This is a genomic window from Mesorhizobium sp. B2-5-13 (assembly GCF_006440535.1).
Taxonomy (GTDB): Bacteria; Pseudomonadota; Alphaproteobacteria; order Rhizobiales; family Rhizobiaceae; genus Mesorhizobium; species Mesorhizobium salmacidum.
Genome location: NZ_VFUI01000009.1, coordinates 1 through 114,782, shown reverse-complemented (window position 1 = coordinate 114,782; position 114,782 = coordinate 1). Strand labels below are relative to the sequence as shown.

The following is a 114,782-nucleotide window of genomic DNA, read 5'->3' as shown; positions in this document are numbered from 1 at the left end:
GGAGACGCTGCCGATGGCCTTCGGCCGGCCGAACTGCATCTGGAGGCGCGCCGCCGTCGACGTGCTGGACCAGCAGAACCGCGACTACCGCATCCTGTTCACCAGCTTCTCGGCGACCGTGATAACCGCGGCCGTGCTATCCGGCCTGGCGATTTCGGTGCTGCCGGAATGCGCGCTCAGGCCCGGCATGAGGGTGCTGGGCGAGGCCGACGGCTTCGGCGCCCTGCCCGACTGCCGCATCGGCATCATGCGTGGCCAGACCTCGCGGCCGGAGATCGTCGATGCGCTTGCCCGCCACATCTCCGAAAGCCTGGACAACATCTCCGTGCCGCTCGGCGAGGAGACGGGGACGTTCGATTTCGCGGCCCTCGCCTTTTCCAAGATGAAGCGGAGCAAGCCGAACCAGATCCTGCCGGGCTGGTAAAACCGGGTCATGAATATCGGGCCTGACACGGCCGCCTTGACGTCCGCGTCCAACCGGCCCCCAATCGACCGATGAGCGAAGCAGCATCCGAATCACGCACCAACGCCACCGAATACACGGTGAGCGAGATATCAGGCGCGCTGAAGCGCACGGTCGAGGACGTCTTCGGCAATGTGCGGGTGCGCGGCGAAATCTCGGGCTATCGTGGGCCGCATTCCTCCGGCCATGCCTATTTCGCGCTGAAGGACGACCGCGCCCGGCTCGACGCCGTGGTGTGGAAAGGCACGATGAGCCGGCTGAAATTCCGCCCCGAGGAAGGGATGGAGGTGATCGCCACCGGCAAGCTCACCACCTATCCCGGCAAGTCCAACTACCAGATCGTCATCGACAATCTGGAGCCGGCAGGCGCCGGGGCGCTGATGGCGCTGCTGGAGGAGCGCAAGCGCCGGCTACAGGCTGAAGGGCTTTTCGACGCCGGCCGCAAGCGCCGGCTGCCGTTCATGCCGTGCACCATCGGCGTCGTCACATCGCCGACCGGCTCGGTTATCCGCGACATCATCCACCGCATCAAGGACCGCTTTCCGCTGCATGTGCTGGTCTGGCCGGTACGCGTGCAGGGCGACACAGCGAGTGCGGAAGTGACCAATGCCGTCACCGGTTTCAACGCACTGGCGTGGGACAGCCCCATCCAGCGCCCCAATCTACTGATCATCGCGCGCGGCGGCGGCAGCCTGGAAGATCTGTGGGGCTTCAACGACGAGGTGCTCGCCCGCGCAGTCGCCGCCTCCGACATTCCGGTGATTTCGGCTGTCGGCCACGAAACCGACTGGACGCTGATCGACCTTGTCGCGGATGTGCGGGCGCCGACGCCGACGGGCGCGGCCGAAATCGCCGTGCCGGTGAAGGCTGACCTCGAAGCGACGCTGACCAGCCTCGGCGCGCGGCTCAAGGCCGCCGTCTTGCGCAATTTCGACCGCAAGCGGCAGGCAGCCCGTGCGGCGGCGCGTGCGCTGCCCTCGCCCGACCAATTGCTGGCGCTGCCGCGCCGGCGCCTGGACGAGGCGACATCGAGGCTCGGTCGTGGCCTGATGGTTTCCACCGAGCGCAAGCGGGCGCGATTCTTCGCTGTAAAACTGACGCCGGCAATGCTGTCGCAGCGGATTGCCGAGGCGCGGCGCACCAACGACCGTAACCTTTCGCGGGCGCAAGGGGCGCTGCGCACCCTGGCGAGAAGCCGGCGCGCGGAGCTCAATCGTGCCGCGGATCAATTGCCAAAATGCGCCAAGGCATCGCTGCAGCGGCACAGGCAGCAATTGGCTTTGCTGCGCATCACGATCGAGCCGACAGTCCGGCGGCAACGTGTGCAAGGGGATATACTGACGGCTTTGACGAGACGCGGCGGTCAGGCGATGCTGCTCAGGCTGGAGCGGTTGCGCGGCCGCATCATCCAGGCCGACCGGCTGATGGCGACGCTTTCGCACAAGGCCGTCCTGGCGCGCGGCTTCGCGCTGGTTAAGGATGCCGACGGCGCCGTCATCAAGCAGGCCGCCGACGTGGCGTCTGGGATGGCGCTTTCGCTGGAGTTCGCCGATGGCACGGCAGATGCGGTGGCAACCAGCGGCGCGGCGCGGCCAAAGCCCGCTGCAAAGGCCCCAGTTGCCAAGGCTAAAGAACCCGGCAATCAGGGATCCTTGTTCTAAGAGCATGACCGACAATCCGCACCATCTGGCAACGCCGTCCGGCAAGCCGCGCGCGCGAAGCTTCAATATCGGCTTCGACGGAACGCCCGGGCCGTTCAACGCGATCACCGACGTGTCTAGCGTCGCGGCCGGCTATACGACGCTGATATCGGGCGATGGTCCGCTTGTCGTCGGCAAGGGACCGGTGCGCACCGGTGTCACCGCGATCCTGCCCAGGTTGCGCGCCGAGCTGGCGACGCCGGTCTTCGCCGGCATCTTCAGCCAGAACGGCAATGGCGAGCTGACCGGCTCGCACATCATCGAGGAAACCGGCGCCTTCAACTTCCCGATCACCATCACCAACACGCATTCCTGCGGGGTTTCGCGTGACGGCACGCTGCGTTGGATGAACCAAGTGCTGCCGGCGGCCGTCGACAGCGCCTGGGGCTTGCCCGTGGCAGCGGAGACCTATGACGGGTTTCTCAACGACATCAACGGCCACCATCTGACATCGGAGCATGTCGCCGAAGCCCTTGACGCCGCCGCCAGCGGACCGGTCGAGGAAGGCAGTGTCGGCGGCGGCACCGGTATGATCACTTTCGGCTTCAAGGCCGGTTCCGGCACGGCCTCGCGCATCGTCGCATGGCAAGGGCGCACCTACACGGTCGGCGCCTTCGTGCAGTCGAATTTCGGCAAGCGGCACAATTTCACCATTCGTGGCCTGCGCGCCGGTTCCGAACTCACCGAACCGGCGATCCGCGAAACCACGTCGCGCGCGGAAAAGGGCTCAATCATCGCCGTCGTCGCGACCGACGCGCCTTTCCTGCCGCACCAGATGAAGCGGCTGGCCCGCCGCGTGCCGCTCGGCGTCGCCATGACCGGCGGCTTCGGCTACCACAGTTCGGGCGACATTTTTCTCGCCTTCTCGACCGCCAATCCTGCCGCTGCGCGGGGGCTGACTGGCCGCATCGCCAGCGCCGATTTCATTCCCGATGTGGACATCGACCCGTTCTTCGATGCCGTGATCCAGACTGTGGAGGAATCGATCCTCAACGCTCTTGTCGCCAATCACGACATGACCGGTCGCGATGGCAATTTCGTGCCTGCCCTGCCGAAAGCGTGGCTCAAAGAAAAATTTGGCTGAAAAGGGTACCAAAGACGAAAACGCGGGCCGAAGCCCGCGCATTCAAACAGGGTTGTCCCTGAAAATCTATTCCGCGGCCTTACTGGAAGCCTGCTGGCTTTCATCGGCCTCGGCCGCTTCCTCTAGCCGGGAAGCGATGAGTTCCTGGATGTCGCCGACTTCCTCCTGGATGTCCTCCAGCGGTATGCCGACCTCGGCCGCCTTGGCGGCGCATTCCCTGGCCAGTGTCTCGGCCTGCTTCTCGATCCTGGCCGGGGACTGGCAATGGACCTTTTCGCCGATCCATCCCCGCAAGAATTCGATCGCGTGTTCACTCATACTGCTATTCCCTTGCGGCAAAGCCGGTTGGTAATCCTAAACGTCTGCATCCCGTAAAGGATGCATTTTCCCATTCGAGCCGAGTCGCGGCCGGACGGCAAGCCGAAGCCGTCCAGGGTCCACAGAGCCGAAGGAATTCGAGGGGTGAAGAACATTTTCTGTTTCTGAAGGACTGTACCGTTGGCGGGATCTGCCCGCTCCAAGCAATTGCTTCTACCTTTTACGGCTTCCAGTCCGTTTCGCATCTCAATGGCTGTCGCTACAGCCGCCTTATGACGTTGCGCTTCAAGGCGCGAGCTATCGAAGCCGCCGCTATATAGTGATATCCATACACTATGTCGACTCTCCTCAAGGCCCGTGCACAGGAGCCATGCAAAAGTCGCATGGATCGCTGATCCGGTCAGAAGTTTTCGACCCACGGCCTGAGTTCCATTTCCCAGGTCCAGGCGCTGCGGTGCTGGCGGTGGATGGCGAGATAGGCCTCGGCGATCGCATCCGGCGATAGCCGCCGATCCTGCGGTTCGGACTCCTGTCCGGACGTGGCCGAGGCAATGGCGCCGTCGATGATGAAATGCGCGACGTGAATGTTCTTGGGCGCCAGTTCACGGGCCATGGACTGCGCCAGCCCGCGCAATCCGAATTTGGGCATCGCAAAGCCGGCGGAGCCGGCAAACCCCTTCACGCTTGCCGTCGCTCCGGTGAAGAAGATCGAGCCCGCCCCTTGAGCGATAAGCCGGCGGGCCGCCTGCTGGCCGACCAGGAACCCACCATAGGCCCCTACAAGCAGCGCCTGACGAACCGCCTCGGGATCGAGTTCGGCCAGCGGACCGCGGGCGCGGCCGCCGGCGTTGAAAACCACCAGGGAAAGCGGGCCAGCTTTGTCGGCGACATCGAACAGACGCTCCACCGACGTGGCGTCGGAGACATCCGTTGCCACGGCTTGCGCGCCGGTTTGCGCCTGCAATGCATCGAGCTTCTCGATATCTCGGGCGGCCAGGACAATTTGGAACCCTTCCCTGGCGAGAAGACGCGCGAGCGAGGCGCTCAAGCCGGAGCCCGCCCCGGCAATGACGGCGACATTGGATGTCATGAGACCTCTCCTTCTTCCACCAATTGCAATGGCTGGCAGATGTTGAACTCTGCCGGATCCGCGCCGCACCGGCAACGCGCACGGCGGAAAGAAAAATGGCCGGGCGCGAAAACGGCCCGGCCAAAAGAAGGTCATAACCTTCAGAGGGGAACACCGTTCAGCGAAATGGGAGGAAAACACCAAACGGATTTGTCATTCTGAACCGATCCTTGCACGGGCACGACAAATGATTTTCTAAAATCGGTCCGAAGTACGAAAATTCGGTTCGTTCTGTATCAACTGGCTCAACCCGCTCCGGTTCCCGGCTGAAGCAGGTCCGCGTAATGGCGGCGCGCGACGTCAGGGTGCGAGCGCAACCGGCTTTTCAGCACATTGGTGCCGACATCGCGAAACAGCGGATTGTCCGGATCGCTGGCCGGCCCGCGCGCCTGCGCCGCCAATTCCTCCGGCAACTCGAGCAGCGGTATCGTCGCATCGAGCTTGGCGCTGAAGAAGAACGGCACCGAAATGCGCTCGATGCCGGCTGGCGGCGTCACGACGCGATGCACGGTCGCGCGCAAATAGCCGTTCGAGGCCAGTTCGAGCAATTCACCGATGTTGACGACGAGCGTGCCGGGAATGGGGTCCACATCCACCCAGCTGCCATCATAGTCGACCTGGAGTCCCTTGTTGTCATCCTGGAGCAGCAGAGTCAGGAAACCGCCATCCTTGTGCGCGCCGACACCTTGGTCGCCGCCGGTCGTCTCGCGGCCGGGGTAGCGCACGATCTTCATGCGATGGTTTGGTGAGTCTCGATAGATCGGGTCGAAGGCATCCTCGGGTTGCTCGAGCGACAGCGCAAAAGCTTTCAGCAGCCGGATCGCCACCGCTGTAGCCTTGGCCTGCCAGGCAAGCAAGGCCGGTTTAAGCTCCGGCAACGCAGCCGGCCATTGGTTCGGCCCCTGCAGCCGCGTCCAGGCGGGAATTCCCGGCCCTTGCGCTATGGGTTGGCGCTCGACGCCGATGTCGAGCTGTTCGCGCCAATCGGCCTTGCCCTTGGTCAGCTCGCCGCCGGCGCGCATATAGCCGCGGAACTGCGAGGACTTGACCATCTCGATCGCGAGCTTGTCGGCCTCGCCCAAGGCAAAGAAGCGGCGCGATGCGGTGAGCACCTCGCTGATCTCCGCCCACGAGATGCCATGCCCAGCCAGATAGAAAAAGCCGATGTCGCGCGAGGCGGAACGCAGATCCGCCAGAAACGTCCGGCGTTCCGATGCGCCTTGTTCAAAGTGGCTCAGATCAAGCACGGGTACTATTCTGGGCATATCAGGCTCCTTTCCTGGTTTTCTGCGGATGTTTGCCCATCCGCAAACCAGGACTGTTGGACTTGCGTGCACTCTCGGCGGTCACAACGCCAGCAATGCCTGCAAGTCTCATCGACTCCAGATTGCCAAGAAAGAAACGATCGGCCCTTCGAAGCCGCCGCGACGAACAATTTTTCCCCGCGCGCCGGCAAAGCTGACAATGGCCGCGATCATTCAGCAGGATGCGGATCGCCGCAACTGCGCACGGCCTCTGCCCTATTGGGCTGCCCTGAGCAGCATGCCGAAGAGGTCGCGTGGCTCGTCGGGATCGGCCAGCATGTCGAGCTCCTGGCAGAGGCCGGTCGAGATCAGTTGATCCCTGACATAGCGCAGCGCCGAAAAGTCCTCGATGGCGAAGCCGACCGAAATCCGGCAAGACCTGTTGTCGACACGGTCCGGCATCGAGGAATGGGCGGACCGGCTGGCGGCGGCACTGCCTGCACATGAAACGGAGACAGCTTCGTGAGCAATCAGCCCGCGCGGACGTGACGCCGCGATCATCGCGCAGGCCGGCAAGCTGCGCTTCTCGCCATTCGGCCCGGCGCTCTCGCTTCATCGGGGAGGAAGCCTCGGCTCACACCAGCCACTCCTTGATCGCCGGGCGGGCGAGCACCGCGCGCATGCGGTCCTCGGCATCGGTGACCGCCAGCGCCATCGGCGCGCGGGTCGGGCCGCAATCGACGCCGATAACGCGGAAGGCCGCCTTCATGCCCGGCAGCACGCCGGTCGCCAGCAGTGCCTCGACGAAATCCTGCGACACCATCTGCAGCGCCTTCGCCCGTGAAAGATCGCCAGCGCGGACCGCCTGGTCGATCGCTACGTAGAGCCTGCCAAGCAGATTGTAGGTTGTGCCGATGCCGCCTTCGGTGCCGAGCATGCCGGCGGCGGCATAGATCTCATCGAAGCCGTAGTAGAAGAGCTTTTGCGGCTGCCGCTTGCGCAGCAGGGAATATTTGAACAAGTCGGTGGAAGTGAACTTGATGCCGACGACATTTTTGAGGTCGAGCAGCCGAACCAGCAGGGGAAGCGGCAGCGGCCGGCCGGTGCGCAAGGGTATCTCGTAGACAATAAGCGGCAGGTCCGTCGCCGCCGCCAGTGCCTGGTAATAGCCGAAGACTTCCTCGTCGGAGAACGGGTAGGAATGCGGCGGCAGCGCCGACAGCGCGTCATAGCCAAGCTTCTGCGCCTGCCGCGCCAGACGGATGGAATCGCGCACGTTCGGCATGCCGACATGGGCGATCAGCTTGACGGCCCTTGAGGTCGCGCTGGCGAAGGCCACCTCTTGCTGCGCCAACAATTCGTCCACCGTCAGCAAGCCGGATTCGCCGCTGCTGCCACCGACATAGAGACCGGCCAGACCCTGGCGCAGCACATAGTCGTTAATGTTGCGCTGGCGTTGCGGATCGAACTCGCCGGCATCGCTAAGTCCGGTCATCAGGGCGGCATACATGCCCGCCAATTGCTTGGTCATTGGGATCCTCGGTTTTCCAGATTTCTCATGATGCGGCTTCGCCAGCGTGGTGGCAGGCGACGAGATGCTGGCCGGTGACGGCGGAGCCGAAATCGCGCTGTGCCGGATCGACCTTGGTGCAGATCTCGGTCGCCAGGGGGCAGCGCGGATGGAAATGGCAGCCGGGCGGCGGCTTCGACGGATCGGGTACGCCACCGCCAAGCACGATGCGCCGGCGCGTTCCGCCCGCCTTGGGATCAGGCACGGGAATCGCCGACAACAGTGCGCGCGTATAGGGATGCAATGGTGCGCCGAACACCGCTGGCGTGGTGCCGATCTCGACGATGCGGCCGAGATACATCACCGCGAGGCGGTCGCTGAGATAGCGGACCATCGACAGATCGTGACCGACGAACAGATAGGTCAGGCCGAGGCGCGCCTTGAGGTCGTCGAGCAGATTGACGATCTGCGCCTGGATCGAGACATCGAGCGCCGAGATCGGTTCGTCGGCAATGATGAATTTCGGATTGGCGGCAAGCGCGCGGGCAATGCCGACGCGCTGGCGCTGGCCGCCGGAGAGCTCGAACGGATAGCGGTTTCGCAGCGCTTCCCGGAGACCCACCATCGCCAACAATTCGCTGACTCGCACGTCACGCGAGGCGCGGGTGCCGATCTTCTGCGCACGCAGCCCTTCGCCGATGATGCGGCCGACGGTCATGCGCGGGTTGAGCGAGCCGAACGGGTTCTGGAACACCATCTGCATGTCGCGGCGGCGCTGCTTCAGCTCTTCGCCCGTCGCGCCCGCATAGTCCCTGCCCTCGAACACGATGCTGCCGGCGCTAGGGCGCTCCAGGCCGAGCACGGCGCGGCCGGTCGTCGACTTGCCGCAGCCGCTTTCGCCGACCAGCGCCAGCGTCTCGCCGCGCATCACCTCGAAGCTGACGCCGTCGACGGCATGCACCGCGCCGACCTGCCGTCGCAGGACTCCGCGCCGGATCGGGAAATGCACTTTGAGGTCCGTCACGGTGAGCAGCGGTTCCTGCTTCGGTGCCGTCACGGCGGGCTTGCCCGCAGCGGCTGCGCTCATGCGCGGCACTCGCTCCACCTCCCGCCAGCGCCAGCACGCGGAGGCATGGCCGGCGCCCACAACTTCCAGCGGCGGCTTCTGCTCGCGACAGCGCGCTTCGGCATAGTCGCATCGCGGCGCGAAGGCGCAGAAGGTCGGCGCCAGTGTGACATTGGGCGGCGCGCCCTTGATCGGCACCAGCCTGGTGTTTGCCGCCGTCAGCGACGGGATCGAGTTGAGCAGGCCGATCGTATAGGGATGCTTGGTTGCCGAAAACAAATCGTCGACCGGGGCGCTTTCGACGATCGAGCCGGCATACATCACCGCGACGCGATCGACGAAGCCGGCGACCAGGCTGAGGTCGTGGCTGATCCAGATGATCGCCATGCCGAGCTGCTTCTGCAGGCCCACGACCAGTTCCACGATCTGCGCCTGGATGGTGACGTCGAGCGCCGTCGTCGGCTCGTCGGCGATCAGGATCGACGGCTTGCACACCAGCGCCATGGCGATGCCGATGCGCTGCAGCTGGCCGCCCGAGAACTGATGCGGAAAGGCGCGCATGCGCTGCGGCGCGTTGGCGATGCCGACCAGCGCCAACATGTCGAGCGCCTGGCGTTCGGCCTCGGCCTCGTTCAGGCCCTGGTGCTCGCGAAGCGCCTCGGTCAGTTGCAGGCCGATGGGCAGAACCGGGTTCAGCGACGACATCGGATCCTGGAAGATCATGGCGATGTCGCGGCCGCGTATCCGGCGCAGCTCGCTGTCGGGCATGGCCAGCAGATCGCGGCCACGAAACAGCGCGCGGCCAGCGGTGACGCGGCCGGGCGGCTTGCGAATCAGGGCCATCAGCGTCTGCACGGTGACCGACTTGCCGGAGCCGCTCTCGCCGACGATCGCCAAAGACTCGCCCTCGGCAAGCTCGAAGGAGACGTCGTTGACGGCATAGACGGAATTGCCGCGCGGGCCGAACTCGACGCTCAGCCCCTGCACGGAAAGCACGGGCTGTTGCCCCGGCGCCGGCGCGGCCTTGCCGCGGGCGAGCGTTTCCAGGCCGGTCACTTGCCGCCCCCGCCCGTGATGTGCTGCGGGTCGAGCGCATCGCGCAGGCCATCGCCGACGAAGTTGATGCTGAGCACGGCCATGGCGATCATCGCACCGGGCGGGATCCACATCCAGGGCTGGCTCTCCAGGATCGACAGCGTGCGCGCGTCGCGCAGCATGTTGCCCCAACTGGCGGCCGGCGCCTGCGCGCCAAGACCGAGGAAGGAGAGCGAAGCTTCGAGCAGGATGACGGTCGCGACGTCGAGGGTGATCGCCACCAGGATCGGGCTCAGCACATTGGGCAGGATGTGTTCGAGGATGATGATCGAGGGCGAGGTGCCGAGCGAGCGCGCGGCCAGGATGAACTCCTGGTTGCGCAAGGCCAGGATCTCGCCGCGTGTCAGGCGGGCTATGGACGGCCAGCTCAGCAGTCCGATCACGACCATGGTGTTGAAGATGCTGGGCCCGACGACCGCGACGAAAGCGATGATGATGACCAGTCGCGGGAAGGTCAGCACCATGTCGACCAGGCCCATCAGCAAGAGGTCGACCTTGCCGCCAAAATAGCCGGCGATGCAGCCGATGAAGATGCCGATCGCGGCCGAGATCGCGACGGCGACGAAGCCGACCGTCAGTGAGATGCGGCCGCCATAGAGGATGCGGGCGAAGATGTCGCGGCCGGTGCCGTCCGTGCCCAGCCAGTGGATGCCGCCGGGCGGCTGGTTGCGCCCCCTGAGGTCGATGTCGTTGGGTCCGTAATGGGCGATCAGCGGCGTCAGCACGCAGGCGAGCACGATGATGGCAAGCATGATCAAGCCGAGCGTGGCCAGACGGTGGTTGAGGAAGCGGCGCGCCGCCTCGCCCCACAGGCCGCGCGAGGCGCCGGCGGCGATCGTCATATCGGCGGCGGTGGCGTCAGTCATAGCTTACCCTGGGGTCGAGCACGCTGTAGACGATGTCGGTGGCGAGATTGGCCAGCATGACGATGATGGCGGTGATCAGCACATAGCCCATGATCACGGGGCTATCCCTGTTCACCACGGAATCGATGAACATCAGGCCGATGCCGGGCCACTGGAAGATGGTCTCGATCACCACCGAGCCACCGAACAGTGTCGGCAGCGCGAGGCCGAAGACAGTGACCAGCGGGATCAGCGCGTTGCGCAGGCCGTGGCGCAGCGTGATGGTGCGGGGCTTGAGCCCCTTGGCCTTGGCGGTGCGCATATAGCTCTGGTTCAACACTTCGAGCATGCCGGCGCGGGCATAGCGCATGAAGATCGCGGCGCGGAACAAGGCAAGTGCTGCCGCCGGCAAGATCAGGTGCCTGAGATTGTCGAGGAGCGAGAAGTTTTCACCAGCCGTGGAAATGCCCGATGATGGCAGCCAGCGCAGCTCCAGCGCAAAGACGTAAACGAGCAAAAGTCCCATGAAGAAGTCCGGGATCGAGACGCCGACAAAGCCGGCAAGCGTCAGCGAATAGTCAGTGAGCTTGTATTGCCTGAGTGCCGAGAGCACGCCCAGCATGGTGCCGATGACGAAAGCGACGAGCAGTGCGACGCCCATCAACTCCAGCGTCATCGGCAACCGCTCGACGATGATGTCGCCGACACCGCGGCCATTGACGAAGGAGCGGCCGAGATTGCCGTGCAGGATCTGGCCGATCCAGTTGAGGTACTGGACATAGACCGGCTGGTCGAGGCCGAGTTCGCCGCGCCGCATGGCGATCAGCTCCTCGCTCGACGGCGCCTCCGCCGTGATCATCGCCAGCACCGCGTCGCCAGGCATGGCATGCGCGATGGCAAAGACGATCACGGTAACGCCGAACAGCACCGGGATGCTGAGCAAAAATTTTCGCACGAGATAGCTGAGCACCGGCCTCTCCTAGGGCTGAAGGCGGTTCTGAGACAATCGATCGTGAGGCTCGCTCAGAGCCCCACGACCGGCAGGGATATCCGCGGCTATTTCGCCACCTCCCACTTCTCGACTTCGTTGTAGACCGGGTGATTGAAGATCACGAGTGGCTGTTCCTTGAAGTGCTGCGCCAGGCCGACGATCCGGTTGTTGAAGGCCAGCGGCCGCACCTCGTTCCAAAGCCAGGCCTTGGGCAGGTCCTGATTGAGGATGCGCGAGGCCTCCTGATAGCTTGCGGCGCGCGCGGCGCGGTCGTTGGATTCAAGCCCCTTGTTGAAGAGTTCGTCGACCTTGGGGTTGCAGTAGCCCATGGCGAGCGGCTTGGCGCCGCAGACGACCAGAGGCGAGCCGAGCGAGGGATCGAGCCCCATGCCTTGCGCGAAGAAGCCCATCTGGAAGCTGCCGTCGGCATAGATCTGGTTGATCGCCGCCGGATCGAGCAGGCGCGGCTGGATGTTGACGCCGACGGCGGCCAGATAACTCTGGATGGCGGTGACGGTGTCGACGTTCATCTGATCGGAATAATAGTAGATGAAGTCGACCGGCTGGCTCGCATCCCAGCCCGCGTCGGTGAGCAGCTGCTTGGCCTTGTCGGGATTGTAGTCGTAGGGTTCGAGGTCCTTGGCGCGCGCCCAGTCCTGCGGGAACAGCGTGTTCAGGAGTTCGCCGGCGCTCTGCTTGACCGTCTCGATGATCGCCTTGCGGTCGATGGCATAGAGCATCGCCTGGCGCACGCGCACATCGGCGAAGCGCTTGTTCTCCAGGTTAAATTGCAGATAGGTCGGCAGGCCGGCGGAGAATTTCGGCAGCACGGTCAGATAGTCGAGCTTCTGCAGGCGGGGCAGTTCGGAGATCGGCACGCCACCGCCTTCATAGGACATGGCATCGACCTCCTGCGTCTCGAGCGCCGCGATGATCGGCGGCACGTCCTTGTAGATCTGGTAGATGATGCGGTCGAGCTTGGGCGCACCGAGGAAATAGTCGGGATTGCGATCGACCTCGACGTACTGGTCACTCTCATACTTCTTCCAAATAAACGGGCCGGTGCCGACCCGGTTGACCCAGAAGGCATTGCCCTTGATGTCGGCGGGCGCGACCTTGCCCAGAATGTGCTCGGGAAAGATGCTGATGGCGATGAGTTGCAGCTCGATCCAGAGCGGCTTGGCGCTGTCCAGTTCGATCTGCACGGTCGCGTCGTCCACCGCCTTCACCCCGGCAAGCGAGGTGGCCGAGCCATCCTGGAAGGCCTTGTATCCGGTCACGGCGGAGAGCTTCTGCGACCAGGGCGAACCGACCTTCGGGTTGGCGTAGAGGTTGAGGCTGAACACCACGTCCTTGGCGGTGAAGGGGGCGCCATCGTGCCATTTGACGCCATGGCGCAGACTGAAGACATAGGTCTTGCCGCCGTCGGGCGTCTTCCAGCTCTCGGCCAGCATCGGCTGCACGCCGTCGCCCGTCCACTTGATGTGGACGAGGCCCTGCAGCACCGTTTCGTCCAGCCTGTGGCCGCAGGTGGTGTGCAGCGTGCCCATCTCGATGCAACCGGTGCGCATGGCCGAGCGGAACGTGCCGCCTCCATCGGCCTTCGCCGCGCCTGCGGCAAGCATGAGCGCCAGGGCCGGCAAAAGGCTGATCAGAAATCGTCTCATGGAATTTCTCCTCCCTTCGATTGTGTCGGCCGGTCGCGGCTGACCTCGGGGCGCGCCTTCTGGCGATCGCGTGATCGCGGTCTTGCGTCCGGTCGCTCATTGGCAAATAGCGACCTCCTCCTACCCTCGGTCGCACCAAGCCCTAACGATCCACAGCTCCTTGTCTGTGCTCGCTTGCGGCGACTGGTCTAATAGCTTAAAAGGTAGACCATGCACAATATGCCGGTCCGAAAAAAATTGTCCGACGAAGTCCGTCTCCGCCTGGAGGCGATGATCCGCGACGACGTCTATCCGGCCGGCGCTTCGCTGCCGTCCGAGCGCGAACTGATGTCGATGTTCGATGTCGGGCGCCCCTCCGTGCGCGAGGCGCTGTTTGCGCTGGAAAAGATGGGGCTGGTGCGCATCAACAGCGGCGAGCGGCCGAAGGTGACGCGGCCGACACCGAAGAACATGCTGGAGCAGTTGACGGGCACCGCGCATCTTTTGATGGACCAGCCGGACGGCATCGGCCATTTCGAACAGTTGCGGCTGTTCCTCGAAGTCTCGATCGCCCGCCATGCCGCGGAGGTGGCGACACGCCCCCAGATCGACGCGCTGACGGCGGCACTCGCCGAAAACGAACGCGCCATTTCACGCGCCCGCGCTTTCGCGGTCACCGACGTCGCGTTTCACCGCGTGCTGACCGCGATCCCCGGCAATCCGATTTTTCTCGCCGCGCACGAAGCGCTGGTGGAGTGGCTGATCAGCCAGCGCATCCACATGGCCAACACCGAGCTCGAAAACCGCATCAGTTTCGCCGGCCACAAGGCGGTCTTCGAAGCCATCGAACGGCACGATCCGGAAGCCGCCGGCCAGGCGATGCGCGAGCATCTGGAAAACGCCCGGCGCAAGTTCAATCCTCGCCAGGCAAAACCAGAATAGCCCTCTCGTCGAACCTGTACACCGGACGAGATCTAAAGCGATGGTCCCATCTGGATCGGGCTGCCGTCGCTGAATCGGGATTGGCGAAACCTATGAAGGTTATGTCCAGTCTCGTTGCCCTGGATCAAGTCGGACAGGACGCGGCCCATGCCAGGGCCAATGCCAAAGCCGTGGCCGCTCATCCCTGTCGCGATGACGAGACCCGGAACCGCAGCAGTACGATCCACGACAGGCACGACATCCGGCATCGCATCGATCATGCCGGCCCAGCTTGCCCTGAGCGGTACCGCCTCGAATTGTGGGAAAAGCCCCCTGAACCCTCGATCGATGGCGCGAAGCGCCTTGGGCTCCGGGGCAGGATTGAGAACGCGCATCCGTTCGAACGGGCTTTCCTTGTCCGCCTCCCATTTGCGTGGGGTAGACCAGCTGTCCGGATATGCACGAGGCGCCGCCAGCAGGTAGCGCGTGCCGAAAGGATTTGCTTTCAGGGCGGGCAGGTATTTCGGTGCGTGACGCAATGCATCCGGCCCGACATAGAGCAGGTGGCTGCCTCCCGCCGCCAGCGTGTATCCGCCGTCCTTTCTACGCCGGAAGGCGATGTGTTCGTCCGCTGCGGCGCCAGCATGGATTTCCGGCATCGGCGCGGTCGCCGCGACGGTCGTACGGACACTGAGCTGCGGGATCGAGACGCCGTGCGCGCGCAGGAACAGCGACGTCCAGGCGCCGCCGGCGACAAGCACGTTCGATGTGGCGATGCGGCCTTGTTCGGTCCAGACACCGCTGATGCGCCCTGCGGAGATATCGAGCATGCGTGCCGCACAGTTCTCGATGATGGTGACGCCCTGGCGGGCGGCCAGGCGGGCAAACGCCGGCACCGCGACCCAGGGCTCGGCACGCATGTCCGATGGAGTGGTCATGGCGCCCTTGAAGGGGCGCGACATGGCTGGGATCAGCCTGGCGGTCTCACCCCGATCCAGGAGACGCGTGTCGACGCCATGGGCCTCAGCGATCTTCAGGAACTTGGCGAAATCGGCCATCTCCTTGTCGGTCCGCGCAAGATAGGTCACGCCGGTCTGCGTCAAGCCTATGTCCTCGCCGCACTCCTGGGCCAGTTGGCGCCAGAGACGCTGCGCTTCGATGACGATGGGCAGTTCGTCCGCGTCGCGGCCCTGCTGGCGGATCCAACCCCAATTGCGCGAGGACTGCTCCGCGGCGACACGTCCCTTCTCCAGCAAGGTCACCGGTATATTGCGCCGCGCCAGGAATAAGGCCGCGGTCACGCCGATGATGCCACCGCCGATAATGACCACATCCGACGTCTTCGGCAGCGGCGCCCGAAACTGGATCGGACTGGCTTCGGTGAAAGGGAAGATCGTCAAAGGATTGTCCTTTTTCACAGGCATGGCCGCGCGCCGATGGCTGGTTCGGTGGCGCGAGGTCGCGCGCTTCTATGGGAAACTGACCAGGCGTGAAGTGCATCGACGAGCACTACACGACCGGTCTCGAAAATTTGCGTGCCAGCTCAATGAAATTGTTGACCACCCGTCGAGGCCGCTTCTCGTCGCCGCAGCCAGCCGCTGGCCTCATCGACAATCGGGAATTAGGCTCGGGGATGCCGGATAGGGTCAGCCTCGGTGTGACCTGTCGCGACATTCCTGCTGAAGATCGCAAACGATGGCTTATCGCCCTAAGACTTCAGGCGAGCCCGAACCGCTCTACGGCACGCATGATGCCGCGCAATTCGGCGAGACCTTTCAGCCGGCCGATAAGCGAATAGCCGGGGTTGATCTTCTTCTTGCCGATGTCGTCGGCGAGCAGATGCCCATGATCCGGCCGCATCGGGATTTGCCAGTCGGCCCTGCCTTCCCCGCGACGGCGCTTCTCTTCCTGCATCAAAGCGAGGATGACATGCGCCATGTCGGTGCCACCCTCCAGATGCTCAGCCTCATAGAACGAGCCGTCTTCCTCGATGGTGATGTTGCGCAGATGAACGAAATGGATGCGGTCAGCGAATTCCTTGACCATGGCGACGATGTCATTGTCGGCGCGCGTGCCGTAGGAGCCGGTGCAGAACGTCAAGCCATTGGCCGGGCTGTCGACCGTCGTGAGGATGAAGCGCGCATCCTCTGTCGTGGAAACGATGCGCGGCAGGCCATAGAGCGAGAACGGCGGATCGTCGGGATGGATGCACATGCGCACACCCTCCTCTTCGGCCGCCGGGATGATCTCGCGCAGGAACCAGGCCAGGTTGTCGCGCAGTTCCTTTGGCCCGATCGCATCGTATTCCGCCAGGGCCGCGCGGAAACTGTCCCTATTGTAGCTGCGCTCCGTCGCCGGCAGGCCGGCGATCAGGTTGCGCTCGATCTGGCCGATCTGCTCCGGCGTCAGCACCTTCAGCCGCTTCTCGGCTTCGGCGATACGCGCCGGCGTGTAGCTCCGCGCGCCATTCTTGCGCTGCAGGACAAAGAGATCATAGGCGGCAAAGTCGATAGCGTCGAAACGCAAGGCATAGCCGGTCGTCGGCAGCCGGTAGGCCAGGTCGGTGCGCGTCCAGTCGACCACCGGCATGAAATTGTAGCAGATCGTCCGCATGCCGGCCCTGGCGAGCACGCGGATACTGTCGCGATAATAGCCGGCATAGCGCTCGCGCTCCGGCGTGCCTATCTTGAAGGAATTGTGGACCGGAATGCTCTCGACAACCGACCAGGTCAGCCCAGCCGCCTCGATGATGCGCTTGCGCTCAAGCACATTGGCCTCGGGCCAGGCCCTGCCGTCATAAATCTGGTGAAGCGCTGAAACCACGCCGGTGGCGCCGGCTTGTTTGACATGTTCAAGCGTCACCGGATCATCGGGACCGTACCAGCGCCAACACTGTTCCATTGCCACTTCCTTTTTGCGAGAGACCGGCAACCTATTGTTTGACCATGATGAGTGTCAAACTAAGAGCCGGTTTCGATAACGAATGAAGGAGCTTCCGCGATGAAGGATTTTGACGGCAAGGTGGCATTGGTGACAGGGACGACCGGTATCGGCCTGGCAACTGCCAAACGCCTTGCGGCCGGGGGTGCCGCGATCGTCGCCTGCGGCGTCGATCGGGAAGCCAACGCCGCCATGCAGGAGAGCCTCGCCAAGGCCGGAGCGAGCGTTCTGGTGCGGACGGTGGACGTCTCGGTTTCCGACCAGGTGCGCGAGGCGGTCGCGGCCGGCGTGGCGAAATTCGGCGGCATCGATGTCATCGTCAATTCGGCGGCGGTGCATCCCTATGGAACGGCGACGACGACCGACTGGGAAACCTGGAACCGGGCGATGACGGTCAATGTCGGCTCGATCTATCTGACCGCCCATTTCGGCATCCCGGAAATGATCAAGCGGGGCGGCGGCGCCATCGTCAACGTCGCTTCGGTGCAGGGCTTCGCCTGCCAGCAAAACGTCGCCGCCTATGCCACGACCAAGGGCGCCATCCATACACTGACACGTTCGCTGGCGCTCGACTATGCCGCATCGGGCATAAGGGTCAATTCGGTCAGCCCAGGCTCGATCCGCACACCGATTCTCGAAAAGGCCGCGCGTGGCGACGGCGGCAGCGACGCAGATGCCGAAGAAGCCTACAGGCGGTTCGGCGCGGCCCATCCGCTCGGCCGTATCGGCGAGCCGGAGGAGGTGGCGGAGTTCATAGCGTTCCTGTGTTCGTCGAAGGCCGGCTTCTGCACCGGCGCGGACTATAAGATCGACGGCGGCCTCACCGCCGGCATCGGCGTGAAGTAGCGCCATGAAGGCCGGACTTGGGCTCTATCTGGGGTGGTGGCATTAACGCATTCAGTTCGGAACAATCTTTTTTGGCCGAAGTTTTACCCCTTGAAGGGACGAACTCTCCGAAGGAGATTTCCTATGAAACATGTTCTCATTACCAGCATGCTTGCGATCGGGCTCGGCTGCGGGACGGCGATGGCCCAGTCGCAGCAGCCCGCCGACAGCCAATCAGGAGCGGACACAAATTGCGCTTCCGGCACGACCAACTGCCAGAAGGGCTCGAAGATGAAAGAGCAGGCACAGGGTACCAAGTCCCAGACTGATCAGCAGGCTCAGGGCAAGGCCAAGGTCAAGGCCGACGAGCAGGCCCAGGGCAAGGCCGGCGCCACCACGGACCAGCAGGCACAGGGCAAGGCCAAGATCCAGACCGATCAGCAGGCCCAGGGCAAGGCCGGTACCAAGACGGACCAGCAGGCCCAGGATAAGACCAAGGTCCAGACCAATCAGCAGGCCCAGGGCAAGGCCGGCACCACGACCGACCAGCAGGCCCAGGACAAGACCAAGGTCCAGACCGATCAGCAAGCCCAGGGCAAGGCCGGCACTACGACGGACCAGCAGGCCCAGGGCAAAGCGTCCACGCAGGACAAGACTTCGACCGCTTCCATTAACAATGTGACGGTTGAACAGAAGACCCAGATCACTCAGGTAATCCGGGAAACCAAGGTCGAGCCGGTAGCCAGCGTCGACTTCGACGTCTCGGTCGGCGTCGAAGTTCCGCGGCACAAGATCAGGCTGCATCGTTTGCCGGCCCGCATCGTCAAGCTCGTCCCGGCGTACGAGAGCTACGAGTATTTCGTCCTCGCCGACGGCCGGATCGTCATCGTCGATCCGGATACGTACAAGATCGTGCTGATACTGACCTAGAGCAATTCCCGGAAGGTGCGTAGCGGTTTTCCCGGGAAAAGCACGTAGCGCTTTCTCTAGGGGAATTGCGTAAAAACAAAGAGGTAGAGTACGAGATCATTCAACCCGCCCCGCCGTACGCGGGTCGGGTTGAGCGCTATGGGCGAGATGATGCGGAAAGCTTCCTCGTGCAGGCCTCAGCGCATGCTCAGGGATTCCGAGGCCGCAATGTCCGCAAGGTAATCGAGTAGCGATGCTCGGCAAGCGGCGGGATGCTGTGCTCCCATTGCGACCGCGAAGGGCCCGTCATGAGATAGGCCGATCTCGGCTCGACCGTGATGGTCCGGCGGTCCCATCCAGACCCATTCTTGCGTCGAAGGCGAAAATCGCAGGGCGCCAGCAGCGAAACGCCCGCGACGTCTTCGAAATGAGACTTGTCGCGGTGCCAGCCGATGCCGGCGCCGGGCCGGTATTCATTGATCAATACCTGCGCGAAGGCTTCGGTGGGCCGGCGCGCAAAGGTCGCGACCTGCTCGCGCAAGGGCAACAGAAAATCAGGTATAGGCGGTGCGTCGACGACCTCGCGCCGGTCATAATCGTAGCGAAGGCCAAAACCGACGACACGCCGGTTTGCCAGATAGCCGTGGAAGTCGAAGGGTCTGAAGGGCAGTCCTTCAAGATGCCGGACGAGGTCGATTTCCTCTTGCGGTGTGATCAGTCCGGGCTGGTAGGCGAAACCCTCCGGGAGATCGTCCTGAACGGCACCGAAGAGATCATACTGGGCCACACGGCCGGCTGTTTTCGGTTTGAGCGGCGACATTGTGCCTAGATGGTGAAGGCCAGACCGCAAGGCAATACAGGGAACCGCGCTTGCTTGCTTCGGACACATCTCAACACCGGCGCAATGGAACGCTGGGACGGCGTGAAAGTTTAGGCAACGGCGGTTCCGTCGGGGGCCGCCGGACATGTTCCAGCCTTGGAGTGCCGGATGCCGCGCGTTGAAACCGGGGCCTGCTTTTGCGGGGCGATTGCCGCCGCCATGGACGGTGAGCCCTTCTGGATATGCTACGATCACGATGACGATTGCCGTCGGGCGATCGGCAGCCCGCTCACCATCTGGGTCGGATATCGGCCGAGCCAGTTCCGCCTTTTGAAGGGAACGCCAAAGGCTTTCTCCAGGACGCCGGGCGTTGTTCGCACTTTCTGTCCCGAATGCGGGAGCTCGATAGGCTATAGCGACGAAGGCCTGCCGGACGAGCTCTACCTGACAATCGGGTTCTTCGACAGACCCGAAGGGCTGCGGCCACAGGCCCATGCCTATTGGAACCTCAGACTGCCGTGGGTCGACTTTGCCGACAAGCTGCCGCGTATCGATCGATATTCGAGGAAGCGCGACAGGAAGTTCGGCAATCCCCGCGACAGGTAGCGAGGTCGGGTGGCGGAACGGAACCGCACCATGCCTGGCGGGTTTATGTGGCTGAGCCGTCAGGTGCCAGCATGCCGTCGACCGCGATCCGAAACACGCAATACGATTCCGCGACCAGGACGCTCTCCGTCTGGTTCGTGCCGAGCGGCAACCGCTATGACTATGAGGACGTCGCACCGGCAATCTACGCCGCGTTCATGAAGGCTTCCTCGAAAGGCCGCTTCTTCAATGAATTCATTCGGGACCGTTACAGATACCGTCGCGTGGCGTGATGCGGCGCCAGCGGCCCGTCATGCCTTGTTGTTCTGCTCGGCGGGCATCTGATCCGGCGCCGGCTCCCAACCAAAGACACTGCGGCCGCCAAGCAGATGCGACTGATCGAATTCTCCGGCGACAATTTCCTTAAGGCTGGGACCGGTGACGTATCGCTCGACCTGCCGCGACTGATCGTCGAGCCGCCTCAATGCACCGATTTCCTCTTCGCGACCAAGCCTGGCCTTTTGCACGGCGGACTTCAGCACGCCGATCGTCTCGTCATAGACCTTGAGCGGAACAGGGAACGGATGCCTGTCCTTGCCGCCATGCGCCAGCGAAAAACGGCCCGGATCCGAAAACCGGCAAGGCGCGCCATGCACCACTTCGGCAACGAGGGCCAGCGCCCGCACCGTGCGGGCGCCCACACCAGGAACAAGGAGAAGCTCGGCGAAATCGGCGGGACCTCGCTCGGCGGCCGCGGCCATGTTGCCGTGAAGGCGATGCATCACGACATCGCTTTCGCGGACATCATGGTGAGCCGGCATGACCAGATGCGGCAACAATGGCTGCGCCGGAGCCGGTGCGGTGCAGGGTTCCAGGGCGGCGAGTTCTCGAAGGATGCGGTCCGGCCCAAGATCCTGGAGCAGGTCAAGCTGTCCCTGGCGCGAGGCCTCGGCGCGCCGGTCGGTCAAATTGACGATCTCGCCCTGGTTGGCGCCTTCGATGGCGGCATGCGGCTGGTCTACGAAACTCTTCAAACCTTCGGACAGCCAATGATAGCGCCGCGCCACCTTGCTGTCGCCGTTCATGCCTTGCTGCACCACCACCCAGTCGCCATCGTTGGTGACGATGAAGCCGTGCAAATAGAGGTCGAAACCATCCTGAACGGCGGCGCTGTCCACCTTGGCGACAAGCCGGCTGGCGGTTGCCAGGCGCGCACCGTCGAAGCCGATACGCTCGCCGATGGCGACAAGTTCATGCGGAGTTTTGCGCGAATGCGCGCCACGGCCGCCGCAGACATGAATGCCGAGTTCGCCCGACAGCGGCGTGAGACCGCGTTTCAAGGCGCCGACGACGCTGGTCGTGATGCCGGAAGAATGCCAGTCCATGCCCATGACGGCGCCGAAGGACTGGAACCAGAACGGATGCGCAAGGCGTCGCAGCAATTCATTGCGGCCATAATGATGGATGATCGCCTCGCACATGACCGCGCCGAGACGCGTCATGCGATCGCCCAGCCATTTCGGCACACGCCCGCCGTGAAGGGGAAGATCAGCACTGCCCGATCGTTGCGCCACGTTTGCCTGCTCCTATGTCCGCGAATCTCAAGCAAATAGGTATCCTGGACCGGGCAAGGAAGCACTGAATGCTCGCACCCGGATGGCCGATGAGCCAGACCCGGCTCGGTCCGGTCACGAGAGCAACGGCGCTCTGCTATCTCACCACGCGCTTCTCGAGCTTGCGGGCAAGAGTGCGCCGGTGCAGGCCAAGCCGGCGAGCCGTTTCGGAGATGTTGAAGCCGGTTTCGACCAGCGTTTCGTGGATGCGCTCCCATTCCAGGTTCTTGATCGAGGTGGGCCGGCTGGAAAGCGGTACGAAAACGTCGCCCTCGGCACGGCCGAAGGCGGCTTCGATGTCATCGGTGTTGGCGGGTTTCGCCAGGTAATGGCTCGCGCCGAGCTTGATTGCCTCGACAGCGGTGGCGATGCTGGCAAAGCCCGTCAGCACGACGATCCTGGTCGAAGCATCGCGGGCGCTGAGCAGCTTGACGCACTCCAGCCCGGAGCCGCCAGCCCCAAGCTTGAGATCGACGACGGCGTAAGCCGGAACAGCTGTTTCGAGGGCGCTGAGCAATGCATCCCGGTCGTGGCAGACGACCACGTCGTAGTCGCGCTTTTCGAAGGAGCGCTTCAGCGTTTTCGCGAAGGTCGCGTCGTCCTCGACGATAAACAGCGATCGATCAGGCCTCACGATCATCTCCATCGGTCAGCGCCGCCAGCGGCAGCGAAAGGATAACACAGGCGCCCTGCTCCATGTTGCGCGCCGAAAAATCGCCGCCCAGTTTCCGGACCACGTTCATGACGAGGAAAAGACCAAGACCGCCGCCTGGCCGTCCCTTGCTCGACATATAGGGTTGACCAAGTGCTGCCAGAATACCCTCGTCGAAGCCCGGCCCGCGATCGCGCACGGAAATCACCAGCTTGTCGCCCTGCCGCTCGGCAGTGACGCCAACCCAATCCTGCGATGCTTCCTGAGCATTGTCGAACAGGTTGAAGATGACCTGCTTCAGCGCCGTGTCGGACACGATCTGCTCGTCCGGGTCGAAATCGTTCTTGTATTCCAGCTTGGATGGCTGGCGACTGGTGCGCCATTCCTCGACCAGATCGTCGAGGAAACCGCGAATCGTCGTGCGTATCGTTCCCTCGCCCCTCGCCTGGCCGGAAGACATCAGGATCCCGGACACGATGCGCTTGCAGCGCTCGATCTGCGCCTGCATTTCGGCCACATCGGCCGCCAGTTCGCGGTTGCGCGCAAGGGTGCGCATCTGGCGCCAGTCGGACAGGATGACGGATATCGTGGCAAGCGGCGTGCCGAGTTCGTGCGCGGCGCCCGAGGCCAGCAGGCCCATGCGCACGATGTGGTCCTCCTCGGCGGAGCGCTGGCGCAGATCGGCGAGATAGGCGTCGCGCTCGCGCAGATTGCGGTCGATGCGCGTCATGAAGATCACGATCAGTCCGGCCGCCAGCACGAAGCAGATGAACATGCCCCTGATATGCAGCGACAGGAGATCGCTGCCGCCATGATGCGGGATCGCGATCGGCTGGAAGAGGAAGATGAGGAAGACGAAGCAGGCCGAGGCAGCCGCCACGAGGATCCAGGTAAACCTTGGCGTCAGCAATGCGGCGCCGAGCGTGATCTGCAAGAGGTAGAGCGATACGAACGGATTGGACGCGCCGCCGCTCAGGTAAAGCTGCGTCGTCAGTGCCGCCATGTCGAAGATGAGCGCGACGAAGAGTTGGGTGTTGCTGATGGGCCTGATACCGCGCAGGACCAGCAGGCTGAAGATGTTGAGGCCCACCAGGAAAAGCACCACGCCGGCCATCTCCGCCAGCGGCAGTGGGATATCGAACCAGTATTCCGTCGCCAGAATGGTGAGCACCTGACCCGCCACCGCCAGCCAACGCAGCTGGATAAGCAGGAACAGGTTCTTCCTGTTTGTCGCATCGGTATGCGATACTGCCCCGTTCTTGCCAGCAAGGGATGCCGCCACCAGGGATTTGTCATGGCGATGCGCTTGCGTGGGGACGCTCATCTCGCGGGTCCTTGCCGCCGGCGGCGGCCGATCATCGGCCTGGCCAGGGCAATGGCGAGCATCGCAGCGAGCGTGAACCAGGTCAAAGCATAGACCAGGTGGCTGTTGCGGAAAGTCACGACGGTCAGCCCGCCGCGCGGCCGGCCCTCTATGCCGGATGCTTCCGCATCGACGAAATAGGGAGCGACATTGGTCGTCAGGCTGCGCGCGGTTGCGATGGCTGCGAGGTCTCGCGAATACCAGCGATTGCCCGTGGCGTCGTTCTTGCGCAGAAAGCCGCCGCCGGGTTCGCTCATGCGCAACAGCCCGTCAATGACGACCGGCGCGGTTAGGCGGCCCCTCTCCCGCTCGAACTCAGCCTTGCGCTCCTGGGGAATGAAGCCGCGGTTGACCAGCACCACGAAGCCACGGTCGGTTCGCATCGGCGTCAGGACCCAATAACCGCCGCCAAGCTCCGTCACCGCCTGCACCAGTGTGTTGGCGTCGCCCAGATAACGTCCCGCCAATCGCACATGACCATACTCGAAACCGGCAGCGGTGATGCCGTTCCAGTTCTCCGGGCCAGGCGCATCGACAATCGGGGCATGAATGCGTTGGTCGACACGGGCAATCAGGTCGAGCTTCCAGATCCGCCTTTCCAGCTGCCATATGCCGAGCCCGACAAACACCAGCACGCCGAGAAGTCCGAGCAGCACAAGGCCAAGGCGCGACGCGGACGATCCGCCGGCGCCCTCTAGCGGGACGGGACGTCCGATCGCCTCGATGGTTGTCCTCCCAGGGCCCGCCGCCAGGCTCATGGCATCTCACGCATGTCGTGTAGCCCCGGCATCATGTTGGCGTTGAGATGGTACATCACCCAGAGCGAGCCGGTCAGCACGATGACGACCAGGATCAGTGTGAAGATCAGCGCCAGCATCGACCATCCGCCTTCCGAGCCGGTGTTCATATGCAGGAAGAAGATCATATGGACCACGATCTGCACGACCGCGAAGGCCATGATGACGATGGCCGTGGCCTGCTTGTTGTCTATGGCGCCGGTCATGACCAGCCAGAATGGAATGGCGGTCAGGATCGCCGACAGGACGAAGCCGGTCAGATAGCCCCGGAACGATCCGTGTGCTGCTCCACCATGGGCGTGGCCGTGGCCCTCGGCATGATCATGAGCGCTCATCGCAACATCCCCATCAGATAGACGAAAGTGAAGACGCCGATCCAGACGACGTCGAGGAAGTGCCAGAACATGCTGAGGCACATCAACCGGCGGCGGTTCGCCTCGATGAGGCCAAATCTCGCGACCTGAACCATCAGCGTCACCAGCCAGACGGTTCCGAAGGTGACATGCAGACCGTGGGTGCCGACCAGCGTGAAAAAGGACGACAGGAAGGCGCTGCGCTGCGGCGTGGCGCCTTCATGGATCATGTGCGCGAATTCGTAGAGCTCGATCGACAGGAACGCCAGGCCGAACAGGCCGGTCACCGCAAGCCAGGCTTGCGTCGCCGCGACACGGCCCTTGTCCATGGTCAGCATGGCGAAGCCATAGGTGATCGAGGACAAGAGCAGCATGGCGGTGTTGACCGCCACCAGATCGAGGTCGAACAGGTCCTTGGGAGCCGGCCCGGCCGCGTAATTGCCGCCAAGCACGCCATAGGCGGCGAACAGCATCGCGAAGATCAGGCAGTCGCTCATCAGATAGAGCCAGAAGCCGAGCATGGTGGAGCCGCCTTCGGCGTGCGCATGCTCTTCTTCCAGGTGGAAGACCGGCTCGGTGCCGGCCGTGAGTGCCGTCAATGTCATGCTCAAACCCTTAGCCTTGAGCGGCGAGGAGCGTCGTCCTCGCCTCCTCCGTCTGCGTGACTTCGGACGCCGGAATGTGGAAGTCGCGGTGATAGTTGAAGGTGTGGCCGATCGCGGTGGCGATGAGGCAGACGAAGCTCAGCGCCGCTAGCCACCAGATGTACCAGATCAGGCCGAAGCCGAGCGCGACACTGAAGGCGGCCAGGATGATGCCGGTGCCGGTATTGCTTGGCATGTGGATCGGCTTGAAGCCGGCAAGCGGCCTGATGTAGCCGGCCTGCTTCATGTCATACCAGGCATCGTTGTCGCGAATGACCGGCATGAAAGCGAAATTGTAGGCAGGCGGCGGCGAAGAGGTCGACCATTCGAGCGTGCGGCCGTCCCAGGGATCGCCGGTCGTATCGACAAGCGCCTCGCGCCTGCGGATGGAGACGAAGATCTGGACCAGGAAGGCGGCGATGCCGCAGGCGATCAGCACCGCGCCGAACGCGGCGATGACGAACCATATCTGCAGCGAGGGATCGTCGAACACCCGCATGCGGCGCGTCACGCCCATCAGGCCGAGGATGTAGAGCGGCATGAAGGCGAACCAGAAGCCGACCACCCAGCACCAGAACGAGACCTTGCCCCAGAACAGATCGAGCTTGAACCCGAAGGCCTTGGGCCACCAGTAGGCAATGCCGGCGAACAGGCCGAACAGCACGCCACCGATGATGACATTGTGGAAGTGGGCGATCAGGAACAGGCTGTTGTGCAGGACGAAATCCGCCGGCGGCACGGCAAGCAGCACGCCGGTCATGCCGCCGACGGTGAAGGTGAGCATGAAGGCCACCGTCCACATCATCGGCAGTTCGAAGCGGATACGGCCCCGGTACATTGTGAACAGCCAGTTGAAGATCTTCGCTCCGGTCGGGATCGAGATGATCATCGTCGTGATGCCGAAGAAGGAATTGACGCTAGCGCCGGAGCCCATTGTGAAGAAGTGGTGCAGCCACACGAGGTACGACAGGATGGTGATGACCACCGTGGCGTAGACCATCGAGGTGTAGCCGAACAGGCGTTTGCCGGAGAAGGTCGAGGTGACCTCGGAAAAGACGCCGAACAGCGGCAGGATGAGGATGTAGACTTCCGGATGACCCCATATCCAGATGAGGTTCACATACATCATCGGGTTGCCGCCGAAGTCGTTGGTGAAGAAGTTGGTGCCGACATAGCGGTCGAGCGCCAGCAGCGAGAGCACCGCCGTCAGTACCGGGAAGGAGGCGACGATCAGCACGTTGGTGCAGAGCGACGTCCAGGTGAAGACCGGCATGCGCATCATCGTCATGCCGGGCGCGCGCATCTTGATGATCGTGCAGATCAGGTTGATGCCTGACAGCGTCGTGCCGACGCCGGCCACCTGCAGCGCCCAGATATAGTAGTCGACGCCGACATCGGGACTGTAGCCGATGCCGGAGAGCGGCGGATAGGCGAGCCAGCCGGTGCGGGCGAATTCGCCGACGAACAGCGAGGCCATGACCAGAATGGCGCCGCCGACTGTCATCCAGAACGAGAAATTGTTGAGGAACGGAAAGGAGACGTCGCGCGCGCCGATCTGCAGCGGCACGACGAAGTTCATCAGTCCGGTGACGAAGGGCATCGCCACGAAGAAGATCATGATGACGCCGTGGGCGGTGAAGATCTGGTCGTAGTGATGTGAGTTCAGGTAGCCCTCGGAGCCATTGAAGGCGATGGCCTGCTGGAGGCGCATCATGATTGCGTCCGAGAAGCCGCGCAGCAGCATGATCAGGCCCAGCACCATGTACATGATGCCGATCTTCTTGTGGTCGACGCTGGTGAACCATTCGCGCCAGAGGTAGCCCCATAGCTTGAAATAGGTGATCACGCCGAGAAGCGCGATTCCGCCGAGCGCCACCGCGACGAAGGTGGCGACGACGATGGGTTCGTGCAGCGGCAGCGAGTCCCAGGTGAGGCGGCCGAAGATGAATTTGGTCAGCGTATCGGGCATCGGCGGTCTCTCACAATTCACGCCGCAGCAGGCCGACGGTCGGCGTATCCGCCTCGGCGCTACGGCTGTCTGTCCCTGGCCGGAGCAGTCCCGCCCCGCGAAGCGGGGACAGGTTCTTCGCCGGCCAATAGGTCGGCCAGGCATCGCGGGAGGCGCGCGAGACGGCAGCGGCCTCTTCCGCCGTGCAGATGCTGGCGACATAAGAGGGATCGTTTCCGAACACCGCACCGCGCCGGGCGAGCTTGTCGTATTGCAGCGGCAAGGTGTTGCGCACACCCCCAAGACCGAGACCACCCTTGGCGTCGATCGACATCATCTCGTTCATGCACATCTTGCCGCGCTCGACGCACAGATTGAGGATGGCGCCATAAAGGGCGGGATCGACGGACGCGTAGTGCCGGACCGGTTCGTTCTCGCTCGGCTTTTCGAGTTCGAGGTAACTGTCGCGGTTAAGCGCCGCCGACGCGGTTCTGGTCTGCGCCACCCACTGGTCGAAGGCCTGGTCGGACAGGCCGTGGAAGGCGAAGCGCATGCCCGAAAAGCCGGCGCCGCTGTAGTTGGCGGAGAAACCGCTATAGGTGCCCTGCCGGTTGATGGCGGCGTGCAGCTTCGTCTCCATGCCCGGCATGGCATAGATCTGGCCGGCAAGGGCTGGAATGTAGAAGGAATTCATCACCGCCGACGAGGTGATGCGGAAATCGATCGGCTGGTTGACCGGCGCCGCCAGCTCGTTGACGGCGGCGATGCCGTAATCCGGATAGATGAACAGCCATTTCCAGTCGAGCGCCACGACCTCGACCCTGAGCGGCTTGTGAAGCTGGGTAACGGGCTGGCCGGCTTCGATCCGGTCGATCCGGCGGTATGGGTCGAGCAGGTGGGCGCCGAGCCAGGTCAGCGCGCCAAGGCATATGATGATCAGCAGAGGGGCTGCCCAGATCACCAGTTCCAGTTTCGTCGAATGATCCCAGTCCGGCGCATAGGTCGCCGAGGCGTTGGATTGCCGGTAGCGCCAGGCGAAAAAGACGGTCAGCGCCATGACCGGCACGATTATGATCAGCATCAGCAGGGTCGAGACCACCAGCAGGTCGCGCTGCTGGGCCGCGACATCGCCCGCCGGCGCGAGCACGACCATATCGCAGCCGCTCAACAGCCCGGCCAGGAGAAGCAGAAGCAAGGCTCCAAATCGTTTCATCAGACGCTGCCCTCGATGGACCGCCGCAACGCGTTGGGATGTTGCAGTGCGGTATCGATCAAGGGCTACTGCCGGCGGCGGCGTGGTGACATTGGACAATTTGTCCAATGCCCAGCCGGGGTGGGTCTGGCACAGTGTGCAGCGCACAATGGGATTGCCGCAGTTGGGCCCCAAATATTTCATTCCACGCGGTGACGACGGACAAGATGGCTCATACTTCGACTGGCGAAACAGACAGCGGGCTGATCGGCTCGGACCACGGCCAGGTCAGCGCGGGCGATATCGCGGTCGGCGTGATCGTCGGCAGGACGTCGGAATTCTTCGATTTTTTCGTCTATGCGATCGCGTCCGTCATCGTGTTCCCCAAGCTGGTGTTTCCAACGCATGATCCGCTCGTCGGAACGCTGTACTCCTTCGCCATCTTCGCGCTGGCCTTCATCGCCCGTCCATTCGGTTCCGTTCTGTTCATGGCCGTCGACCGCGCCTACGGTCGCGGTGCGAAACTGACGATCGCGCTGTTCCTGCTCGGCACCTCGACCGTCGCCATCGCGTTCCTTCCCGCCTATGGCGATATCGGCGTGCTTGCGATCTGGCTTCTGGCGCTGGCCCGCATCGGGCAGGGCGTGGCGCTTGGCGGGACGTGGGACGGCCTGCCCTCGCTGCTGGCGCTGAACGCGCCGCGGAACCGGCGCGGCTTCTACGCCATGATCCCGCAACTGGGCGCGCCGATCGGCCTCATCGTGGCCAGCGCCCTCTTCGCCTTCTTCGTGGCCAATCTGTCGGCCGACGACTTCCTTGCCTGGGGCTGGCGCTATCCCTTCTTCGTCGCCTTCGCCATCAATGTCGTGGCCCTGTTCGCCAGGCTGCGCATTGTGGTGACGCCCGAATTCTCGAAACTGTACGAGAGCGGCGACCTGCAGCCGACGCGCATAAGGGACACGATCAGGGCCGAAGGCCGCAACGTCATCGTCGGCGCATTCGCGCCGCTGGCGAGCTTCGCCCTGTTTCACATGGTGACGGTGTTTCCGCTCTCCTGGGTATTCCTGTTCACCAATGAGGGACCGGCACGCTTCCTGGCGATCGAGGCGGTGAGCGCGCTGTTCGGCATCGCCGCCATCGTCGCGTCTGGCCCACTTGCCGATCGTGTCGGACGCCGTGCGCTGCTCGGCGGTTCGGCGATCGCCATCGCGACGTTCAGCGGCTTTGCCCCGCAGCTTCTGGATGGCGGTACCGTTGGCGAGATCCTGTTCATGGTGCTGGGCTTCATCCTGCTGGGGTTGAGCTTCGGGCAGTCATCAGGCGTCGTCGCATCGAGCTTTTCGCGACACCATCGCTATACCGGCTCGGCGATAACCTCGGATCTCGCGTGGATGTTCGGCGCCGGCTTCGCGCCGCTCGCAGCTCTGCTGCTGGCCGGCAATTTCGGCCTCATCGCGGCGGGCGCCTACCTGCTCTCGGGCGCGGCCTGCACCTTGCTTGCCTTGTGGATTGATAGACGGCGTTCGGCCGCGGACCGTCCGGTCGATTGACACTATAAATGGCGAGAAGGGTCAGCGAGCATCGCCGGAGCCTCTGCCCTGTCGGTCAGCGGAACATCGAACCGCCATCGACGTCGAGCGCCGCGCCCTAGACGAAGCTCGCGGCGTCGGAGCACAGGAACAGGATCGCGGCAGCCATAGGTAAGGCTCGCCGAATACCCGGCGCCGTCACGCTCCTCCATGTCGAGTTGGACGGGGGCCAGACCTGCCTCGTCATCCACAATCAAGGACCGGCGCTCGAAACCGGCGCCGAGGTCGACCTGCTGGCCGAACCCGGGCATCTGCATTTCTTCGACCAGGAAGGGCGGGCGGTCTGATCTGCCCGCGCCCCGGCGGTTCTACAGCATGTCGCGGCGAATAGGATTCGCCCGACCTGCTGTAGGCTTCTGATTTTTATGCATGTCGTTGTCCCGGAACCGAGGACACTTCCGGGCGACATGCATTAGGCCGGCGCCAGTGCGGCGACTTCCCGCCGAAAGGGCAAGGCGTCGCCGATGTCGGGTTCGTCCAGCTCGCGAGCGAAGCGATGGCCGGCATAGGTTGCCCAGGCGATGGGTCCCGGTGCTTCGGCATCGCCGATGACCTTGACCGAACGGATGCCGGCGTCGGCCCACTCGCTTTCCCGGGCCTTGAGGTTGCGCCAAACGGCGTCGTCCTGATCGCGCGACGTGACAAGTACGACGGCATCGGCCGTCAGATCCTGTTTCGCGCCGGTGTAGACGCAAGCCGTCACGACACCGCCCGAAGCGATACTCGTGACGGTCCTGTTGAGCACGATATCGACCCCGAGTTCAGCCAGGCGGCGGTGAATGGCCCCTTGCTCCAGCGTGTTGCGGGTCCAGTCCGAGACATAGGCCGATGGCGTCACCAAGGTCACCTTCGTTCCCCGACGCGCCATCAGCTCGGCGAGAACGCCGCCCATGTAATAGTGGTCGTCATCGAACAGCACGACGTTGCCATCTGGAACCTTGCCGGCCATCAGATCGTCGGGCGTAAGGACCGGCATCGCGGCGTCGATCGGCATCGGCACGACATGGGCACGCGCGACGCCATCACGGCGCCAGGTCGATCCGGTGGCGATGGCGATGTTCTGGAAGCCGAAGGACAGGACGTCATCCGCCGCAAGCCGGCTTTCGAAATAGATGTCGACATCAGGCATCTGGCCGAGCTGATGCTGCCGATAGTCGCGCACCCTGCCCCAGGCCGACAGGCCTGGAAGTTTGCTTTCGCGCGCCACACGCCCGCCGAGTTCGGTGCCGGCTTCCGCGATGGCCACTTTATAGCCGCGCAGGCCAAGCGCACGGGCGGCCTCCAGTCCGGCAGGCCCGGCGCCGACGATCAGCACGCTGTCGCTGTCGCCCTTGGCCTGCATGCGCTCCGGATGCCAGCCCTTGCGCCATTCCTCCATGAAGGTCGGGTTCTGCGTGCAGCGCGAGATCGACATGGTCATGTCGCCGGTGATGCAGATGTTGCAGCCGATACATTCGCGGATGTCCTCGATGCGGCCCTCCTCGACCTTCCTCGGCAGGAAGGGATCGGCGATCGACGGACGGGCGCAGCCGATGAAGTCGAGCGTTCCCGACCTGATCATCCTGACCATCACGTCAGGCGAAGTGAAGCGGCCGACGCCGACGACCGGCTTCGAGGTGAGCTTCTTGATGCCCGACACCAGGCTTTCCTGCGCCGCCTCGTCCTTGAAACGCGACGGGCCCGAGCAATCCTCCCAGGCGCCGTGCGCGAGATCCCACAGGTCGGGCAGTTCGGCATGCATCTCGATCATGTCGCGGACTTCCGAATTGGCGAAGCCGAGTTCGCCGATCATCTCGTCCAGCGACAGCCTGAGCGTCAGGCCGCACGTGTCGCCGATCGCGTCGCGCCCTTCCTCGATCAGCTCGCGCATCAGCCGCGAACGGTTTTCCAGCGAGCCGCCATATTCGTCGACGCGCTGGTTGGTGGCGGTTGACAGGAAATGCTGGATGATGCCGAAGCCGTGCGCGCCATAGAGGCATACCAGGTCGAAACCCGCCTGCTTCGCACGTTTGAAGGCATTGCGGTGCCAGCGGCGCAAATCGCGAATATCCTGCTTGTCCATGGCGCGCGCCTGAACCGGATCGTTGGTGAAGGTGCGGATCGGCAACGCCGATGGGCCGCGCGGCACCTCCTTGCTGTAGAGGTTGGGACCGTTGATCCCGGAATAGGCGAGCTGGATGCCAGCCAACGCGCCATGCTCGTGCATGGCCTTGGCCATCTTGGCGAGGGCCGGAATGTCGGCATCGTCCCAAAGCCTGAGCTCGATGAAAGGCGTGATTTCGGAGGTGTGATGCATCTCCGTCTGCTCGGTGAAGATGACACCCCAGCCCCCTTCGGACTTGACGCGGCGCATCTCTGCCGCGGCGGACGGATCGCGATAGCCGCCGCCATTGCAGTGCGGAACCTGATAGAAGCGGTTCTTGGCCGTCACCGGGCCTATCTTCATCGGCTCGAACAGGAGGTCGTAGCGTGGGTCGCGCATGGTATTTCCTCCGGGCCGGCTCGGCACTCCCGGTGCTGCCGAAACTACTCATAAATTGGAGCCGGCGCGGGAAAACTACGGATTTCTTCTGTGCCGATTAGGACGCGCCTAATCGCGGCACTGGGGCGGATTAGTCTGTGTTGAACCGGGGCTGAGCGAAATGCGACTTCAGAGCATCGGCGGCATGATGCTAGACAGCCAGGACCCTACCGAGAGACAGAAAATGGACACTATCAGGATCTTCGAACGGCTGATCGCTTTCCCGACGGTGAGCCGCGACTCCAACCTCGACCTGATCGGCTATGCGGCCGACTTGCTCGAGGCGAGCGGCGTTGCCTGCCAGATCGTCCACAGCGCGGACGGGCACAAGGCCAACCTCTTTGCCACCATCGGCCCGGCCGGCAGGCCCGGTGTCATGCTGTCCGGCCACACCGATGTCGTCCCCATCGACGGCCAGAACTGGACGCTGCCGCCTTTCGAAATGACCGAGCGCGACGGCAAGCTTTACGGACGCGGCGCGGCGGACATGAAGGGTTTTGTGGCCTCCGCGCTCGCCGCCTGCATCAGGGCTTCCAAGATGGCGCTTCGGACGCCGTTGCATCTGGCGCTCTCCTATGACGAGGAGGTCGGCTGCCTGGGCGTGCGCGACCTGATCGAAATGCTGAGCGCGGCGCCGCAACGCCCGCGGCTGTGCATCGTCGGCGAGCCGACCAACATGCAGGTGGCGACCGGGCACAAGGGCAAGCTTGCCGCTCGCGCCGTCTGCAGGGGACGCGAAGGCCATTCGGCGCTCGCCCCACTGGCGCTCAATGCCATCCACCTCGGCTGCGATTTCGTGCGTTCCTTGCGTGACGAACAGGAACGATTGGCCCGCGACGGCGCCCGCGACGGGGACTACGACATCCCCTACACGACGGTTCATGTCGGCAAGATCGATGCCGGCGTCGCGCTCAACATCGTGCCCAACCTTTGCCAGGTCGATTTCGAGATCCGCAACATTGCCGCCGACGATGCCGCCGGCATTCTGGACAGGCTGCGCGACGCCGCGGCACGCATTGCTGAGGACGCCGTTTCGATCGCGGCCGAGGCCGCAATCGAAATCGAGATCACCAACACCTATCCGGGCCTCGACACGCCGGCCGCATCGGAGGCGGTGGCCTTCGTCAAATCGTTGACCGGCGCCAATGACACGACGAAAGTCGCGTTCGGCACGGAAGGCGGATTGTTCAGCCGCGATCTCGGCACGCCTGCCGTCGTCTGCGGACCTGGCTCGATGGCGCAGGGACACAAGCCGGATGAATTTGTCAGCGTCGAACAGCTGCGGCGTTGCGACGGGATGCTGGACAGATTGCTCGAACGGCTCACGGACGGCTGGCCGTCGTGATCCGCACGGCAGCCCTCACTTCACGATGCGTTCGGTTCCGAAGACGCCCTGCTCGACGACGAAGCGACGACAGTGGTCGATGAACGCCTGTACCGTCAGCGTGCGATGCTCTGCGTTCGGCAAGGCAATTCCTATCGTGAGCGGCCTGAGGTCCCCCAGCAGAGGCACGAAGACAAGCAATTTGCCGTCCGGCGACATGGTGTTGAGCGGCCGCATATTGGCGATGCCGTAGCCGAAGCCGTTAGCGACCATCGAGCGCATCACGGCGATGTCGCCGGTGCGCTCGACGATCTTGGGCCGCAGGCCCCTGGGTTGGAAAGCCGACAGGAAATATTCCCTGCTGTAGGGCAGATCAAGCAGCACCATCGGCTCATCGACCAGCTCCTCGGGCGTGATGCCTGCCCTCGCCGCCAGGCGATGCGCGGCCGGCAACATCACATAGGCCGGCAACTGCATCAGCGGCTCGAAGGTCATGTCCTGCGACAGTTCCAGATCGTAGGTCAGCGCGGCATCTATCTCGCCACGCTGCAGCATCTCGAACAGTTGCCCCTGGTTGCGCTCGAATTGCCGGACGCGCACATCGGGATAGGCATCCTCGAATTTCTTGCGCAGCGCCGGCAGCACGATCTGCGCGAAAGTGAGCAGGCAGCCGATCGCCAGCGGTCCGCGCACCTTTTCGGCGATATCGCCGGCAATGTCGTGCAGCGCGTCCGCGTCGTTGAGCAGGCGCGCGGCTTCCTTGAGGAACAGGCGCCCGCCTGCGGTCAGCGCCAGCGCATGCGAATGCTTGCGCACGAAAAGCTGGACGCCGAACTCGGCTTCGAGCTGAGCGATCGACGCCGAGATCGACGGCGGCGAGACATTCACCTGCTCGGCCGCCTTGGCGATCGAACCCGCTTCGCCAACGGCGACGAAATATTCAAGTTGTCTGAGCGTGAAGCGGAGCGGCATGGTGGCTATGTTGCCGGTTTGCAGCCGGTGATCAAGTCGCGGCCGCTTCTCTATACTTGATCCAGGTGGTCTTCAGCGCGGTGTATTTGTCGAGCGCATGCCGCGACAGGTCGCGTCCGAAGCCGGACTGCTTGAAACCGCCAAAGGGAGTCATCGGGCTCAGCGCATCGACCGTATTCACGGAAACCGTGCCCACGCGCAGTCTTTCCGCGAGGCGATGCGCCCGCGACAGGCTGTCGGTCCACAGCGATGCGGCCAAGCCGTAGACGCTGTCGTTGGCGATGCGAAGCGCTTCGTCTTCGGTGTCGAAGGCGATCACCGACAGGACCGGACCGAATATGTCGTCGCGGGCAAGCGGGTCGTCGGGCGAGACGTCATCGAAGATCGTGGGCTGCACAAAACTGCCGCGCCCGTCGACGGCGACCCGGTCGCCACCAGTCACCAGCCGTGCCGACTTCTTGCCGCCATCGATGAAACGCATGACGGTCGCGGCGTGGCGCGCGTCCACCATCGCACCCATCCTGGATGCTGGGTCGAGCGGATCGCCGGGCTGGGTCGCCGCTGCCCGCCGCACCAGTTTCTCGACCAGCGCATCCTTGATGCCGCGCTCCACCAGAAGCCGAGAATTGGCCGAGCTTACCTGCCCCTGGTTGAAGAAGATGCCGAAGGCGGCCATGTCGGCGGCCGCATCCAGATCGCCGCAATCGGCGAACACCAGATTGGGGCTCTTGCCACCGGTCTCCAGCCAGACCTGCTTCATGTTCGACTGGCCGGAATATTGCAGGAACATCTTGCCGACAGCGGTCGATCCGGTGAAGGCAAGGCAATCCACGTCCGTATGGCGGCCAAGTGCCTGGCCGGCCGTCTCGCCGAGGCCGGGCACCACATTCAAGACGCCTGCCGGCAAGCCCGCCTCCATGGCGAGCTCGGCCAGCCTGAGCGCCGAGAAAGGCGACTGCTCGGCGGGTTTCAGCACCACCGAATTGCCCGCGGCCAGCGCGGGCGCGCATTTCCAGGTCGCCATGTCGAGCGGAAAGTTCCATGGCACGACGGCACCCACGACCCCAAGCGACTCCCGCCGTACCAAAGCGAGGTCACCCCGGCCCGTCGGCGCCACCTCGTCATAGATCTTGTCTATCGCTTCTGCATACCACTGGAAGATCGCCGCCGATCCCGGCACGTCGATGGTCGCGGCGTCCTTGACAAGCTTGCCCATATCCAGCGATTCCAGCAGCGCCAGTTCCTGCAGGTGCTCGCGCAGCAATTCCGCCAGCCGCAGCAGCACTTGCTTGCGATGCTGGGGGCTCGCTCGCGACCAGACGCCGGCTTCGAAGCTGCGGCGCGCGGCAGCGACGGCAAGATCGATGTCCTCTTCGCCGCAGGAGGCCACCTCGGCGAGCGTTGCTCCCGTAGCCGGATTGATGCTGGTGAATGTTCGGCCTGAGCGCGCGGGCATCGTCTTGCCGTCGATGAAAGCTCCGTCGCGAAAACGGATCGCCGACGCCTTGGCGATCCAATCCTTATGACTGAGTTCGCTCATGCTGGCTCCAGATTGTCGGGACTACTCGTCACCGGGAACGCCGTAGCTCGGCGCGCCAGACGGATTGAGGGCGCGCGTGACATAGTCATCAAGCTGGGGCTTGTAGATATCCCACAGCGTCGCCAGCTGCTCGATCGGACACTCCTCGCTCCAGTCGCAACGCAGGTCGGCGACGGGCCATGAGACATCGCGCACCAGTTTCATGCCGGCGGAGCGGACAGGTCCCGCCTCGCCGCCGGCCTCGAGCGCCGCTCGCATGGTGGCGATCAGCCGGTCACCGATGTCGCCTTCGGAGGCGAGAAAGGCATCCACCATGGCTTGCGGAACCCTATCGCTGGCAAGCAGGTTGCCGCCGCAGGCGACGTCCTCGCCGCGCGCCTCGGCCCAGATGCCGAGCGCTTTCGGCCCCGAATGGATTGCGCTGCCGCCGGCCGCGTCGACCGCCAGAACCTGCCGGTATTCGCTGAAAGCGGCCGTACGCTTCAGGATCGCGACGGCCTCAGTGGCGGAGGCGCCCCGCGCCATCAGCTCCAGCGCTCGTGGCCCGAGCGCCGGGTCCGTGACGTTCTGGCTGGCAACCGCCCCGACGCCCGCCTGCGCATAGGCGCAGCGGGCCGCCACCGCCGGAGATGACGAGGATACCGCCACTCCGAACATGCCGGTGCGCCGGCACCGTGCGACGATGGAGAAGGTCATGGCGCTCAGTCCGGGCTGATGGTTGCGCCATCATTCCGGATGATGGCTGTGTCATCATCCGGAATTACGGCCGTGCCGTCGATCTCGACCAGCCATTCCGGCCGCGCCAGGGCCGACACGACGAGGCCGGTCGAAACCGGATGCACGCCTTTGATGTATTCGCCCATGGTCCGGTAGACGGCTTCGCGATGGCGCACATCAGTCAGGTAGATCACCACCTTCACCAGATGCTCCATCGTCCCGCCGCATTCCTCGATGAGCTGCTTGACGTTCTGCATGACCTTGTGGGTCTGATCGACCGGATCGTGGCTCTCGATGGTGTTGGCGGTGTCGAGATCCTGCGGACACTGGCCGCGCAGATAGATCGTGCGGCCGCCCCGCGTGATGACCGCCTGGCACAGATCGTTGTCGAGCTTCTGCTCGGGATAGGTATCCTTGGTATTGAAGGTGCGAATTCGCGTATGCGCCATGTTGGTCTCCATCAGGTCGGGCTCGCAGCTGTCGTCGGCTTTGGTCAGGCGTCCACGGCCTCGCGCTTCGCGGCGGCATGGTAGGCCAGATATTTGCGCTGCGTCGAAATGCGGTCGGCCACGTGCTTGGCGTCGTGCCATACGCCCCAGATGAAGCTGGAACCTCTTCGCGACTGCCAGGGCAGCCCCAGGAAATAGATTCCTGGCTCTATCGAGACGCCGCGGTGGTGCCTGGGCCGGCCCTTCTCGTCAAAGGCGTCGACCTTCAGCCAGCTATAGTCGGCGGCAAAGCCCGTCGCCCAGATGATCGCCGCTATCCCGGCCTTGGCCAGGTGCAGTTCGCCGATCGGATTGGTCATGCATTCCGGATCCGGTTCGATCCGGCGGGCAGCGGGCTCTTCCGGAAGGTCCAGACCGTTGCGCGCGACATAGGCGTCGGCTTCATCCAGCAGTGACATCAGGCTGGCGTCGCCGCGAGCGATGTTTTTCGCAAGATCAGGCGCGAAGCTCATCAGCCCGTCCTGGTAGGTCCTAGTCATGCCGACCAAGGTAAGCCCCTGCGCCGCCAGCCGGCGGAAATCGATCGTTTCACCGCCGCGCGCGCCGCTCACCGCGATCGTGACATGTTCCGTGCCGGGTCCTGGGGTTTCGAGGTCCCATTTGCCGAGAACGCCCAGCCACCAACAGAAGTCGCGCCCGCGATAGGCCCGCGGCGGGCGGTCATGCGGGCCGACCGAAAGATAGACGCGCCTTCCCGCGCGCTGGAGCTCGTCCGCGATCTGCACGCCCGATGATCCCGCTCCGACCACCAGCACACCGCCCTTTGGCAATTTCGCGGGATTGCGGTACGCGCTGGAATGGATTTGCAGGATGCCAGCCTCCTCAGGGACAACAGGCGGAATGACGGGGATCTGGAACGGTCCGGTGGCGGCAACGACGCTGTTGGCGTCGATCACGCCATCGGACGTCTCGACGCGGAAGCCGGGCCGACCGACATTTCTTTGCACGAGTTTGACTTCCACGCCGCTGCGGATCGGCGCATCGATCTGCTTGGCGTAAGCGACAAAATAGTCGGCGACCTCGTCCTTGGAGGGAAAGCCGTCGGGGGCCGTCCGCGGAAACTCCATGCCCGGGAAGCGATCGTGCCAGGCCGGGCCGTTGGCAACCAGGGAGTCCCATCGCTGCGTGCGCCAGCGCTCGGCGATGCGGCCACGTTCGAGGACGAGATGAGGCACTCCGCACTTGCTCAGGTGCTCGCTCATGGCCACCCCCGCCTGGCCGCCGCCAACGACAAGCGTGTCTATCGTCTCAACCGACATGCCCAGTCCTCTTCTGACCATTCGACAGCTCCCGCCGCACGGATGAAACCGATTTCCGGCGGCAGGCGGATGCAGCCCCGGGTGATCCATTTCACCGTATTCCAGACAGGCCGCGCGTCATCCGGTCGTCTCGTTATTGGCGCTCACAGGTAGCAGCACGTGCCGGTGGGCGCCCATAACGAATCTCCGAAGTCACGCGTAACCATTTCCGAATTTCTCACGCCGATAGACGCATCTACAGTTTCAGCGGTCGGACCCGCAGCGCCACACGATGTGGCGGGCGAAGCCGGGCATGTGTCGGCACGGAACTGGTTGCGGAACAGGATGCGCTACCGCAGCGGCCCGTTCCGCAATGCCTCGAGCGCCGGCATCCTCGAGGGGCTGGCATGAAGACCGAGAGCTATGATTACATCGTCGTCGGCGCGGGATCGGCGGGCTGCGTGGTGGCCAATCGGCTGAGCGCCGATCCATCGGTCAGGGTGTGCCTGATAGAGGCCGGCGGCAGTGATAACAGCCCGCGGGTAAGGGTGCCGGCAGGCATTCTGTCGCTCTATGGCAACCCGAATTACGACTATTGTTTCGTCGGCGTGCCACAGCCCCATCTCAACAACCGCAGCATTCCGGTCAACCGGGGCAAGACGCTGGGCGGATCGAGTTCGATCAACTCGATGGTCTATATTCGCGGCGCCGCGGAGGACTATGACGAATGGGCAGCGCTCGGCTGCGCCGGCTGGGCCTACAGCGACGTGCTGCCTGTGTTCAGGAAGCTGGAGCGCAACCTAATCGCCCAGGACCCGCGCTATCACGGCACGGACGGCGAGCTTATGGTCGACAATCCGCGTGATCCGAACGTGCTCTCCGGGATGTTCGTCAGGGCTGGCGAACGTGCCGGCCTGCCCGCCAACGAAGACTTCAATGCAGAGAGCCAGTTCGGCGTCGGGATCTACAACGTCACGCAGAATCGGGGCGAGCGCTTCAGCAGCTTCACCGCTTTCATGCGTCCGGTCCTCGATCGCAGGAACCTGACGCTGCTCAGCGCATGCGAGGTGATCGACCTTGTCATCGCCGAAGGGCGCGCGACTGGACTGCGCGTGCGCCATGATGGCCAGCAAAAAATATTCGCGGCCAGCCGCGAGATCGTACTCTGCGCCGGGGCCATCAACTCGCCCAAGATCCTGATGGCGTCCGGCATCGGCCCCGCGGACGAGCTGCGGCAAATCGGCATCACGCCGGTTCTCAACCTGCCGGGTGTCGGCAAGAACCTGCAGGACCATGTCGACGGCATGATCACCGTGCGCTCCAGGAGCACCAGGACGCTCGGCCTGTCGCTTGCCAACCTGCCCCGCATCATGGCAGCGCCCTTCCAGTATTTCGCGCGGCGAAAGGGGATGCTCACCACCAATTATGTTGAGGCCGGTGGCTTTGCGAGAACCAGGCATGCGAACGGCCTGCCCGACATTCAGTTCCACTTCGTGCCGGGCTATCGCAGCCATCGCGGCAGGCTCATCGAATATGGCCACGGCTACGCCATTCATATCTGCGTGCTCAGACCGAAAAGCGTGGGTGAGATCAGATTGTCACGGGACAGTTCTCGCCGCGATGTTCTCATCGACCACTGCTTCTTCGCCGATGAAGACGACGCCATGGTGCTTGTCGAAGGCATCAAGATCGCGCGCAAGATCCTCGCCGCATCCGAGTTCGATCCGGTGCGTGGAAAGGAAATGCTTCCGGGCAAGAATATCCGCAGCGACGACGAGATCCTCGCTTATCTGCGCGCCGAAGCGTTGACCGTCTACCACCCCGTCGGGACCTGCAAGATGGGGACGGACGCGATGGCGGTCGTCGATCCGGCGACGCTGAAAGTGCGAGGCGTGGCTGGGCTCCGGGTCGCGGATGCGTCAGTCATGCCGAAGCTGATCGGCGGCAACACGAATGCGCCAAGCATGATGATCGGACAGAAGGCCTCGGAGATGATCCTGGGCTCGGCGCATCACGGCGAAAGGTAGGGATCCGCCCCGGCTTTCGAATGGGTCCGCTCGACGTTTGGTAGCACGCTGTTTTCCCAAAAACCGCCGCAGACCCTCGGGTCGAGCCCGTGGGCATGCGTTTGGGCGACGTGCATCAATGATCCTCGTCGATCTCGTCGTGCAAAAGGCCAAGGATGCGGCGCTTGAGCGCGATGAACTCGGGTTCGAGGATCACGTCCATAGAGCGCGGCCTGGGGATGTCGACCTTGATCTCGGCCTTGATCTTGCCGGGCCTGGCCGTCATCACCAAGACGCGATCGCCCAGGACGAGCGCCTCGTCAATATCGTGGGTAACGAACAGCACCGTCTTTTGCTGCCGCTCCCAGACGCGCAAAAGCAGTTTCTGCATGGTGCCGCGCGTCTGGCTGTCGAGAGCGCCGAAGGGCTCGTCCATCAACAGAACGGCCGGATCGTTGGCAAGGGCGCGTGCGATCGCGACGCGTTGCTTCATGCCGCCGGAAAGCTGGGCGGGGTAGTGGTCGGCAAAGGGCGCGAGGCCGACTTCGTCTAGATACTGGTCGACGATCTGCTTGCGCCGCCCCGCCGGCAGGCCCTTGCGCTTGGGCCCATACTCGATGTTGGCACGCACCGTGAGCCAGGGAAACAAGGTGTAGCTCTGGAACACCATGCCTCTGTCGGGACCGGGTTCGATCACTTCGCGGCCATCGACCTTGATGCTGCCCGAAGTCGCGTCATTGAGGCCGGCCGCAAGGTAGAGCAGGCTGGATTTGCCGCATCCCGAAGGGCCGACGATCACACAGAATTCGTTCTTGGCCACCTTCAGCGACACATCGTCCAGTGCCAGCACGCCGTTGGCGTCGCCGTAACGCAATGTCACGTCCTCGATTGACATCGTCGTGCCGGTCGAGCGCAGATCGCCGGTCGTCGCGGCCGAGCCGGCCAGATCATTCGCCTTGATGGTCTCGCTCATTGCTACCCTTGATCCGACCGCGGTTTGCGAGGTTGCGTTCAACATCAGGATGCCCATGGCGCGACCCTCGCCCGGATAATGCGGAACGCCGTGTCGGTGACAAGGCCCAGAAGCCCAATCGCGGCGATCGCCATGAAAATCACATCGACCTGGAAGCCTCGCATCGCCTTCAGGCTGATATAACCGAGACCGCTGGACGCGGCGACGAGCTCGGCCACGACCAGATAGGTCCAGGCCCAGCCCATGGTGACGCGAAGCGTGTCGAGGATGGCTGGAAGCGCGGCCGGGAAAATGACGTGCCACACGGCTTCGCTGCGCTTGGTGCCCAGAGTGTAGGATGCGTTGACCAGGTCCCTGGACACACTGCGCGCACAGTCGGAAATCATCACCAGCTGCTGGAAAAAGGTGCCGAAGAATATGACCGCTATGCGCTGTTCGATCCCGATGCCGATCCAAAGGATGAACAGGGGCACGAAGGAGGTCACGGGCAGGTAGCGGATGAAATTGACCAACGGCTCCAGCGGCGCCTGCACCACCCGGTATGTCCCCATCCACAATCCCAGCGGCACCGAGATCAGCGAGGAGACGATGAAGCCCAGGATCACCACCTTGGCACTGGTCAAAGTGTGGTAAAAAAGGCTGCCGTCCAGAGACATGCGATAGGTCGTCTGCAGCACGGTTCCAGGCGTCGGCAGGAACATGTTCGGCACGACGCGGCCATAGGACAGCAGGGCCCAGCCGCCGATCACGACCACCCACATCGCCAGCGCGAGTGTTGTTGCCGTGCTGGCTGGAATGTTGGCGAATGGGGTCGTCAGGCGTGTCCACGCCGTCCGCCTTTGTGCCATGGGATGGCCTCCGTTGATGTTCGAAGCGCGAAGTTCGGGCCTGCCGGGAAATCGGGGGCGGTCCAGGCGGACCGGCCCCGGTTTCTCGAAGGCTCACTGTTCCCTGATGAAATCGGTGTCGAGGATGGTTTTCGCGTCGATCGTCATCTTGAGCTTGCCGGCCTTGCCCCAGATGTCCTGCGCGAAGTTCACCAGTTCGGACGCCTCGCTCTTCTGCGGCGTGCCGAAGAATTCCAGGTTACGATCGCGGTCATAATAGCGCACGCCCTTGGCGCCGGCCGCGAAATCCTCGGGCTTTTCGAGATAGCCGCCAATGCCCTTGGCCATGATCTCATAGGCTTTTTCCGGATTGGTCTTGATGTACTCGACCGCCTTGTAATAGCCCTTGACAAGGGCCTTTACGTCCTCGGGATGCTTTTCGATGAGATCGCATTTGAGGGCGATCACATCCACGATCAGGCCAGGGGTGGTCGTGGAATCGATCAGCACCTTTCCCTTGCCGCCCTTACGGACTTCGGTGAGGTGCGGCTCCCACGTCACGGCGGCGGGAACCTGGCCGGCGATGAAGGCGGTCGCCGCGTCATCGGCGGTCATGTTGGTGATGGTGACGTCGTCCTCGGTCATGCCTTCCTTTTTCAAGAGCACATTGAACCAGAATTCGGAAACGGAGCCCTCGTTCAAGGCCACCTGCTGGCCCCTCAGATCCTTGAGCGACTTGATGTCGGGCTGCGTGACGACACCATCACCGCCGTGGCTGTCGTCGAGCGCCAGGACGTATTTGAAACAGAGATCGTCCGAGCGGTACTTCATCAGCTCGTCGACCGTGGAGGCGGCGCCATCGAGATCACCACCGGCGACCGCCGCCATGTAAAGCGCTGATTCTTCTATGACCTTCAGGTCGACATCGACGCCGGCCTCCTTGAAGTAACCAAGGTCGCGGGCAAGAAACAGCGGCCCGTAGCCCACCCAGGTCGTCATGCCAAGACGGATGGCGCCGGCGTTGGCAGGAGCGGCGAGCCCCAGGCCCAGCAAGCCTGCGCCGACCGCGCTCACCAGGCAGTTTCGAAATGTCTTCATTGTCGTGGTTCCCCTATGGCTGTTGCCGGCATCGGCCTCATTCTAGCGGCGTATGCCGGCTCTTGTTTTGGCAGCCGCTCTTGTTTGGGCGTCGCCTCCCAAGCGAGCCTTGCGTGTTTTAAGGTCCGCAAGAGAGCATTCGGGCCGGATCGCAAAAAGAAGTCTTTTTCTGCCCATTGCTTCGTCGAAACCGAAGCGCGATCGATACCCTCTATTTCCGCCGGCTCCGTCAACGGAAGCGGCCTCGATGCCATGGCGCTCGGAACCGACGAGCGTCCCGTGCGGGAACTCGCTCCTGCAAAAGGACAGGAACCGACGCCGGCGGCCGGCGTTTTGCTGCCGCATGGACTTGCCGCACCGCGAAACCAGGGAGCGGTATTAGTGCCTGAAGGCTGCGGCTCGCGGGGGCAAGGCGGAGATGGATGCGATGAGTATTTTCTATCGGGCGGCCAAGATTGCGGAGCAGGCCCATGCATCGCAGCACGACAAGACAGGAGGCCCCTATATCGATCATTGCCGTCGGGTGGTCGACGCTGTCGAGACGATGGACCAGAAAGTCGTCGCCTATCTGCACGACGTTCTGGAAAAAGGCGAAGGCTGGAGCCGGACCAGGCTTGAAGAGGCGGGCTTTGGACCGACGATCGCCGCCGCGGTCGACGCCATGACGCGCAGAGACGGCGAGGACTATTTTACATTCGTGCGGCGGGCTGGATCGAACCCATTGGCGCTGCCGGTAAAACGGGCTGATCTGACCGACAATATCTGGCAATCGCGGCAGATCGGAGCACCCACGGCCAAATACGAAGAGGCGTTGCGCATTCTTGATGACGAGTTCACCAGGTGACAGGCGCCCGGATGCTGACGGCAATTGAGCCATGGTGTGCGGTATGCGCCGATGCCGTAGCCCGCGATTTCGGGCAAGACGTGTGGATTACGCGAGCCAGCCGGTTCGGTTATTTTCGTACAGATGTTTTATCGTGACACGCCGGGCGGGTGGTTTTATGAATCTGGAGATCGATCCGCGTCCGGCATGCCTTCTGGCGCAATGCCTGATCGCCTTCGGGACGCTTCGAGACCAAGGTGACGCCCATGCGGGAATTGCCGAAAGACATTGACGCCGATGTGGTGATCGAAATCAGCAGATTGCTGGACGACAGCGCGCTTTTCGTGCCTGTCCGGGTTCATGAACTCACAGCAAGGGTAAGGCAGAAAGTGAAGACGGGTTTGCCGGATCGTTCGATCGAAGAGCTGATCGTGGAAATGGCCTCCTTGCGTCGGTTGGCCATGGCCTTTGAGCTGCCCGGATCGGAGAATGTGGTGGAAATTCCACAGCGGCTCCTACGCTGACCGATCAAGGTCACGCGCTTCGTTCGGCAGTCAGGATAAGCGATGCCCGAACACCTGGGCGCCCGCGTCATTGCACACCTTTGATTTTGACCAGATCGCGATCCGGCATTTCGTCGCGAGCGACATCCATCAATAACAAACCTAGATGAGCAGCCTTGGGCTCAATTTGCGGTACTGCCCTCGTCAAAAAGCTGAATGCCCCGCACAGCAGCTTTCTTGGTGATCAAGCCTTTCAGATCGGCATCCGATCGCTCTGTGCCGGTCCGCTTCCGCAGGATCGCTATGGCGGCTTGCATCGACGGGAAAGGGCTGTCCTGCAACTCATCGAGAATGGCGTCCACCGACGTGGCGACATTGGTCGGTTCGGGATTTGTCGACATGGCCGTTCGTCCGTCCGACTCGCCGCCCATATCGGCGTGGCAGGTATTTAGAAGCGCTTGATTTGATGGCTTTTCACTGTACGATTTTTACCAAGTCGTGCCAAGATCATCACGCGCCTTGCCTGCGCATACAATGCGAAAACGGCTACCGAGGTGCGGCAGTCACGCGCCAGACGGTGTTTCCAACATCGTCCGCAATCAACAAAGCACCGGCCTTGTCGACAGCAACGCCCACGGGCCGCCCATGTGCCTTGTTGTCATTGTCAAGGAAACCGGTGACGACGTCCTGAGGCTTGCCGTCGGGATGACCTCCATTGAACGGTATGAAAACGACCTTGTAGCCGTTGAAGCGCTTTCGGTTCCAGCTGCCATGTTCGCCGACAAACGCGCCGTTGCGATAGGATTCGGGCAGATTGGTGCCGGTGTAAAATGCCAGGCCCAGGGGCGCGACATGAGAACTCAGTGCATAGTCCGGGGGGATCGCTTTGGCGACCAGGTCCGGCCGCGGCGGCATCACCCGCGGATCGACATGCTGACCATAGTAGCTGTATGGCCAGCCATAAAACGCGCCGTCCTTGACCGAAGTCATGTAGTCGGGAACCAGATTGGGACCGAGTTCGTCGCGCTCGTTGATAACGGCCCAAAGGGCTCCGCTCTGCGGCTCCCAGCTCAAACCGTTGGGATTGCGCAGCCCGCTTGCGAAAATGCGCGAACGGCCTGTCGCCCTGTCGACCTCCCAGATGGCGGCGCGGTCCTTCTCCGCCTGGATGCCGTTCTCCGTGATGTTGCTGTTGGAGCCGACCCCGACATAAAGCAGCGATCCGTCCGGGCTGGCGACGAGAGACTTGGTCCAGTGGTGATCGATCGGACCGCCAGGCAGCGGCGTAAGCACGGTGCCAGGGGCGGTGATCTTGGTATCGCCTGGCGTGTAGGGATAGCGCACGATGGCATCCGTGTTGGCCACATAGAGGTCGTTGCCGACCAGAGCCACGCCGAAGGGCGAATTGAGATGGTCGAGGAAGACGTTCTGGAGATCGGGCACACCATCGCCGTTCGTATCGCGCAGCAAGGTTATGCGGTTGCTTCCCTCGGTGCCGCCGCCTGACGTCGCCATGGACTCGATCCAGCCCATGATCAGGTCCTTCGGACGTTTGATAGCGGCGCCGGGCGGCGCCACGGACTCGACCACCAGAACGTCACCGTTCGGCAAGGTGTAGAGCGAGCGCGGATGCTTCAATCCCTTGGCGAATGCCTGGATCTGCAAACCCTTCGCAACCGTTGGTTTCTCGTCCTGTTTCCAGCCAATGATCGAAGCGACATGCATCGGCGGAACAAGATATTGCGTCGGTTCAGGCAGTGTCGGGTTCGGCCCGACCTGGCCGCTTGGGTCCGGGTCGTCGTCGCTACAGGCAGGCAATGCCAGAAGCGATCCGCACAGCAGACCTAACCCCACGGCACGCCGGATGTGTCTGTCGGAAACCTGCATGGCGCTCATTCGACCACCTCCCCGGCAGCGCGGCCCGTACTCCATCGCAGCAGCCACACGAGAAGCAAGACGATCACGGCCGCTGCGGAGAGGATGAGCCCCGTCGGCACAACCGACGTCCAGGCATCACGGCTGTGCACCAGCGCGTTGAAGAACGAAAGGACAAGAACTACCAGGCTGCCGAGCAGATAGACCCAGCGCACTGGGAACATTCGACCGGTGAAGAGATCAACAAGGGCCGCAATTACCGCAAGCGCTCCCATCACCAGACCGGCTAACAACAGCCATGCGGAAAAATCGGTCCACATCATCTCCGCGGTCCGCCAATAGGCGAGGTCGGTCAGCAGCGTGCCGATGAAACAGGCATTGGCGATCGCCATTGGCGCCCGATAGATCGGGCGCCTGGTGACCACCGGCATCGATCGGGAATTGACCATGGATTTCTCCGCCCTGCTCCAGATAGCATCTGGGGCTCCAAACAAACCTGGAGTTGAGATGTTCCGGGAACAGTTTGCGTTCAAGGACTTGTGATTGCCTGACCGGTGTCGGCTATGAGCAGCGCCGGCGAGGTGCCGGCATGCGAAGGTACTACGGCTAACGTCGGCAACGTGACGGGGTAACGGCGCTCGGCCAGCGGCGGGAAGTTATGTTCTATCCCGAGAGTGCGATGCGCCAGGCTTGCGTGGCACCCCATCGGCGCAAGACAAAGTTCAGCTTCGTACGTTTCTTACCAACAATTTGACCTTTGTTGTCGACCATCCCTTGATCACTAGATTGGCTAGGCGGCATCCCCATGCCGCAATGGCCGACGCGAGCTTAGGCAATGTGCCGTCAAACCGGCATTATCGCGTCGGCCATTCCCGCACTTCCGGCCCACAATCCGGCCTACCAACCCCGGCAATGGTGGCGGTCAGGTGGGCGGACGATCCTGCCTAGAAGGGTTCTTTGAACCGAGATCTCCGACCAGCCGACGGTATTGCAGTTCGGGAGCGCCGTAAGAGTCCCGTGCCAGCGTCATGAGACCTTTCCGATCCCGGATCGTGATTTCGCCGCGGCGGGCTCGGATGTAGCCATGGCTCTCGATTGTCTGAAGCCCCACGGTGACCCCCGGGCGCCTGACGCCCAGCATGACGGAAAGGAACTCGTGGGTTATCATAAGCCTGTCACCGACGGTCCGGTCGCTGCACATGAGAAGCCATCTCGCCAGCCGGACCTCAAGGCTGTGCCGCGCGTTGATCGATGCGGTGTAGCTCGTCTGGATGTGGAGATACTGGACGTAGCGCAACAGGAACGGCCGTAAGGTAGGGCTGTCTTCCAAGGCTTCGACGAATGGCCCAGCGCTCATCCGCAGCGCTTCGCTCGTCGACTGGACGTAACAATCGAAGCTTGCCAGCTCGTCGCCCATGATCAGCGCCGAACCGGTCATGCCCTCAAAGCCGATTATTCCCACTTCTGCTTCCGCCGTCGCCGAAGCCTTGGCCACAACCGATGCGATGCCACTCTCCAAGAAATAGACCGCCTCGATCTTTTGGCCTTCGTTCTCCAACGGTGAGCGCAACTCCAGGAAAACACTCTTGAGATGTGGCCGCAGCCGCTCGAAATCGTCCGCGCTCATCCGGCGCAACAACTCGCTCCTGGCCTGCAGAACCTTGTGATCCACGAGATGCTCTCCACTTGGGCAAGAGCACTAGGATCTCTCGGCCGGCCGCGCCCTTCGAACGACGGTGGCAAAACATAGACTGTCCCACCCGGCCAGCACTAGGCGGGCGGGCGTGTCGGTATGAAACCGACAGTAGCTGCTGTGGACAAATCGCAGGTTTCGTCGGCTAACGATCCTTCGCCAGAAGGCGAGCTTCCCTGAGGATCGAGGAGCGGTCGAACCCTATCAACGATACTATGTCACGTATCTGCTGTTCGGTAGCGCCCGATTCCCGGGCAAGTGCACGCACGGCTTCGGCCGCTAGACCGGGGCGCTCAGGGTCTTTCGCCATGACATCCTAGCCTCACGCTGGGGCAGGAGTGCGATGGTCGCTCCCAAGCGTCAACGCCCATACTGTGCTGCTGACGACCCCCTTTTTGTACGCCTTCGGACTGAACTTGGCGAATCAATTCGAACCGAGCCTGTTCTGGCGGTTTAACCATGCCTGGTTGTCTTCGCCCAGAAGCTCTTTGCAGATGACATTCGCCGATTTTCAATCGGCATCAGCTCGGCGTGCAGTTCTGCTCCGAGGTGATGCGAATTTCGGACTGCAATGTCAGCCGGTCTCGGCAATATTCAGCACGGCGTCGATCTCGGCCATCACCGCTGCCGGCAGCGGCCCTTTTTCCAGCGCACCGAGATTGTCCTCGACCTGCTCGGGCCGCGTGAAACCGGGAACCGGCAAGGCAATTGCCGACTTGGCGAGGGTCCAGCCGAGCGCGCCCTGGGCAAGCGTGCGTCCGCCCGAGGTGAGCAAGTCGCGGATTGCCGCGAGCCTTGACAGATAGTGCGGGTTGGCGGCGCCATCCCTGAAAAACACCATCCATTCGGCATTCCCGCCGCGCACGTCATCGGCGGGCAGCTTCATGGCCGGCGTGTATTTGCCGGTGAGCAGCCCCATTGCCAGCGGCAGCCGGCTGAACGAGACGAGGTTCTCGCGCGCCGCAACGGCCATCAGCTCGTTTGCCGGGGTAAACACATTGAAGTCATTCTCCACAGCCACGAAACCCTCGCGCGGCGCGTAGGCGGCAAGCCGTTCGTGGTGATCGGTGCTCCAGCCGAAGCCGCCGATCTTGCCCTCCTGGTGCAGCAGGCCGAGCGTATCGAACACCTCGCCGGCGCGCTCGATCGGGTACTCGTTGATGTGCAGCAGCGCGACGTCGATACAATCGCGCTTCAGCCGCTGCCGCGAATTGTCGATCGAAGTCCGGATCGCCGCGGCAGAGGCATCCTCGGGAGCGATCTTGCGCGTTTCGGGATCGCCGAAATAGCCGACCTTGGTGACGATGACCGCTTCGTCCTTGCCCTTCAACGCCCGCCCAAGGATCAGCTCGGCATTGCCGGCGCCATAAGCGGCAGCCGTGTCGAACACCCGGCGCGCCGATGTCATAGGCCATCGCCAACGCGGCTTGCGACCTGACGTCGTCGACCTCGCCATAGATGGTCGCCGTGTCATGCCAGCGCGCCGCGCCGCCCGCCGCCCAGGTGCCGATGCCGATGCGCGGCACCGAGCGGCCATCCCGCTTCATCATCTGCATGCCCGCCTCCATTGGCTCAACGACGCAGGCCGGCGTAGCGGGCACGCTCGCGGATTTCTTCGCGAGAAATGCCGGCGTCCGCCAGCGTGCTGTCAGGGACATGCCGCAAGCTCGCAAGCGTCTGGCGATAGGCAAGCCAGCGGGCGAAGCGGTGTCGAAATTCATGCAACATGATCGTCTCCTTTGGCGCGCGGAATATCCCTCGCGCGTGGTTGATCGAAAGCGCAAAGCATCCGCGCCAAGCGCCTGCGCGATCGAAAGGGTTGCGCTGGCTTCTTGGCCAGCCGAGGCGCTTCTCACTGTTCCGCCAGGCAGGATTGTTCAACACCTCCAATGCCCGCATACTTGCGTGCGACGCCCGCTTCGCGCTACAGCCACGGTCGCAACGAGTCTTTCATTTCTGCAAAATGGATATCGGCTGGGACGATCTGAGGTTATTTCTAGACGTTGCGCGGCTTGGTGGCTTGAGCGCGGCGACGGCAACCACGCGCCTCAGCGCGGCCACCCTTGGACGACGCGTCACCGCGCTCGAAAAGCAGATCGGCGAACCGCTGTTCGTGCGTCAGCAGACCGGCTACCGGCTGACCCCGGTCGGTGAAGAACTGCTGCGGCGCGCCGAAGATGTCGAGGCAGCGATGCAGTCGCTGACCCGCTGGCGGGAGGGAAGCCTGCCTGATCGCATTGTCCGCGTCTCGGCCGGGCCATGGACCTCGGCCTTCGTTTGCGCCCATATCGGCGATATCTGGACGGTCGATGACGGCATAAGGGTGGAGTTCGTCACCACCACCGACAGGGTCGACATCGGACGCCGTGCCGCCGACATCGGCATCCGCAGCGAGCGCCCGACCGAACAGTGGTTGGCCGGCCGCCAGAGCGGCAAGGTCGCCCACGCCATTTATTCCGGACGCCAGCTGATCAACGGCATCGCCGCCGGCTTGTTCGTCGGCGTCACCGGCGAAGGAGCAAACATTGCTTCGGCGCGCTGGCTGCAAGCCCATCATGGCGACCGCATCGCCGTGCGCGGCAACAACAGCCATTCGGTACGCGAACTGGTGGCCGCCGGCGCCGGCCTTTCGATTTTTCCGTGCTTCGTGGGTGACAGCGATCCGCGGCTGGTTCGCGTCGCTCAGCCTATCCCCGAACTCGAAACCGACCAATGGATCGTTACCCATCACGAGGAACGTCACTCCCCGCCGGTACGAAAAGTCGCCGACCGTATTACCGCCTTGATGCGGGCGCACCAGCCGCTGTTTCGCGGCAAGACGCCGATCCGGTAAGGCCAGCACGATGCCTCGGCCGCAGGAAGCCGTCAGGGTCTTGCGCTTCGCGATGTCTTCCCAGTCGTCATTTGCAGCACAACAGACAGCACAAAATGCGCGATCGCGTGGGATTTCGACATGTGCGGCCGGATTAGACAGTAAATTCAGTTAATTAACGGAAATCCGATGGTACCGTTGGCTGGGATCGAACCAGCGACCTCCGGATCCACAATCCGGCGCTCTAACCATCTGAGCTACAACGGCACGTCTTAACGTTGGTAGCGGGATCGAGGTGGAAGGTTCATTCCGCGATCCGCTCTATCGTTCGGCGATGCGTCCTTACGGGCTTATGAATTCTAATTCAAGGCTTTTGCAAAGCAAAGGCCACTTCCCCACAGCGGTGCACCTTTCGCCGGGCAAAGAAAAAGGCCGGCGGGAGGAGGTGCCGGCCTTTTCCTGTTACGAGCCAGCGGGAGGAGGTGCTGGCTGGTCACCCCGGAGGTGAAGGGAGGAGGTTCCACCCGCCGGGTATTCGCTTGACCGTCACTATCTCACATCTATTTGTCCGACAAAATGCGACCTTTTGTTGCATCCGCGGACGATGCGCAATTATTAGGCGGCCTTGATTTCCTTGATCGCCTTCTCGAAGGCGGTCTTGATCGGCTTCGAGACATCCTCGGCCGCCTTGGAGGCAACAGCCTGGAAGTCCTTGGCCTGCTCGACGGTCAGCTCGACGCGCTTGCGCAGGAATGCGGTCTGCAGCTCGACGACTTCCGACAGCGACTTGGCGCCGATCAGGGCTTCGAGATGCGAGAAGCCGGCCTCGGCGTTGGCGCGCAGCGCCGCGATGGTCTTGAGCGACAGATCGCTGGAAACAGTCTTGGCGGTTTCATAGGTCGACTCCAGGGCCTTCTGGGTCTCCTCGGCGCCGGTCTTGAGCTTGGCGTAGGCCTCTTTCGACTGCTCAACGCCCTTTTCGGCGAAAGCGCGCATCTGGTCGGTGGCCTTGGAAGCGTCGAAGCTCGGGAATTCAACGTTTTCGATGGTCTCGGCAGTCTTGGTCCTGGACATTTTCCATCCTTTTCAGCGGCGGCGGCTTTGACAGAAAGCCGTCTCGTTCATGTATGATGGCAATATAAAGGCAATTTTTGTGCATTGCAATATCCTTGTTGCAGTGCACAAAAAAATGTTTTCGGCCGTTAACCAAACAGCCAAAATTCAGCCTTTGCACGTTCTGGCTTGTGGACCTTCGTGGCTGCGGCTTTTATTAACAAAGCGTTAACTGCAAATTCGCCGCTCCGTGAGGGTTCGCCAAGCGCATGCCGTCCGAATATTCCTTCCTTGACGTCGCCGTACTCGACGCGGTCCGCCAGCGGTTTGCCGCCGGCGACGCGATCGCGATCCTGTCGGTGGACCTCGAGCAGGTGATCTGGGCCAATGGGCCGGGCGCCGCCATGTTCGGTTATCCCGATATCGAAGCGATCATCGGCGCCTCGGCGCGGCTGCCGCTGATCGCGCGCCGTCAGATCATGGCGACCAGCAGTTTCCCGCAGATCGGCAGCGATCGCTCGATCACGGTGCGCCTGGCGACCGGCGTGACCAGCCGCGCCGTCGGCTTTCTTGCCAGTGCCGTGACGCTGCCCGATGGCGAGAATGCCATCATGCTGGCCGTGCCGGCGGCGCAGACCGGCTCGCGCAGTGCGGCCGAGATCGCCAGCCGGGCGATCAGTGGCTTGACCGAAGACGGCCATTTCATTGCCTTCATCGATGCCAAGGGCAATATCGAGTCCGCCTCGGAGGGATTTTCGGCGCTCGGCATCCAGCCCGCGACACTGGCGGCCCTGGTGGCCGACGTCGCGGCAGAGGGCGAGCGCATCGTCAAGCGCCTCGTTCCGGGCGGCAGGACCTCCTACCCGGCGGGCCTCGCCCGGCTGACGTCGGAGCGGCATCTATTGGTGGTGATCGACGAGGATCAACTGGAGGACAGCGCATCTGGCGCGGCGGCTTCGGCGGACGGCTTGCCCGCGGCAACGGAAAACCCTGCCAAGGAGATTGGCGGCACAATGGAGGCGGCGGAAACCGCCGCTGTAGAATCCGGGTCTCGGCAGGACAAGCAGCCGACAGCCGATGTTTCGCGGACAGAGGCGGTCGAACAGCCGACGGCGGCCAAAATGGAACAGGAGCCCGCCCCTTCCGAGCCCGTCGCTGGCGATATGCCGAAACGGGCAAAGCGGGAGATCGAGGAGCCGGCCGCGCCGGCACCGGTCGCCGCCGACAATGACCAACCGGCGGGCACGCCGGCACAGCACGATCATTGGTATTTCAATGCCGGAGAAGACGACGCGGAACCGAAAAGCGTGGCCGAGGCGGCCGGCACCGAGGCTTCGGCGGACAGCGTGAGGCAGGACGAGGTCGCCTCCCCCGCAGCTTCGGCCACCCGGACGATAGACCGCTCGGCGGCACCGATACGTTTTGTCTGGCGTACCGACGCCGAGGGCAAGTTCAGCGCGCTGTCACCGGAATTCGCCGATGTCGTCGGTCATCCGGCCGCCGACGTGATCGGCCGGCGCTTCAGGGATGTCGCGGCGGCTTTCGGCCTTGATGCGTCCGGCGAGATCGCCGGCCTGCTGGAGCGGCGCGACACCTGGTCCGGCCGCTCGGTGCTGTGGCCCGTCGTCGGAACCGACCTGAAGGTCCCGGTCGACCTGGCGGCATTGCCCGTCTATGACCGCAGCCGCGCCTTCGAAGGCTTCCGCGGCTTCGGCGTCGCGCGAACCGGGGATGCGGTCGTCGATCCGGAAGCGATCGGCATGGCATTGGTGCCCAATGGCGAGATGCCGGCACAGAAACCGGAGGCCGTGGAGACGCTGCCTGAGGAGCCGAAGGCTGAAGAGCCAAAGGCATCGGATCCGTTCAAGGGCGAAGTGCCGGCGCTGACGATAGTACCCAAACCGGAGCGGCGCTTCGCCGACAAGGTCATCCGGCTGGCCGAACACCGGCAGCCGGCCAACGACAAGGGGCTGTCAACGCTGGAGCGCAGCGCGTTCCGCGAGATCGGCGAGCGTCTGAAGAAAGAAAGTTCCACGGCAGAGCCGCCGGCGGCCAAACCAGCCGAGCCGGCAAGGCAAGCGGAACCAGGTGCCGGAACAGGCTCTTTGCCGGAGCCGCACGACGCGACCAAACCCGCGACCGATACGAAACCGCCGGTGGACATCGCCACCCCGGATGCCGAGCCAACAAATTCGACCCAGGAACCGGTGACCGGCCCGGCGCATGAGATGGCAGCGCCCGATACTGAAGACGAGCTGGGTGCGGGCGAACCTTCCCCGGGCGATGCCGAGGATCAGAGGGATCTGGCGCGGCTCGACGGTGCGCAGCCGGATCAGGTCGAACAACAGGCGCCGAGCTCCGAATCCCCGCCGCCGAGGGCTTCGGGCTCCCTGCTCGACTATGCCGATAAGGAGGACGAGCCTGCCCATACCGCCGACGGCAGCGACGAGGCGTCAGCGCCCGAGGCACAGGAGATAATCGGGGATGGCGAGGCGGCAGCGCAGGCAGGACCTGCCAAGGCACCGCCGGCCGATGACGACAGCATGACGTCAGACGATTTTCGCGACGCCGAGGACGATGAGGACTGGGCCGGCGAGCAAGCGACTGCATCCGGCGAGGAAACGATTGCGACCACCGGCGGAACCGGCGGCAGGCATGAGGCGACCGAGACATTTGCCGAGCGGCCGCGCCTGCAGGTGCCGCCGCTCAAAACCGAAGGGTTCATGCCGTCGGCTTTTTCCGCCGGCACCGAAAACAAGACGCCGGATACATCGCTGCTCGGCAAGCTGCCGGTGCCGCTCATCATCCATTCGGGCGACCAGTTGCACTATGCAAACGAGGAATTCCTCGACCTGACCGGGTACGCTACACTGGAGGACCTGGAGGATGCGGGCGGCCTCGGCGCTCTGTTCGCCGACCCTTATGCCGATGACGACGCGTCCGATGGCAGCGACCGGGCGCTGCGGCTGAAGACGCGCGATGGACAGGAATTCCCTATCGACGCCATCCTGCGCTCCGTGCCCTGGCGCGACGGCAAGGCCCTGATGCTGGTCGTGCGCCGCTCCGGCGAGGATGATGCGCCTGTGGCCCTGCACGTGATCGGCGAGGAGCCAACGCAGCCCGATATTTCAGAGCTCAAGGCACGCATCGCCGAGATGCGCACCATCATCGACACCGCCACAGACGGGGTCGTGCTGATCGGCAGCGACGGCACCATCCGTTCGATCAGCCGCCCGGCCGAAGCGCTGTTCGGTTTCGACAGCGACGAGGTGACCGGCAAGCCGTTCGCCTCGCTGTTTGCGATCGAGAGCCAGCGCGCGGCGCGCGACTATCTCACTGGCCTGTTGGAGCCTGGCGTGGCGAGCGTCTTGAATGATGGCCGCGAGGTGATCGGCCGCGAAGCACAGGGGCGCTTCATCCCGCTGTTCATGACCATCGGCCGGCTGCCCAACGACAGCGGCTTCTGCGCCGTGGTGCGCGACATCACGCAGTGGAAGCGAGCCGAGGAGGACCTCACCCAGGCGCGTGCGGTGGCCGAACGCGCTTCCTCGCAGAAGACCGATTTCCTCGCCCGCATCAGCCACGAGATTCGCACGCCGCTCAACGCCATCATCGGTTTTTCCGAACTGATGGTCGACGAGAAGTTCGGGCCGGTCGCCAATGACCGCTACCGCGACTATCTGCGCGACATCAACCGCTCGGGCAACCACGTGCTCGATCTGGTCAATGACCTCCTGGACATCTCGAAGATCGAGGCCGGCCAGCAGGAAATGGCTTATGAGGCGGTGTCGCTCAACGATACGCTGGCCGAAACCGTGGCGATGATGCAGCCGCAGGCCAACCGCGAACGGGTCATCATCCGCTCCAGCTTCGCCTCGCGGCTGCCGGAAGTGGTGGCCGACCTGCGCAGCGTGCGCCAGATCGCGCTCAACATCCTGTCCAACGCCGTCCGCTATACCCAGGCCGGCGGCCAGGTGATCGTCTCGACCGCCTACGAGACCTCGGGCGATGTCGTCATGCGGGTGCGTGACACCGGCATCGGCATGAGCCAGTCCGAGATCGAGCAGGCGCTGAAGCCATTCAAGCAAATCAACGCCCTCAAGCGCGGGCGCGGCGACGGCACCGGCCTTGGCCTGCCGCTGACCAAGGCGATGGTGGAAGCCAACCGTGCCCGCTTCACCATCAATTCGACGCCCGGCGAAGGCACGCTGGTGGAGGTTGCGTTCCCCTCGACCCGGGTGCTGGCGGAATAACAAGGCCAAAAGAAAAGGCGTCCAAAGGACGCCTTAAGAGATGAGATTGCTGTCACAACGGGGGCTTGAGCTGAATTCAGATCCTCGGGGGCTGAGGAACGGGATTTCTCCCTCAAGTTACATCCGACTATCGACGCCGGGCCTTAACAAGTCCTTACCGGGTCGCCAAAAAATTTACGAATGTGTACCACTCGTGAAATCTAGGTAAATTCGCGCGACATATTTCGTTAACCATGCCGGTCACTCGGCGAGTTGCGGCAGGTTCCTGAACAGTTCCAGCGCTTCCGGGTTGGCGAGCGCTTCCCTATTTTTGATGGCACGGCCGTGCACGACGTCGCGCACGGCGAGTTCGGTGATCTTGCCCGACTTGGTGCGGGGGATATCCGATACGGCGACGATCCTGGCCGGAACGTGGCGAGGGCTGGCGCCGCTGCGTATCTTGGCGCGGATGCGTTTTTCCAGGTCTTCGTCCAATTGGACACCCGCGGCCAGCCGCACGAACAGCACGACGCGCACGTCATTGTCGAAATCCTGGCCGATGCACAGCGCTTCCAGGATTTCCGGCATCTGTTCGACCTGATTGTAGATTTCCGCCGTGCCGATGCGCACGCCACCTGGATTGAGCGTCGCGTCCGAGCGGCCGTGGATGACCATGCCACCATGATCGGTCCATTCGGCGAAATCGCCATGACACCAGACATTGTCGAAACGCTCGAAATAGGCCGCCTGGTATTTCTTGCCGTCGGGATCGTTCCAGAAGCCGATCGGCATGGACGGGAAAGCCCTGGTGCAAACCAGTTCTCCCTTCTCCTGCCTGACCGGCTTGCCGTCATCGTCCCAGACATCGACGGCGAGGCCGAGGCCCGGCCCCTGTATCTCCCCGGTCCAGACCGGCTCGATCGGCACGCCGAGGACGAAGCAGGAGACGATGTCCGTGCCTCCGGAAACCGAGGCCAGATGCACGTCCCTCTTGATGCCGTCATAGACGAAGCGGAAATCCTCGGGCGAAAGCGGCGACCCGGTGGAGGAGATGGCGCGCACCGTCGACAGATCATGGCTGCGGATCGGCTTGAGGCCGGCTTTGCGCACGGAATCGATGAACTTGGCCGACGTGCCGAAGAAGGTCATCTTCTCGGCATCGGCGAAATCGAACAGCACGTTGCCGTCGGGGTGGAAGGGAGAGCCGTCATAAAGCAGCAGCGTGGCGCCGGAGGCCAGACCCGATACCAGCCAGTTCCACATCATCCAGCCGCAGGTGGTGAAATAGAAGAAGCGGTCGCCGTCGCCGAGGCCGGCATGCAGCCGGTGTTCCTTGACATGCTGGATCAGCGTGCCGCCGGCCGAATGGACGATGCATTTGGGAATGCCGGTGGTGCCGGACGAAAACAGGATGTAGAGCGGATGCGAAAATGGCAGCCGCTCGAAGATGACGGGTTTGACGGCGAAGGGCGACAGCGCCTCCTCCATCGCCACCGCCTTGTCGATGGTATCAGCAACATCGGCGGAGGTGCCGAGATAGTCGACGAGCAGGACCTTGCGGACGCTGCCGAGCTTGGCCGCGACCGCCTTGACCTTGTCGGCGACCTCGATCGCCTTGCCATTGTACCAATAGCCGTCCGGCGCGATGAAGATGACAGGTTCGATCTGGCCGAACCGGTCGAGTACGCCCTGCTCGCCGAAATCGGGAGAACAGGATGACCACACCGCACCGATCGAGGCGGCGGCCAGCATGGCGGCGACGGCTTCGGGCATGTTGGGTATCATCGCAGCGATACGGTCACCCTTCTTCACCTTGAGCGACAGGAAGAGCTGCTGCAGGCGCGAGACCAGGCCGTGCAGTTCGTTCCACGACAGCCGCCTCTCGACCTTGTCCTCGCCGCGGAAGACGATTGCCTCGCCGGCACCGGTTTTTTTCAGAAGGTTCTCGGCGAAATTCAGCGACGCGTCGGGGAAGAAAGAAGCGCCGGGCATCTTCTCGCCATCGAGCAGCAGTCGTTCGCCCTTGTCGCCTTCAAGACCGCAGAAATCCCAGACAAGATCCCAGAAAGATTCCCGGTTCTCGACCGACCAGCGGTGAAGGTCGGCGTAGGAAGAAAATGGACTGCCGGTACTCGCTGCCGCAACCTTCATGAAGGTGGTCAAGGGCGAGGCATCAATCTGGTCTTGCGTCGGGGTCCAGAGCGGTACTTCGCCAGCCATGATCGATCCTCCCACGGTCGTCATCGCTTATGCATATCGCAGCGCAGCAGAGCAAGATTTTGTTGGGCTGACGCGGTCAGGTGTGCGCAAATGCCATCGCCGGGCCATAAAGACTTGAAATGCGCCAGCCCTAAGTCGTAGTGACGACAGGGGTTACACCCGTCGGGCGATCGTTTTTGTCGGAATGGAAGCATACGGGGCTATATGCCATCATCTTTGATCCGCCGCGGAGTATGGGCGATCGGCGCTGCCGCGATCGTCATCGCTCTGGTGGTCGCGGCCCTGCCGCTGATTGCCTCGACGCGGATCGTGCGTGACCGCATCGCCTGGGAATTGAGCGCCTGGAGCGGCTTTCGGGTTGCCATCGAGGGGTCGCCGCGCATCGAGGTCTGGCCGAAATTCCGCGCGATCCTGACCGATGTGACGCTGTCGAAATGGACGGATGCCGATGCGCCGCCCGTCGTCGAAGCCGAACGGGTCGAGGTCGACCTCTCGGCCATGGCGGCATTGCAGGGTGATGTGGTGTTTTCCACGGCACGGCTGGTGCGGCCGACGATCCGGGTGCAGCGCACGGCGGGCGGGGTATTCCTGCCCACGGCGCCGACCGGCGGGCGCATCGCGCGCTCCATCGACGCGGCCCGTGGCCTGGTCAACGCGGACCCCGCCAAGCCCGACCTGGACAAGCTGCCGGACGACACTTTCGGAACCGTGGAGTTCAGGGATGGCCGCATGGTGGCGTCCGTCAAAGGCAAGGATGTGGAGATCCTGAGCAGTCTTAGCGGCCAGGCTACTTGGGCGGCGATGAACAGCAATGCGACATTGTCCGCGACCGGGATCTGGCGCGGCGAAAGCGTGACCGTGGATGCCGCCTCGCCGAGACCCCTGGTGCTGTTTGCCGGGGGCATGGCACCCCTCACTTTGTCCTTTAAGGCAGCGCCCGCCACCTTCTCCTTCGACGGCACGGCCAACATGTCCGAAAAAGCCTATTTCGATGGCCAGGTGAAATTCGCGGCGCCCTCGCTGCGCCGCGTGCTGGAATGGTCGCAGGCAGGCATCGCGCCGAGCGCGGCGATCGGCTCGGTCAGCATTTCGAGCAAGGTCACGGCGTCGGCCGGCCGCGTCAAATTTGAAAACACGGCGCTGGCGCTGGACAACAACCCGGGCATGGGCGCGCTGGACCTGTCGCTTGGCGAGACGCAACCGGTGATCTCGGGCACACTTGCCTTCGACACGCTCGACCTCAGGTCGTTTCTGTCCGCCTTCACGTCGCTGGGACCGGCGAGCAGCGGCGAGCCGGGTCAGGTCGACACGAGTTTCGCCGATCGGGTCAATCTAGATCTCAGGCTGTCGGCGGCCCGTGCCACGGCGGGGAGTATCCAGCTTGCCGATGTCGCGGCCACCGCCCAGGTCAAGGACGGTCTTTCCGTCTTCGACATCTCCGACGCCTCGGCTTTTGGCGGCAACATCCAGACCAGCCTTCGTTTCGACCGTAAACCCGAGGGCACCCAGGTCGAAATCCGGCTGCTGGCCTCCGACGTCGATGGTGGCGCGTTCGGTACCGCGGCCGGGATGACCCGGCTGGTGCCGGTCGGCACCGGCACCGTTTCGGTCATCCTCAAGGGACCGGGAAGGACCTGGGATTCGATCTTTGAAAACGCCGACGGCTCGGTCTCGGCGACCTTCGGCCCTGGCGCGCTCAGCAAGTTCAACCTGCCGGCCTTTCTCAAGCATACCGAACAGGGCGGCTTCTTCGCGCTCGACGATGTCTCGGACGGGACGCTACCCATCGATGGCGCCGAAGTGAAGGCAACCATTTCAAGAGGCGTGGCGAGACTCGACAAGGCGGAGGCCAATTCGGCGAAATACAAGATCTGGCTTTCCGGCATCGCATCCTACGCAGGACGCGGACTGGCGCTGTCGGGCGGCGTCATCCAGCCGGATCAGCCAGCAACGCAAAAGAACGGCCAGCAGGGGCCCAACCAGTCGTCGTTTTTCGTCGGCGGAACGTGGAGCACGCCGTTCATTTCACCCATCAGCCGTGGCGTTTCGGGCGAATAACGCCTTGCGCCCGAAGCGCCGCTCCTAACCGCGTTGCGCGGCCCGCTCATCAAGCTGCCGCTGCACCTCGCGCCGCTTGTTGGCGACCGAAGCGATGATCACGCCAACCGTGACGATCGCGATCAGGAGGGTGCAGGCGGCATTGATCTCCGGCGTCACGCCGAGGCGGACCTGGCTGTAGATCTTCATCGGCAGCGTGGTGGCGCCAGGGCCCGAAGCAAAGCTGGCGATGACCAGGTCGTCCAGTGACAGCGTGAAGGCCAGCATCCAGCCGGACACGATCGCCGGCAGAATGACTGGCAGCGTGATCTGGAAGAAGGTCTTCACAGGCGGTGCGCCAAGATCCATGGCGGCTTCTTCCAGCGAGCGATCGAAGCTGACAAGCCGCGACTGCACGACGACCGCGACAAAGCACATTGTGAAGGTGATATGCGCGAGGATCACGGTCGTCATGCCGCGATCCATGCCGATGGCAACAAACAGCAGGAGCAGCGACAGGCCGGTAATGACATCAGGCATGACCAATGGTGCGAAGATCATGCCGGAGAACAGGACCCTGCCCCGGAAGCGTGTGTAGCGGGTCAGCGCCAGGGCCCCCATGGTGCCGAGAACCGTGGCCACCGTCGCTGAAATCAGACCGACGCGGATGGTCACCCACGCGGCGTCCATCAGGCCCTGATTGTGGAACAGCGATACGTACCATTTGGTGGAAAAGCCGCCCCAGACTGTGACGAGCTTGGACTCGTTGAAGGAGAAGACGATGAGCAGCACGATCGGCAGATAGAGAAAGGCAAAACCGAGCGTGATCGACGTGATGTTGAAGCGGCTCCAGGTGGTGTTCATTTGTCCTGCTCCTGCGCGCGGGCCTGGGCATGCTGGAACAAGACGATCGGTACGATCAGCAGCAACAGCAGGATGACGGCAACGGCCGACGACACCGGCCAGTCACGATTGGCGAAGAACTCGTTCCACAGTGTCTTGCCGATCATCAGCGTCTGCGAGCCGCCGAGCAGGTCGGGGATGACGAATTCGCCGACGGCCGGGATGAACACCAGCAGGCAGCCGGCAATGACGCCGGGCAGCGACAGCGGAAAGGTGATCTTCCAGAAGGCAGCGGTCGGCGGACAGCCGAGATCCTTGGCCGCCTCGATCAGGGAGTAGTCCATCTTTTCCAGCGACGAATAAAGCGGTAGCACCATGAACGGCAGGTAGGAATAGACGATGCCGATGAAGATGGCCGTGTAGGTGTTGAGGATCACCAGCGGCTGATTGATGACGTGCAGCGACAAGAGCAACTGGTTGAGCAGGCCCTCGGGCTTCAGAATACCGATCCAGGCATAGACGCGGATCAGGAACGACGTCCAGAACGGCAGGATGACCAGCATCAGCAATGTCGGGCGGATCGTGGCCGGAGCGCGCGCCATGCCATAGGCGATGGGATAGCCAACCAGCAAGGTCAGCCCCGTGGAGATGGCAGCGATGACGACGCTGGTGAGGTAGGCCTTGAAATAGAGTGCGTCCTGCGTCAGCCAGACATAATTGTCGAAGTTGAGGTCGCGAAAGCCGGCGAAGAAACCGGAAACGCCGTCCCTGAAATCGAGCACCGGCGTATAGGGCGGCATGGCGATAGCCGTCTGCGACAGCGAGATCTTGAAGACGATGACGAAGGGGACGAGAAAAAAGAACAGCAGCCAGAGATAGGGAACGATGATGACGAGCCGGCTGACGAAGCCGGCACCCAAACGCGTCAGGAACGGATTGGCGGCAGTCGATGGCGCAGCGGCATCGGCGACGGCGGTATTGGACATGCCCGCCCCTACCGTGCCAGCACGACGCCGGCGTCGGGCCGGAAGGACACCCAGGCACGGTCGTTCCAGGTCAGCGGATCCTCGGTCACACGAGCCGCGTTCAGGGCGCTTGCCCGCACGATCTGCCCGTCATCCAGCCTGACGTGATAGACGGTCATGTCGCCGAGATAGGCGATGTCGTAAACCTCGCCCTCCAGCGCGTTGACGGCATCGGCCGGCTTCTTCGACGAAACCCTGATCTTTTCCGGCCTGATGGCGAAGATGATATCGGCGCCTGTTGCGGCGGCGCCATTCTCGACGACGATCTGGGCTCCGGTCGCGCCGGTGATGCGTGTTGTCTTGTCGGTGCGCTCGGCAACCTTGCCCTCGAACATATTCACGTTGCCGACGAAATGAGCGACGAAGCGCGACATCGGAGCCTCGTAAACCTCCGCCGGTGTCGCAACCTGCATCACCTCGCCCTTGTCCATGATGGCGATGCGATCGGCCATCGTCATCGCCTCTTCCTGGTCATGGGTGACGACGACGAAGGTGAGACCAAGCTCCTGCTGCAGATCCATCAGTTCGAACTGGGTTTCCTCGCGCAGTTTCTTGTCGAGCGCGCCGAGCGGCTCGTCGAGCAGCAGCACCTTCGGTCGCTTGGCGACCGAGCGGGCAAGCGCGACGCGCTGGCGCTGGCCGCCGGAGAGCTGGTGCGGCTTGCGCTTGGCGAACTGCTCGAGCTTGACCAGCTTCAGCATGTCGGCGACGCGCTTTTCGATATCGGGCTTCGGCATGCCTTCCTGCTTGAGGCCGAAGGCGATGTTGTTCTCGACCGTCATATGCGGGAACAGGGCATAGGACTGGAACATCATGTTGACCGGCCGGCGATAGGGCGGAATGCCGCGCAGATCCTGACCATCGAGCAGGATGCGACCGGCTGTCGGTTCCTCGAAGCCGGCAAGCATCCTGAGCAGCGTCGACTTTCCGCAACCCGAGGCGCCGAGCAACGCGAAGAATTCACGCTCGAAAATGGTCAGCGACAGATTGTTGACGGCGGTGAAGTCACCGAACCTCTTGGTGACGCCGTCGAACTGAATATATGGCTTGGCCTTCTGGTCGTTCCATGGCGCGAAGTCCCTGCGGATGCTGCCAAGCGATTTCATATCCCCACTCCGTACTTTTTATTCCTCAAAAGAAATCGACCCCGGCAGTTGGCTGCCGGGGTCGCGTCGGATTGCCTACTGGCCGGTGACGATCTTGGTCCAGCTGCGCGTGATGATGCGCTGCGTCTTGGGATCGTAAGGCTGGACGGTATAGAGCTTCTGCAAGGTCGCGGCGTCCGGATAGACCGAGGGATCGTCGAGCAGCGCCTTGTCGACGAACTGCTGCGATGCCTTGTTGCCGTTGGCATAGAGGACATAGTTCGACGACTTGGCGATCACTTCCGGCGTCATCATGTAGTTGATGAATTCAAGCGCCTCGGCGACGTGCGGCGCGTCGGCGGGGATCGCCATCTGATCGAACCACATCTGGGCGCCTTCCTTCGGCACGGAATAGCCGATTTCCACGCCTTGCTTGGCCTCGACCGCGCGGTTGCGAGCCTGGAACACGTCACCCGACCAGCCCACCGCCAGGCAGATGTCGCCATTGGCAAGTGCGTTGATGTATTCGGACGAGTGGAACTTCCTGATATAGGGACGGATCTTGAGAAGAGCTTCCTCGGCCTTGGCAATGTCGTCAGGCGAGGTGCTGTTGGGGTCCAGACCGAGATATTTCAGCGCCGCCGGCAGGATGTCGGAGGGAGAATCCAGCACATAGACGCCGCAATCCTTCAATTTGGCCAGGCTGTCCGGATTGAAGAAAGCATCCCAGCTGTCGATCTTGTCGGTGCCGAGCGCTGCCTGCACTTTCTTGGTGTTGTAACCGATGCCGACCGTGCCCCACATGTAATTGACCGAGTATTCGTTACCGGGGTCGTATTTGGCGGTGCGCTCCGTAACCGTATCCCACATGTTGGCGAGGTTCGGCAGCTTCGACTTGTCGAGCTTCTGAAACACACCGGCCTGGATCTGGCGGGCCAGGAAATTGCCGCTCGGCACGACGACGTCATAGCCGCTGCCGCCGGCGAGCAGTTTGGTTTCGAGGATTTCGTTGGAATCGAACGTATCGTAAACGACCTTGATGCCGGTTTTCTTGGTGAAATCGTCGATGATCGAACTGTCGATGTAATCGGACCAGTTGAAGACGTTGACGACGCGGTCCGCGGCGTGACCGGCGGGCGTCAAAAGCGCCAGAAATACCGAGGTTGCCGAAAGCCAGAGCGCTTTGCGGATCATGCTATTCTCCTTTGGTGAGTGTTCCATTGCCGGCGCGTCGCGACGTGCTCGCGCGGCCGGGCATTTGCTTTAGACTGTTGAGCTTTCCAGAGGTCGACGGCCGCCGTTCAGCACGCCGCCGACGGCCGCCCCAATCGGTTGGGCGGGAAGGAATTGCAATGCCGTCAGAAGCTTTCGCCGCCGTGCGGTCAGAGATACTAGAATGTAGTCCGGTCTCGATCGAGCCGCCGGGGAGACTTGGCAAGATAGGCCTGTCTTGTTGTTGCCGTGTTCCCAGCCTGCCCGGGCGGCAGCGACATTGTCAATGGGCAAAGCTTCGGCGCCCGCATCAATTAGGCGAAGGCACTCCGGTGACCCCAGCCCGCTGCGGCCGCGCCTGGCGCTTGAATTCGAGCCCAATATGGACAAGCAGGGCCGTGACCACAACCGCGCCGCCGACGATGGTGCGCCCGGACGGCACCTCGGAATGGATGAGCCAGACCCATATCGGCCCCAGGATCGGCTCGAACGTGCCGAGCAGTGCCGCGATCGCCGCCGGGATCAGGCGCGCGCCGGTGGCGAAGAAAGCAAGGCCAAGGCCGAGATTGACCACGCCGAAGACGAAGAGAAAGCACATGTCACCGGCCGACATCATGAAGGTCGAGGCTTGCGAGGCAGCCAAGCCCGCCGCCAGGATCGTGCCGAGACAGGTCGCCGGCGTCATGCGCACGCTGGAGAAGCGCCGGGTGATGACGGTGGCGATCGAGAACATGAACGCGATCAGCAACGCAAGTCCATCGCCTATGGGCGAGACGGCACCATCCAGTGATTCCGACACCATGATGGCTACGCCGGCGATAACGGCGGCAATGGCCATCCAGGTCGCGACGGTTACTCTTTCGCGAAACAGTGCCCAGGCAAACAAGGCCGCCAGGAGCGGTACGCCGGCCTGCATCAAGAGGATGTTGGCGACGGTGGTATAGGCAAGCGCCACGACGAATGAGGTCGAGGCAATGGCGAAGCAGAATCCCACAGCAATGCCTGGCAAGCCCATGTCCCGGAATGACTTCACCATGCCGCGCCAGCCGTCACGCCAGACCATGAAGCAGAGCAGGAAGGCGGCGGCCCAAACGGAACGCCAGAAAATAACCGTCCAGCTGTCACCGGCGCTGATGAAGCGAGCGATGGTGCCGCCGAAACTCCACATCAGCGCTGACAGGAAGACCAGAAGCATGCCGACGCGTTCGTCGCGCGGCGAGACTGTCGAGGTAGCAAGGCCGGTCGATGCAACAAGGGTCGGAGATGATGCTGTGTCTGTCATGGGCGCGACTGTCGAGCTTTTGTGGACGGGACGATGCGCAAGGGACGACAAAAAACTACTCTGTTCACGTAACGCAAAGACTTAAGCCGCGGGTGATCCAGAGACCGGCGACGATTGTGGCACCTTTGCCGCAGCGTTACTGAAAATCGAACGCGCTCAGGCCGGTCACCATCTCGTCGAGGCCGAGGGGTCGCGTCACCGGCGGCTCGGCGCGCGCCAGGCAGCCGACGCGCTCGCAAAGCCGGCAGGCCGGGCCGACAGGCGTCGCCGCGATGATGCCTGCCCCCACCTTCGCGCCGACTGCCGCGCCAGGCAGCACCGCGCCATAGACGAGGTCGTCGCGAAAGCCGATGTCGCAGCCGAGTAGCAGTGCCGTGCGGCGCGGGCGTTCGGAGAATGCGCCTTGCGGCCCCTCCAGCGTGCGGGCGATGCACAGGAACTCGGCGCCATCAGGCATTTCCACCGCCTCGACGAAGACCTGACCGGGCTGGGTGAAGGCGACATGCACGGGAAGCTTCGGACAGCCGCCGCCAAAGCGGCTTTGCGGAAAGCCCTGGCTGCCGGCCTTGCGAAAGCGGTTTCCTGCATTGTCGACCTCGAGCATGAAGAAGGGCACGCCAGAAACACCTGGCCGCTGCAGCATGGTCAGCCGGTTTGCCGCCTGCTCGAAAGAGACGCCAAAGCGCGAGCGCAGGACTTCGATGTCGTAGCGTGAGCGAACGGCCGCCGCGTGAAAAGGCTGATAGGGCATCATCAGCGCGTGGGCGGCATAGCGGCCGAGTTCGAAGCGGGCAAGGCGGCGCGCCTCGTCCGTGGCCAGCCTCAGCGCCTGGATCTCGCCGGCGATCGCGACGGTCATGCGGATCAGGCAGGCCTCCATCGCGACTTCACGCAACTGGTCGAATGGTGACAGGCGCTCGGACAGGAACAGGCGCTGCGAGTGGCGGTCGTAGCGGCGGCGCCAGTTCGGCATGGTGGCGACCGGCAGAACCTTGACCACAATGCCATATTCGCGCTTCAGCCATGCCTTCAATGCGCCAAAGAGGTCGTCGCCGGGATCAAGCACCGACGTGAACGCCTCGGCCTCTTCCTCGAGCGAGGAAAAATGGTTCCGCCGCCGCTCGAAAATCTCGCGCACCTCGTCGATCGGCAGGCGGGCGCCGGAGAGCGCTGTCGTCCGACCCTCGCGCGCCAGAAGCTCGTTGATGTCGGACAGCCGCTCGGCCTGCTCGCGATAGGCGCGGAACAGTTTTATCACCCCGGCGGAGGCATTGGGTGCCGCCTCGGCAAGCTCGATCAGTTCCTGATCTCCCGGCAGTTCGCCAACCAGCAGCGGATCGGTGAACACCTCCTTCAGGGCAGCGACCGATCCCCTTGCCTCGCCCTGAAGGTCGTGCGGATCGACCTTGTAGACGGAGGCCAGCTTCAGGATCAGCTGCACAGTCAGCGGCCGCTGGTTGCGCTCGATCAGGTTGAGATAGGACGGCGAGATGCCGAGCCCCTCGGCCATTGCCGTCTGGGTCAGGCCCTTGGCGTTGCGGATGCGGCGAATGCGCGGCCCGGCGAAAATCTTCTGATCAGCCATCGACTATCCTTGACAGGAATTTACACGACATCAGCCGCGATCCCCAGCCTGCTTGTCTTTACAAGATTGACAAATTTACAGTGCCTGCCTGTCAAACACAACACAGATTTTCCCTTATGTCTGGCGAGGTTTCCTGATTTTTGTGGCTCATTTTGCGTCGCAATGTAAATTCAGTCACATAGAAGTGCCCCCGACAACTGGCGCGCGGACGTCGTGCAGAAACCCTTCGGAGCGACCAATGACTGATTTTTACAACCTCGTCCCGTCGGCGCCTGAAGGCCGCTTCAACGGCATTGAACGTCCCTATTCGCCGGAGGATGTGAAGCGGCTGCGAGGTTCGGTGCAGATCAGGCAGAGCCTTGCCGAAATGGGTGCCAACCGGCTGTGGAAGCTCATCCACGAGGAGGACTTCGTCAACGCATTGGGCGCCATGTCCGGCAACCAGGCGATGCAGCAGGTGCGCGCCGGGCTGAAGGCGATCTATCTGTCGGGCTGGCAGGTTGCCGCCGACGCGAACACCGCCTCGGCGATGTATCCGGACCAGTCGCTCTATCCGGCCAATGCGGCGCCCGAACTGGTCAAGCGCATCAACCGCACGCTGCAGCGCGCCGACCAGATCGAGACCTCCGAAGGCAACGGGCTTTCGGTCGAGACCTGGTTCGCGCCGATCGTCGCCGACGCGGAAGCCGGCTTCGGCGGCCCGCTCAACGCCTTCGAGATCATGAAGGCGTTCATCGAGGCGGGTGCCGCCGGCGTCCACTATGAGGACCAGCTGGCGTCGGAGAAGAAGTGCGGCCATCTCGGCGGCAAGGTGCTAATCCCGACCGCGGCGCATATCCGCAACCTCAACGCCGCGCGACTCGCGGCCGACGTGATGGCCACGCCCACCCTGGTCGTGGCGCGCACCGACGCGGAAGCGGCAAAGCTGCTCACCTCCGATATCGATGAGCGCGACCAGCCCTTTGTCGACTATGATGCCGGCCGTACGGTGGAAGGCTTCTACCAGGTCAGGAACGGCATCGAGCCTTGTATCGCACGGGCCGTTGCCTATGCGCCCCACGCCGACCTGATCTGGTGCGAGACCTCGAAGCCCGACCTGGCGCAGGCCAAGAAATTCGCGGAGGGGGTGCGCAGGCACCATCCAGGCAAGCTGCTCGCCTATAATTGCTCGCCGTCGTTCAACTGGAAGAAGAACCTCGATGACGCGACGATCGCCAAGTTCCAGCGGGAACTGGGCGCCATGGGTTACAAGTTCCAGTTCATTACGCTGGCCGGCTTCCACCAGCTCAACTACGGCATGTTCGAACTCGCCCGCGGCTACAAGGCGCGGCAGATGTCGGCCTATTCCGAGTTGCAGGAAGCGGAATTCGCGGCGGAGGCCAATGGCTATACCGCGACCAAGCACCAGCGTGAGGTCGGCACCGGCTATTTCGATGCCGTCTCGATGGCGATCACCGGGGGCCGGTCATCGACCACCGCCATGCATGAGTCGACCGAGCACGCGCAGTTCAAGCCGGCGGCGGAGTGAGTTCGCCAAAAAAGACGACCAACAGAGGAAACGCCCGAGAGGGCAAGGACATAGGAGACGACCAATGGCATCGATAAGCCGCGTCAAGGAACGGGCAGAAGAGCAATCGACCACGATGAGCGTCGACCAGCAGGCGACGATCCGCATGCTGGCCAACGATCTGCACAGGCTCAACCAGTCGGTGATGAAGGCGGTGGAGGCGGGCGTCTCGGTGGAGCTCGTGCGCTCCGCAAGGCATCATGGCGGTGACGGCAATTGGGGTGACCTTTTGATCCCGGTCATCGTCACGCAACAGAGCCATGGCTGATCCGAAATCGTCTAGCCGGCCTTTCACCTGCGCAATGAATGCGCAGGTGAATTTTATTTTTACGCAACCAAGCCATGGACAGAGCAGTACAGTACTGTTGCTTTGAATCCACTGTTGTGGAGGACGCCTCCAGGTTCTTTTATTTCAACTTGACAAGGGTGCGATCTCACGCCAATTGTCGCCCAGATTTCAACTCTGCATTGAAATGGGGGCGAACTTCTTGGCCGACTTGGGTGCCCAGTGAACCGCGAGAGCGAGACCGCAAAACATGTGAATCTGGGGACCCGGGATTCAAGCACCAACACGATCCGCGATCTCTCGCGGGTGCTTGTTGTCGGGAAATCGCCGATCAACCGGGTCGTCGTATCGAAGATCGTCGAACGGTCCGGGCTCAGACCAATCTCGGAACCGCCTGATATCGCAGTGAAAACCTTGCGGACGCTGGTGCCGGGAGCGATCGTCCTCGATGGTGGCCCCGACAACAAGGACTGCGACAATCTGATGCCCGGCATCGAAATTTTGCGCCGGACTTCGGGCAAATCGCTTCCTCCCGTGATCCTGCTTTCAACCAAGAATGGCACGCCGGAGAGCCTTGGCCTGGCGAAAGTCGTCGACGTGGTGGTGGCAAAGCCGATCACGCCCGAACGGCTGCAACCGGTGATCGATCGCCTGATCAACCGCTGAGACAATTCCGGGACAGTGGTGGCGCGGTTTTCCGCCCGGATTTATTCAAAAAGCAAATAATCGCAGTCGCGATCAGCTTGGCTTCGCGATGCTTTCTATCAGTTCCGGCAATTGACCGAGATCCGATATCTGGCGGAAACGCGGCTCTGCGACTGGCGCCTCGACATGTTCGAGCACCCAGGTCAGTTCGTGCGGGACATGGACACCCCAGCCGCCGGCCTCGATGGCGGGCACCACGTCCGACTTCAGCGAATTGCCGACCATCATGCTCCTCGCCGGGCCGTCGCCATGGCGGTTGAAGAGGCGCGCATAGGTCGCGGCCGTCTTGTCGCTGACGATCTCGACGGCATCGAACAGATCGCCCAGCCCGGAGCCGGCCAGCTTGCGCTCCTGATCGAACAAATCGCCCTTGGTGATCAGCACCAGGCGGAAGGTGCCGGCGAGTTTCTCGACCGTCTCGCGCGCATAGGGCAAGGGCTCGATCGGATGGCCCAGCATCTCGCGACCGGCGTCGAGAATCTCCGATATGATCGAGGCCGGCACGCGCCCGTCGGTGACCTCGATCGCCGTTTCGATCATCGAGAGCGTAAATCCCTTAATGCCGAAACCATAGATCGCAAGGTTGCGCCTCTCGGCCTCCAGCAGTCGCGCCGAGATCTGCTTCTCCTCGCCATGATCGGCCAGCATGGCGGCAAAGCGCTTCTCCGTCATGCGGAAGAATTGTTCGTTTTGCCAAAGCGTGTCGTCGGCATCGAAGCCGATCGTGGTCAGTTCGCTGCTGGTTCGCATCACCGGCTTCTCGAATGCGGGAAGACACCAAACCTAAGCCGAGCGGCGGGCGGTTTTCAACCTGCAACGGAAAATGCCGGCGGTGGCTCCCTTCCCTTCCATCGCGCGGCACGGCTATACTCCGAAATCCGCAACTCAATCTGGTGAATGATGCCGCCTGCAAAAAAGGAAGTCCGTCCGTCGAGCCGCGGAGGACGGGCGCGCACGCCTGCCTTTGTGAAAAACCTGCGTGGTGTGAAGAACTGGAAGGAAGTCAGCGATTGGCTGGAATGGCGCGGCATCGAGGATATCGAATGCATCACACCCGATCAGGCTGGCGTGGCGCGCGGCAAGATGATGCCGTCGAAGAAATTCACCTCCAACACTTCGCTGGCGCTGCCTTCGGCCGTCTTCATGACGACGATTTCCGGTGGCTATCCAGAGGACGGCAACGGCTTCCACTACCCTGAAGACGACGGCGACCTCAAGCTAATGCCGGATTTGTCGACATTGACCGTGGTGCCTTGGGAAGAAGACCCGACGGCCGCCGTGATCTGCGACCTCGTCCACCAGGACGGCCGCTCGGTCGAGTTCACGCCGCGCAATGTGCTGAAGCGCGTCCTTGCAGCCTATGACAGGCTTGGGCTGAAGCCGGTCGTGGCGCCCGAGATCGAGTTCTACCTCGTGCGCAAGAATCCGGACCCGGACTATCCGTTGACCCCGCCCGTCGGCCGCTCGGGCCGCGCGATCGGCGGCGGCGCCGGCTATTCTATCGCCGGCGTCAACGAGTTCGACGAACTGATCGACGACATCTACCATTTCTCCGAAAGCCAGGGGCTGGAGATCGACACGCTCATCCACGAAGAGGGCGCCGGCCAGCTCGAGATCAATCTGCGCCATGGCGACCCGATCGAACTTGCCGACCAGGTGTTCATGTTCAAGCGCACCATCCGTGAGGCGGCACTCAAGCACGAGATCTACGCGACCTTCATGGCCAAGCCGATCCAGGGCCAACCGGGCTCCGCCATGCACATCCACCAGTCGATCGTCGACAAGAAGACGGGCAGGAACATCTTTTCGGCCGAGGATGGTTCCGAAACCGAGGATTTCTTCCATTTCATCGGCGGCATGCAGAAGCACGTGCCGAACGCGTTGGTGATGTTCGCGCCCTACGTCAACTCCTACCGGCGGCTGACGCAGGCGGCGTCGGCTCCCGTCAACAACAAATGGGGCTACGACAACCGCACCACGGCGTTCCGGGTGCCGCGCTCCGACCCCGCGGCGCGGCGCGTCGAGAACCGCATTCCGTCCTCCGACGCCAATCCCTACCTGGCGCTGGCAGCCTCGCTCGCCTGCGGGCTGATCGGCATCACCAGGAAGATCAAGGCCGAGCCGCCCGTGCTGACAACCGCCAACGCGGACGAGATAGACCTGCCGCGCAGCCTGCTCGAAGCCGTGGACCTGTTCGAAGGCGACGAGGAACTCTGCGCGTTGCTGGGCAAGTCCTTCGCCGCCACCTATGCCGCGATCAAGCGCGCGGAATTCGAGACGTTCATGGAAGTGATCAGTCCGTGGGAGCGGGAATATCTGCTGCTCAACGTCTGAAGAGGCGAATAGCGAATAGAAACAATATCGGGCTTTTTCCTATTCGCTACTTCTCTTCTATTCCTTCCAAACTCCCTCGAGTCTTCGCCACATCATGCCTTATCAATCCCCAATCTCCCCTGGCCGATCCTGGTATGAGGACACGGCTGGGCAACGGCCTGAATATCCGGCGCTCGACGGCGACCGGATCTGCGATGTCGTCATCATCGGCGGCGGGTTTACTGGCCTGTCTGCAGCGGTTTATCTGGCCAAGGCTGGAGCCGACGTGGTGCTGATCGAGGCGCATCGCTTCGGCGATGGCGCTTCGGGACGCAATGGCGGCCAGCTTGGCACCGGCCAGCGCGCCTGGGCCGAGGATCTGGAGGCCGAATATGGCCTTTCCCGCGCCAAGGCGCTGTTCGACCTTGCCGAAGAGGCCAAAGCCCACCTGCTTGACTTCGCGGCCATCCACCAGATCGATATCGACTACATGCCGGGCCAGCTTTCGGTTGCGCACAAGCCGCGCTATGTCGACGACTACAAGGCCCATGCCGAGATCATGGCCGGCCGTTTCTCCTACCCGCATATCTCCTTCATGGATGCGAAGGAGACGGCGGAGCGGCTGGGCTCGAGCGCCTATTTCGGCGGCACGCGCGACACCGGCACCGGCCATATCCATCCGATGAAGCTGGTGATCGGCACCGCGCGGGTGGCGGCACAAGCCGGCGCGCACCTGTTCGAAGGAACGCCATCGACCGGCATCATATCCGCGGGGGGCAAGGTCAGGGTTTCCACGCCGAGAGGGACGATCTCGGCGCAGAAATGCCTGATCGCGGTCAATGCCTATGGCGGAACGCTCGAGCCGGTGAGTGCCGCGCACATCATGCCGATCGGATCCTTCATCGGCGCGACAATGCCGCTGGGGTCGGAATCGAAAGTGTTGCCGGGGGGCGAATCGGTCGATGATTCCCGTTTCGTCGTGCGCTATTTCCGCAAATCCAGGGATGGCCGGCTGTTGTTCGGCGGACGCGAGATCTATGGTGTCAACGATCCGAAGGATATCCACATCCATATTCGCCGGCAGATCGCGGAACTCTATCCGGCGCTGAGCGATGTCGAGATCACCCACGGCTGGGGCGGTTATGTTGGGATCACGGTGCCAAGAAAGCCGTTCGTGCGTGAAGTGATGCCGAATGTGATCTCGGCCGGCGGCTATTCGGGTCACGGCGTCATGCTGTCCAACTTCTTCGGCAAACTCTATGCCGAAACCGTCACCGGCAACCGCGACCGGCTGAAGCTGATCGAGGAATTGAAAATTCCGCCATTTCCTGGCGGCCGCAGGTTTCGGGCGCCGCTGCTTTTCCTCGCGCTCAACTGGTTTGCGCTGCGGGACAGGATCTAATGCGTCGTGCAAAAGTGATCTGCCTGGGAAGAACGACGCGCATAAAAACAAGATCTAAAAGCGCGTTGTATAAGTCCGTCTCCACGCGACGTGCTTTAGGCAGGATTGGATGGCCTTTATCCCATGCGATCACGATCTCATGTAATATTGTAATATCCATGTAACATTTGTTGCCCGGGCGACACATTGCGGAATTGCCGGCGAAGGCGCAGAATCCTTGATAATGGCGTACTGATGCCACAATCGCGGGCGAAAGGTCCGCGTCTGGGCGATTGTTCCGGGATTGTTGCGGGCCTGCCCGCGTTTTGGGACCGATGCTGATCGAACGCATGATTTGCGATATCTGATCGAAAGAACACCGGCCCGCTTATGGAGGTGGCGAGAGTGAGAGAGCCCTTCAGTTTCGGTGCTCCGGAACGTCGGCGCTTTGCCATGCAGTTCGGCTATGACATGCGCCCGTCATTCTGGCAGGGAGTCCGTTCGAACTCGCACCTGGTCATTGCCGCGGTCGGTACCGCCGCTCTGCTTGGCGTTGCCGCGGTGGCACTCTGGCTGGCATTGCCGACCAGCGAGAGGCAAGCGGTCGCCAGCCCCGAGCAGAGCATTCCGAGCATTCCGGTGAAGACGACGAAAGTTTCCCCTTCGGGAACTACGGTGACAGCGGCTGCCGTGACACCGCGGGTAGAGCGCAAGTCCAGCCAGGTCCCACCGACCATGGTAGCGGCGGCGGGCAACATACAAGCGCTTGCGGCAAACGATCCTCGCTGGACCGGGGCACAGCAGAAGGCTGCTGCCGCGGCAGCAGATCCCGATCAAACGGCTGCCCCCAGCCAGGTAGCCAAGCAGCCTGAGCCGACGCCTGCCAAAACAGCGGCAGCATTCGCCCAATCGTCTACTGATACCGATGCCACCGACGAGCTTGCCAAAGTTGCCGCGCCGAGCCCACCTGCGAACAGCAGCAATCCCGATGGCGCGCAGACCGCCGCGATTCCGGAGACGCAGCCGCAAGTGGCGGACCAAAAACCCGCAAATGCACAAGACGAGGACAACGCAGCCAAAGCGAAGCCGCGCAAGGTGGCGGCAGCGGGCAGCGGCCGCATTCTCAGGACTGTGACCATGCGCAGTGCCCCAAAGAAGGGCGCAACCCCCATCGGCTCGGTTCCTGCCCGGACTTCAGTGCAACTGATAGGCTGCAAGAAGTGGTGCGAGATCGTCTACAACGGCAAGCACGGCTGGGTGTACAAGAGCTACGTCAAGCCCGGCGCGTAATATCCGAACATCGCCGCATTCAGATGCAGCGGCCGCCATCGACCTCCAGCGCCACGCCGGTGATGAATGCGGCCTCGTCCGAAGCCAGCCATAGCGCCGCATTGGCGATATCGAGCGGGGTCGACAGCCGCCCGAGCGGGACCGAGGCGCGGAATGTCTCGCGGATCTCGGGCGTGTCGGCGCCCATGAATTTCTCCAGCATGCCGGTCTCGCCGGCGACGGGGCAGAGGCAGTTGACGCGGATGTTCCTGGGCGCGAGTTCCACCGCCATCGACTTGGTGGCGGTGATCGCCCAGCCCTTCGAGGCATTGTACCAGGTGAGGCCGGGCCGAGGCCGCAGGCCAGCGGTGGACGCCGTGGTCAGGATGACGCCGCCGCCCTGCCGCTCCATGATCGGCACGACGGCAAGCGCAGCGTGATAGATCGCCTTCATGTTGACTGATGTGATCAGGTCGAAGGTTTCCTCGTCGACCTTGAGCATGTCGCCATTACGATGGGTGAACCCGGCATTGTTGACCATGATGTCGATGCGGCCGAAGGCGCTTTTGGCCGCATAGACCATCTCGTCGAACTCGGAGCGCAGCGAAACATCGGTCTGCGTCCAGATCGCCGCGTCGCCGATCTCGCCTGCGACGCGTTCCGCCCCCTTGGCGTTGAGATCGGCGACAACGACCCTGGCGCCCTCTTGCGCGAAGCGCTTGGCCATGCCTTCGCCGAAGCCTGATGCCGCACCGGTGATAATGGCGACCTTGTTTTCCAGACGCATGCGTTTACCGCTCCTTGGGTTCATCGCGCAGCTGCACGAGAGGGCTGACAGTCCGGCCGGTGCCGCGACGGATACAGCGCCGATTTCTCCTTACAGCATGTCGCGCCGAATAGGATTCGCCGACCTGCTGTAAGCTTCTGATTTTATGCGTGTCGTTATCCCGCAACCGAGGACACTTCCGGGCGACACGCATTAGCTTTCGTCACATTCACGTTCTATGCTGCAACTGCGAAAGCTTCTGGAGTCTTCGTTCACCGACAAGCCTCCAGGTAGCGCCAGTGTCAAGCGCACAGGTGGACCCAATCAATATCCAGCGATTGGTCCTCGATGTGACAGCATGGCACTGGAAAATTTAAATCGATTAGAATATATCAGCCGCGTACTCGCGACCGGCGTCAAAGCGGACAGACCATGACCAGCCAGATCATCCCCGTCGACCCTTTCGACTTCATCATCTTCGGCGGCACCGGCGACTTGTCGGAGCGCAAGCTGCTGCCGTCGCTCTACTATCGCCAGCGCGACCATCAATTCTCCGAGCCGACGCGCATCATCGGCACGTCGCGCTCGAAAATGAGCGACGAGGAGTTCCAGGCCTTCGCCAGGCAGGCGATTTCGGACCATGTCAAACCGGCCGACATCGATGCCAAGGAGTTGAAGACCTTCCTGGCGCGGCTTTCCTACGTCCCGGCCGATGCGACGAGCGGCGCCGGCTTCGACAAGTTGAAGAAGGCAATTGGCGAAAGCGACCACATCCGCGCCTTCTACCTGGCCGTGGCGCCGGCGCTGTTCGGCGATATCTCGCACAAGCTCAAAGAGCACAATCTGATCACGCCGAATTCGCGCATCGTGCTGGAGAAGCCGATCGGCCGCGACCTCGCCTCGGCGCAGGCGCTCAACGATCTGGTCGGCGACGACTTCCACGAGAGCCAGATTTTCCGCATCGACCATTATCTCGGCAAGGAGACGGTGCAGAACCTGATGGCGCTGCGCTTTGCCAATGCGCTCTACGAGCCGCTGTGGAACTCCGCCCATATTGACCACGTGCAGATCACCGTCGCCGAGACCGTCGGCCTGGAAGATCGCGTCACCTATTACGACAAGGCCGGCGCGCTGCGCGACATGGTGCAGAACCACATGCTGCAGCTGCTTTGCCTGGTCGCCATGGAGGCGCCTTCGTCGATGGACGCCGACGCCGTGCGCGACGAGAAGCTGAAGGTGCTGCGGGCGCTGAAGCGCATCAACGGCAACGAAGCGCCGAAGCACACCGTGCGTGGCCAGTATCGCGCCGGCGCGTCGGCCGGCGGCCCGGTGAAAGGTTATGTCGAGGAACTCGGCAAGGACAGCAACACCGAGACCTTCGTTGCCATCAAGGCCGAGATTGGTACCTGGCGCTGGGCAGGTGTTCCGTTTTATCTCAGGACTGGAAAGCGGCTGGCGACCCGGGTTTCGGAAATCGTCATCGAGTTCAAGCCGATCCCGCATTCGATCTTCGGCGACAGCGGCGCGGGGCCGATCTTCGCCAACCAGTTGGTCATCCGGCTGCAGCCGGACGAAGGCGTCAAGCAGTTCATCATGATCAAGGATCCAGGCCCGGGCGGCATGCGGCTGCGCCAGATCTCGCTCGACATGAGTTTCGCGCAGTCTTTCGACGGCCGCGCGCCCGACGCCTATGAACGGCTGATCATGGATGTCATCCGTGGCAACCAGACCCTGTTCATGCGTCGCGACGAGGTGGAAGCCGCCTGGAAGTGGATCGACCCGATCCAGAATGCCTGGGAAGGCGCCAAGCAGGAAGCACAGGGCTATACGGCAGGCACATGGGGGCCGTCGGCCTCGATAGCGCTTATCGAACGCGACGGGCGGACATGGCACGAGAGCAATTGAACAGCGCCAGCTATAACTGGAATGCCTTTGCCGACCGTCCGCAGCTGGCCTCGGCGCTGGCTGCAAAGGTGGCCGATCGCTTAACGAGGGCGATCGACCGGCGCGGCACGGCGTTGCTGGCTGTCTCCGGCGGCACGACGCCGGCAAAGTTCTTTGCCGATCTCTCCGCGGCGCCGATCGCCTGGGACAAGGTGATCGTGACGCTGGTCGACGAACGCTTTGTGCCGGCCTCCTCGCCGCGATCCAATGCCGGGCTGGTTGCCGCGATCCTGCTGCAGAACGCGGCCAAGGCCGCCCGTTTCGTTCCGCTCTATCACGAGGCGGCCGGCATCGAGGATGCCGCGACATCCGACGATGCGGCACTGCGATCCCTGCCCTGGCCGCTCGACGTCGTGGTGCTCGGCATGGGACCAGACGGCCACACCGCCTCGTTCTTTCCTGACGCCGACGATCTGCCGAAGCTGCTCGACCCGGCCTCCGACAGGATGATCCTGCCAGTCCACGCCAAAAGCGCCGGAGAGCCGCGGCTGACCCTGACGCTCGCCCGCATCATCGATGCGGATTTCCTCGCCTTGCACATAGAGGGCGAGGACAAGCGCGTCGCCTTCGACAACGCTGTCGCGCCCGGACCGCGCAAGCCGATCCGCGCCGTGCTCGACGCATCGCCCAAACCCGTGGAGGTTTTCTGGGCGCCCTGATTTCAAGTTTACAAATGGTCCCGGCAACGGCGGGAGGATGTTTCCGGGACCTCGGCTGAAAGGACCTGATGCCATGACCGCAAGACGCGATATCGAAACCATCACCGAGCGGATACGCCAGCGCTCCAAACCGGGCCGAGAGCGCTACCTGAGCCGTATCGCCGAAGCGTCGAACCAGACCGCCAACCGGTCGGTGCTGTCCTGCGGCAATCTTGCCCACGGCTTCGCGGTGTGCAGCCCCTCGGAAAAGCTGGCGCTCGGCGCCGACAAGGTGCCCAATCTCGGCATCATCACCTCCTATAACGACATGCTGTCGGCGCATCAGCCCTTCGAGACCTTCCCCGCCCTGATCAAGCAGGCCGCGCACGAGGCCGGAGGCATCGCCCAGGTCGCAGGCGGCGTGCCGGCGATGTGCGATGGCGTGACACAAGGCCAGCCCGGCATGGAGCTGTCGCTGTTTTCGCGCGACGTGATCGCCATGGCAGCCGCGATCGGCCTGTCGCACAACATGTTCGACGCCGCCGTCTATCTGGGCGTCTGCGACAAGATCGTGCCGGGACTGGTGATCGCCGCACTCACCTTCGGCCATCTGCCGGCGGTGTTCATCCCGGCCGGGCCGATGACGACAGGCCTGCCCAATGACGAGAAGGCCAAGGTTCGCCAGCTCTATGCCGAGGGCAAGGCAGGTCGCGCCGAACTCTTGGAAGCCGAGTCCAAGTCTTACCATGGGCCGGGCACCTGCACCTTCTACGGCACGGCGAACTCCAACCAGATGCTGATGGAGATCATGGGCCTGCACACGCCGGGCGCGTCCTTCGTCAATCCAGGCACGCCGCTGCGTGACGCCTTGACCCGCGAAGCGACGAAGCGGGCGCTGGCGATCACCGCACTCGGCAACGCCTATACGCCTGTCGGCCGGATGATCGACGAACGCTCGTTCGTCAACGGCGTCGTCGGCCTGCACGCCACCGGCGGCTCGACCAACCACACCATCCACCTGATCGCCATGGCGGCGGCCGCCGGCATCGCGCTGACCTGGCAGGACATTTCCGATCTCTCGGAAGCTGTGCCGCTGCTCGCGCGCGTCTATCCGAACGGCCTTGCCGACGTGAACCATTTCCACGCGGCGGGCGGGCTCGGCTTCCTGATCCGCGAACTGCTCGACGAAGGTGTCCTGCACGAGGATGTGCAGACGGTGTGGGGCGAAGGCCTGCGGCCTTATGCCGTCGAGGCAAAGCTCGGCGCCGACGGCGGCGTGGTGCGCGAGGCTTCGCCGCGCATAAGCGGCGACGAAAAGGTGCTGGCGCCGTTCAAAAAGGCATTCCAGCCGACCGGCGGCCTCAAGGTGCTTTCAGGCAACCTTGGCCATGCCGTCATCAAGACTTCGGCCGTCAAGCCGGAGCGGCGCGTCATCGAGGCGCCGGCCAAGGTGTTCGACAGCCAGCAGGGGCTGAACGACGCCTTCAAGGCCGGCACGCTCACCGGTGATTTCATCGCCGTCATCCGCTTCCAGGGGCCGAAGGCCAACGGCATGCCGGAACTGCACAAATTGACCACCGTGCTTGGCATCCTGCAGGATCGCGGCCAGCGTGTCGCGCTGGTCACGGACGGACGCATGTCGGGCGCCTCCGGCAAGGTGCCGGCGGCGATCCATGTGACGCCGGAAGCGGTCGAGGAGGGACCGATCGCGCGGATCCATGACGGCGACGTCATCCGCCTCGACGCCGATGCCGGCACGCTGGAGGTGCTGGTGCCAGGGACCGAGCTCGCGCTGCGCCGCACGGCCGAAGCCGACCTGATCGGCAACGAGTTCGGCTTCGGCCGCGAGCTGTTCGCCGGTTTCCGCCAATTGGTAGGGCGTGCCGACCACGGCGCCGGTGCGTTCGGAACCGCCTGACGCATTCTGTACGGCATGAAAAAGGGGCGGCTCGTGGCCGCCCCTTTTTGCTGGTCGAAATCGCGACCCTTATTGCACCGTCAATTCAACCCGCTCGCCAGCCTTCACGGTCACGGTGCCTTCCTTCTTGCTGTTGTCCGGCTTCTCCGAGACCACCGCGTAGTCGCCCGCCGCTATCGCGGCCTGATACTTCTCGTCATAGGCGTAGCCGATCGACTTGCGATTGCCATTGATGTCCTTCTTCGTCTCGAAAATCTCGATCTTGGAGGTGCCGGGGGCCGTAATAGCCAGCACGCCGGCATCCATGGCGACCTTGAGGTCCTGGAACTCGCCGGCCTTGACGCTGAAAGGCTGTTCCACGACCGCGAGGTCAACCGTCGCGATCAACACATAGTCATCCGGCGGCAGGTCGAACTTGCTGTCGGGGCCATAGGCATACGTGACCTCGTCGCGGGTGCCATCGATCTTCTTCTTGGCCTTGAGCACCTTGAAGCCGATGCCTGAACCATCGGCCTTGTCGCCTCCGGCCGCATAATATGCGTTGGCAAGGACATGGCCGACGCCGACGATAATGTCCTTGTCGATCACCGTGCCGGCAGCGAGCGGAATCGTTTCCGTGACCACGCCCTGTCCGATCGTGACGGTCACTTTCTCGTCGCCGGCCGGCAACACGACTTTCGTGTCTCCATAATAGGTCGGGGGGTTGCCGACGCCCGGATAGGCGATCACGACAGCCGCCCCGCTCACGACATCCGCACCTTGGCTGGGACGCGGATGCAGGATAAGCGTGCCGGCATTCAAGGTGAACAGCGGCTTGTAGACTTGGCCTGCCTCGATCCTGACCTTCCGCTCGACCTTGGCTTCGCCGTCGCGCGCGACGATGATGTAGTCGCCCGGTTCCAGATTGGCTTTGTAGTCGCCGTATTCGGTGGTGATGTTGTCGCCGCGCGTGCCGTCCGATTTGGCCTTATAGACTTCCCAGGCATTGCCGTCGGTGACGGGATCGCCGCCCTCGGCCAGCACAACGGTCGGCATGAAATTGAACTCGGACTTCGCCGGCTCAGGGGCTGGTGCCGGTGCTGGCTCGAGCGCTGGTGCCGGGGCCGCCACAGTCTCGACCAGCGCTTCCTGCAGCGCCTTCTCGTCGGATGCCTGGATGTATTTGCCGCCGGTGTTGTCGGCGAGGCAGGCGATCTGCTTGCCTTCGTCGGCGGTCAGGCCGAAGCCGACGACATCGGCGGTGAAATCGACGCCGGAGGCTTCGAGTTCCTTGCCAAGCGCACAAGGATCGCCGCCGCAGGTTTCGAGCCCATCGGTAATGAGGACGACGGTCGCCTTGTCCTCGGTGTATCTCAGCGCTTCGGCCGCCTTCTTGACGGCTGCCGTCAGCGGCGTCTTGCCGAGGAACTTCATACTGTCGGCGGCCGCCGAGATGGCGCTTGCCGAGCCCGCCTGAGGCGGCACGATAAGCTGGATGTCGTCGCAGCTGCCTTTCTCACGATGGCCATAGGCCATGAAGCCGATCTCGTCGGCGGCGGGAACCGATTGAAGCACGGTCCTCAGCGATTCGCGGGCGATTTCGAGCTTGGGCTTGCCATCGATCTGCGCCCACATCGATCCCGACGCGTCGAGGATGATGATGACCTTGTTGGCGGCAAAGCCGAATGTCGTCGTCGACAAAAGGAGGATCGCCGCAGCGAAGCTCCGCGCAAGTATCGCCATCGAAATCTCCTGAATAGCCACCCGTCCGCCGGCTGAAGCTATTTGAGCGCGTGCCGGGACACAAGCCACCGCTGTAACGAAGCTTGCATGGGCTCTGCGTACTTAATTCAGTATGTGGTGCGGCGCTCTTCCGAGGGCGGGCGGCCAAATTGCAGCCGATAGCTCTGGGCAAAATAGGAATGCGAGGTGAAGCCGGTCGCGATCGCCACGTCGAGGATCGGCATGTTGGTCTGACGCAGCAATTCGCGGGCCCGCTCCAGCCGAAGCCGCATATAGTAGCGCCCGGGCGTGACGTTGAGATGGCGCAGGAACAGCCGCTCCACCTGGCGCACCGAAAGGCCCGCCGACTTGGCGAGCTGTACCGCCGACAGCGGCTCGTCGAGATGGTCGGCCATCAGTTCGACGATGCGCCTGAGCTTCTCCGACTTGCCCGTCAGGTCACGCTCCGGCCCGACGCGCTGGCGGTCTCCGGCGGAGCGGATGCGCTCGTGCTGAAACTGGTTGGCGACGCCATTGGCGAGGTTGGAGCCGAAATCGCCGCGCACGATCTCCAGCATCAGATCGATCGAGGTGGTGCCGCCGGCGCAGGTGTAGCGCTTGCGGTCGATCTCGAAGACATTGCCCGTGCAGTTGATGTCGGGAAAGCGCTCGACGAAGCCGGCGCGGTTTTCCCAATGGATGGTGCAGCGATAGCCTTCGAGCTGGCCGGCCTCGGCCAGCAGGTAGGATCCGACCGACAAAGCACCCAGCGCGTTGCCGCGCCGGCCCCAGCTGCGCAAGGCCGCCAGAACCTTGCTCTTGCCCGGAAATTCCGTTGTCAGGCCGACCGAGACGAAGAGTATGTCGACCGGCGGCAGATCGGCGACGGCGTAGTCGATCTTGAGCGGCAGGCCGTTGGAGGCCATCACCGGATCGCCATCGGCGGACACCGTCGTCCAACCGTAGAAATCGCGACCGAGCAGGCGGTTTGCCGACCGGAACGTGTCGATCGCGGCGGCCAGTGAGAACATGGAGAACTTGTCGACCAGCAGGAAAGCGAACTGCCGGCCTCCTTGAACGGGATCATTCGTGACCGGCCGTTCCGGGGAAATAGTGGGATTCGGCAAAGCTGCGGCTTTCAGGGTCAACCCGGGCTCAGAAGGAAGGCCGCTTCAATCCGGCCGCAAGGTAGGCCGAAGCTAACGTATTGGCCATCAGCATGGCAATGGTCATCGGCCCGACACCGCCGGGCACCGGGGTAATCGCGCCCGCCGCCTTGGCCGTTTCGGCATAGGCGACATCGCCGACGAGACGCGACTTACCTTCGCCCTTCTCGGGCGCGGGAATGCGGTTGATGCCGACATCAATGACGGTGGCGCCAGGCTTGACCCAATCACCCCTGATCATTTCCGGCCGGCCAACGGCGGCGACAAGGATGTCGGCCGTACGGGCAAGCTCCGGCAGGTCCTTGGTGCGGCTGTGGGCGATGGTGACGGTGCAGTTGGCGGCAAGCAGCAGATTGGCCATTGGCTTGCCGACGATGTTGGAGCGGCCGACGACGACCGCGTTGAGGCCGGACAGGTCCTTGCCGCGCACGCGCTCGATCAGGAGCATAGAGCCGGCGGGCGTGCAGGGAACGAACGCCGTGTCGAGTTCGCCGGTGCCGAGCTTGCCGACATTGATGAAATGGAAGCCGTCGACATCTTTCTGCGGCGCGATGGCCTGGATGATCTTGCCGGCATCGACATGGGCGGGCAGCGGAAGCTGGACCAGGATACCGTTGATGGCCGGGTCGGCGTTGAGCTCGGCGATGAGCTTGAGCAGTGCCGCCTCTGACGTCTCGGCCGGCAGCGTGTGCTGAAGCGAGTGAAAGCCGCATTCCTTGGCGGTGCGGGATTTGGAAGCGACATAGACCTGGCTCGCCGGATCCTCGCCGACGATGACCACGGCCAGACCTGGCTTGGGCTTGCCCTTGACAACCAGCTCGGCGGTCAGCGTCTTGACCGATCGCACCACGTCTTCGGCAACGCTCTTTCCGTCAATCACTTCGGCCATGAACCACCCTCAATGTCGTTCCGCCCAACGCCGCTTTCGAGAACACAATGCAGCGGCGCAGGCAATCTGCAGCGCGGCATTGTCACGAAAATACAAGCTCGCAATCCCGTCAAAGCGCCTTCCCATGCCGTTTACGCGAAACCGGCACGGTTTTGTTCGGCCTCAGCAACCTATCTGGTGGCTCAGAAGTAGCGGCGACGGGTGCGGCTTTCCGTGAGTTCGCGGACTGCTTCGTGGAATTCGCGCAGGCTGGCGCGAATCTCTTCGACCGACGGTTGTTTGCCACCCTCCTTGACCGGGATCGGCCTCGCATGCGGGGCGGCTGGTGGCTGCGTCGGAGCGGGCGACGGCGGGTACGGCATCTGCGCCGCATAGGGTCCCGCCGTGGCTTGCGTATGACCCGCCTGCGACCAGGGCTGCGCCGGAGGATAGCCCATCGGCTGCGTATAGGGGGAGGATGGCAAGGGCGGAGCTGGATGCAGTCCCCATTGCGGCATCAGGGGCGAGCGCGAGGGCGACGCCATTTGCCGCCCATACCCGGCCTCGGGGCCTGGCTGGAAAGGCGACTGCGAATAATCCAGGCCGGCCGCCTGCCGAGGTCCGAAACCAGGCTTCGGATACGTAGGGAATATCGGAACGTTGGGCGGCCGTCCGTTGTCGGCGAAGGCGGGTAGGCCGAACTCGCTGGACAGGTCGTCGGCTTCGGCCGACGGCTTGCGGGACATGGCCTTGCGCAATCTCGATATGAGTGCGCCGATCCTCCCGGGGCTTTCGTCCGTACCGCCATTGGAGGACGGGCCGGCTCTGCCCGTTGCGCGGGATCCGGTTGCATCATGAGCGCGACCCGCCGCTGGAGGTTCTTCCGGTGACAGCCTTGCGCGCGGCATATCGGGTGGCAGATCGCTGGTGCCGATCTGTCCCCGCGAACGCCAGGCGTCGTCGGCTTCAAACGGCTGCTCCTCGTCAGGGGGGAACCGCGAAGCCTCACCGGCGACAGACTGCGGCGGGCTCGCCTTCGTCTCGCGCCGGGAACGGGCCAGGCGATGTCGGGTGGCGGCATCCTCGCGCCATGAGGGGTCCGCGCGGTCTCCTATCGACACCAGCGACGCGTCGTCCTCGCCACGCAAGGCCTCGCCAAGCGCCAGCAAGGAGCGCTCGCGCTTCCAGTCCTCACGGTTTTTCCTGTCGACCATTGTCGTGGAGCTTACTCTTTAGTCGCTTGGCGGCGGCGGTCGGCCATTCATTAAGCCACGCTAAACAGGCATGGGAAACAAAAGGTTAATTTGCGGAGGATGATGGCAGGAATTCACGCCATGTTTGCGGTAACTTTCAACACATCTGAAAGCTTCAGAATCGTGCTGATGGGCATCCCTGCCCTTTGCGTGGCGACCTATCTCATCGCACAGTTGCGCGACTACATGCGCATTCCGCTGCGCAAGGAGAACATCTATCTCGGCGATTGCTTCATGATGGTGGTGCTGTTCACCGCACTCAACGCCCATCGAGGTGCGCATGCCCGTCCAGCGGTCCTGAGAGGGCTTCCCCACCGATCCGCGAGCGTCTATGTCATGGCCTTTCCTAGGAGGGCTCTCGATGACGATCAGGCTTGTTCTCGCCGGCTGCGGCAATATGGGTTACGCCATGCTCTCGGGCTGGTTGAAGTCCGGCAAGCTTGCACCCTCGGCGGTTTTCGTGGTCGAGCCCAATGGAGACCTGCGCCAGCGCGCGGCGACTCTGGGCTGCGGCACGGCGGCGGAAGCCGGAGGTATTCCGGCGGATGCCGTGCCTGAACTCGTCGTCATCGCCGTGAAGCCGCAGGTGATCCGTGACGTCACCGCCGCCTACAAGCGCTTCGGCGACGGCCGCACCACTTTTGTAAGCATCGCCGCCGGCACGCCCGTCGCTACCTTCGAGCAGGTCCTGGGCAACCGTGCGCCGATCGCGCGCTGCATGCCCAACACGCCGGCTGCCATCGGCAAGGGCATGATGGTGGTGTTTTCCAATCCCCTGGTTTCCGGAGACATCAAGCGTCTCGTCGCCGACCTCTTGTCGGCCAGCGGCAAAGTGACCACCATCGATGACGAGAGCCTGATGGATGCGGTGACCGCCGTGTCCGGATCGGGTCCGGCCTACATCTTCCATTTCATCGAGGCACTGACCGTTGCCGCCGAGAAGGCCGGGCTCCCGACGGCAACCGCCAAGCTGCTTGCCATGCAGACCGTCTACGGCGCCGCATCGCTCGCCGCCGAAAGCCGCGAGGATCCGGGTGTGCTGCGCCAGCAGGTGACCAGCCCCAACGGCACGACGGCGGCCGCGCTTGGCGTGCTGATGGGCGAGGACCGGCTGACCAATCTGCTCACGCAAGCGGTGGAAGCGGCGCGACTAAGGTCGATCGAACTGGGCAAGTAGAGCGAACATCTCGCTAGGCGAGATCCGTGTGCGAAAAGTCGTTGCCTTTGTAGAGCAACGCCGAGCGGTGGCTCTTTGCGCAGGCGTAGGATAGGCAATCGGCAAGATTGAGCTGCGCGGGATGCCCACGTTCCTTTCCATAGTCCGAAAACGTCCGGATCGCCAATTTGGCATCGCCGGCGTCGATCGGCACAATTTCGATTTCGGCCTCGCGCAGAAGCGCCTCAATCGCCATTTCCGCGACCACCGGTTCGACAGCAAGCGTCGTACAAAGCCGCATCGACGCTTCGAGCACAACCAGCGCGGACGTAATCTTGTGAGGTGCAGCCGCGATCCGATCGCTCCACTCGCCGGCATCCCCTTCTCCCGAAAGAATTGCGACGATTACGGAGGTGTCGACGAACATCAGGGATGTCCCCACATGTCGTCGATTTCATCCTTGCTCACAGGTCGGCCGCCGGGGCCGGCTTTGGCTTTAAGTTCATCAGCTATGGCAGCCAGCCGTTTCGCCAGGGGAAAGTGTCCGCTTTCCCGTTTCAATTCAGATTCAAGCGCTTCGATAACCGCTTCGGTGATCGAAATCTTGCGTTTGGGAGCCGCTGCGCCAGTTCACGTGCGCGCGGGTCCCTAATCTGGAGGTTCGTTGGCCGATCCTCAGCGACATTTGCCACTACAATGTAGTCCATTTGTCATGACGGCGCCACAACGACCTATTTTTCGTACAGCATCTCATCTTGCAGCCGGCGCAGCCCAAACAACCTGGTCGTCTGGTCGGGCGCTGCATTGTCGGCGGTCAGCAACTCGCCTTTCCTGACCGGTTTCAGCACCTTGCCGCCCTCGAGCAGGCCGACCGGGACGGCGTGTTGGGCGCGGGCTTCGCCGACGGTCATGGTCCAGGAGCGATAGCAGGTTTCGCCGATCGCATCGAGGGTCTCGCCAGCGGCGAGATCGCGCTTGGCGACGGCGCAGACCTCGGCGACCGGCCTCGGCAGCGGCACCATGTCGGGCTTGCCGAACAGCACGATGCGGGCCGCTGTCAGCGGCACTTCCAACGAGGTCAGGTGATATGGTCGAAACAGGCTGTAATAGGGGCCATGGCCGATATGCAGGTCATCCATGCGCTCGATGATGCGCGGATGCTTCGCCTCGACGATGACGAAGACACCAGGCGCCACACCCTTGCCGATCGTGTAATCGACAACGCCCTTTTTCAGCAGGAGGCCACCGTCCTCGCGCGGGATCAGCACCTTGACGAGGTCGTCGCGGTCGGCCTTGGGGCCGTGCATGCCAGGCACGTCGGGCACCAGTCCGGTCGCATTGGCGATGGCGCACATCTCGACCATGGTCTTGGAGCCATCGACGAACTCGACCAGCATGCGCGGGTTCATGTTGCGGCGGGCCGCCTCGTCGCGATAGTCGTCGGGCACGGCATCATGGTTGAGCGGGTTGTTCTTGCCCTTGCCGGCCGAGACGATGGTCAGGCCGAGTGCGGACGCGAACTCGATCAGTTCCATGCAGCTTGACGGCTCGTCGCCGGCGCCGACCGAATAGACGACGCCAAGCCGGTCGGCCTGCTGCTTGAGATAGCAGCCGATGGTGACGTCGGCCTCGACATTCATCATCACCAGATGCTTGCCATGCTCCATCGCCATCAGGTCGAAATCGGCGGCAACGCCGGGTTTTCCCGTGGCGTCGATGACCACGTCGATCAGTGGATTGGTCACCAGCATCTCGTTCGAGGTGATGGCGATCCTGCCGCCTTCGATGGCGTCTGTGACTTTCGATGCAGTGTCGGCTTCGACCGCCATCGCCTCGTCGCCATAGGCGATGCGGATGGCGTCACGCGCGGTGTGCGGGCGCCGGGTCGAGACGGCACAGACCGAAATGCCCGGCATCAGCATGCCTTGCGTGACCAGATCGGTGCCCATTTCGCCCGAGCCGATGACGCCGATGCGCACGGGGCGGCCCTCGGCGGCGCGTCTGGCGAGATCGCGGGCAAGTCCCGTCAAAGCGACATTGGTCATGCAGGGAATGTCCACAGCTTCTTGATTTGGGGCCGAATTAGCAGGGACTGGTCCCCTGTGCCAACGAAACCACTCGCGACCGCCGATTTCCAAGGGAATCGCGGGGAAAATCCGCATTCGCCGCGAATTATTGGCCCAGGGTTGCGAATTGACATCGTCGTGACGGCTTCAAACTACCCTGACGTAGCTCGTCATGCCCGATTTCTGGTGCTCGATGATGTGGCAATGCAGCAGCCAGTCGCCGGGATTGTCGGCGGCCAAGCCAAGGCTCACCTTCTCATTGGGCTGGATGAGATAGGTGTCCGAAATCAACGGCTGCACCGGCCGTGTCGAGGATGACAAAACCTTGAAGCTCATGCCGTGCAAATGCATCGGATGCGATTGCGGCGTCAGGTTTTCCATGTCGATGATGTAGCTTTTGCCGAGCTTCAGTTCGGCCAAGGGCGCAGTCGGATCGGGCGTATCGCCCGGCCACGGCACTTTGTTGATGGCCCAGAAACTGTAGCCGAGCGAGCCGCAGATGCTGTCGCTCGGGACGTTCTCCGCCGTCGCGCTGAGCGACAGCGAAATATGCTGGGCAGTGGTGAGATCGACCTCGGCCACCGGATTGGCCTCCAGCGGTGCGAGATCGCGGCTGTCGCGTTTGAGGGAAGCTCCAACCGCGCGCAGCGTCGCCAAGGCTTTCGGCTTGGTGCCCCTGGCGTCCCGCAAGGTCACAAGCGCGCCCTCGTTGTCGGGCATGCGGACAGCGAGTTCCAGACGCTGACCGGGTCCGATCAATAGGGCGTCGGGTGCAAAACGCCGCGGCACCGGGTTGCCGTCCAGCGCGATGACATCAGCTTCGGCGCCGTCGACGCGAAAGGCGTAGATTCGGGTGACATCGGTGATTGCAACGCGCAGCCGCACCAACCCGCCGGCCGGCGCGTCATATTGTGGCTGGTCGAGCCAGTTCGCCGTGCGCACCGTGCCGTAAGTGCCGGTCCTGGCCGCATCGCGCGGTCGGAACTGATCGATGAACTGGCCGTCGTCGCCAAGGCGCCAGTCGCGCAGGTTGAGGACAAACTCGGCGTCGAATTTCGGATCGTTCGGGTTTTCGACCACGATCACGCCAGTCAGGCCGTGCCCCATCTGCTCCAGCGTGTTGCAGTGCGGGTGATACCAGAAGGTGCCGGCGTCGGGCGGCGTGAAGGCATAGTCGAAATGATCGCCGGTGTAGACGTAAGGCTGCACCAGGAAGGGCACGCCGTCCATCTTGTTCGGCAGGCGAATGCCGTGCCAGTGGATGGTTGTCGGATCATCGATGGCGTTGACGAGGCGCGCGGCGAAGGGTTCGCCTTTCTTCATCCTGAGCACCGGCGGCATTCCGGCGTTGCCGTAGGTCAGCACATTGTTGGTCTGGCCGACATCCATCAGCTTCGCCTGGATTTTCGCGGTCCGCAGCACCACCGGTTCAGGCGTGGTCGCGGCCCAGCCGCCAATCCTGCCGATCGCGGCAAGCCCAAAACCGCTTGCGCCAGCGATGGCGGCGGTTTTGAGAAGTGCGCGGCGTGTGAGTACGGCCATCTGACGCTCCATGGGGCAGGTGGTTGCCCCGGAATCCCTGGGGCAATAGCAGGGAACGGTCCCTCCTTGCCAATGAAACCTGCCGAGCGCAGGACATGCCGGCGTCAACTCGGCCGGCAGGGCATGCCGGAATTCACGATGGCGGCTGGTCGGTGGCGTAGGCTGATCATCCCGGTAAGGCAAAAGAAACAAACGCCATGGGCAATCCACGGATTCCGGCGCGTGCCTTCATTCGCCTGCTAGCGACGAATAGCCTCGAAGCGCCAGCGCAACGAGTGGTCGATTCGGGAAAATCTGGTGCTGCGAGAGAGGATTGAACTCTCGACCTCTCCCTTACCAAGGGAGTGCTCTACCACTGAGCTACCGCAGCCGCCGATGGCGGGCTTCTGCCATATCGAACCGGCAAGCGCAAGGCCAAGAACAACGCTTCTGTGAAAGCCTTTGCCGGATAGCTTTCCATGACATGGCGGCGCCACAATGTTGGCTATCCCTGAATGGCGGGTTGGCTCGTCGCCAACCGGGGCGGGATGATGAACGACAAGACAAATCCACCGAAAAGCAGCGAAACAACCCGCAAGAGCCGGCTCGCCGAGCAGTTGCGCGCCAATCTGCAGAAGCGCAAGGCGCAGTCGCGCTCGCGCCGCACAGGTGAGGCCGACCAACGGCCCGACGGGCTCGGCGCGGCCAAGGAAATGAAGAAAGATTAACTCAAATCGGCCATTCTTGGGCCGGGGTGGGTGAATCCTATTTCTTGAACCACATTGGTCAATGGTCTAGACGGGCCGATACACTCAAACGATTGAACCGGCCTTTTCTGGCTGAGAGGGACATTCTCTAATGGATCGCATCAGAATTGTCGGCGGCAACAAGCTTGCCGGAAGCATTCCGATCTCGGGCGCCAAAAATGCCGCTCTGCCGCTGATGATCGCCTCGCTTCTGACCGACGATACGCTGACACTCGAAAACGTGCCGCATCTGGCCGATGTCGAGCAACTGATCCGCATCCTCGGCAATCACGGCGTCGACTATTCGGTCAATGGCCGCCGCGAGAAGCAGAATGAGGGCTATTCGCGCACCATCAACTTCTCCGCCCGCAACATCGTCGATACCACCGCCCCTTACGAGCTGGTGTCCAAGATGCGCGCCTCGTTCTGGGTGATCGGGCCGCTGCTGGCCCGGATGGGCGAGGCCAAGGTCTCGCTGCCCGGCGGCTGCGCCATCGGCACGCGTCCGGTCGATCTGTTCCTCGAAGGCCTGCAGGCGCTGGGCGCCGATATCGATGTCGATACCGGCTATGTCATCGCCAAGACCCGGAATGGCCGCCTCGTCGGCAACCGTTACGCCTTCCCCAAGGTCTCGGTCGGCGCCACCCATGTGCTGATGATGGCGGCATCGCTCGCCAAGGGCGAGACGGTGCTCGAAAACGCCGCCTGCGAGCCCGAGATCGTCAACCTCGCCGAATGCCTCAACGCCATGGGCGCCAGGATTTCCGGCGCCGGCACGCCGACCATCACCATCGACGGCGTTGAAGCGCTGTCGGGCGCGCGCGTGCGCGTCATCCCCGACCGCATCGAGACCGGCACCTATGCCATGGCTGTGGCGATGACCGGCGGCGACGTTGTGCTCGAAGGCGCGCGGCCGGAGCTGCTGCAGACGGCGCTCGACGTGATTTCCCAGACGGGCGCGGAGATCACGCAGACCAATTCCGGCATCCGCGTGAGGCGCAATGGCGCCGGCATTTCGCCGGTCGATGTGACGACGGCGCCCTTCCCGGCCTTCCCGACCGACCTGCAGGCGCAGTTCATGGGCCTTATGACCATGGCCAAGGGCAAGTCGCGCATCACCGAGACGATCTTCGAAAACCGCTTCATGCACGTCCAGGAACTGGCTCGGCTCGGCGCCCACATCACGCTTTCGGGCCAGACGGCGATCGTCGACGGCGTGGCGAAGCTGAAAGGCGCGCCGGTCATGGCGACCGATCTTCGCGCATCCGTCTCGCTGGTCATCGCTGGCCTGGCGGCCGAAGGCGAGACCACGGTCAATCGCGTCTATCACCTCGACCGCGGTTTCGAGCGGCTGGAGGAAAAGCTTTCCAATTGCGGCGCGGTGATCGAGCGTATTTCGGCTTAACGATCCACGGTCGCTTGGCGAAATCATCTGCGAAGCGTCCTTCTCCCGCCACTATGCGGGGGAGAAGTGCCGGCAGGGCCGATGAGGGGTGCAAAACCTGAGGCAATTGCCTCTGGCAGCATTCTTGGCGCGGTTGCACCGATCGGAAAGACCGCCTAACAGAAAGGCTGGTTGCCAACCTCTAGGTATGAAATCCGCATGGTCTTAAAACTCATCGCGCTCGACGACCAGGATCTGAGCATCGTCTCGGCCCATCTCCAGGACGCCGTGATGAAGGTCTCGGACCTCGAATTCCTGCCCAAAGCCAAGCGTTTCGTGCTGACCATGAACCGTTTCGTGTGGGAAGCCAAATCCGGCCTGTTTCGCCAACATAATGAGCGACGGCAGGCCGTGCTGCATTTCGACCGGGTGCTGGGCGCCAAGACCAACGGCATCGCGCGCGACAAGCCGGCCGAAATCCTCTCCCTGCTGGCGATCAGCTTCATTGAGATCAGCAAGCCCGCGGGCATCATCGAACTGATCTTTTCGGGCGGCGGCACGATCATGCTCGATGTCGAATGCATCGAGGCCCGCCTTGCCGATATTGGCGGCGCGTGGGAAGCCACATCGCGCCCCATACACAGGGCTTGAGCATACGATGCCCATCACGCTTCGCCAGTCCGACGCCGATTTCGAGCAGCGTTTCGCCGCCTTCCTTACGACCAAGCGCGAGGTGTCGGCCGATGTCGACGCCGTGGTGCGCGACATCATCGCGCGCGTGCGTGCCGAGGGCGACGCGGCACTGATCGACTACACGAAGAAATTCGGCGGAGGCGACCTCGCCGAACTCGGCGTTGCCGTCTCGGCGGAACACATCGCCGGCGCCTATGCCGAGGCCGATCCGGCCACGGTCGAGGCGCTGAAATTCGCGCGTGACCGCATCCGGTCCCACCACCAGCGGCAAAAGCCGCAGGACGAACGCTACACGGATGCCGCCGGCGTCGAGCTCGGCTCGCGCTGGACCGCGATCGAGGCGGTCGGGCTCTATGTGCCGGGCGGCACGGCAAGCTATCCGAGCTCGGTGCTTATGAACGCCGTGCCGGCCAAGGTAGCCGGCGTCGAGCGCATCGTCATGGTCGTGCCGGCACCGCACGGCATCGTCAATCCGCTGGTGCTGGTGGCGGCGGATATATCAGGCGTCTCCGAAATCTACCGCGTCGGCGGCGCGCAGGCGATCGCGGCACTTGCCTATGGCACGCAGACGATCAAGCCGGTGGCAAAGATCGTCGGCCCCGGCAATGCCTATGTCGCCGCGGCCAAGCGGCGGGTGTTCGGCACTGTCGGCATCGACATGATCGCCGGGCCGTCGGAGGTGCTTGTGGTGGCCGACGGCGGCAATGATCCGGAGTGGATCGCGGCGGACCTGCTTGCCCAGGCCGAGCATGACGTGTCGTCGCAGTCGATCCTGATCACCGACAACCCGGCTTTCGGCAAAGCGGTTGAACAAGCGGTCGAACGCCAGTTGCAGAGCCTGTCGCGCGCGGAAACGGCGGCGGCGAGCTGGCGCGATTTCGGCGCGGTGATCGAGGTCGAAACGATCGAGGCGTCGCTGCCGCTGGTCGACCGTATCGCCGCCGAACACGTCGAACTGGCCATCGACGATGCCGAGGGCTTCCTCGCAAGGATGCGCAACGCCGGCGCGGTTTTTCTCGGCCGCCACACGCCCGAGGTCATCGGCGACTATGTCGGCGGCTCCAACCATGTGCTGCCGACGGCGCGCTCGGCGCGCTTCTCGTCGGGCCTTTCCGTGCTCGACTTCGTCAAGCGCACCTCGGTCCTGAAGCTCGGGCCGGAGCAGTTGCGCATGCTGGCACCGGCGGCGATCGCACTCGCTCAGGCGGAAGGGCTCGACGCGCATGGCCGCTCTGTCGCCATACGTCTGAACATGTAGGCCGGCATGACGGGCCACGATCAAACCCGCGCAAAACTGATCGATGTCGAACTCGATGAATCGATCGGCCGTTCGACGCCCGATGTCGAGCATGAACGGGCGGTGGCGATCTTCGACCTGATCGAGGAGAACAGTTTTAAGCCTGTCAACGACAGCGGTACAGGTCCTTACCGGCTGAAGCTGTCGCTGGCCGAGTCCCGCCTGGTCTTTGCCGTGGCGCGCGAGGACGGCGCCGCCGTCGTCACCCACATCCTGTCGCTGACGCCGCTCAGGCGCATCGTCAAGGACTACTATATGATCTGCGAGAGCTACTACGACGCCATCCGCTCCTCGACGCCGAGCCACATCGAGGCGATCGACATGGGCCGCCGTGGCCTGCACAATGAGGGCTCGCAGACGCTGATGGATCGGCTCTCCGGCAAGATCGACATCGACTTCGACACGGCGCGACGGCTGTTCACGCTGGTCTGCGTGCTGCACTGGCGGGGCTGATCCTGGTCGCCGGCGCCCTGCCCCGCTCGGTCCTGTTCCTGTGCGGCATGAATGCCGTGCGCTCGCCAATGGCCGAGCAGCTGGCGCGCCGGATGCTTCCCGCTACCATTTTCGTCGCCTCGGCGGGTGTGCGCGCCGGCGAGCGCGACCCGTTCGTCGATGCCGTGCTTGCCGAAGACGGTCTGACGCTGGGCGAACGCCATCCACGGACGCTGGACGATCTCGAGGACGACTATTTCGACCTGATCGTGACACTGGCGCCGGAGGCGCACCATGCGGCACTCGAACTCACCCGCTCGCTTGCCGTCGAGGTGGAATACTGGCCGACGCCGGACCCGACCGGTGCCGACGGCACGCGTGAACAGATCATGGCAAGCTATCGCGACGTGCGCGAGCGGCTGAAGTTACGCATAAGCCGACGTTTTTTGCTTCCCGAAGCAAAAAACGCGACGGATTAAGCGTGTTCACAAGCGCACGATTATCATATAGGTTCCGCCGAAATTCCGGCTGGAGTCGGATGATTTCAGGTCCTGTCCGACCTGAAATCATCCGACTCTAGGTCAAAGAAGTAGAGCGTGATGTCGTCGGAAAACCGCTTCACACTTTTCGGCATCATGCTCTAGGCGCCGGAACTGTCATCCAAGCAAAGGTATCGAATGCCGAAGGAAGAAGTCCTCGAGTTTCCGGGTATCGTCACGGAATTGTTGCCCAACGCGATGTTCAGGGTAAAGCTCGAAAACGAACACGAGATTATCGCCCATACGGCCGGCCGCATGCGCAAGAACCGCATCCGCGTGCTGACCGGCGACAAGGTTCTGGTCGAGATGACGCCATACGACCTGACCAAAGGCCGCATCACCTACCGTTTCAAGTAAGATCAAGACTCGAGCGCGATGAGCATTTTGCATAAGCTGGTGCTTGCCTCGGGTTCGCCGCGTCGCATCGAACTCTTGCAGCAGGCCGGCATCGAGCCGGACCGCATCCTGCCAGCCGATATCGACGAAACGCCGCTGCGTGCCGAGCATCCGCGTTCGCTGGCCAAACGGCTGTCGAAGGAAAAGGCCGAGAAGGCGTTCGCATCGCTGAAGGCCGAGACCGACTATGCGCCAAGCTTTGTGCTGGCGGCCGACACAGTGGTCGCCGTCGGGCGACGCATCCTGCCCAAGGCCGAGACACTGGATGACGCCGCCAACTGCCTCGGGCTGTTGTCCGGCCGTTCGCACCGGGTTTATTCCGGCATCTGCCTGATCACGCCGGGGGGCAAAATGCGCCAGCGGCTGGTCGAGACGCGGGTGCGTTTCAAGCGGCTGCCACGCGAGGAAATCGACGCCTATGTCGCCTCGGGCGAATGGCGGGGCAAGGCCGGCGGCTATGCCGTCCAGGGTCTCGCCGGCTCCTTCGTCGTCAAGCTCGTCGGCTCCTACACCAATATTGTCGGCCTGCCGCTCTATGAGACGGCGGCGCTGCTGTCGGGCGAAGGTTTCAAGACCCATCAAAACTGGTTGTCCGCGCGACCATGAGCGCGGACGACAAAGTCACGCCACTGCGGCCCAAGCGCCCTTGCCCCGAATGCGGCAAGCCGTCGGCGCGCGAGACCTATCCGTTCTGCTCGACGCGCTGCAAGGACATCGACCTCAACCGCTGGCTGAAGGGCGCCTATGTCATCTCCGCTCGCGACGAAGAGGAAGAACCGGACGCCGACGAGCCGAAATGAAGCCAGGGCCGAAATGAAGCCCGGGCGGCCGGTCAGGCGGCCTGGTTCTTGCGATCACCACGCGCCCAGGCCGGAAGCCAGTCGCCGTGGGCGGCCAGGAGATCGTCGACCAATGACCAGATCTGGTCGAGGTCGAGTTCGGCCGCCGTGTGCGGGTCCATCATCGCCGCGTGATAGATGTGTTCGCGGTTTTCCGTCATCAGCGCCCGCACCGTCAGTTCCTGCACGTTGATGTTGGTACGGATCAGCGCCGTCAATTGCGGCGGCAGGTCGCCTATATAGGTCGGCTGGATGCCGGACGCATCGACCAGGCACGGCACTTCGGCCGCGCAATCGCGGGGCAGCGAGGTGATGCAGCCATTGTTGCGGACATTGCCGTAGATCACCGACGGCTCACCGGTCCAGACCGAATTCATGATCGAGGAGGCATACTCCTTGGACTCCTCGACCTCGATACGTTGGGCCGAGCTATACGCCTGCGCCTGGTCCTTCCAGCGCTCGATCTGCTCGATGCAGCGCTTGGGGTATTCATCGAGCGGAATGCCGTATTTCTCGATCAAATCGGGGCGGCCGTCCTTGATGAAATAGGGCGTGTATTCGGCAAAATGCTCCGAGCTTTCGGTGACGAAATAGCCCAGCCGCGTCAGCATCTCGTAACGCACCTTGTTGGGGCAGCGCGGGTTCCAGCCGGGCTTCGGCGCGCGGCCTTCGCGATAGGCGCGCACGAGATCGGGATAGAGGTCGCGGTAGGATCCGTCCGGCTGGCGATGCTCGAACTTCAGGTAGAAGGCCATGTGGTTGATACCAGCCGAGCGGTAACGAATCTCGTCGTAAGGAAGGTCGAGGTCGTGCGCCAGTTCCATCGCCGTGCCTTGCACCGAGTGGCACAGCCCGACCTGCCTGATCTCGGGATATTTCTCTGAGATCGCCCAGGTGTTGATCGCCATCGGGTTGACGTATTGCAGCATGATCGCCTGCGGGCAGACTGCAAGCATGTCCTCGCAGATCTTCCACAGATGCGGCACGGTCCTCAGGCCCCGCATGATGCCGCCGACACCGAGCGTATCGGCGATCGTCTGGCGCAGCCCGTATCTCTTCGGCACCTCGAAATCCGTGACGGTGCAGGGCTCATAGCCGCCGATCTGGAAGGCGACGACGACGAAATCGGCGTCCGCCAGCGCCTTGCGCTGGTCCGTGTAGGTCTCGGCCTTCGCCTTGACGCCGAGTGTGGCGATCAGCTTGTTGACGACGACGGCGCTTTCTTCCAGCCGCTGCGAATTGATGTCCATCAGCGCGATCGTGGCGCCCGAAAGTGCCGGGCGCTGCAGCACGTCGCCGACGATGTTCTTCATGAACACCGTCGAACCGGCGCCGATGAAAGTGATCCTGGGATGTCTTGCCAATGTAACCTCCGGCATGTGTTCAGGCCACGTCGAAAGCGGCCCTGACGAGCCGTTCGGTGTAGGCGGTCTTGGGATTGGTGAGGACCTCGTCGACAGGGCCCTGCTCGACGATCTTGCCGTGCTGCATGACGATGACGCGGTGGCACAGCGCGCGCACCACCTTGAGGTCGTGCGAGATGAAGAGATAGCTCAGACCACGCTCGTCCTGCAGCTTGCGCAGCAGGTCGATGATCTGCGCCTGGACGGAGAGGTCGAGCGCCGATGTCGGCTCGTCGAGCAGGATGAATTCGGGTTCGAGTGCGATGGCCCGCGCAATCGCGATACGCTGGCGCTGGCCACCGGAGAACTCATGCGGAAACCGCGACAGGATATCGCCCGGCATGCCGGCACTGACCAGTGCCTCGCGCACCCGCTCGACCCGCTCGCGCCGTGTTGCGCCGATGCTGTTGACGATCAGCCCTTCCTCGATGATCTGGCCGATCGTCATGCGCGGGTTGAGCGAGGAGAACGGATCCTGGAAGACGATCTGCATGCGCGAACGCAGCGGCCGCATCTCGCCTCGCGACAGGCCATGGATAGGCTGGCCATCGAAGCGGATCTCGCCGCGTTTGGCGTCGGCCAACCTCAGCAGCGCCTGGCCGAATGTGGTCTTGCCAGAACCGGATTCGCCGACCAGTCCCAGCGTCTCGTGGCGGCAAAGCTTGAGGTCGAGGTCGTCAACGGCAACCAGTTCGCGCCAGTCCGGCTTCAGGAACGTTCCATGGCGCAGCATGAAGCAGACGCGCACGCCGTTCGCCTCGAGGATGGTGCCGCTGCCCTCGGGCAGCGGTTGCGGCCGGCCGCGTGGCTCGGAGGCAAGCAGCCGCTGGGTGTAGGGATGCCGCGGAGCGGCGAAGAGCCGTTCGGTGACGTTGTGCTCGCACATTTCGCCATGCTGCATCACATAGACGTAGTCCGAAAACTTGCGCACCACGGTGAGATCGTGGGTGATCAGGATCACCGCCATCCGCAGCTCTTTCTGCAGATTGCGGATCAGGTTGAGGATCTGCGCCTGGACCGTGACATCAAGCGCGGTCGTCGGCTCATCGGCGATCAGCACGTCGGGATCGTTGGCGAGCGCCATGGCGATCATCACGCGCTGCCGCTGCCCGCCCGAGAGCTGGTGCGGATATTGTTTGAGCCGCGCTTCGGGTTCGGGGATCTGCACATGCCGCAGCAGCTCTAGCGCCCGCGCCCAGGCTTGCTTGCGGCTCACCTGGCGATGCACCCGGATTGCTTCGACGATCTGGCTGCCGACCGTATAGATCGGATTGAGCGAGCTCATCGGCTCCTGGAAAATCATCGAGATGCGGTTGCCGCGCAGCTTGCGCCGGGCGCTTTCGGAAAATTTCAGGATGTCCCGCCCGTCGTAACAGATGCTCGATTTCGGCGACACGGTGGCGCGGCGCGACAGCAGCCCCATGACGGTGCGCGCCGTCACCGACTTGCCGGAACCGGATTCGCCGACGATCGCGATCGTCTCGCCGCGATAGAGCTGAAACGAGATGTCCTTGACCGCCTCGACGACACCGTGTTCGACCTTGAAGGCCACCTCGATGTTGCGGGCATCGATGACGGGCTCTCCCTGGCGCCCATCATGGTCAAGGCGGAAAGCTGGTGCGAAGGGCTCGGCGAGTACAATGGTCATCCCGGTCCCCTCAATACGGATCGACGGCATCGCGCAGGCCGTCGCCCAGCGCGTTGAAGGCAAAGACGGTGACGAGCACGAAACCGACCGGCGACAGGATCCAGGGATAAGTGCCGATGACCGAATAGGTCGCGGTGTCCTGCAGCATCAGGCCCCAGGAGATCAGCGGCGGCTTGACGGCAAAACCGAGGAACCCGAGGAAGGATTCGAGCAGCACCACCGTCGGGATCGCCAGCGTCACGGCGACAATCACGTGGCTCATCACATTGGGAAAGATGTGCTGCAGGATGATGCGCCGGTCTGTCGCGCCGACCGCCATGGCGGCGCGCACATACTCTATGCGCGCCAGCGCCAGCGTCTTGCCGCGCACCTCGCGCGACATCTGCGCCCAGCCCAGCGCCGACATGACGATGATGACGAAGGCGAGGAACACATTGGTCGGCGCGGTGACCGGGATCAACGTCGTCAGCGCCAGGTAGAGCGGCAGTTGCGGGAAGGCGAGCACCAGTTCGACGAAGCGCTGCATCCAGACGTCGAACCGGCCGCCGAAATAGCCGGAGACCATGCCGACGGTGGTGCCGATGACGGTGATGATGAAGACGACCGTCAGCGCGATCATCAGTGAGACGCGCGAGCCGTGGATGGCGCGCGACAGCACGTCGCGGCCGAATTTGTCGGTGCCGAGGAAATGCACCGGCTGGCCATCCGTCGAGGCGAAGAAATGCCGGTTCGCCGGTATCAGTCCGAAGAGCTTGTACGGTGCGCCTTCGACGAAGAAGCCAAGCAGCCTCGGGTGGTCGTAGTCGGGGCCGACGATGGGCTGGAAAGTAACCGGATCGAGGTCGGCCGAATCGGACAGTGCATAGACCCTCGGCCGCGCGACGAAATTGCCGTCCTTGTCGTGGAAGGACGGCAGCTGCGGCGGAGCGAAGCCGACATCGGTCGCCTTCGGGTCCATCGGCGCCAGGAATTCGGCGAATACGGCCATGACCAGGAGCAGCACGACCAGCCAAAGCCCGGCCATGCCGGTCCAGGAGCGCTTCAGCCGGCGCCAGACAAGCGCCATGTAGCTCTCATTGCCGCGTGCGGGCGCCACTGTGGCTCGCTCGGCCGGCAGTGGCGGTGGTGAAGGATCTCGTGCCAGCATCTAACCCTCCCCGAACTGGCGCACGCGCGGATCGAGCAGGACGAGCAGCATGTCGGCGATGATGTTGCCGACGATCAGCGTCGCCGACAGCACCATCATGAAGGTGGCGGTGACATAGACGTCGCCGACCGCCATCGAGCCGACGATCGCCGGACCGACGGTCGGCAGCGCGAAGATGATCGCCGTCTCGATCTCGCCGGTCAGCATATAGGGCAGCACCACGCCCTGATACATGACCAGCGGATGCAGGGCATTCGGCACGGCGTGGCGCATCACGACGGCGCTACCGGTCAAGCCCTTGGCCTTGGCCGTCTCGACATATTGCGCGTTGAGCGTATCGAGCAGATTGCCGCGCATGACGCGCATATTGTAGGCAAGGCCGCCGAAGGTGGCGATCGCCACCACCGGCCAGACATGCTTGACCAGGTCGACGAACTTCGCCCACGACCATGGCGCGCCGCCATATTGCGGCGAGAAGAATGAGCCGATCTCCGAGACATTGAACTGGAAGACCAGGAGATAGACGATGATCAGCGCCATCAGGAAGCGCGGCACCGTCATGCCGAGGAACGAAATCGCCGACAGGGTCGAGTCGATCCAGGTGTATTGCCGGGTCGCCGCCCAGATGCCGAAGGTGATGCCCAGCACCGAGGCGAGCAGATGGCAGACCAAAGCCAGAAGCAGCGTGCGCGGCAGGCGCTCGCCGACGACGTCGGCCACCGGCTTGTTGTAATAGAGGCTGTAGCCGAAATCGCCGTGGGTGACGATGCCGCCGATCCAGTTGAGATACTGGACGGGCAGCGGCTTATCGAGGCCGTGCTCGACGCGATAGGCTTGAGCCTGAGCATCAGCCTCGGCGAAGGAGGCTCCGCCCTGGTTGATCAATTGCGAGCGGATGTAATCGGCATAGTCGCCAGGCGGCGCCTGGATGATGGCAAAGGTGACGAGGCTCAGAATAGCGAGAACCGGTATTGCCGACGCTATACGCGTGAGCAGGAATCGCAGCATGGGCGGTCCGCTTCCTCATCTCGCCGGACGCTCCTTGGGGGCGCTCGGAGGGTTGGTTTGTCCCGGCCGCGCCAGCGGCGCGGCCGGGTCTCTCTCAGTCAGGGGAGGTAAACTTACATCGGACCCTTGTCTCCAGGCTTGCCGGGAAGCTCTTCCGGGAACAATTCGTATTTGGCCTGCTTGTCGGCCGCGACGAAGACCCGTTCGCGGATGATGGAATCCTCAGCCCAGTTGAACATGAAGATCGGCGTGCCTTGCGGAATGTTCGAGAAGCGCTTGTTGATGATCAGCGCGCCGGGATATTCCGTCAGGCCGATATTGTAGACGTGTTCGGTCGAGATTTTCTGGAAGTCCCGCATCAGACTGGCGCGCTGATTATTATCCGCCGACGAGACGAACTTGTTGACGATGTCGACGAGATCCTTCTCGAAAGGCATCAGATCGACCTCCCCGCTTTCCGGCGCGCGGTGATCCCAGCTGGTCTTGGGGCCGACTGGAGCGAGCTGCACGGTGTTCTGCACCACTGAGGTCAGCTCCTGCTCATTGCGCCGGATCAGCCAGTCGAAACGGCCTGAATATTGCGTGGCATCGCGCTGGGTACCGTTGAGCCCGTTGAGCACGATCCGCAGACCAAGCTTCTCCATCTGCGCGACCACGCCTTCGGCGAGGCTTTTGTCGGTGGTGTAGTCGTTGTTGACCAGCATCACGATCTCGACATTCTTGCCGCCGGCGGTACCGGCCGGGAAGTTGACGAAACCATCGCCGTCAGTGTCCTTCAGTCCGGCCTTGGCGAGTTCGGCTTTGGCGCCCTCGAGGTCGAAAGGATAGTAGACGGTGGATTTGCGGTCGTAGAAGCTGGTGCCCGAGGAGAGGCCGCCAGGATAGATCGCGGTGAACGGCCCCTTGACGAGGGAATCGCCCAGCGCCTTGCGGTCAAGCGCCATGGTGACGGCCTTGCGGAAATCCTCGTTGCGGTTCAGTTCGCGGATCGCCTGGCCGCGCTCGTCCGGATTGCCCCAGCCATTGGCGGAAAAATTCATGCGCAGGTTATAGCCGATGAGGCGCGGGCCGAAGGCAAGGCGCGCCGGCGCATTCGCTTCCGCCGCGCGCTTCAGAGAGGCAACGAAGTTTTCCGGCTGCTCGAGATTAGAGAAGTCGCCTGCGCCGGCGACCGCCTGAACGTCCCGGTCGGCCCAGGTCGACAGCTTGTAATGCAATTCGTTGAGATAGGGCAGCTGGTTGCCCTTCTCGTCCACCTTCCAATAATAGGGATTGCGGCGCATGACGATGATGTCGTCGGCCCGATATTCGACCGGCACCCAGGCGCCCATGACCGGCATGTTCATATACTCCGGCGGGAAGGCGTTCTTGAACTGGTCGTAGGTGTTCTTCGAATATTTCGGGTGCTGCGGCTTCAAGATATGCGAGGGACCGGGGCAGAAGGTGCCATAGGCCATTGCGTAGAGGTGCTGTTTCGGGAAGGCGTCCTTGAAGGTCCACTCGACGGTGTAGTCGTCGATCTTCTTGAGCGTCGTGCCGACACCGAAGGTTTCCTGGGTGGCGCCGTTGAGCGGCGAGACGTTGGGATCCAAGACCTCGTCGTCCCAGTAGAACATGACATCGTCGGCGTTGAATGGCACGCCGTCGGACCATTTGGCACCTTCGACGAGATGCATGGTCAGCTTGTGGCCATCGGCCGACCAATCCCAGCTTTTGGCGAGGTTGGGCAGCGGCTCGGTATCCTTCGCCTCGACCTGGAACAGCGGCGCGGTGCGCGTCAGGCACTCGGAAAGGCCGATGTCGATGCCGCCCCAGCCTTGGGTCTGGCCGGCGCCGTAGTTCCAGCCTTCCGGCCGGCCGCCGATGACATGGCGCATCGTATCGCCGTAGACGCCGACGCCGTTCGGCATGTTGCCCGTCTTGAAGACAAGCGGCTCCTTCGGCAGCCTTTCCTTGACCGGCGGCAGCTTGCCGGCCTTGACGTATTTTTCCGTCACCCAGCCGGGCTCGTGATACTCGGGCAGCGCCTTGAACTCCAGGATGGAGTCGCGCGCCACGTATTTGATCTTGCCCTCCGCCGGAAACGTCGCCGGCACCGGCGGGACGGTCGGTTCGGAAGCGAAAGCGTTGAGCGCTGGAACGGAGACGCTCAGCGCCAGTCCAGCGGCAATGCCAATACTGCGTAGGTTCCTCATTAGTGTCCTCCCTCGTGTTCAGACGTTTGCTGCTGCTCGTCTTGTCTATGTCGGTATGCAATTCCGGACGGAGAACCGCTTCACACTTCTCTGATTTCTCCGGGCAGCTGACTGCGGTGGACCTGCCTCCCGAGGGTCCGCCGCCGCGCCCGCTTTCAGACGGCCTGTTTCAGCGCGGCCTTTTCTGCCCGCAGTTCCTCGATCGAGCGCACGTCCCGCCGCGCGGCACCCGCCCATTCCCGGGTCTTGACTGTGGATTTCGACAGCCGCTCTTTGGCCGCAGGAACCGCGTGGGCATATTGCGGCAACCATTGCGCCTGGGCGACGACCATTTCGTCCACCATCTGCCAGACCTCCTCCGGCGTCGACACGGCGCCGACCAGCGGGTCGTGCAGCACGGCAAGCTTCAGAAGATCGATGTCGCCAGAGATGGCGGCATGGACCGACATGCGCTGGACGTTGATAGAGGCCATGCAGGTGGCGGCACAGGCTTCCGGCAGCGTGATGCCGGCGGCCATGTTGATGCCGAAACGGTCGACGAAACCGGGCGATTCGATGATGGCGTCGCGCGGCAGATTGGTGATCACGCCCTCATTCTTGACGTTGAAGTGGCCGCGATAGACGCGGTTGGTTTCCAGCGCCTCCAATATATGGCTGGCATGCTCGTTGGAGCGCTTTGAGGCGTCGATCGGCTTCGATGCCGCTTCGAGGAATTGCGGATATTCGGTCTCGAACCAATTGCGGGTTTCCGTGGAATAGCGGAGATAGCCGCCCGTTTCGCCATGGATCCAGTCCGACATGTCGATCCAGCGCGTGATCTCGTCGGGGCGCTTGCGGTACCAGGGCAGATATTCGGAAAGATGCCCGTTGCTTTCAGTCGAATAGACGCCGAAACGCTTGAGCACATCGATGCGAAGCTTTTCCTGCTGGGAATAGACCGGGTGCGCCTCGAAGGCGGCGACTAGCTCATCTTTGTCGATCTTTCGGCCGTTCAGCCGCAAATCGATGAACCAGGTCTGGTGGTTGATGCCGGAACAGACATAGTCGAGTTCCCGCGGCGATTTCGCGCCCAGCACCGCGGCGATCTGTTCGGCGCCGTGCTGGACACCATGGCAGAGGCCGACCGTGTCGACCTTGCCGTATTCGATCGCCGCCCAGGTGTTCATCGCCATCGGGTTGGCGTAGTTGAGGAATTTGGCGTTGGTGTCGGCAACTTCGCGGATGTCCTTGCAGAAATCGAGGATCACCGGAATATTGCGCTGGCCGTAGAGGATGCCGCCGGCGCAGATCGTGTCGCCGACACACTGGTCGATACCGTATTTCAAGGGAATGCGGATATCGTCGGCATAGGCTTCGAGGCCGCCGACCCGCACGCAGCTGATGATATAGCGAGCGCCCTCGATTGCCTTGCGGCGGTCGGTTGTCGCGGTCACCCTGGTCGGCAATCCGTTCGCCTCGACGATCCTGTCGAGGATCGCCTTGATCATCCCCAGATTGTGCTCGCTGAGGTCCGTCAGCGCGAATTCGATGTCCTTGAATTCAGGCACGCAGAGAATATCGGTGAACAGCTTCTTGGTGAAACCGACGCTGCCGGCGCCGATAATAGCGATTTTGAAACTCATCACCTTCACCTCGATCCATTCGAATGCTAGGCAAGGAGCAGCAAGGGAGGAAGACGGCTACACGCCTTGGCGTGCAAGCCATTCAGGCCGGAATCCGGCTTTCTCTCCTCCCGCCCGCTCCTCGATCGCGGGTTATTCGCGTTCTTCGAGGCGGGATTATGCGCATATTCGCGGGCGCGGCCAGAGAAGGATTATGCTTTCAGGGGTAATTTTGTGCTGCGGGATTTGATCGCCAACGGACAGTCAATGCGGACGGTCTCGCTGCCGCGCGGCCGCCAGCGCCTGCATGCCATGCCGACAAGCACGGGCTATGAGGTGCGCGAGGACGTGACCTATGACTGGGACGGGCGAAAGCGCGGCCAGACACCATTCACCGTACTGCAGCATACGATCAGCGGCACCGGCCGGCTGCGCTACGAGAACCGCGATTACCGCCTGCAGACGAACGACACGCTGCTGGTGCTGGTGCCGCACAACCACCGCTACTGGCTGGCCAGGGACGAGCGCTGGGAATATTTCTGGATCTCGATGAACGGCGAGGAGGCGTTGCGCATCCACAAGTCGATCCTCGACGTGTCGGGACCGGTCTTTCGGCTGCAGCCGGCGACGATCGATCATCTTGCCGATTGCAGCCTGCGTCTCATCAAGGGGGCCGCTTCGCCAGGTGCTGCTTCGGCGATCGCCTACGAGGCGGCGATGGCGCTCTATGACGATGTGTTCGGCTCGCATGCCTTTGCCGAAAAACAGAGCGCCATGCAGCCAGTCATCGATCACATCAACGCCAATCTCGACAAAGCCCTGCCGGTGGCGGACCTCGTCCAGATCAGCGGGCTCAGCCGGGCTCATTTCTCGCGCTGTTTCGCCGAGAGCGAGGGCCTGCCGCCCGCCGAGTTCGTACTGCAGCAGCGGCTGCAACGGGCCGCGAAGCTTTTGACGAAAGCGGACTTCCTGCCGGTAAAGGAGGTCGCCATCCTGTGCGGTTTCGAGGACGCGAATTATTTTTCGAAGGTCTTCCGCCGACTCTACGGCACGACGCCCAGCCAATTCCGCACGACCGGCATGTATGCCAGCTTGCGAACCCCGGCTAGGCGCGGCGTCAGACTGTCGGACGACGAGACCTGACGCCGCTTGGGGCCGTGTTTTGTCAGGCCGCGTGCAGGCTGCCGCCGTCCAGCCACTCGAGTTCGGCGGGCGAGAGCGCGATGTCCAGCGCCCGCAGACTGTCGTCCAGTTCACCAAGCGTACGCGGCCCGATCAAGGGGATCGATGGGAAAGGCTGGTTGAGCACATAGGCCAGCGCAATGTGGATCGGGCTTTTGCGCAGCCGGGCGGCGAGCTCGATCGCGCGGTCGCGACGACCGAAATTGCGCTCCGAGTACCAGACCCGCACCAGTTCCTCGCTGTCCAGCCTGTCGCGCCCGGCGCGGTCGGTGAAGAAGCCGCGTCCCTGGCTCGACCAGGCAAAGTTCGGCATCTGCCTGGATGTCAGCCAGGCCTTCCAGTCATCGGTGGAGGAGGTGACACAACCAGCCCAGATCGGCTCCAGCATTTCGGCCAGCGAAAAATTGTTGGAGAGCACACCGGGCTTCTGCTTGCCGGTTCGCTCGGCATAGGCAATCGCCTCGTCCATGCGCTGCATCGTCCAGTTCGAGCCGCCGAAGGGGCCGCGAATGCGCCCGGCTTTGACCTCGCGGTCCATGGCATCGACGAATTCGCCGACCGGCACGTCCGGATTGTCGCGATGCATGAAATAGATATCGACATGGTCAGTCTGCAGGCGGTCGAGCGACTGGGCAAGCTGCTTGCCGATCACGTCGGGATAGCAGAGCGGCGAATGCGCTCCCTTGGCGATAACAACCGATTGCCCGCGCACGCTACGGTTCCTCAGCCATTGGCCGAGCAGCGTCTCGGTGTAGCCACCGCCATAGACATAGCCAGTGTCGAAGAGATTGCCGCCGGCCTCGAAAAAGGCGTCGAGCAGGATCGACCCGGAGGAGAAGGTGCGGAAATCCTCGAAGCCGAGCGCCACCACGGAGGCCGGCTTCGCCAGGCCCGGAATGGTGCGCTTGCCGATCGCGGTGCCGCCCGGGCGCAGGGGTCGCCCGGAGATGGTGTTGGTGCGCAGCGAGGCCTTCTCGATCTCATATTCCAGCCCGACCGCCGCGCGCCATCTGTCAAGCACGCGCAAGGTGCCGAGGCTGTCGGCCCAACCCATGCCCGGCCAGGCGAATTCCTGACGCCCGGCGCGGATCGCCTCGCCGGCGGCATCGACCTCGAAGGAATAGACATGGCGCTTCTCGTTGACGCTGATGGTCTCTTGCGCGCCGTCGGCACCGATCACGTCGATCCGGCCTGGGCCGACATCGCGGTCGCCGCCGGCGAACCAGAAGTCGGGCACCTCGACACGCCCCTTGGTGCCGAAGATGCGCAGAACATTGTCCTGGTTGAGCGAGATGCTGCAGGAAACCTCGGCAACGATAGCGCCGGGAAAATGCAGGACAGCGGAGGCCCATTCGTCGACACCGGATTGACCAAGATGGGCGGTGCCGGCGACCTTGTCGGGTTCGGCGAAGGGCGCTCCGATGGCGGTACCAGCAATCAGCCGCACCATCGAAACGGGATAACCGCCGACATCGAGGATGCCGCCGCCGGCGAGATCGTTGGCGTAGAGCCGGTGCCGCGGCATGAAATCAGGCATGGCGAAGCCAAAGCTCGACTTGATCATCCTGATCTCGCCGATGACGCCCGACTTGATCAGGTCCACCAGTTGCAGCATCTGCGGATGCAGCCGGTACATGAAGGCTTCGCCGAGGAAGGTGCCGGCCTTGCGCGCCGCATGCATCATGGCGTCGGCCTCGAAAGCCGTCAGCCCGAGCGGCTTTTCGCAGAGCACATGCTTTCCGGCTTCCGCCGCCCTGATCGCCCATTGCGCATGGCCTGGATGCGGGACCGCGATATAGATCGCGTCGATCTCCGGATCGGCAAGAAGAGCGTCATAACCGTCGAGGATGCGGGCGCCGGGAAAGCTCTCGGCCAGTCCCGGCTTGCCGGGATTGCGCGCGCCGATGGCAACCAGTTTACCGGTGCGCGAACCGGCGACGCCGCCGGCAAAGGCCTTGGCGATGCCGCCCGGCCCAAGAATGCCCCAGCGAATGGGCGTTGATGCAGTCATGTCATTCTCCTTGCGGGCTGGGAAAGGGGCGGCCGGTCAGCGCAGCCGCATCCCTTTTTCGTCGAACAGGTAGGATTTGCGGATGGAAACGGTGACATTTGATGTCTCGGGGACCTTTGCCGCGTCGCGCTGGATCACCACGTCGTCGCCATGGGCCGTCCTGGCGTAGAGAAAACTCGTGCCGCCCAGGTGCTCGACCACGTCGATGGCGACCGTAAGGTCAGCGTCGCCTTCACCGGCAACGCCGAAATGTTCGGGCCGCACGCCGACGATGACCTTGCTGCCCGGCTCGGGCGCGACGCCTGTCAACGGCTGGACGACACGGGCCTTCTCCTCGCCCGCCAATTCGACCACAACGCCTTTTGCATCACGGCCGACAGTGTGGGCCTTGATGAAGTTCATCTTCGGTGAACCGACAAAGCCGGCCACGAAAATATTGTCGGGATTGTCATAGAGTTCGAGCGGCCTGCCGATCTGCTCGATATGGCCGGCGCGCAGCACGACGATCCGGTCGGCGAGCGTCATTGCCTCGGTCTGGTCATGGGTGACATAGACCATGGTGGCGCCGAGTTCCTTATGCAGCCTTGAGATCTCGACCCGCATCTGGACGCGCAGTTCGGCATCGAGATTGGAAAGCGGCTCGTCGAACAGGAACACTTGCGGCTCGCGCACGATGGCGCGGCCGATGGCGACACGTTGGCGCTGGCCACCGGAAAGTTTCTTCGGGCGGCGCTCCATCAATTCGCTGATGCGCAGGATCTCGGCCGCGCGCTTCACCCGCCGCTCGGTGTCGGCCTTGGGGTTGCCGGTCATGCGCAACCCGAAGGAGAGGTTCTGTTCGACACTCATATGCGGATAAAGTGCGTAGGACTGGAACACCATGGCGATGCCGCGGTCGGCGGGCTCGACATCATTGACCACCTTGCCACCGATCGCGATCTCGCCGCCGCTGATGTCCTCCAGCCCGGCGATCATCCTAAGCAGCGTGGACTTGCCGCAGCCCGACGGGCCGACGAAGACGACGAACTCGCCATCGGTGATGTCGATGTTGGCACCGTGGACGACCTCGAACGCGCCGAAGCGCTTGGCGACATTGGTGAGAGTGACGGTTGCCATTCTGCTCCTTATTTGACCGCGCCGGCGGCGATGCCGGCGATGAAATGACGCTGCAGGAGCACGAAGACGATGAGCATCGGCACGGTCAGCATCACCGCGCCCGCCATGATGCCGCCCCACGACACTTTGGTCAGGCCGATCAGCGTGCCGAGCGCCACGGGTGCCGTCATCGAACCCGGCTGGCTGTTGATCAGAAGCGGCCAGAGATAATTGTTCCAGGAGGCGAGAAACAGGATGATGCAGAGTGCGGCCAGCATCGGCCGCGCCAACGGCAAGGCGATGAAGACGAAGATGCGCCACTCCTTGACGCCCTCGACGCGGGCGGCATCGAACAGATCGTCCGGCATCATGGAAAAGCTCTGGCGCATGAACAGCACGCCAAGCGAATTGAACAGCGGCGGCACGATCAGCGCCACCCACGTGTTGGCGAGCTTGAAGTCGCGCGCCACCATGATGAATTGCGGGATCAGCACCACCGCATAGGGCAGCGTGATGGTGCCCAGGATGATGGCGACGACGACGCTTTTGCCGAAGAACTGGTAGCGGGCCAGCGCCCATCCGGCCATCGAGGTCAAAAGCACCGACAGGACGGTGTAGGTCACCGCCACGCAAACGGAGATGATGATGGCGCCGACGAAGTCGGTGTCGCGCTGCAGATTGTTGAAATTGTCGATGAAGTTGCCGTGCGGCAACAGTTCGATGCCGGGGCTGAAGATGCCGTTGTCGGGCATGGTCGAGAACACCACCATCATCCACAGCGGAAACAGCCAGATCAGCGCCAGCGGCGTCAGGAAGAGGTGCAGTGCAATGCTTCGTTTCAGTCTTGCCGACGAGAGCGAACTCATTTCGGTTCCCTCGTCAACCAAAGCTGCACCAGCGTGATCGCGATGGCCAGCCCCGCCATGGTGTAGGCGACGGCCGAGGCATAGCCGAAGTTGAGCGAGCGGAAACCCTGGCGGTAAAGCAGCAGGCCGAGCGTCTCTGTGCCGCCGCCCGGCCCGCCGCGCTCGGTGATCAGGAACGGCTCGGTGAACAATTGCATGGTGCCGATGATCGACAGCACGGCGCAGAAGACGATGACCGGCTTCAACAGCGGCAGGGTGATGTAGAAGAATTGCTTGAGCTTGCTCACCCGGTCGAGCGTCGCCGCCTCGTAGACATCATCGGGAATGGATTGCATGCCTGCCAGCAGGATAATGGCGTTGTACCCGGCCCAGCGCCAGGTGACCGCGATCATGATCAGCGCCATGGCCGGCGTGACATTGGAGAACCAGTCGACCTTCGGCAGGCCGATGCTGTTCAAGAGCTTGTTGACGATGCCGAAATCGAGGCTGAACATCAGCCGGAACACCGCTGAATAGGCGACCTCGCCGACGACGACCGGGGCGAAGAAGGCAAAGCGGTAGAGGCCGCGCGCCTTGAGCAGCGGCGAATTCAGCAACACCGCCATCACCATGGCCAGGGCGATCATCACCGGAACCTGGATGATGAGGATGAGCAGCGTGTTCTTCAGCGCGTTGAAGAAGGCAGGGTCGCCGATCAGCCGGCCCCAGTTGAAGCCCGGTGCGAAGCGCCACGGCACGGTACGCGTCGCCTGGAACGAGATCAGGAACGAGGAGATGATCGGCCACACCCAGAAGATGGCGAAGATCAGGAGATAGGGCGTGAGGAAGCGATAGGCCGTGGCATTGCGGTTGCGCATCTTTTCTCCTCCTTCATCCCTGGTGTTGAAGACAAGCGAGCAAGTGGCGGGTCCAGGACGGCACTTTTGCCATCCCGGACCCCGTCCTGGGAGGTCAGGACTTGACAGGCAGCCCAGTCGCCGAGGCGATCTGGCTAGCGGCGTCGTCGAGTGCCGCCTTGGCGTCGGGGTAGCCGCCGGCGAGATATTTGGTCTGCACCGCGCGGACGATGATCTCGGCATCGCTCTGGAACTGCGTGCCGCGGCTCGGAACAACCTTGGGCAAGGTGCCCAGAATATCCTTCCACACCGCCTGGCCACCCCAGTAGGGCAGGCCCTGGCTGACATAGGGGTCGTTCAGGGCCGAGACCAGCGAGGGGACAAGACCGAACTCCTTCAGCATGGTGATCTGGCCTTCATTGGTGCCGAGCGTGTATTTCAAATACTCGTAGGCCGCTTCCTTGTTCTTCGACGCCGAAGTGATGGCGAGCGAAGAGCCGCCGAGATTGGCGGCGCGCGGGCCGTCCGCGGTCAGGCTCGGCATCAGGTAGACGCCCCATTTGCCGTTTTCGCCCGCCGATTCGGTGCGGATAGTGCCCTCGTACCAGCCGCCATAGACCTGGGTGGCGACGGCTCCGGCGGTGTTGTTGGTGATCTTGGTGCCCCAGTCGGCGGACGAGACGATGCCAGCGTCCTTCATCTCCTTGACCTTGGTCATGGCGTCGACGCATTTGGGCTGGTTGACCGTGATCGACTGGCCGTCCTCGGCGAAATAGGCGCAGCCCTGTTCGTTGGAGATCATGCGGAAGAATTCACTGTCGCCGTTGAAATCGGCATTGGTCATCGAGACCCCCGGATTGGCGGCCTGGATCTTCTTGCCGGCGGCGATGAAATCGTCCCAGGTCTTGATCGATGCCGGATCGACGCCGGCCTTCTCATAGAAGTCGCGGCGATAGAAGGCGGCGACCGGGCCGGAATCCCACGGCATCGCATAGGCCTTGTCGCCGACTTCGAGTTCGGTGCGCTTGAAATCGGGGAATTTCTTCTGGTCCTCCGGCGTATAGCCCAGCGTATGCAGGTCGACGAAACAGTCGGGGAACTGGCTCCAGTAATTCTCGGCCTCGCCATTCTCGATGGTGACGATATCGGGCAGCCCGACGCCGCCGGCCGCGCATCCGGCGATCGACTTGTCATAGGTCGGCTGGTTGCCGAGATCCTGGACCGTGACCTTGATGTCGGGATGCAGCTTGTTGAAGCCGGCAACCGTTGCTTTCAGGGATGAAGCGGCAATGTTCCAGCTCCAGATCGTGATTTCGCCGGATTGCGCGAAGGCCGGGGCGGAGCCCAGGGCAAGTGCTAGCGCGGCGCAGGACAGTGTGATGCGCATTGAAATCCTCCCATTTCATTTGCTCTCTCTGTGAGCGTGGCTAGACTAGGCACCGGTAAGGGCCTGTCCCTGACAGAGGGAATATGGAATTGGCGGAAAGTAAGATGCCTGACAGGCCGTTTTACCAGCCCGGCGCCAGCAGCGTTGAGGGTTTTCCGCTGGCGCTGCAGATGTTCCACACCAACCCGCTGGTGATGCTGAAGCCGCATTGGCATGCCCAGGTCGAGGTGAATTTCATCGTCCGCGGCTCCGTCCACTACCGCATGAACGAGCACGAAATATCGCTTTCGGCCGGCGAGATGTGCCTGTTCTGGGGCGGCCTGCCGCATCAGATGGACGATTTGAGCGACGACGCCGTCTATGCCGGCGCGCATCTGCCGCTGGTGCATTTCTTTCGGCTGCACCTACCGGCGGACATACGCCATCGGCTGATGACCGGCGCGACGCTGGTGACCAGCGCCACCGATCAATCCGACAACGACAATTTCGCCCGCTGGAACCGCTATGCCCGCTCAGGCGATCCGGCCAAGGCCGAGCACGCCGTCAACGAACTTCTGCTGCGGCTGGAGCGGGTGCGGTTCGAGCCCTACCGGCTGGTGCCGGGAAACGCCGCCGGGCAGGAAGCGGGCAGCCCCTTCGATCAGCAGTCGTCGCGCAATGTCGGGCGCATGTGCGATTTCATCGCCGAGAATTTCCTCTACGACATCGATTGCGTGAACATAGCGGCGGCCGCCGACATCCACCCCAAATACGCCATGAGCCTGTTCAAGAAATCGACCGGCATGACGCTCAACGAATATGTCAACCTTCTGCGGCTGAGCTACGCGCAGGCGCTGTTGATGCATCAGGACGCCAATGTGCTGCGCGTGGCCATGGATAGTGGCTTCGGCTCGCTCAGCGCCTTCAACAAATCCTTCCGCAAGCTCGCCGGCATGACGCCATCCGACTTCCGCAAGGGACTGGCAAGCGCCAGATAGGCGGGCGCACGGCATGGAAACCAGCCCATCGGGCGGCATTTCTTTTCCTGCAGGAAATCCACATCTGGGCGCTGGACAGGCCGGATTCCCATGCTATAACCCACGCGCTTTCAAGGGGTGCCTACGGTGCCTTTATGGAATCCGGAGCACGAGTTTTTCGTTAGCCGGAACAGGCCCAGATAGCTCAGTTGGTAGAGCAGCGGACTGAAAATCCGCGTGTCGGTGGTTCGAATCCGCCTCTGGGCACCATCCCCTCTTGGTCCGTTCCGGACACATAGGTTACGGTTTATACCGGAGACATGGGTAACACTTTTGGCCCGAAGGGGTTTTGGAGT

At 62.9% G+C, this 114,782-nt stretch carries 101 protein-coding genes, 3 tRNA genes and 2 pseudogenes (1 of these 106 running past the window's edge); 40 read left to right on the top strand and 66 right to left on the bottom strand.

Annotated features, from left to right (window positions below):
* The 3 genes from FJ434_RS17085 to FJ434_RS17075 all read left to right on the top strand — a co-directional run.
* On the top strand, window positions 1-424 hold the final stretch of the coding sequence (locus tag FJ434_RS17085) for a LysR substrate-binding domain-containing protein (RefSeq protein ID WP_140504602.1). 533 nt of this gene lie to the left of the window's left edge; only the last 424 of its 957 coding nucleotides appear in the window; its start codon lies beyond the left edge, outside the window; its stop codon occupies window positions 422-424.
* Window positions 425-495: 71 nt separating this feature from the next.
* Window positions 496-2,124, top strand: a complete 1,629-nt coding sequence (gene xseA / locus FJ434_RS17080; RefSeq protein ID WP_140748344.1) for an exodeoxyribonuclease VII large subunit — start codon at window positions 496-498, stop codon at window positions 2,122-2,124.
* 4 nt (window positions 2,125-2,128) lie between these two features.
* On the top strand, window positions 2,129-3,247 hold the full coding sequence (locus FJ434_RS17075) for a P1 family peptidase (protein WP_140748341.1): 1,119 nt from the start codon (window positions 2,129-2,131) through the stop codon (window positions 3,245-3,247).
* Window positions 3,248-3,313: 66 nt separating this feature from the next.
* Here FJ434_RS17075 and FJ434_RS17070 read toward each other — a convergent pair whose 3' ends face one another.
* From FJ434_RS17070 to FJ434_RS17025, 9 genes and pseudogenes are all read right to left on the bottom strand, one after another.
* Window positions 3,314-3,565: a DUF768 domain-containing protein gene (locus tag FJ434_RS17070; protein ID WP_027146174.1), complete on the bottom strand. Its 252-nt coding sequence runs from the start codon at window positions 3,563-3,565 to the stop codon at window positions 3,314-3,316.
* A 400-nt stretch (window positions 3,566-3,965) separates the two neighbouring features.
* Window positions 3,966-4,655 carry an SDR family NAD(P)-dependent oxidoreductase gene (locus FJ434_RS17065; protein ID WP_140748338.1) on the bottom strand — a complete coding sequence of 230 codons (690 nt, stop codon included), beginning with the start codon at window positions 4,653-4,655 and terminating at the stop codon, window positions 3,966-3,968.
* Window positions 4,656-4,939: 284 nt separating this feature from the next.
* On the bottom strand, window positions 4,940-5,959 hold the full coding sequence (locus FJ434_RS17060) for an isopenicillin N synthase family oxygenase (protein ID WP_140748335.1): 1,020 nt from the start codon (window positions 5,957-5,959) through the stop codon (window positions 4,940-4,942).
* A 255-nt stretch (window positions 5,960-6,214) separates the two neighbouring features.
* Window positions 6,215-6,364 (bottom strand): annotated as a pseudogene (locus tag FJ434_RS17055) (ornithine cyclodeaminase); the annotation flags it as partial.
* Between the two features lie 208 nt (window positions 6,365-6,572).
* Window positions 6,573-7,469, bottom strand: a complete 897-nt coding sequence (locus tag FJ434_RS17045) for a dihydrodipicolinate synthase family protein (RefSeq protein ID WP_181165939.1) — start codon at window positions 7,467-7,469, stop codon at window positions 6,573-6,575.
* Between the two features lie 25 nt (window positions 7,470-7,494).
* Entirely contained in the window at window positions 7,495-9,570 is a 2,076-nt protein-coding gene (locus tag FJ434_RS17040; protein ID WP_181165938.1) for a dipeptide ABC transporter ATP-binding protein, read from the bottom strand.
* A complete protein-coding gene (opp4C, locus tag FJ434_RS17035; protein WP_140748329.1) occupies window positions 9,567-10,475 on the bottom strand; it encodes an oligopeptide ABC transporter permease in 909 nt (302 codons plus the stop codon). The genes FJ434_RS17040 and opp4C overlap by 4 nt, the downstream gene beginning before the upstream one ends.
* Window positions 10,468-11,424 carry an ABC transporter permease gene (locus tag FJ434_RS17030; RefSeq protein WP_140748326.1) on the bottom strand — a complete coding sequence of 319 codons (957 nt, stop codon included), beginning with the start codon at window positions 11,422-11,424 and terminating at the stop codon, window positions 10,468-10,470. The genes opp4C and FJ434_RS17030 overlap by 8 nt, the downstream gene beginning before the upstream one ends.
* A gap of 86 nt (window positions 11,425-11,510) precedes the next feature.
* Window positions 11,511-13,112 carry an ABC transporter substrate-binding protein gene (locus tag FJ434_RS17025; RefSeq protein WP_140748323.1) on the bottom strand — a complete coding sequence of 534 codons (1,602 nt, stop codon included), beginning with the start codon at window positions 13,110-13,112 and terminating at the stop codon, window positions 11,511-11,513.
* Window positions 13,113-13,322: 210 nt separating this feature from the next.
* On the opposite strand from FJ434_RS17025, the gene nanR reads away from it, so the two are divergent.
* A complete protein-coding gene (gene nanR, locus FJ434_RS17020; protein ID WP_181165937.1) occupies window positions 13,323-14,033 on the top strand; it encodes a transcriptional regulator NanR in 711 nt (236 codons plus the stop codon).
* Window positions 14,034-14,065: 32 nt separating this feature from the next.
* Here nanR and FJ434_RS17015 read toward each other — a convergent pair whose 3' ends face one another.
* Window positions 14,066-15,412: an FAD-binding oxidoreductase gene (locus tag FJ434_RS17015; RefSeq protein WP_140748581.1), complete on the bottom strand. Its 1,347-nt coding sequence runs from the start codon at window positions 15,410-15,412 to the stop codon at window positions 14,066-14,068.
* A gap of 316 nt (window positions 15,413-15,728) precedes the next feature.
* Complete coding sequence (gene uxuA / locus FJ434_RS17010; RefSeq protein WP_140748320.1) at window positions 15,729-16,913, bottom strand: mannonate dehydratase; 1,185 nt, start codon at window positions 16,911-16,913, stop codon at window positions 15,729-15,731.
* 99 nt (window positions 16,914-17,012) lie between these two features.
* Here uxuA and FJ434_RS17005 point away from each other — a divergent pair, with 99 nt between their 5' ends.
* Window positions 17,013-17,798, top strand: coding sequence for an SDR family oxidoreductase (locus FJ434_RS17005; RefSeq protein ID WP_140748317.1), 786 nt, complete (start codon window positions 17,013-17,015; stop codon window positions 17,796-17,798).
* Window positions 17,799-17,921: 123 nt separating this feature from the next.
* Window positions 17,922-18,707, top strand: a complete 786-nt coding sequence (locus tag FJ434_RS17000; protein WP_140748314.1) for a DUF1236 domain-containing protein — start codon at window positions 17,922-17,924, stop codon at window positions 18,705-18,707.
* Window positions 18,708-18,894: 187 nt separating this feature from the next.
* Here the strand turns inward: FJ434_RS17000 and FJ434_RS16995 are convergent, their stop codons facing one another.
* Window positions 18,895-19,506, bottom strand: coding sequence for an alpha-ketoglutarate-dependent dioxygenase AlkB (locus FJ434_RS16995; protein ID WP_140748580.1), 612 nt, complete (start codon window positions 19,504-19,506; stop codon window positions 18,895-18,897).
* Between the two features lie 168 nt (window positions 19,507-19,674).
* Between FJ434_RS16995 and FJ434_RS16990 the strand changes: the two genes are divergently transcribed.
* Together FJ434_RS16990 and FJ434_RS16985 are read left to right on the top strand one after the other, a co-directional pair.
* A complete protein-coding gene (locus tag FJ434_RS16990) occupies window positions 19,675-20,112 on the top strand; it encodes a GFA family protein (RefSeq protein ID WP_027144842.1) in 438 nt (145 codons plus the stop codon).
* 71 nt (window positions 20,113-20,183) lie between these two features.
* Window positions 20,184-20,384 carry a KTSC domain-containing protein gene (locus FJ434_RS16985; RefSeq protein ID WP_140748311.1) on the top strand — a complete coding sequence of 67 codons (201 nt, stop codon included), beginning with the start codon at window positions 20,184-20,186 and terminating at the stop codon, window positions 20,382-20,384.
* Between the two features lie 18 nt (window positions 20,385-20,402).
* Here FJ434_RS16985 and FJ434_RS16980 read toward each other — a convergent pair whose 3' ends face one another.
* From FJ434_RS16980 to cyoA, 8 genes are all read right to left on the bottom strand, one after another.
* On the bottom strand, window positions 20,403-21,665 hold the full coding sequence (locus tag FJ434_RS16980; protein WP_140504635.1) for a DUF763 domain-containing protein: 1,263 nt from the start codon (window positions 21,663-21,665) through the stop codon (window positions 20,403-20,405).
* Between the two features lie 136 nt (window positions 21,666-21,801).
* Entirely contained in the window at window positions 21,802-22,338 is a 537-nt protein-coding gene (locus FJ434_RS16975) for a response regulator transcription factor (RefSeq protein ID WP_210241537.1), read from the bottom strand.
* The gene (locus tag FJ434_RS16970; protein WP_140504639.1) at window positions 22,328-23,680 is read right to left on the bottom strand and encodes an ATP-binding protein; all 1,353 of its coding nucleotides are present in this window, start codon (window positions 23,678-23,680) and stop codon (window positions 22,328-22,330) included. The genes FJ434_RS16975 and FJ434_RS16970 overlap by 11 nt, the downstream gene beginning before the upstream one ends.
* Window positions 23,677-24,477: an SURF1 family protein gene (locus FJ434_RS16965; RefSeq protein ID WP_140748308.1), complete on the bottom strand. Its 801-nt coding sequence runs from the start codon at window positions 24,475-24,477 to the stop codon at window positions 23,677-23,679. Before FJ434_RS16965 ends, FJ434_RS16970 begins: the two co-directional genes overlap by 4 nt.
* Window positions 24,474-24,851: a cytochrome o ubiquinol oxidase subunit IV gene (gene cyoD, locus FJ434_RS16960; protein ID WP_140504642.1), complete on the bottom strand. Its 378-nt coding sequence runs from the start codon at window positions 24,849-24,851 to the stop codon at window positions 24,474-24,476. Before cyoD ends, FJ434_RS16965 begins: the two co-directional genes overlap by 4 nt.
* A complete protein-coding gene (cyoC, locus tag FJ434_RS16955; RefSeq protein WP_210242177.1) occupies window positions 24,848-25,480 on the bottom strand; it encodes a cytochrome o ubiquinol oxidase subunit III in 633 nt (210 codons plus the stop codon). Before cyoC ends, cyoD begins: the two co-directional genes overlap by 4 nt.
* Window positions 25,481-25,484: 4 nt before the next feature.
* On the bottom strand, window positions 25,485-27,482 hold the full coding sequence (gene cyoB / locus FJ434_RS16950) for a cytochrome o ubiquinol oxidase subunit I (protein ID WP_140748302.1): 1,998 nt from the start codon (window positions 27,480-27,482) through the stop codon (window positions 25,485-25,487).
* Window positions 27,483-27,492: 10 nt separating this feature from the next.
* Entirely contained in the window at window positions 27,493-28,674 is a 1,182-nt protein-coding gene (cyoA, locus tag FJ434_RS16945; RefSeq protein WP_140748299.1) for a ubiquinol oxidase subunit II, read from the bottom strand.
* 206 nt (window positions 28,675-28,880) lie between these two features.
* Between cyoA and FJ434_RS16940 the strand changes: the two genes are divergently transcribed.
* Together FJ434_RS16940 and FJ434_RS16935 are read left to right on the top strand one after the other, a co-directional pair.
* The gene (locus FJ434_RS16940) at window positions 28,881-30,203 is read left to right on the top strand and encodes an MFS transporter (protein WP_140504649.1); all 1,323 of its coding nucleotides are present in this window, start codon (window positions 28,881-28,883) and stop codon (window positions 30,201-30,203) included.
* 134 nt (window positions 30,204-30,337) lie between these two features.
* On the top strand, window positions 30,338-30,529 hold the full coding sequence (locus FJ434_RS16935; RefSeq protein WP_140748296.1) for a TOBE domain-containing protein: 192 nt from the start codon (window positions 30,338-30,340) through the stop codon (window positions 30,527-30,529).
* A gap of 125 nt (window positions 30,530-30,654) precedes the next feature.
* Here FJ434_RS16935 and FJ434_RS16930 read toward each other — a convergent pair whose 3' ends face one another.
* A complete protein-coding gene (locus FJ434_RS16930; RefSeq protein ID WP_140748293.1) occupies window positions 30,655-32,724 on the bottom strand; it encodes an FAD-dependent oxidoreductase in 2,070 nt (689 codons plus the stop codon).
* Window positions 32,725-32,947: 223 nt separating this feature from the next.
* Here FJ434_RS16930 and argE point away from each other — a divergent pair, with 223 nt between their 5' ends.
* The gene (argE, locus tag FJ434_RS16925) at window positions 32,948-34,108 is read left to right on the top strand and encodes an acetylornithine deacetylase (RefSeq protein WP_140748290.1); all 1,161 of its coding nucleotides are present in this window, start codon (window positions 32,948-32,950) and stop codon (window positions 34,106-34,108) included.
* A 15-nt stretch (window positions 34,109-34,123) separates the two neighbouring features.
* Here argE and FJ434_RS16920 read toward each other — a convergent pair whose 3' ends face one another.
* Genes FJ434_RS16920 through FJ434_RS16900 form a run of 5 tightly spaced genes read right to left on the bottom strand, consistent with a single transcriptional unit; the run spans window position 34,124 to window position 39,084 of the window.
* The gene (locus tag FJ434_RS16920; protein WP_027144830.1) at window positions 34,124-35,059 is read right to left on the bottom strand and encodes a LysR family transcriptional regulator; all 936 of its coding nucleotides are present in this window, start codon (window positions 35,057-35,059) and stop codon (window positions 34,124-34,126) included.
* A gap of 31 nt (window positions 35,060-35,090) precedes the next feature.
* A complete protein-coding gene (locus FJ434_RS16915; protein ID WP_140748287.1) occupies window positions 35,091-36,599 on the bottom strand; it encodes an aldehyde dehydrogenase in 1,509 nt (502 codons plus the stop codon).
* A gap of 21 nt (window positions 36,600-36,620) precedes the next feature.
* The gene (locus FJ434_RS16910; RefSeq protein WP_140748284.1) at window positions 36,621-37,295 is read right to left on the bottom strand and encodes a DUF1028 domain-containing protein; all 675 of its coding nucleotides are present in this window, start codon (window positions 37,293-37,295) and stop codon (window positions 36,621-36,623) included.
* 5 nt (window positions 37,296-37,300) lie between these two features.
* Entirely contained in the window at window positions 37,301-37,765 is a 465-nt protein-coding gene (locus FJ434_RS16905; protein ID WP_140748281.1) for a RidA family protein, read from the bottom strand.
* Window positions 37,766-37,809: 44 nt separating this feature from the next.
* Complete coding sequence (locus tag FJ434_RS16900; RefSeq protein WP_140504781.1) at window positions 37,810-39,084, bottom strand: NAD(P)/FAD-dependent oxidoreductase; 1,275 nt, start codon at window positions 39,082-39,084, stop codon at window positions 37,810-37,812.
* Between the two features lie 386 nt (window positions 39,085-39,470).
* On the opposite strand from FJ434_RS16900, the gene FJ434_RS16895 reads away from it, so the two are divergent.
* Window positions 39,471-41,090: a GMC family oxidoreductase N-terminal domain-containing protein gene (locus FJ434_RS16895; RefSeq protein WP_140748278.1), complete on the top strand. Its 1,620-nt coding sequence runs from the start codon at window positions 39,471-39,473 to the stop codon at window positions 41,088-41,090.
* 115 nt (window positions 41,091-41,205) lie between these two features.
* On the opposite strand, the gene FJ434_RS16890 is transcribed toward FJ434_RS16895, so the two are convergent.
* The 3 genes from FJ434_RS16890 to FJ434_RS16880 form a co-directional block, all read right to left on the bottom strand.
* A complete protein-coding gene (locus FJ434_RS16890) occupies window positions 41,206-41,964 on the bottom strand; it encodes an ABC transporter ATP-binding protein (protein WP_210241538.1) in 759 nt (252 codons plus the stop codon).
* 122 nt (window positions 41,965-42,086) lie between these two features.
* Entirely contained in the window at window positions 42,087-42,890 is an 804-nt protein-coding gene (locus FJ434_RS16885) for an ABC transporter permease (protein ID WP_140748272.1), read from the bottom strand.
* 93 nt (window positions 42,891-42,983) lie between these two features.
* Window positions 42,984-43,967, bottom strand: a complete 984-nt coding sequence (locus FJ434_RS16880) for an ABC transporter substrate-binding protein (protein ID WP_140748269.1) — start codon at window positions 43,965-43,967, stop codon at window positions 42,984-42,986.
* A gap of 427 nt (window positions 43,968-44,394) precedes the next feature.
* Here FJ434_RS16880 and FJ434_RS16875 point away from each other — a divergent pair, with 427 nt between their 5' ends.
* Both FJ434_RS16875 and FJ434_RS16870 read left to right on the top strand, forming a co-directional pair.
* On the top strand, window positions 44,395-44,811 hold the full coding sequence (locus FJ434_RS16875) for an HD domain-containing protein (protein WP_140713595.1): 417 nt from the start codon (window positions 44,395-44,397) through the stop codon (window positions 44,809-44,811).
* A gap of 245 nt (window positions 44,812-45,056) precedes the next feature.
* Window positions 45,057-45,314, top strand: a complete 258-nt coding sequence (locus FJ434_RS16870; protein WP_140504669.1) for a hypothetical protein — start codon at window positions 45,057-45,059, stop codon at window positions 45,312-45,314.
* 161 nt (window positions 45,315-45,475) lie between these two features.
* On the opposite strand, the gene FJ434_RS16865 is transcribed toward FJ434_RS16870, so the two are convergent.
* From FJ434_RS16865 to FJ434_RS16840, 6 genes are all read right to left on the bottom strand, one after another.
* Window positions 45,476-45,694: a hypothetical protein gene (locus FJ434_RS16865; RefSeq protein ID WP_140504671.1), complete on the bottom strand. Its 219-nt coding sequence runs from the start codon at window positions 45,692-45,694 to the stop codon at window positions 45,476-45,478.
* A 145-nt stretch (window positions 45,695-45,839) separates the two neighbouring features.
* The gene (locus tag FJ434_RS16860; RefSeq protein ID WP_181165935.1) at window positions 45,840-47,189 is read right to left on the bottom strand and encodes a sorbosone dehydrogenase family protein; all 1,350 of its coding nucleotides are present in this window, start codon (window positions 47,187-47,189) and stop codon (window positions 45,840-45,842) included.
* Window positions 47,186-47,617: a DUF2231 domain-containing protein gene (locus FJ434_RS16855; protein ID WP_140748266.1), complete on the bottom strand. Its 432-nt coding sequence runs from the start codon at window positions 47,615-47,617 to the stop codon at window positions 47,186-47,188. Before FJ434_RS16855 ends, FJ434_RS16860 begins: the two co-directional genes overlap by 4 nt.
* Before the next feature lie 473 nt (window positions 47,618-48,090).
* Window positions 48,091-48,795 carry a Crp/Fnr family transcriptional regulator gene (locus FJ434_RS16850; RefSeq protein ID WP_246676029.1) on the bottom strand — a complete coding sequence of 235 codons (705 nt, stop codon included), beginning with the start codon at window positions 48,793-48,795 and terminating at the stop codon, window positions 48,091-48,093.
* Between the two features lie 640 nt (window positions 48,796-49,435).
* A complete protein-coding gene (locus tag FJ434_RS16845; protein ID WP_246678292.1) occupies window positions 49,436-50,269 on the bottom strand; it encodes an aldo/keto reductase in 834 nt (277 codons plus the stop codon).
* Window positions 50,270-50,433: 164 nt separating this feature from the next.
* Window positions 50,434-50,589: a DUF1127 domain-containing protein gene (locus FJ434_RS16840; protein WP_140713440.1), complete on the bottom strand. Its 156-nt coding sequence runs from the start codon at window positions 50,587-50,589 to the stop codon at window positions 50,434-50,436.
* Between FJ434_RS16840 and FJ434_RS16835 the strand changes: the two genes are divergently transcribed.
* Entirely contained in the window at window positions 50,588-51,694 is a 1,107-nt protein-coding gene (locus tag FJ434_RS16835) for a LysR family transcriptional regulator (protein WP_140748259.1), read from the top strand. The two genes, FJ434_RS16840 and FJ434_RS16835, sit on opposite strands and share 2 nt — an antisense overlap.
* Window positions 51,695-51,863: 169 nt before the next feature.
* Here FJ434_RS16835 and FJ434_RS16830 read toward each other — a convergent pair.
* Window positions 51,864-51,940: transfer RNA gene (locus tag FJ434_RS16830), tRNA-His, on the bottom strand.
* A gap of 348 nt (window positions 51,941-52,288) precedes the next feature.
* Window positions 52,289-52,747: a phasin gene (locus FJ434_RS16825; protein ID WP_027144815.1), complete on the bottom strand. Its 459-nt coding sequence runs from the start codon at window positions 52,745-52,747 to the stop codon at window positions 52,289-52,291.
* Window positions 52,748-52,995: 248 nt separating this feature from the next.
* Here FJ434_RS16825 and FJ434_RS16820 point away from each other — a divergent pair, with 248 nt between their 5' ends.
* A complete protein-coding gene (locus FJ434_RS16820) occupies window positions 52,996-56,979 on the top strand; it encodes a PAS domain S-box protein (RefSeq protein WP_140748256.1) in 3,984 nt (1,327 codons plus the stop codon).
* A 240-nt stretch (window positions 56,980-57,219) separates the two neighbouring features.
* Here the strand turns inward: FJ434_RS16820 and FJ434_RS16815 are convergent, their stop codons facing one another.
* Window positions 57,220-59,178, bottom strand: a complete 1,959-nt coding sequence (locus tag FJ434_RS16815; RefSeq protein WP_140748253.1) for an acetoacetate--CoA ligase — start codon at window positions 59,176-59,178, stop codon at window positions 57,220-57,222.
* A 204-nt stretch (window positions 59,179-59,382) separates the two neighbouring features.
* Between FJ434_RS16815 and FJ434_RS16810 the strand changes: the two genes are divergently transcribed.
* On the top strand, window positions 59,383-61,236 hold the full coding sequence (locus FJ434_RS16810; RefSeq protein WP_140748250.1) for an AsmA family protein: 1,854 nt from the start codon (window positions 59,383-59,385) through the stop codon (window positions 61,234-61,236).
* A 24-nt stretch (window positions 61,237-61,260) separates the two neighbouring features.
* On the opposite strand, the gene FJ434_RS16805 is transcribed toward FJ434_RS16810, so the two are convergent.
* The 6 genes from FJ434_RS16805 to FJ434_RS16780 form a co-directional block, all read right to left on the bottom strand.
* Complete coding sequence (locus FJ434_RS16805) at window positions 61,261-62,079, bottom strand: ABC transporter permease subunit (protein WP_140748247.1); 819 nt, start codon at window positions 62,077-62,079, stop codon at window positions 61,261-61,263.
* Window positions 62,076-63,044 carry an ABC transporter permease subunit gene (locus FJ434_RS16800; protein WP_140748243.1) on the bottom strand — a complete coding sequence of 323 codons (969 nt, stop codon included), beginning with the start codon at window positions 63,042-63,044 and terminating at the stop codon, window positions 62,076-62,078. The genes FJ434_RS16805 and FJ434_RS16800 overlap by 4 nt, the downstream gene beginning before the upstream one ends.
* A gap of 8 nt (window positions 63,045-63,052) precedes the next feature.
* Window positions 63,053-64,189, bottom strand: coding sequence for an ABC transporter ATP-binding protein (locus FJ434_RS16795; protein ID WP_140748240.1), 1,137 nt, complete (start codon window positions 64,187-64,189; stop codon window positions 63,053-63,055).
* A 75-nt stretch (window positions 64,190-64,264) separates the two neighbouring features.
* The gene (locus FJ434_RS16790) at window positions 64,265-65,362 is read right to left on the bottom strand and encodes a polyamine ABC transporter substrate-binding protein (RefSeq protein WP_140748237.1); all 1,098 of its coding nucleotides are present in this window, start codon (window positions 65,360-65,362) and stop codon (window positions 64,265-64,267) included.
* 328 nt (window positions 65,363-65,690) lie between these two features.
* A complete protein-coding gene (locus FJ434_RS16785) occupies window positions 65,691-66,662 on the bottom strand; it encodes a DMT family transporter (RefSeq protein WP_140748234.1) in 972 nt (323 codons plus the stop codon).
* 136 nt (window positions 66,663-66,798) lie between these two features.
* Complete coding sequence (locus FJ434_RS16780; RefSeq protein WP_140748231.1) at window positions 66,799-68,247, bottom strand: XRE family transcriptional regulator; 1,449 nt, start codon at window positions 68,245-68,247, stop codon at window positions 66,799-66,801.
* A gap of 238 nt (window positions 68,248-68,485) precedes the next feature.
* Here FJ434_RS16780 and aceA point away from each other — a divergent pair, with 238 nt between their 5' ends.
* From aceA to FJ434_RS16765, 3 genes are all read left to right on the top strand, one after another.
* A complete protein-coding gene (gene aceA / locus FJ434_RS16775) occupies window positions 68,486-69,775 on the top strand; it encodes an isocitrate lyase (protein ID WP_140504696.1) in 1,290 nt (429 codons plus the stop codon).
* 64 nt (window positions 69,776-69,839) lie between these two features.
* A complete protein-coding gene (locus FJ434_RS16770) occupies window positions 69,840-70,082 on the top strand; it encodes a hypothetical protein (RefSeq protein WP_006202762.1) in 243 nt (80 codons plus the stop codon).
* 270 nt (window positions 70,083-70,352) lie between these two features.
* Window positions 70,353-70,766 carry a response regulator gene (locus FJ434_RS16765; RefSeq protein ID WP_246678290.1) on the top strand — a complete coding sequence of 138 codons (414 nt, stop codon included), beginning with the start codon at window positions 70,353-70,355 and terminating at the stop codon, window positions 70,764-70,766.
* Window positions 70,767-70,838: 72 nt separating this feature from the next.
* Here the strand turns inward: FJ434_RS16765 and FJ434_RS16760 are convergent, their stop codons facing one another.
* Complete coding sequence (locus tag FJ434_RS16760) at window positions 70,839-71,555, bottom strand: HAD family hydrolase (protein WP_140748225.1); 717 nt, start codon at window positions 71,553-71,555, stop codon at window positions 70,839-70,841.
* Window positions 71,556-71,702: 147 nt separating this feature from the next.
* Here FJ434_RS16760 and FJ434_RS16755 point away from each other — a divergent pair, with 147 nt between their 5' ends.
* The 3 genes from FJ434_RS16755 to FJ434_RS16745 all read left to right on the top strand — a co-directional run bounded on the left by FJ434_RS16755 (window position 71,703) and on the right by FJ434_RS16745 (window position 75,789).
* Entirely contained in the window at window positions 71,703-73,139 is a 1,437-nt protein-coding gene (locus FJ434_RS16755; RefSeq protein ID WP_027144802.1) for a glutamine synthetase family protein, read from the top strand.
* Window positions 73,140-73,233: 94 nt separating this feature from the next.
* The gene (locus FJ434_RS16750) at window positions 73,234-74,520 is read left to right on the top strand and encodes an FAD-binding oxidoreductase (RefSeq protein WP_140713418.1); all 1,287 of its coding nucleotides are present in this window, start codon (window positions 73,234-73,236) and stop codon (window positions 74,518-74,520) included.
* A 384-nt stretch (window positions 74,521-74,904) separates the two neighbouring features.
* Window positions 74,905-75,789, top strand: a complete 885-nt coding sequence (locus tag FJ434_RS16745) for an SH3 domain-containing protein (RefSeq protein WP_140748222.1) — start codon at window positions 74,905-74,907, stop codon at window positions 75,787-75,789.
* Window positions 75,790-75,808: 19 nt separating this feature from the next.
* Here the strand turns inward: FJ434_RS16745 and FJ434_RS16740 are convergent, their stop codons facing one another.
* On the bottom strand, window positions 75,809-76,555 hold the full coding sequence (locus tag FJ434_RS16740) for an SDR family oxidoreductase (RefSeq protein WP_140504706.1): 747 nt from the start codon (window positions 76,553-76,555) through the stop codon (window positions 75,809-75,811).
* A 411-nt stretch (window positions 76,556-76,966) separates the two neighbouring features.
* Between FJ434_RS16740 and zwf the strand changes: the two genes are divergently transcribed.
* The 3 genes from zwf (at window position 76,967) to edd (ending at window position 81,034) form a co-directional block, all read left to right on the top strand.
* Window positions 76,967-78,439 carry a glucose-6-phosphate dehydrogenase gene (gene zwf / locus FJ434_RS16735; RefSeq protein WP_140713412.1) on the top strand — a complete coding sequence of 491 codons (1,473 nt, stop codon included), beginning with the start codon at window positions 76,967-76,969 and terminating at the stop codon, window positions 78,437-78,439.
* Entirely contained in the window at window positions 78,421-79,137 is a 717-nt protein-coding gene (pgl, locus tag FJ434_RS16730; protein ID WP_140504709.1) for a 6-phosphogluconolactonase, read from the top strand. The genes zwf and pgl overlap by 19 nt, the downstream gene beginning before the upstream one ends.
* A 73-nt stretch (window positions 79,138-79,210) precedes the next feature.
* On the top strand, window positions 79,211-81,034 hold the full coding sequence (gene edd / locus FJ434_RS16725) for a phosphogluconate dehydratase (RefSeq protein WP_140748219.1): 1,824 nt from the start codon (window positions 79,211-79,213) through the stop codon (window positions 81,032-81,034).
* 69 nt (window positions 81,035-81,103) lie between these two features.
* Here the strand turns inward: edd and FJ434_RS16720 are convergent, their stop codons facing one another.
* From FJ434_RS16720 to FJ434_RS16705, 4 genes are all read right to left on the bottom strand, one after another.
* Window positions 81,104-82,756 carry a VWA domain-containing protein gene (locus FJ434_RS16720; protein ID WP_140713408.1) on the bottom strand — a complete coding sequence of 551 codons (1,653 nt, stop codon included), beginning with the start codon at window positions 82,754-82,756 and terminating at the stop codon, window positions 81,104-81,106.
* 107 nt (window positions 82,757-82,863) lie between these two features.
* Window positions 82,864-83,862, bottom strand: a complete 999-nt coding sequence (locus FJ434_RS16715; protein ID WP_032922464.1) for a GlxA family transcriptional regulator — start codon at window positions 83,860-83,862, stop codon at window positions 82,864-82,866.
* 28 nt (window positions 83,863-83,890) lie between these two features.
* Window positions 83,891-84,790, bottom strand: coding sequence for a bifunctional methylenetetrahydrofolate dehydrogenase/methenyltetrahydrofolate cyclohydrolase FolD (gene folD / locus FJ434_RS16710; protein WP_140748216.1), 900 nt, complete (start codon window positions 84,788-84,790; stop codon window positions 83,891-83,893).
* 182 nt (window positions 84,791-84,972) lie between these two features.
* Window positions 84,973-85,983, bottom strand: coding sequence for a hypothetical protein (locus FJ434_RS16705; RefSeq protein WP_140748213.1), 1,011 nt, complete (start codon window positions 85,981-85,983; stop codon window positions 84,973-84,975).
* Between the two features lie 162 nt (window positions 85,984-86,145).
* On the opposite strand from FJ434_RS16705, the pseudogene FJ434_RS30245 reads away from it, so the two are divergent.
* Window positions 86,146-86,289, top strand: a pseudogene (locus FJ434_RS30245) (O-antigen ligase family protein); the annotation flags it as partial.
* A 94-nt stretch (window positions 86,290-86,383) separates the two neighbouring features.
* On the top strand, window positions 86,384-87,199 hold the full coding sequence (proC, locus tag FJ434_RS16695; protein ID WP_140748210.1) for a pyrroline-5-carboxylate reductase: 816 nt from the start codon (window positions 86,384-86,386) through the stop codon (window positions 87,197-87,199).
* Window positions 87,200-87,212: 13 nt separating this feature from the next.
* Here proC and FJ434_RS16690 read toward each other — a convergent pair whose 3' ends face one another.
* The 5 genes from FJ434_RS16690 to FJ434_RS16670 all read right to left on the bottom strand — a co-directional run bounded on the left by FJ434_RS16690 (window position 87,213) and on the right by FJ434_RS16670 (window position 91,156).
* Window positions 87,213-87,605, bottom strand: coding sequence for a type II toxin-antitoxin system VapC family toxin (locus tag FJ434_RS16690; protein WP_140748207.1), 393 nt, complete (start codon window positions 87,603-87,605; stop codon window positions 87,213-87,215).
* Complete coding sequence (locus FJ434_RS30240) at window positions 87,605-87,739, bottom strand: hypothetical protein (RefSeq protein WP_246676026.1); 135 nt, start codon at window positions 87,737-87,739, stop codon at window positions 87,605-87,607. The genes FJ434_RS16690 and FJ434_RS30240 overlap by 1 nt, the downstream gene beginning before the upstream one ends.
* A gap of 170 nt (window positions 87,740-87,909) precedes the next feature.
* Entirely contained in the window at window positions 87,910-89,223 is a 1,314-nt protein-coding gene (locus FJ434_RS16680) for an NAD(P)H-dependent oxidoreductase (protein WP_140748204.1), read from the bottom strand.
* 168 nt (window positions 89,224-89,391) lie between these two features.
* Entirely contained in the window at window positions 89,392-90,786 is a 1,395-nt protein-coding gene (locus FJ434_RS16675) for a multicopper oxidase family protein (RefSeq protein ID WP_140748201.1), read from the bottom strand.
* Between the two features lie 295 nt (window positions 90,787-91,081).
* Window positions 91,082-91,156 (bottom strand) — tRNA-Thr (locus tag FJ434_RS16670).
* 124 nt (window positions 91,157-91,280) lie between these two features.
* Here FJ434_RS16670 and FJ434_RS16665 point away from each other — a divergent pair.
* From FJ434_RS16665 to yacG, 9 genes are all read left to right on the top strand, one after another.
* Complete coding sequence (locus tag FJ434_RS16665; RefSeq protein WP_181166194.1) at window positions 91,281-91,493, top strand: hypothetical protein; 213 nt, start codon at window positions 91,281-91,283, stop codon at window positions 91,491-91,493.
* 130 nt (window positions 91,494-91,623) lie between these two features.
* Entirely contained in the window at window positions 91,624-92,916 is a 1,293-nt protein-coding gene (gene murA / locus FJ434_RS16660; RefSeq protein WP_027146553.1) for a UDP-N-acetylglucosamine 1-carboxyvinyltransferase, read from the top strand.
* A gap of 198 nt (window positions 92,917-93,114) precedes the next feature.
* Complete coding sequence (locus tag FJ434_RS16655; protein WP_140748198.1) at window positions 93,115-93,546, top strand: DUF2948 family protein; 432 nt, start codon at window positions 93,115-93,117, stop codon at window positions 93,544-93,546.
* A gap of 7 nt (window positions 93,547-93,553) precedes the next feature.
* Entirely contained in the window at window positions 93,554-94,846 is a 1,293-nt protein-coding gene (gene hisD, locus FJ434_RS16650; RefSeq protein ID WP_140748195.1) for a histidinol dehydrogenase, read from the top strand.
* Window positions 94,847-94,852: 6 nt separating this feature from the next.
* Window positions 94,853-95,338 (top strand): UPF0262 family protein, encoded by a 486-nt coding sequence (locus tag FJ434_RS16645; RefSeq protein ID WP_140504731.1) that lies wholly within the window; start codon window positions 94,853-94,855, stop codon window positions 95,336-95,338.
* Window positions 95,326-95,796 (top strand): low molecular weight phosphatase family protein, encoded by a 471-nt coding sequence (locus FJ434_RS16640; protein WP_140504733.1) that lies wholly within the window; start codon window positions 95,326-95,328, stop codon window positions 95,794-95,796. Before FJ434_RS16645 ends, FJ434_RS16640 begins: the two co-directional genes overlap by 13 nt.
* A gap of 198 nt (window positions 95,797-95,994) precedes the next feature.
* Window positions 95,995-96,213, top strand: coding sequence for a translation initiation factor IF-1 (gene infA, locus FJ434_RS16635; RefSeq protein WP_006329283.1), 219 nt, complete (start codon window positions 95,995-95,997; stop codon window positions 96,211-96,213).
* 18 nt (window positions 96,214-96,231) lie between these two features.
* A complete protein-coding gene (locus FJ434_RS16630) occupies window positions 96,232-96,858 on the top strand; it encodes a Maf-like protein (RefSeq protein WP_140504737.1) in 627 nt (208 codons plus the stop codon).
* Window positions 96,855-97,052: a DNA gyrase inhibitor YacG gene (gene yacG, locus FJ434_RS16625; protein ID WP_140748192.1), complete on the top strand. Its 198-nt coding sequence runs from the start codon at window positions 96,855-96,857 to the stop codon at window positions 97,050-97,052. Before FJ434_RS16630 ends, yacG begins: the two co-directional genes overlap by 4 nt.
* A 32-nt stretch (window positions 97,053-97,084) precedes the next feature.
* Here yacG and FJ434_RS16620 read toward each other — a convergent pair whose 3' ends face one another.
* The 6 genes from FJ434_RS16620 to FJ434_RS16595 form a co-directional block, all read right to left on the bottom strand.
* Window positions 97,085-98,455 carry an alpha-glucosidase/alpha-galactosidase gene (locus tag FJ434_RS16620; protein ID WP_140748189.1) on the bottom strand — a complete coding sequence of 457 codons (1,371 nt, stop codon included), beginning with the start codon at window positions 98,453-98,455 and terminating at the stop codon, window positions 97,085-97,087.
* A gap of 19 nt (window positions 98,456-98,474) precedes the next feature.
* Window positions 98,475-100,142, bottom strand: coding sequence for an ABC transporter ATP-binding protein (locus FJ434_RS16615; protein WP_140748186.1), 1,668 nt, complete (start codon window positions 100,140-100,142; stop codon window positions 98,475-98,477).
* A 10-nt stretch (window positions 100,143-100,152) separates the two neighbouring features.
* On the bottom strand, window positions 100,153-101,289 hold the full coding sequence (locus tag FJ434_RS16610) for an ABC transporter permease (RefSeq protein ID WP_027146562.1): 1,137 nt from the start codon (window positions 101,287-101,289) through the stop codon (window positions 100,153-100,155).
* Window positions 101,290-102,297 (bottom strand): ABC transporter permease, encoded by a 1,008-nt coding sequence (locus FJ434_RS16605; RefSeq protein WP_140713390.1) that lies wholly within the window; start codon window positions 102,295-102,297, stop codon window positions 101,290-101,292.
* A 113-nt stretch (window positions 102,298-102,410) separates the two neighbouring features.
* Complete coding sequence (locus FJ434_RS16600; protein ID WP_140748183.1) at window positions 102,411-104,492, bottom strand: ABC transporter substrate-binding protein; 2,082 nt, start codon at window positions 104,490-104,492, stop codon at window positions 102,411-102,413.
* Between the two features lie 155 nt (window positions 104,493-104,647).
* Entirely contained in the window at window positions 104,648-106,114 is a 1,467-nt protein-coding gene (locus FJ434_RS16595) for an alpha-glucosidase/alpha-galactosidase (RefSeq protein WP_140748180.1), read from the bottom strand.
* A gap of 66 nt (window positions 106,115-106,180) precedes the next feature.
* On the opposite strand from FJ434_RS16595, the gene FJ434_RS16590 reads away from it, so the two are divergent.
* A complete protein-coding gene (locus FJ434_RS16590) occupies window positions 106,181-107,236 on the top strand; it encodes an AraC family transcriptional regulator (protein ID WP_348640972.1) in 1,056 nt (351 codons plus the stop codon).
* Window positions 107,237-107,258: 22 nt separating this feature from the next.
* Here the strand turns inward: FJ434_RS16590 and FJ434_RS16585 are convergent, their stop codons facing one another.
* The 5 genes from FJ434_RS16585 to FJ434_RS16565 all read right to left on the bottom strand — a co-directional run bounded on the left by FJ434_RS16585 (window position 107,259) and on the right by FJ434_RS16565 (window position 113,470).
* Complete coding sequence (locus FJ434_RS16585; RefSeq protein ID WP_140748175.1) at window positions 107,259-109,286, bottom strand: aldo/keto reductase; 2,028 nt, start codon at window positions 109,284-109,286, stop codon at window positions 107,259-107,261.
* Window positions 109,287-109,322: 36 nt separating this feature from the next.
* The gene (ugpC, locus tag FJ434_RS16580) at window positions 109,323-110,402 is read right to left on the bottom strand and encodes a sn-glycerol-3-phosphate ABC transporter ATP-binding protein UgpC (RefSeq protein WP_140748172.1); all 1,080 of its coding nucleotides are present in this window, start codon (window positions 110,400-110,402) and stop codon (window positions 109,323-109,325) included.
* Between the two features lie 8 nt (window positions 110,403-110,410).
* The gene (locus tag FJ434_RS16575) at window positions 110,411-111,247 is read right to left on the bottom strand and encodes a carbohydrate ABC transporter permease (protein ID WP_027146569.1); all 837 of its coding nucleotides are present in this window, start codon (window positions 111,245-111,247) and stop codon (window positions 110,411-110,413) included.
* Window positions 111,244-112,104 carry a sugar ABC transporter permease gene (locus tag FJ434_RS16570; RefSeq protein ID WP_140748169.1) on the bottom strand — a complete coding sequence of 287 codons (861 nt, stop codon included), beginning with the start codon at window positions 112,102-112,104 and terminating at the stop codon, window positions 111,244-111,246. Before FJ434_RS16570 ends, FJ434_RS16575 begins: the two co-directional genes overlap by 4 nt.
* Window positions 112,105-112,198: 94 nt before the next feature.
* Window positions 112,199-113,470 carry an ABC transporter substrate-binding protein gene (locus FJ434_RS16565; protein WP_140748166.1) on the bottom strand — a complete coding sequence of 424 codons (1,272 nt, stop codon included), beginning with the start codon at window positions 113,468-113,470 and terminating at the stop codon, window positions 112,199-112,201.
* 104 nt (window positions 113,471-113,574) lie between these two features.
* On the opposite strand from FJ434_RS16565, the gene FJ434_RS16560 reads away from it, so the two are divergent.
* Complete coding sequence (locus FJ434_RS16560; RefSeq protein ID WP_140748163.1) at window positions 113,575-114,447, top strand: helix-turn-helix domain-containing protein; 873 nt, start codon at window positions 113,575-113,577, stop codon at window positions 114,445-114,447.
* 173 nt (window positions 114,448-114,620) lie between these two features.
* Window positions 114,621-114,696: transfer RNA gene (locus FJ434_RS16555), tRNA-Phe, on the top strand.
* Window positions 114,697-114,782: the final 86 nt, after the last annotated feature.

Excerpts from the sequence above, each read along its gene's own strand:
- FJ434_RS17060 (WP_140748335.1), bottom strand. The coding sequence starts at position 5,959 with ATGCCCAGAATAGTACCCGTGCTTGATCTGAGCCACTTTGAACAAGGC.
- FJ434_RS16575 (WP_027146569.1), bottom strand. The coding sequence starts at position 111,247 with ATGAGTTCGCTCTCGTCGGCAAGACTGAAACGAAGCATTGCACTGCAC.
- FJ434_RS17070 (WP_027146174.1), bottom strand. The coding sequence starts at position 3,565 with ATGAGTGAACACGCGATCGAATTCTTGCGGGGATGGATCGGCGAAAAG.
- FJ434_RS17005 (WP_140748317.1), top strand. The coding sequence starts at position 17,013 with ATGAAGGATTTTGACGGCAAGGTGGCATTGGTGACAGGGACGACCGGT.
- FJ434_RS16915 (WP_140748287.1), bottom strand. The coding sequence starts at position 36,599 with ATGAGCGAACTCAGTCATAAGGATTGGATCGCCAAGGCGTCGGCGATC.
- FJ434_RS16795 (WP_140748240.1), bottom strand. The coding sequence starts at position 64,189 with ATGAAATCGCTTGGCAGCATCCGCAGGGACTTCGCGCCATGGAACGAC.
- FJ434_RS16835 (WP_140748259.1), top strand. The coding sequence starts at position 50,588 with ATGATCGTCTCCTTTGGCGCGCGGAATATCCCTCGCGCGTGGTTGATC.
- FJ434_RS16890 (WP_210241538.1), bottom strand. The coding sequence starts at position 41,964 with ATGTCAATCGAGGACGTGACATTGCGTTACGGCGACGCCAACGGCGTG.
- FJ434_RS16810 (WP_140748250.1), top strand. The coding sequence starts at position 59,383 with ATGCCATCATCTTTGATCCGCCGCGGAGTATGGGCGATCGGCGCTGCC.
- FJ434_RS16855 (WP_140748266.1), bottom strand. The coding sequence starts at position 47,617 with ATGGTCAATTCCCGATCGATGCCGGTGGTCACCAGGCGCCCGATCTAT.
- FJ434_RS17045 (WP_181165939.1), bottom strand. The coding sequence starts at position 7,469 with ATGACCAAGCAATTGGCGGGCATGTATGCCGCCCTGATGACCGGACTT.
- xseA (WP_140748344.1), top strand. The coding sequence starts at position 496 with ATGAGCGAAGCAGCATCCGAATCACGCACCAACGCCACCGAATACACG.
- FJ434_RS16965 (WP_140748308.1), bottom strand. The coding sequence starts at position 24,477 with ATGAGCCTGGCGGCGGGCCCTGGGAGGACAACCATCGAGGCGATCGGA.
- FJ434_RS16800 (WP_140748243.1), bottom strand. The coding sequence starts at position 63,044 with ATGTCCAATACCGCCGTCGCCGATGCCGCTGCGCCATCGACTGCCGCC.
- FJ434_RS16875 (WP_140713595.1), top strand. The coding sequence starts at position 44,395 with ATGAGTATTTTCTATCGGGCGGCCAAGATTGCGGAGCAGGCCCATGCA.
- FJ434_RS16720 (WP_140713408.1), bottom strand. The coding sequence starts at position 82,756 with ATGGCGATACTTGCGCGGAGCTTCGCTGCGGCGATCCTCCTTTTGTCG.
- pgl (WP_140504709.1), top strand. The coding sequence starts at position 78,421 with ATGGCACGAGAGCAATTGAACAGCGCCAGCTATAACTGGAATGCCTTT.
- FJ434_RS16930 (WP_140748293.1), bottom strand. The coding sequence starts at position 32,724 with ATGCGCGACCCACGCTACGACCTCCTGTTCGAGCCGATGAAGATAGGC.
- FJ434_RS16940 (WP_140504649.1), top strand. The coding sequence starts at position 28,881 with ATGGCTCATACTTCGACTGGCGAAACAGACAGCGGGCTGATCGGCTCG.
- FJ434_RS16560 (WP_140748163.1), top strand. The coding sequence starts at position 113,575 with ATGCCTGACAGGCCGTTTTACCAGCCCGGCGCCAGCAGCGTTGAGGGT.
- FJ434_RS16750 (WP_140713418.1), top strand. The coding sequence starts at position 73,234 with ATGCCTTATCAATCCCCAATCTCCCCTGGCCGATCCTGGTATGAGGAC.
- FJ434_RS16850 (WP_246676029.1), bottom strand. The coding sequence starts at position 48,795 with ATGAGCGCGGACGATTTCGAGCGGCTGCGGCCACATCTCAAGAGTGTT.
- FJ434_RS16595 (WP_140748180.1), bottom strand. The coding sequence starts at position 106,114 with ATGAGTTTCAAAATCGCTATTATCGGCGCCGGCAGCGTCGGTTTCACC.
- FJ434_RS16780 (WP_140748231.1), bottom strand. The coding sequence starts at position 68,247 with ATGGCTGATCAGAAGATTTTCGCCGGGCCGCGCATTCGCCGCATCCGC.
- zwf (WP_140713412.1), top strand. The coding sequence starts at position 76,967 with ATGACCAGCCAGATCATCCCCGTCGACCCTTTCGACTTCATCATCTTC.
- FJ434_RS16880 (WP_140748269.1), bottom strand. The coding sequence starts at position 43,967 with ATGAAGACATTTCGAAACTGCCTGGTGAGCGCGGTCGGCGCAGGCTTG.
- ugpC (WP_140748172.1), bottom strand. The coding sequence starts at position 110,402 with ATGGCAACCGTCACTCTCACCAATGTCGCCAAGCGCTTCGGCGCGTTC.
- yacG (WP_140748192.1), top strand. The coding sequence starts at position 96,855 with ATGAGCGCGGACGACAAAGTCACGCCACTGCGGCCCAAGCGCCCTTGC.
- FJ434_RS17065 (WP_140748338.1), bottom strand. The coding sequence starts at position 4,655 with ATGACATCCAATGTCGCCGTCATTGCCGGGGCGGGCTCCGGCTTGAGC.
- FJ434_RS16900 (WP_140504781.1), bottom strand. The coding sequence starts at position 39,084 with ATGTCGGTTGAGACGATAGACACGCTTGTCGTTGGCGGCGGCCAGGCG.
- FJ434_RS16770 (WP_006202762.1), top strand. The coding sequence starts at position 69,840 with ATGGCATCGATAAGCCGCGTCAAGGAACGGGCAGAAGAGCAATCGACC.
- FJ434_RS16985 (WP_140748311.1), top strand. The coding sequence starts at position 20,184 with ATGCCGTCGACCGCGATCCGAAACACGCAATACGATTCCGCGACCAGG.
- FJ434_RS16990 (WP_027144842.1), top strand. The coding sequence starts at position 19,675 with ATGCCGCGCGTTGAAACCGGGGCCTGCTTTTGCGGGGCGATTGCCGCC.
- FJ434_RS16885 (WP_140748272.1), bottom strand. The coding sequence starts at position 42,890 with ATGGCACAAAGGCGGACGGCGTGGACACGCCTGACGACCCCATTCGCC.
- aceA (WP_140504696.1), top strand. The coding sequence starts at position 68,486 with ATGACTGATTTTTACAACCTCGTCCCGTCGGCGCCTGAAGGCCGCTTC.
- cyoD (WP_140504642.1), bottom strand. The coding sequence starts at position 24,851 with ATGAGCGCTCATGATCATGCCGAGGGCCACGGCCACGCCCATGGTGGA.
- hisD (WP_140748195.1), top strand. The coding sequence starts at position 93,554 with ATGCCCATCACGCTTCGCCAGTCCGACGCCGATTTCGAGCAGCGTTTC.
- FJ434_RS16910 (WP_140748284.1), bottom strand. The coding sequence starts at position 37,295 with ATGACCTTCTCCATCGTCGCACGGTGCCGGCGCACCGGCATGTTCGGA.
- FJ434_RS16565 (WP_140748166.1), bottom strand. The coding sequence starts at position 113,470 with ATGCGCATCACACTGTCCTGCGCCGCGCTAGCACTTGCCCTGGGCTCC.
- FJ434_RS16920 (WP_027144830.1), bottom strand. The coding sequence starts at position 35,059 with ATGCCGCTCCGCTTCACGCTCAGACAACTTGAATATTTCGTCGCCGTT.
- FJ434_RS16905 (WP_140748281.1), bottom strand. The coding sequence starts at position 37,765 with ATGGCGCATACGCGAATTCGCACCTTCAATACCAAGGATACCTATCCC.
- FJ434_RS16755 (WP_027144802.1), top strand. The coding sequence starts at position 71,703 with ATGATGCCGCCTGCAAAAAAGGAAGTCCGTCCGTCGAGCCGCGGAGGA.
- FJ434_RS16740 (WP_140504706.1), bottom strand. The coding sequence starts at position 76,555 with ATGCGTCTGGAAAACAAGGTCGCCATTATCACCGGTGCGGCATCAGGC.
- FJ434_RS16600 (WP_140748183.1), bottom strand. The coding sequence starts at position 104,492 with ATGAGGAACCTACGCAGTATTGGCATTGCCGCTGGACTGGCGCTGAGC.
- FJ434_RS17025 (WP_140748323.1), bottom strand. The coding sequence starts at position 13,112 with ATGAGACGATTTCTGATCAGCCTTTTGCCGGCCCTGGCGCTCATGCTT.
- FJ434_RS16570 (WP_140748169.1), bottom strand. The coding sequence starts at position 112,104 with ATGCGCAACCGCAATGCCACGGCCTATCGCTTCCTCACGCCCTATCTC.
- FJ434_RS16995 (WP_140748580.1), bottom strand. The coding sequence starts at position 19,506 with ATGTCGCCGCTCAAACCGAAAACAGCCGGCCGTGTGGCCCAGTATGAT.
- FJ434_RS16860 (WP_181165935.1), bottom strand. The coding sequence starts at position 47,189 with ATGAGCGCCATGCAGGTTTCCGACAGACACATCCGGCGTGCCGTGGGG.
- FJ434_RS16655 (WP_140748198.1), top strand. The coding sequence starts at position 93,115 with ATGGTCTTAAAACTCATCGCGCTCGACGACCAGGATCTGAGCATCGTC.
- FJ434_RS16805 (WP_140748247.1), bottom strand. The coding sequence starts at position 62,079 with ATGAACACCACCTGGAGCCGCTTCAACATCACGTCGATCACGCTCGGT.
- infA (WP_006329283.1), top strand. The coding sequence starts at position 95,995 with ATGCCGAAGGAAGAAGTCCTCGAGTTTCCGGGTATCGTCACGGAATTG.
- FJ434_RS16895 (WP_140748278.1), top strand. The coding sequence starts at position 39,471 with ATGAAGACCGAGAGCTATGATTACATCGTCGTCGGCGCGGGATCGGCG.
- argE (WP_140748290.1), top strand. The coding sequence starts at position 32,948 with ATGGACACTATCAGGATCTTCGAACGGCTGATCGCTTTCCCGACGGTG.
- FJ434_RS16680 (WP_140748204.1), bottom strand. The coding sequence starts at position 89,223 with ATGACCAATGTCGCTTTGACGGGACTTGCCCGCGATCTCGCCAGACGC.
- cyoB (WP_140748302.1), bottom strand. The coding sequence starts at position 27,482 with ATGCCCGATACGCTGACCAAATTCATCTTCGGCCGCCTCACCTGGGAC.
- murA (WP_027146553.1), top strand. The coding sequence starts at position 91,624 with ATGGATCGCATCAGAATTGTCGGCGGCAACAAGCTTGCCGGAAGCATT.
- FJ434_RS16790 (WP_140748237.1), bottom strand. The coding sequence starts at position 65,362 with ATGATCCGCAAAGCGCTCTGGCTTTCGGCAACCTCGGTATTTCTGGCG.
- FJ434_RS16610 (WP_027146562.1), bottom strand. The coding sequence starts at position 101,289 with ATGCTGGCACGAGATCCTTCACCACCGCCACTGCCGGCCGAGCGAGCC.
- FJ434_RS17000 (WP_140748314.1), top strand. The coding sequence starts at position 17,922 with ATGAAACATGTTCTCATTACCAGCATGCTTGCGATCGGGCTCGGCTGC.
- folD (WP_140748216.1), bottom strand. The coding sequence starts at position 84,790 with ATGGCCGAAGTGATTGACGGAAAGAGCGTTGCCGAAGACGTGGTGCGA.
- proC (WP_140748210.1), top strand. The coding sequence starts at position 86,384 with ATGACGATCAGGCTTGTTCTCGCCGGCTGCGGCAATATGGGTTACGCC.
- FJ434_RS16665 (WP_181166194.1), top strand. The coding sequence starts at position 91,281 with ATGGCGGGTTGGCTCGTCGCCAACCGGGGCGGGATGATGAACGACAAG.
- FJ434_RS16690 (WP_140748207.1), bottom strand. The coding sequence starts at position 87,605 with ATGTTCGTCGACACCTCCGTAATCGTCGCAATTCTTTCGGGAGAAGGG.
- FJ434_RS16840 (WP_140713440.1), bottom strand. The coding sequence starts at position 50,589 with ATGTTGCATGAATTTCGACACCGCTTCGCCCGCTGGCTTGCCTATCGC.
- nanR (WP_181165937.1), top strand. The coding sequence starts at position 13,323 with ATGCACAATATGCCGGTCCGAAAAAAATTGTCCGACGAAGTCCGTCTC.
- FJ434_RS16815 (WP_140748253.1), bottom strand. The coding sequence starts at position 59,178 with ATGGCTGGCGAAGTACCGCTCTGGACCCCGACGCAAGACCAGATTGAT.
- uxuA (WP_140748320.1), bottom strand. The coding sequence starts at position 16,913 with ATGGAACAGTGTTGGCGCTGGTACGGTCCCGATGATCCGGTGACGCTT.
- cyoA (WP_140748299.1), bottom strand. The coding sequence starts at position 28,674 with ATGAAACGATTTGGAGCCTTGCTTCTGCTTCTCCTGGCCGGGCTGTTG.
- FJ434_RS16705 (WP_140748213.1), bottom strand. The coding sequence starts at position 85,983 with ATGGTCGACAGGAAAAACCGTGAGGACTGGAAGCGCGAGCGCTCCTTG.
- FJ434_RS16970 (WP_140504639.1), bottom strand. The coding sequence starts at position 23,680 with ATGAGCGTCCCCACGCAAGCGCATCGCCATGACAAATCCCTGGTGGCG.
- FJ434_RS16845 (WP_246678292.1), bottom strand. The coding sequence starts at position 50,269 with ATGACATCGGCGCGCCGGGTGTTCGACACGGCTGCCGCTTATGGCGCC.
- FJ434_RS16760 (WP_140748225.1), bottom strand. The coding sequence starts at position 71,555 with ATGCGAACCAGCAGCGAACTGACCACGATCGGCTTCGATGCCGACGAC.
- FJ434_RS16865 (WP_140504671.1), bottom strand. The coding sequence starts at position 45,694 with ATGTCGACAAATCCCGAACCGACCAATGTCGCCACGTCGGTGGACGCC.
- FJ434_RS16870 (WP_140504669.1), top strand. The coding sequence starts at position 45,057 with ATGCGGGAATTGCCGAAAGACATTGACGCCGATGTGGTGATCGAAATC.
- FJ434_RS16630 (WP_140504737.1), top strand. The coding sequence starts at position 96,232 with ATGAGCATTTTGCATAAGCTGGTGCTTGCCTCGGGTTCGCCGCGTCGC.
- FJ434_RS16615 (WP_140748186.1), bottom strand. The coding sequence starts at position 100,142 with ATGACCATTGTACTCGCCGAGCCCTTCGCACCAGCTTTCCGCCTTGAC.
- FJ434_RS16820 (WP_140748256.1), top strand. The coding sequence starts at position 52,996 with ATGCCGTCCGAATATTCCTTCCTTGACGTCGCCGTACTCGACGCGGTC.
- FJ434_RS16645 (WP_140504731.1), top strand. The coding sequence starts at position 94,853 with ATGACGGGCCACGATCAAACCCGCGCAAAACTGATCGATGTCGAACTC.
- FJ434_RS16825 (WP_027144815.1), bottom strand. The coding sequence starts at position 52,747 with ATGTCCAGGACCAAGACTGCCGAGACCATCGAAAACGTTGAATTCCCG.
- opp4C (WP_140748329.1), bottom strand. The coding sequence starts at position 10,475 with ATGACTGACGCCACCGCCGCCGATATGACGATCGCCGCCGGCGCCTCG.
- FJ434_RS16785 (WP_140748234.1), bottom strand. The coding sequence starts at position 66,662 with ATGACAGACACAGCATCATCTCCGACCCTTGTTGCATCGACCGGCCTT.
- FJ434_RS17075 (WP_140748341.1), top strand. The coding sequence starts at position 2,129 with ATGACCGACAATCCGCACCATCTGGCAACGCCGTCCGGCAAGCCGCGC.
- FJ434_RS16585 (WP_140748175.1), bottom strand. The coding sequence starts at position 109,286 with ATGACTGCATCAACGCCCATTCGCTGGGGCATTCTTGGGCCGGGCGGC.
- FJ434_RS16675 (WP_140748201.1), bottom strand. The coding sequence starts at position 90,786 with ATGGCCGTACTCACACGCCGCGCACTTCTCAAAACCGCCGCCATCGCT.
- FJ434_RS16605 (WP_140713390.1), bottom strand. The coding sequence starts at position 102,297 with ATGCTGCGATTCCTGCTCACGCGTATAGCGTCGGCAATACCGGTTCTC.
- edd (WP_140748219.1), top strand. The coding sequence starts at position 79,211 with ATGACCGCAAGACGCGATATCGAAACCATCACCGAGCGGATACGCCAG.